The 115343-nt window shown below is 28.1% G+C and carries 112 protein-coding genes, 2 pseudogenes and 2 CRISPR repeat arrays (1 of these 116 only partly in view); of the genes and pseudogenes, 12 read left to right on the forward strand and 102 right to left on the reverse strand.

What is annotated here, in order from left to right; genetic code table 11:
- The 12 genes from BN2920_RS22645 to BN2920_RS16810 all read right to left on the reverse strand — a co-directional run.
- Positions 1 to 167: transposase (locus BN2920_RS22645; protein ID WP_479680408.1), on the reverse strand; the 167-nt coding region annotated here is incomplete at its 3' end.
- A 121-nt stretch (positions 168 to 288) separates the two neighbouring features.
- Positions 289 to 936 carry a cyclodeaminase/cyclohydrolase family protein gene (locus tag BN2920_RS16760; protein WP_058296121.1) on the reverse strand — a complete coding sequence of 216 codons (648 nt, stop codon included), beginning with the start codon at positions 934 to 936 and terminating at the stop codon, positions 289 to 291.
- 15 nt (positions 937 to 951) lie between these two features.
- Positions 952 to 2199 carry an O-antigen ligase family protein gene (locus BN2920_RS16765; RefSeq protein ID WP_058296122.1) on the reverse strand — a complete coding sequence of 416 codons (1248 nt, stop codon included), beginning with the start codon at positions 2197 to 2199 and terminating at the stop codon, positions 952 to 954.
- Positions 2183 to 3328: a glycosyltransferase gene (locus BN2920_RS16770; RefSeq protein ID WP_058296123.1), complete on the reverse strand. Its 1146-nt coding sequence runs from the start codon at positions 3326 to 3328 to the stop codon at positions 2183 to 2185. Before BN2920_RS16770 ends, BN2920_RS16765 begins: the two co-directional genes overlap by 17 nt.
- On the reverse strand, positions 3329 to 4618 hold the full coding sequence (locus tag BN2920_RS16775; RefSeq protein WP_058296124.1) for a glycosyltransferase family protein: 1290 nt from the start codon (positions 4616 to 4618) through the stop codon (positions 3329 to 3331).
- A gap of 21 nt (positions 4619 to 4639) precedes the next feature.
- On the reverse strand, positions 4640 to 6211 hold the full coding sequence (gene murJ, locus BN2920_RS16780; RefSeq protein WP_058296125.1) for a murein biosynthesis integral membrane protein MurJ: 1572 nt from the start codon (positions 6209 to 6211) through the stop codon (positions 4640 to 4642).
- 148 nt (positions 6212 to 6359) lie between these two features.
- Positions 6360 to 7079: a WecB/TagA/CpsF family glycosyltransferase gene (locus tag BN2920_RS16785; protein ID WP_058296126.1), complete on the reverse strand. Its 720-nt coding sequence runs from the start codon at positions 7077 to 7079 to the stop codon at positions 6360 to 6362.
- A gap of 90 nt (positions 7080 to 7169) precedes the next feature.
- On the reverse strand, positions 7170 to 8267 hold the full coding sequence (locus tag BN2920_RS16790; RefSeq protein ID WP_058296127.1) for a tetratricopeptide repeat protein: 1098 nt from the start codon (positions 8265 to 8267) through the stop codon (positions 7170 to 7172).
- Between the two features lie 483 nt (positions 8268 to 8750).
- Positions 8751 to 10475 (reverse strand): phospho-sugar mutase, encoded by a 1725-nt coding sequence (locus BN2920_RS16795; protein ID WP_058296128.1) that lies wholly within the window; start codon positions 10473 to 10475, stop codon positions 8751 to 8753.
- Between the two features lie 238 nt (positions 10476 to 10713).
- Entirely contained in the window at positions 10714 to 11295 is a 582-nt protein-coding gene (locus BN2920_RS16800; RefSeq protein ID WP_058296129.1) for a 50S ribosomal protein L25, read from the reverse strand.
- 142 nt (positions 11296 to 11437) lie between these two features.
- The gene (locus tag BN2920_RS16805) at positions 11438 to 14923 is read right to left on the reverse strand and encodes an SbcC/MukB-like Walker B domain-containing protein (protein ID WP_058296130.1); all 3486 of its coding nucleotides are present in this window, start codon (positions 14921 to 14923) and stop codon (positions 11438 to 11440) included.
- Positions 14910 to 16133: an exonuclease SbcCD subunit D gene (locus BN2920_RS16810; protein WP_058296131.1), complete on the reverse strand. Its 1224-nt coding sequence runs from the start codon at positions 16131 to 16133 to the stop codon at positions 14910 to 14912. The genes BN2920_RS16805 and BN2920_RS16810 overlap by 14 nt, the downstream gene beginning before the upstream one ends.
- A 747-nt stretch (positions 16134 to 16880) precedes the next feature.
- Here BN2920_RS16810 and BN2920_RS16815 point away from each other — a divergent pair.
- Positions 16881 to 18800 (forward strand): ArnT family glycosyltransferase, encoded by a 1920-nt coding sequence (locus tag BN2920_RS16815; protein WP_198157497.1) that lies wholly within the window; start codon positions 16881 to 16883, stop codon positions 18798 to 18800.
- Positions 18801 to 18885: 85 nt separating this feature from the next.
- Here BN2920_RS16815 and BN2920_RS16820 read toward each other — a convergent pair whose 3' ends face one another.
- From BN2920_RS16820 to BN2920_RS21520, 17 genes are all read right to left on the reverse strand, one after another.
- Positions 18886 to 19644, reverse strand: a complete 759-nt coding sequence (locus tag BN2920_RS16820) for a phage replisome organizer N-terminal domain-containing protein (RefSeq protein ID WP_058296133.1) — start codon at positions 19642 to 19644, stop codon at positions 18886 to 18888.
- Positions 19645 to 19880: 236 nt separating this feature from the next.
- Entirely contained in the window at positions 19881 to 21278 is a 1398-nt protein-coding gene (locus tag BN2920_RS16825; RefSeq protein ID WP_083498844.1) for an MATE family efflux transporter, read from the reverse strand.
- 111 nt (positions 21279 to 21389) lie between these two features.
- Positions 21390 to 22232 carry a MerR family transcriptional regulator gene (locus BN2920_RS16830; RefSeq protein ID WP_058296134.1) on the reverse strand — a complete coding sequence of 281 codons (843 nt, stop codon included), beginning with the start codon at positions 22230 to 22232 and terminating at the stop codon, positions 21390 to 21392.
- Between the two features lie 224 nt (positions 22233 to 22456).
- Entirely contained in the window at positions 22457 to 22864 is a 408-nt protein-coding gene (locus BN2920_RS16835; protein WP_058296135.1) for a PTS sugar transporter subunit IIB, read from the reverse strand.
- 194 nt (positions 22865 to 23058) lie between these two features.
- The gene (locus tag BN2920_RS16840) at positions 23059 to 24120 is read right to left on the reverse strand and encodes an iron-containing alcohol dehydrogenase family protein (protein WP_058296136.1); all 1062 of its coding nucleotides are present in this window, start codon (positions 24118 to 24120) and stop codon (positions 23059 to 23061) included.
- Positions 24121 to 24560: 440 nt separating this feature from the next.
- A CRISPR array of direct repeats spans positions 24561 to 26226; the repeat unit is 30 nt; unit sequence ATTTAAATACATCTCATGTTAATCTTAATC.
- A gap of 174 nt (positions 26227 to 26400) precedes the next feature.
- Positions 26401 to 26691, reverse strand: coding sequence for a CRISPR-associated endonuclease Cas2 (gene cas2, locus BN2920_RS16845; RefSeq protein WP_058296137.1), 291 nt, complete (start codon positions 26689 to 26691; stop codon positions 26401 to 26403).
- A complete protein-coding gene (cas1b, locus tag BN2920_RS16850; protein WP_058296138.1) occupies positions 26691 to 27689 on the reverse strand; it encodes a type I-B CRISPR-associated endonuclease Cas1b in 999 nt (332 codons plus the stop codon). The genes cas2 and cas1b overlap by 1 nt, the downstream gene beginning before the upstream one ends.
- A gap of 17 nt (positions 27690 to 27706) precedes the next feature.
- On the reverse strand, positions 27707 to 28201 hold the full coding sequence (gene cas4, locus BN2920_RS16855; RefSeq protein WP_058296139.1) for a CRISPR-associated protein Cas4: 495 nt from the start codon (positions 28199 to 28201) through the stop codon (positions 27707 to 27709).
- A 98-nt stretch (positions 28202 to 28299) separates the two neighbouring features.
- The gene (locus BN2920_RS16860; RefSeq protein ID WP_058296140.1) at positions 28300 to 30921 is read right to left on the reverse strand and encodes a CRISPR-associated helicase/endonuclease Cas3; all 2622 of its coding nucleotides are present in this window, start codon (positions 30919 to 30921) and stop codon (positions 28300 to 28302) included.
- 107 nt (positions 30922 to 31028) lie between these two features.
- Positions 31029 to 31820: a type I-B CRISPR-associated protein Cas5b gene (gene cas5b / locus BN2920_RS16865; protein WP_058296141.1), complete on the reverse strand. Its 792-nt coding sequence runs from the start codon at positions 31818 to 31820 to the stop codon at positions 31029 to 31031.
- Between the two features lie 3 nt (positions 31821 to 31823).
- The gene (locus tag BN2920_RS16870) at positions 31824 to 32774 is read right to left on the reverse strand and encodes a type I CRISPR-associated protein Cas7 (RefSeq protein ID WP_058296142.1); all 951 of its coding nucleotides are present in this window, start codon (positions 32772 to 32774) and stop codon (positions 31824 to 31826) included.
- 1 nt (position 32775) lies between these two features.
- Positions 32776 to 34524: a hypothetical protein gene (locus tag BN2920_RS16875; RefSeq protein WP_058296143.1), complete on the reverse strand. Its 1749-nt coding sequence runs from the start codon at positions 34522 to 34524 to the stop codon at positions 32776 to 32778.
- A gap of 14 nt (positions 34525 to 34538) precedes the next feature.
- Positions 34539 to 35231, reverse strand: coding sequence for a CRISPR-associated endoribonuclease Cas6 (gene cas6 / locus BN2920_RS16880; protein WP_058296144.1), 693 nt, complete (start codon positions 35229 to 35231; stop codon positions 34539 to 34541).
- Positions 35232 to 35691: 460 nt separating this feature from the next.
- A complete protein-coding gene (locus BN2920_RS16885) occupies positions 35692 to 36822 on the reverse strand; it encodes an MBL fold metallo-hydrolase (RefSeq protein WP_058296145.1) in 1131 nt (376 codons plus the stop codon).
- Positions 36823 to 36843: 21 nt separating this feature from the next.
- Entirely contained in the window at positions 36844 to 38517 is a 1674-nt protein-coding gene (locus tag BN2920_RS16890) for an ABC transporter permease (RefSeq protein ID WP_058296146.1), read from the reverse strand.
- A gap of 32 nt (positions 38518 to 38549) precedes the next feature.
- Positions 38550 to 39581, reverse strand: a complete 1032-nt coding sequence (locus tag BN2920_RS21515) for an ABC transporter substrate-binding protein (RefSeq protein WP_058296147.1) — start codon at positions 39579 to 39581, stop codon at positions 38550 to 38552.
- Between the two features lie 18 nt (positions 39582 to 39599).
- Positions 39600 to 40559, reverse strand: coding sequence for an ABC transporter ATP-binding protein (locus BN2920_RS21520; protein WP_058296148.1), 960 nt, complete (start codon positions 40557 to 40559; stop codon positions 39600 to 39602).
- Positions 40560 to 40711: 152 nt separating this feature from the next.
- On the opposite strand from BN2920_RS21520, the gene BN2920_RS16905 reads away from it, so the two are divergent.
- The gene (locus tag BN2920_RS16905; protein WP_058296149.1) at positions 40712 to 41611 is read left to right on the forward strand and encodes a LysR family transcriptional regulator; all 900 of its coding nucleotides are present in this window, start codon (positions 40712 to 40714) and stop codon (positions 41609 to 41611) included.
- 94 nt (positions 41612 to 41705) lie between these two features.
- Here BN2920_RS16905 and BN2920_RS16910 read toward each other — a convergent pair whose 3' ends face one another.
- Together BN2920_RS16910 and BN2920_RS16915 are read right to left on the reverse strand one after the other, a co-directional pair.
- Positions 41706 to 44792: an efflux RND transporter permease subunit gene (locus tag BN2920_RS16910; protein ID WP_058296150.1), complete on the reverse strand. Its 3087-nt coding sequence runs from the start codon at positions 44790 to 44792 to the stop codon at positions 41706 to 41708.
- Positions 44793 to 44803: 11 nt separating this feature from the next.
- Positions 44804 to 46078 (reverse strand): efflux RND transporter periplasmic adaptor subunit, encoded by a 1275-nt coding sequence (locus BN2920_RS16915; protein ID WP_058296151.1) that lies wholly within the window; start codon positions 46076 to 46078, stop codon positions 44804 to 44806.
- 673 nt (positions 46079 to 46751) lie between these two features.
- On the opposite strand from BN2920_RS16915, the gene BN2920_RS16920 reads away from it, so the two are divergent.
- Positions 46752 to 47639: a sensor histidine kinase gene (locus tag BN2920_RS16920; protein WP_242868409.1), complete on the forward strand. Its 888-nt coding sequence runs from the start codon at positions 46752 to 46754 to the stop codon at positions 47637 to 47639.
- A gap of 23 nt (positions 47640 to 47662) precedes the next feature.
- Positions 47663 to 48325: a response regulator transcription factor gene (locus tag BN2920_RS16925; protein WP_058296153.1), complete on the forward strand. Its 663-nt coding sequence runs from the start codon at positions 47663 to 47665 to the stop codon at positions 48323 to 48325.
- 385 nt (positions 48326 to 48710) lie between these two features.
- Here the strand turns inward: BN2920_RS16925 and BN2920_RS16930 are convergent, their stop codons facing one another.
- Both BN2920_RS16930 and BN2920_RS16935 read right to left on the reverse strand, forming a co-directional pair.
- Positions 48711 to 50171, reverse strand: coding sequence for an MFS transporter (locus BN2920_RS16930; protein WP_058296154.1), 1461 nt, complete (start codon positions 50169 to 50171; stop codon positions 48711 to 48713).
- Positions 50171 to 50590 (reverse strand): MarR family winged helix-turn-helix transcriptional regulator, encoded by a 420-nt coding sequence (locus BN2920_RS16935; protein WP_058296155.1) that lies wholly within the window; start codon positions 50588 to 50590, stop codon positions 50171 to 50173. Before BN2920_RS16935 ends, BN2920_RS16930 begins: the two co-directional genes overlap by 1 nt.
- Before the next feature lie 255 nt (positions 50591 to 50845).
- Here BN2920_RS16935 and BN2920_RS16940 point away from each other — a divergent pair, with 255 nt between their 5' ends.
- Complete coding sequence (locus tag BN2920_RS16940; protein WP_058296156.1) at positions 50846 to 51289, forward strand: GNAT family N-acetyltransferase; 444 nt, start codon at positions 50846 to 50848, stop codon at positions 51287 to 51289.
- 111 nt (positions 51290 to 51400) lie between these two features.
- Here BN2920_RS16940 and BN2920_RS16945 read toward each other — a convergent pair whose 3' ends face one another.
- The 9 genes from BN2920_RS16945 to BN2920_RS16985 form a co-directional block, all read right to left on the reverse strand.
- Positions 51401 to 52180: an HD domain-containing protein gene (locus tag BN2920_RS16945; RefSeq protein ID WP_058296157.1), complete on the reverse strand. Its 780-nt coding sequence runs from the start codon at positions 52178 to 52180 to the stop codon at positions 51401 to 51403.
- Between the two features lie 103 nt (positions 52181 to 52283).
- A CRISPR array of direct repeats spans positions 52284 to 53227; the repeat unit is 30 nt; unit sequence ATTTAAATACATCTCATGTTAATCTTAATC.
- Positions 53228 to 53454: 227 nt separating this feature from the next.
- Positions 53455 to 53934 carry a cell wall-binding protein gene (locus BN2920_RS16950; protein ID WP_058296158.1) on the reverse strand — a complete coding sequence of 160 codons (480 nt, stop codon included), beginning with the start codon at positions 53932 to 53934 and terminating at the stop codon, positions 53455 to 53457.
- A 172-nt stretch (positions 53935 to 54106) separates the two neighbouring features.
- Positions 54107 to 54907 (reverse strand): RelA/SpoT domain-containing protein, encoded by an 801-nt coding sequence (locus BN2920_RS16955; protein WP_058296159.1) that lies wholly within the window; start codon positions 54905 to 54907, stop codon positions 54107 to 54109.
- Between the two features lie 167 nt (positions 54908 to 55074).
- Positions 55075 to 55614, reverse strand: coding sequence for a GNAT family N-acetyltransferase (locus tag BN2920_RS16960; protein WP_058296160.1), 540 nt, complete (start codon positions 55612 to 55614; stop codon positions 55075 to 55077).
- A 205-nt stretch (positions 55615 to 55819) separates the two neighbouring features.
- On the reverse strand, positions 55820 to 57139 hold the full coding sequence (locus BN2920_RS16965) for an APC family permease (protein ID WP_058296161.1): 1320 nt from the start codon (positions 57137 to 57139) through the stop codon (positions 55820 to 55822).
- Positions 57140 to 57220: 81 nt separating this feature from the next.
- Positions 57221 to 57475, reverse strand: a complete 255-nt coding sequence (locus tag BN2920_RS16970) for a hypothetical protein (RefSeq protein ID WP_058296162.1) — start codon at positions 57473 to 57475, stop codon at positions 57221 to 57223.
- A 19-nt stretch (positions 57476 to 57494) separates the two neighbouring features.
- Complete coding sequence (locus BN2920_RS16975) at positions 57495 to 58241, reverse strand: 2-thiouracil desulfurase family protein (RefSeq protein WP_058296163.1); 747 nt, start codon at positions 58239 to 58241, stop codon at positions 57495 to 57497.
- Between the two features lie 167 nt (positions 58242 to 58408).
- Complete coding sequence (locus BN2920_RS16980; protein WP_058296164.1) at positions 58409 to 59686, reverse strand: DUF4026 domain-containing protein; 1278 nt, start codon at positions 59684 to 59686, stop codon at positions 58409 to 58411.
- Positions 59687 to 59914: 228 nt separating this feature from the next.
- On the reverse strand, positions 59915 to 62275 hold the full coding sequence (locus BN2920_RS16985; protein ID WP_058296165.1) for an endonuclease MutS2: 2361 nt from the start codon (positions 62273 to 62275) through the stop codon (positions 59915 to 59917).
- Positions 62276 to 63403: 1128 nt separating this feature from the next.
- Between BN2920_RS16985 and BN2920_RS16990 the strand changes: the two genes are divergently transcribed.
- Together BN2920_RS16990 and BN2920_RS16995 are read left to right on the forward strand one after the other, a co-directional pair.
- Entirely contained in the window at positions 63404 to 63994 is a 591-nt protein-coding gene (locus BN2920_RS16990) for a maltose acetyltransferase domain-containing protein (RefSeq protein ID WP_058296166.1), read from the forward strand.
- Between the two features lie 328 nt (positions 63995 to 64322).
- Positions 64323 to 64913: a DUF1062 domain-containing protein gene (locus BN2920_RS16995; protein ID WP_058296167.1), complete on the forward strand. Its 591-nt coding sequence runs from the start codon at positions 64323 to 64325 to the stop codon at positions 64911 to 64913.
- A gap of 123 nt (positions 64914 to 65036) precedes the next feature.
- Here the strand turns inward: BN2920_RS16995 and BN2920_RS17000 are convergent.
- The 3 genes and pseudogenes from BN2920_RS17000 to zapA form a co-directional block, all read right to left on the reverse strand.
- A pseudogene (locus BN2920_RS17000) lies at positions 65037 to 65297 on the reverse strand (ABC transporter permease); the annotation flags it as partial.
- 3 nt (positions 65298 to 65300) lie between these two features.
- A complete protein-coding gene (locus tag BN2920_RS17005; protein WP_058296169.1) occupies positions 65301 to 67649 on the reverse strand; it encodes a U32 family peptidase in 2349 nt (782 codons plus the stop codon).
- Positions 67650 to 67832: 183 nt separating this feature from the next.
- On the reverse strand, positions 67833 to 69836 hold the full coding sequence (zapA, locus tag BN2920_RS17010; RefSeq protein WP_058296170.1) for a cell division protein ZapA: 2004 nt from the start codon (positions 69834 to 69836) through the stop codon (positions 67833 to 67835).
- A gap of 361 nt (positions 69837 to 70197) precedes the next feature.
- On the opposite strand from zapA, the gene BN2920_RS17015 reads away from it, so the two are divergent.
- The 4 genes from BN2920_RS17015 (at position 70198) to BN2920_RS17030 (ending at position 74486) form a co-directional block, all read left to right on the forward strand.
- On the forward strand, positions 70198 to 71556 hold the full coding sequence (locus BN2920_RS17015) for a Mur ligase family protein (protein ID WP_058296171.1): 1359 nt from the start codon (positions 70198 to 70200) through the stop codon (positions 71554 to 71556).
- 18 nt (positions 71557 to 71574) lie between these two features.
- Positions 71575 to 72306 (forward strand): type 1 glutamine amidotransferase, encoded by a 732-nt coding sequence (locus BN2920_RS17020; RefSeq protein WP_058296172.1) that lies wholly within the window; start codon positions 71575 to 71577, stop codon positions 72304 to 72306.
- A 216-nt stretch (positions 72307 to 72522) separates the two neighbouring features.
- Positions 72523 to 73815: a D-alanyl-D-alanine carboxypeptidase family protein gene (locus tag BN2920_RS17025; protein WP_058296173.1), complete on the forward strand. Its 1293-nt coding sequence runs from the start codon at positions 72523 to 72525 to the stop codon at positions 73813 to 73815.
- Between the two features lie 2 nt (positions 73816 to 73817).
- Positions 73818 to 74486 carry a flavin reductase family protein gene (locus tag BN2920_RS17030; RefSeq protein ID WP_058296174.1) on the forward strand — a complete coding sequence of 223 codons (669 nt, stop codon included), beginning with the start codon at positions 73818 to 73820 and terminating at the stop codon, positions 74484 to 74486.
- A gap of 70 nt (positions 74487 to 74556) precedes the next feature.
- On the opposite strand, the gene BN2920_RS17035 is transcribed toward BN2920_RS17030, so the two are convergent.
- The 39 genes from BN2920_RS17035 to BN2920_RS17200 all read right to left on the reverse strand — a co-directional run bounded on the left by BN2920_RS17035 (position 74557) and on the right by BN2920_RS17200 (position 101093).
- Positions 74557 to 75399 (reverse strand): YitT family protein, encoded by an 843-nt coding sequence (locus BN2920_RS17035; protein WP_058296175.1) that lies wholly within the window; start codon positions 75397 to 75399, stop codon positions 74557 to 74559.
- A gap of 476 nt (positions 75400 to 75875) precedes the next feature.
- Positions 75876 to 76265 (reverse strand): CidA/LrgA family protein, encoded by a 390-nt coding sequence (locus tag BN2920_RS17040; RefSeq protein ID WP_058296176.1) that lies wholly within the window; start codon positions 76263 to 76265, stop codon positions 75876 to 75878.
- Between the two features lie 438 nt (positions 76266 to 76703).
- Positions 76704 to 77531 (reverse strand): ABC transporter permease, encoded by an 828-nt coding sequence (locus tag BN2920_RS17045; RefSeq protein WP_172437820.1) that lies wholly within the window; start codon positions 77529 to 77531, stop codon positions 76704 to 76706.
- Positions 77515 to 78282: an ABC transporter ATP-binding protein gene (locus BN2920_RS17050; protein WP_058296177.1), complete on the reverse strand. Its 768-nt coding sequence runs from the start codon at positions 78280 to 78282 to the stop codon at positions 77515 to 77517. The genes BN2920_RS17045 and BN2920_RS17050 overlap by 17 nt, the downstream gene beginning before the upstream one ends.
- 36 nt (positions 78283 to 78318) lie before the next feature.
- Positions 78319 to 79113 (reverse strand): ABC transporter substrate-binding protein, encoded by a 795-nt coding sequence (locus tag BN2920_RS17055; RefSeq protein ID WP_230143847.1) that lies wholly within the window; start codon positions 79111 to 79113, stop codon positions 78319 to 78321.
- Between the two features lie 529 nt (positions 79114 to 79642).
- A complete protein-coding gene (locus BN2920_RS21525; RefSeq protein ID WP_157065788.1) occupies positions 79643 to 79810 on the reverse strand; it encodes a hypothetical protein in 168 nt (55 codons plus the stop codon).
- Between the two features lie 285 nt (positions 79811 to 80095).
- Positions 80096 to 80230: a hypothetical protein gene (locus BN2920_RS22435; RefSeq protein WP_268259262.1), complete on the reverse strand. Its 135-nt coding sequence runs from the start codon at positions 80228 to 80230 to the stop codon at positions 80096 to 80098.
- 1024 nt (positions 80231 to 81254) lie between these two features.
- On the reverse strand, positions 81255 to 81923 hold the full coding sequence (locus tag BN2920_RS22180) for a peptidoglycan recognition protein family protein (RefSeq protein ID WP_083498845.1): 669 nt from the start codon (positions 81921 to 81923) through the stop codon (positions 81255 to 81257).
- A gap of 54 nt (positions 81924 to 81977) precedes the next feature.
- Positions 81978 to 82256, reverse strand: a complete 279-nt coding sequence (locus tag BN2920_RS17065) for a phage holin family protein (protein WP_058296178.1) — start codon at positions 82254 to 82256, stop codon at positions 81978 to 81980.
- Between the two features lie 23 nt (positions 82257 to 82279).
- On the reverse strand, positions 82280 to 82504 hold the full coding sequence (locus BN2920_RS17070; protein WP_058296179.1) for a hemolysin XhlA family protein: 225 nt from the start codon (positions 82502 to 82504) through the stop codon (positions 82280 to 82282).
- 118 nt (positions 82505 to 82622) lie between these two features.
- Positions 82623 to 82754, reverse strand: coding sequence for an XkdX family protein (locus BN2920_RS21135; protein WP_083498846.1), 132 nt, complete (start codon positions 82752 to 82754; stop codon positions 82623 to 82625).
- The gene (locus BN2920_RS17075; protein ID WP_198157498.1) at positions 82747 to 83154 is read right to left on the reverse strand and encodes a hypothetical protein; all 408 of its coding nucleotides are present in this window, start codon (positions 83152 to 83154) and stop codon (positions 82747 to 82749) included. Before BN2920_RS17075 ends, BN2920_RS21135 begins: the two co-directional genes overlap by 8 nt.
- Positions 83155 to 83164: 10 nt before the next feature.
- The gene (locus BN2920_RS17080) at positions 83165 to 84169 is read right to left on the reverse strand and encodes a hypothetical protein (RefSeq protein WP_058296180.1); all 1005 of its coding nucleotides are present in this window, start codon (positions 84167 to 84169) and stop codon (positions 83165 to 83167) included.
- Positions 84162 to 84716, reverse strand: coding sequence for a putative phage tail protein (locus tag BN2920_RS17085; RefSeq protein WP_058296181.1), 555 nt, complete (start codon positions 84714 to 84716; stop codon positions 84162 to 84164). The genes BN2920_RS17080 and BN2920_RS17085 overlap by 8 nt, the downstream gene beginning before the upstream one ends.
- Entirely contained in the window at positions 84700 to 85773 is a 1074-nt protein-coding gene (locus BN2920_RS17090) for a baseplate J/gp47 family protein (protein WP_058296182.1), read from the reverse strand. The genes BN2920_RS17085 and BN2920_RS17090 overlap by 17 nt, the downstream gene beginning before the upstream one ends.
- Complete coding sequence (locus BN2920_RS17095; protein WP_058296183.1) at positions 85773 to 86171, reverse strand: DUF2634 domain-containing protein; 399 nt, start codon at positions 86169 to 86171, stop codon at positions 85773 to 85775. Before BN2920_RS17095 ends, BN2920_RS17090 begins: the two co-directional genes overlap by 1 nt.
- Before the next feature lie 5 nt (positions 86172 to 86176).
- Positions 86177 to 86482, reverse strand: a complete 306-nt coding sequence (locus tag BN2920_RS17100) for a DUF2577 domain-containing protein (protein ID WP_058296184.1) — start codon at positions 86480 to 86482, stop codon at positions 86177 to 86179.
- Positions 86475 to 87443 carry an XkdQ/YqbQ family protein gene (locus BN2920_RS17105; RefSeq protein WP_058296185.1) on the reverse strand — a complete coding sequence of 323 codons (969 nt, stop codon included), beginning with the start codon at positions 87441 to 87443 and terminating at the stop codon, positions 86475 to 86477. The genes BN2920_RS17100 and BN2920_RS17105 overlap by 8 nt, the downstream gene beginning before the upstream one ends.
- 13 nt (positions 87444 to 87456) lie before the next feature.
- Positions 87457 to 88137, reverse strand: coding sequence for a LysM peptidoglycan-binding domain-containing protein (locus BN2920_RS17110; protein WP_058296186.1), 681 nt, complete (start codon positions 88135 to 88137; stop codon positions 87457 to 87459).
- The gene (locus BN2920_RS17115) at positions 88137 to 90191 is read right to left on the reverse strand and encodes a tape measure protein (RefSeq protein WP_058296187.1); all 2055 of its coding nucleotides are present in this window, start codon (positions 90189 to 90191) and stop codon (positions 88137 to 88139) included. The genes BN2920_RS17110 and BN2920_RS17115 overlap by 1 nt, the downstream gene beginning before the upstream one ends.
- Before the next feature lie 61 nt (positions 90192 to 90252).
- Complete coding sequence (locus BN2920_RS17120) at positions 90253 to 90969, reverse strand: hypothetical protein (RefSeq protein WP_058296188.1); 717 nt, start codon at positions 90967 to 90969, stop codon at positions 90253 to 90255.
- Between the two features lie 253 nt (positions 90970 to 91222).
- Positions 91223 to 91651, reverse strand: coding sequence for a phage tail assembly chaperone (locus BN2920_RS17125; RefSeq protein WP_058296189.1), 429 nt, complete (start codon positions 91649 to 91651; stop codon positions 91223 to 91225).
- Entirely contained in the window at positions 91644 to 91901 is a 258-nt protein-coding gene (locus BN2920_RS17130; protein WP_058296190.1) for a hypothetical protein, read from the reverse strand. Before BN2920_RS17130 ends, BN2920_RS17125 begins: the two co-directional genes overlap by 8 nt.
- 52 nt (positions 91902 to 91953) lie before the next feature.
- Positions 91954 to 92430 (reverse strand): phage tail tube protein, encoded by a 477-nt coding sequence (locus BN2920_RS17135; RefSeq protein ID WP_058296191.1) that lies wholly within the window; start codon positions 92428 to 92430, stop codon positions 91954 to 91956.
- A 22-nt stretch (positions 92431 to 92452) separates the two neighbouring features.
- Entirely contained in the window at positions 92453 to 93763 is a 1311-nt protein-coding gene (locus BN2920_RS17140) for a phage tail sheath family protein (RefSeq protein ID WP_058296192.1), read from the reverse strand.
- The gene (locus tag BN2920_RS17145; protein ID WP_058296193.1) at positions 93764 to 93970 is read right to left on the reverse strand and encodes a hypothetical protein; all 207 of its coding nucleotides are present in this window, start codon (positions 93968 to 93970) and stop codon (positions 93764 to 93766) included. It lies immediately after the preceding gene.
- Between the two features lies 1 nt (position 93971).
- Positions 93972 to 94427, reverse strand: a complete 456-nt coding sequence (locus BN2920_RS17150) for a phage tail terminator family protein (protein ID WP_058296194.1) — start codon at positions 94425 to 94427, stop codon at positions 93972 to 93974.
- Positions 94417 to 94881 (reverse strand): HK97 gp10 family phage protein, encoded by a 465-nt coding sequence (locus tag BN2920_RS17155; RefSeq protein WP_058296195.1) that lies wholly within the window; start codon positions 94879 to 94881, stop codon positions 94417 to 94419. The genes BN2920_RS17150 and BN2920_RS17155 overlap by 11 nt, the downstream gene beginning before the upstream one ends.
- Positions 94881 to 95261, reverse strand: coding sequence for a hypothetical protein (locus tag BN2920_RS17160; RefSeq protein WP_097919268.1), 381 nt, complete (start codon positions 95259 to 95261; stop codon positions 94881 to 94883). The genes BN2920_RS17155 and BN2920_RS17160 overlap by 1 nt, the downstream gene beginning before the upstream one ends.
- 1 nt (position 95262) lies before the next feature.
- Positions 95263 to 95607, reverse strand: a complete 345-nt coding sequence (locus BN2920_RS17165; RefSeq protein WP_058296196.1) for a phage head-tail connector protein — start codon at positions 95605 to 95607, stop codon at positions 95263 to 95265.
- Positions 95608 to 95611: 4 nt separating this feature from the next.
- The gene (locus BN2920_RS17170) at positions 95612 to 95821 is read right to left on the reverse strand and encodes a hypothetical protein (protein WP_058296197.1); all 210 of its coding nucleotides are present in this window, start codon (positions 95819 to 95821) and stop codon (positions 95612 to 95614) included.
- Positions 95822 to 95834: 13 nt separating this feature from the next.
- Positions 95835 to 96782: a major capsid protein gene (locus tag BN2920_RS17175; protein WP_058296198.1), complete on the reverse strand. Its 948-nt coding sequence runs from the start codon at positions 96780 to 96782 to the stop codon at positions 95835 to 95837.
- Between the two features lie 20 nt (positions 96783 to 96802).
- Positions 96803 to 97411 (reverse strand): phage scaffolding protein, encoded by a 609-nt coding sequence (locus BN2920_RS17180; RefSeq protein WP_058296199.1) that lies wholly within the window; start codon positions 97409 to 97411, stop codon positions 96803 to 96805.
- A gap of 154 nt (positions 97412 to 97565) precedes the next feature.
- Positions 97566 to 97901, reverse strand: coding sequence for a hypothetical protein (locus BN2920_RS17185; protein WP_058296200.1), 336 nt, complete (start codon positions 97899 to 97901; stop codon positions 97566 to 97568).
- A gap of 37 nt (positions 97902 to 97938) precedes the next feature.
- Positions 97939 to 98208 carry a hypothetical protein gene (locus BN2920_RS17190; RefSeq protein WP_058296201.1) on the reverse strand — a complete coding sequence of 90 codons (270 nt, stop codon included), beginning with the start codon at positions 98206 to 98208 and terminating at the stop codon, positions 97939 to 97941.
- Between the two features lie 25 nt (positions 98209 to 98233).
- A complete protein-coding gene (locus BN2920_RS21540; protein WP_157065789.1) occupies positions 98234 to 98407 on the reverse strand; it encodes a hypothetical protein in 174 nt (57 codons plus the stop codon).
- Between the two features lie 50 nt (positions 98408 to 98457).
- Complete coding sequence (locus BN2920_RS17195) at positions 98458 to 99537, reverse strand: minor capsid protein (RefSeq protein WP_083498847.1); 1080 nt, start codon at positions 99535 to 99537, stop codon at positions 98458 to 98460.
- Positions 99524 to 99694 carry a hypothetical protein gene (locus tag BN2920_RS21545; protein ID WP_157065790.1) on the reverse strand — a complete coding sequence of 57 codons (171 nt, stop codon included), beginning with the start codon at positions 99692 to 99694 and terminating at the stop codon, positions 99524 to 99526. Before BN2920_RS21545 ends, BN2920_RS17195 begins: the two co-directional genes overlap by 14 nt.
- Complete coding sequence (locus BN2920_RS17200; RefSeq protein WP_058296203.1) at positions 99684 to 101093, reverse strand: phage portal protein; 1410 nt, start codon at positions 101091 to 101093, stop codon at positions 99684 to 99686. Before BN2920_RS17200 ends, BN2920_RS21545 begins: the two co-directional genes overlap by 11 nt.
- Positions 101094 to 101188: 95 nt before the next feature.
- On the opposite strand from BN2920_RS17200, the gene BN2920_RS17205 reads away from it, so the two are divergent.
- Positions 101189 to 101419 (forward strand): DUF2188 domain-containing protein, encoded by a 231-nt coding sequence (locus BN2920_RS17205; protein ID WP_058296204.1) that lies wholly within the window; start codon positions 101189 to 101191, stop codon positions 101417 to 101419.
- Here BN2920_RS17205 and BN2920_RS21870 read toward each other — a convergent pair.
- From BN2920_RS21870 to BN2920_RS17275, 18 genes and pseudogenes are all read right to left on the reverse strand, one after another.
- A complete protein-coding gene (locus BN2920_RS21870) occupies positions 101416 to 101562 on the reverse strand; it encodes a hypothetical protein (RefSeq protein ID WP_172437822.1) in 147 nt (48 codons plus the stop codon). The genes BN2920_RS17205 and BN2920_RS21870 overlap by 4 nt on opposite strands.
- 14 nt (positions 101563 to 101576) lie before the next feature.
- On the reverse strand, positions 101577 to 103007 hold the full coding sequence (gene terL, locus BN2920_RS17210; protein ID WP_058296205.1) for a phage terminase large subunit: 1431 nt from the start codon (positions 103005 to 103007) through the stop codon (positions 101577 to 101579).
- Positions 103000 to 103437, reverse strand: a complete 438-nt coding sequence (locus BN2920_RS17215) for a DNA-packaging protein (RefSeq protein WP_058296206.1) — start codon at positions 103435 to 103437, stop codon at positions 103000 to 103002. The genes terL and BN2920_RS17215 overlap by 8 nt, the downstream gene beginning before the upstream one ends.
- 71 nt (positions 103438 to 103508) lie before the next feature.
- Positions 103509 to 104195 carry a hypothetical protein gene (locus BN2920_RS17220; protein WP_058296207.1) on the reverse strand — a complete coding sequence of 229 codons (687 nt, stop codon included), beginning with the start codon at positions 104193 to 104195 and terminating at the stop codon, positions 103509 to 103511.
- A 233-nt stretch (positions 104196 to 104428) separates the two neighbouring features.
- A complete protein-coding gene (locus BN2920_RS17225; RefSeq protein ID WP_058296208.1) occupies positions 104429 to 104884 on the reverse strand; it encodes a hypothetical protein in 456 nt (151 codons plus the stop codon).
- Between the two features lie 104 nt (positions 104885 to 104988).
- A complete protein-coding gene (locus BN2920_RS21550) occupies positions 104989 to 105150 on the reverse strand; it encodes a hypothetical protein (protein WP_157065791.1) in 162 nt (53 codons plus the stop codon).
- 382 nt (positions 105151 to 105532) lie between these two features.
- Complete coding sequence (locus BN2920_RS17230; protein ID WP_058296209.1) at positions 105533 to 106474, reverse strand: hypothetical protein; 942 nt, start codon at positions 106472 to 106474, stop codon at positions 105533 to 105535.
- 21 nt (positions 106475 to 106495) lie between these two features.
- Positions 106496 to 106699 (reverse strand): annotated as a pseudogene (locus tag BN2920_RS21140) (sporulation transcriptional regulator SpoIIID); the annotation flags it as partial.
- A 41-nt stretch (positions 106700 to 106740) separates the two neighbouring features.
- On the reverse strand, positions 106741 to 106929 hold the full coding sequence (locus tag BN2920_RS17235) for a hypothetical protein (protein ID WP_058296210.1): 189 nt from the start codon (positions 106927 to 106929) through the stop codon (positions 106741 to 106743).
- Positions 106930 to 107061: 132 nt separating this feature from the next.
- Positions 107062 to 107568 carry a GNAT family N-acetyltransferase gene (locus BN2920_RS17240; protein ID WP_242868410.1) on the reverse strand — a complete coding sequence of 169 codons (507 nt, stop codon included), beginning with the start codon at positions 107566 to 107568 and terminating at the stop codon, positions 107062 to 107064.
- 185 nt (positions 107569 to 107753) lie between these two features.
- A complete protein-coding gene (locus tag BN2920_RS22440) occupies positions 107754 to 107882 on the reverse strand; it encodes a hypothetical protein (RefSeq protein ID WP_268259266.1) in 129 nt (42 codons plus the stop codon).
- 38 nt (positions 107883 to 107920) lie between these two features.
- Positions 107921 to 110518 carry a CHC2 zinc finger domain-containing protein gene (locus tag BN2920_RS17245; protein WP_097919267.1) on the reverse strand — a complete coding sequence of 866 codons (2598 nt, stop codon included), beginning with the start codon at positions 110516 to 110518 and terminating at the stop codon, positions 107921 to 107923.
- A 13-nt stretch (positions 110519 to 110531) separates the two neighbouring features.
- On the reverse strand, positions 110532 to 110783 hold the full coding sequence (locus BN2920_RS17250) for a hypothetical protein (protein ID WP_058296212.1): 252 nt from the start codon (positions 110781 to 110783) through the stop codon (positions 110532 to 110534).
- Positions 110770 to 111372, reverse strand: coding sequence for an ERCC4 domain-containing protein (locus BN2920_RS17255; protein ID WP_058296213.1), 603 nt, complete (start codon positions 111370 to 111372; stop codon positions 110770 to 110772). The genes BN2920_RS17250 and BN2920_RS17255 overlap by 14 nt, the downstream gene beginning before the upstream one ends.
- 31 nt (positions 111373 to 111403) lie before the next feature.
- Positions 111404 to 112375 carry a sigma-70 family RNA polymerase sigma factor gene (locus tag BN2920_RS17260; protein WP_058296214.1) on the reverse strand — a complete coding sequence of 324 codons (972 nt, stop codon included), beginning with the start codon at positions 112373 to 112375 and terminating at the stop codon, positions 111404 to 111406.
- Between the two features lie 17 nt (positions 112376 to 112392).
- Positions 112393 to 113334, reverse strand: coding sequence for a phage recombination protein Bet (gene bet / locus BN2920_RS17265; RefSeq protein ID WP_058296215.1), 942 nt, complete (start codon positions 113332 to 113334; stop codon positions 112393 to 112395).
- Between the two features lie 3 nt (positions 113335 to 113337).
- Positions 113338 to 113577: a hypothetical protein gene (locus BN2920_RS17270; protein WP_058296216.1), complete on the reverse strand. Its 240-nt coding sequence runs from the start codon at positions 113575 to 113577 to the stop codon at positions 113338 to 113340.
- On the reverse strand, positions 113577 to 115343 hold the 3' portion of the coding sequence (locus BN2920_RS17275; RefSeq protein WP_058296217.1) for a coiled-coil domain-containing protein. Its footprint extends 15 nt past the window's final position; 1767 of the gene's 1782 nt are visible here — the last part of the coding sequence; the start codon falls outside the window, past its right edge; its stop codon occupies positions 113577 to 113579. The genes BN2920_RS17270 and BN2920_RS17275 overlap by 1 nt, the downstream gene beginning before the upstream one ends.

A 115343-nucleotide genomic window follows, 5' to 3' on the forward strand; every position in this document is an offset into this window, starting at 1 on the left:
TCAATGCTTTCGCGCCCGTAAGGCTTGTATAGATCTTTTACTTCATCGTAAATAAAACTTAAATCTATTGCTGCATCTATTTTTCTAACTAAATGATTTTTAGGAACAAGATCATCTAAACTTAACATTTCAATTTGTGTTCTGTCTGCTTTCTTTTTAATTCCCATCATAATGAAACACCACCTTACTTTTACTATCATATTTTAACATAAAAATAAACAACTAGCTTCATTTTGAAGTTAGTTGTCAACAGTCTGAGCACTACTAAAATTAGTAGTGCTTATTTTATTATTTATATATTACCGAATCAACATAATCATAAATTTCTTTTTTCTTCTTTTCTGATTTTTCCATTATGCTTCTTATCTCTTTATCAACTTCTTCAAAAAACTCCTCATTTCTTAAAGAATTTAAGTTAACCTTAACATTAACTACAGAACTTTCTATTGCTGAGTGGAGTAAAATTGCAGCAATACTTAAATCTGATAAAAGCATTTTATTTCCGTACTTAGCCATAACATCTAAATTATCATAAAAGCTCAAGCTTTCTCGTGCAAGTATTAATGGAGCTTCCATTGCTTTTATTGTATTATATTTAATTGCCTTAGATCTACTTTTCTTATCTTCTTCAGTTTCTTTAGGAAGTTTATAACAGTCCATTAATTTCATAAAATTTTCTCTGTCAGCTTCCATAAGCTCTAAACTTCTATTTGTAAATTCCTTTGATTTTTCTTCAACTTCCCTTATCATTAACTGTTCTTTTTCATCTAATGCTAAATAAGCCTTTTTGTCTACAGTTAATGAGTAAACCATAGAGTTTAATGCTCCAGATATGGCGGAAGCCAACCCTGCAACAGCTCCTCCTCCTGGAGATGGCATATCTGATCCTAATTCCTCCAAAAATTCTTTTATTTTTTCATCACAAAATTTAGTCATTTACATACCCCCAAATTATTTAAAATTCCTATTATCCAATATTGAAATTACATATCCTAAGTAAATCCAGAATATCATAGATATAAAACTTACTATATATATAAGTGTACTTTCAAAAAGATTAGCGGCTAGAATACCAACCAGCATTGATACCAACACTGTCATTCTTAATCTTTCTTTTCTTTTTAGGTTATCCACACGCTTTAATATAAAGATTAACATTCCACATAAAAAAGCTAAAAATAAAATCAATGATATTACTCCATTTACAGTTATTATTTGGAAGTATATATTATGAAGTCCACCATATTCAAGCCCAGGAAGATCCCATGTTATTCTTGCTTCCTTCATACTCACAAATAATGCGGTATTACCTACTCCAATAAAAGGATACCATTTGATCACTGCCCATGCAGTCCTCCAAAGATTACTTCTTCCACTTGTATACAATCTTATTGCAGTATAATTCCAATCTGTACCTACAATTACTATAATTGAAGCTATTATTAATATTATTGGCAGAATTATCATACTTATTCTAATATATTTATTTTTAAGATATATAAATGCTGCCGTATAGAACATTGCTATAACTATTAATATGGCACTACGACCTCTAAACACCATCATAGTTATTAACTGCAATGCAATATTTCCAAGACAATATAATTTTATCTTATTTATTTTTGTTGAATAATTAATATATAAACATAATGTAATTGCAATTGCTGCTGCTATTGAAATTGCATTTTCATTTTCAAATAATCCACCTTTACTACCAGCAAATAAAAATTTTCCGATCTCTATATTTTGATTAAAAATCCTCATAAGCAAAGATACTATAGAAGCTATTGCCATAAATATAGTATAAAAATAAGTTATGATTTCCATTTCCTTTATTAATTCTTTTTTACTTTTAAAAATATCTATTGTATAAATACTTATAAAAAGTATACTGTTAACAAGCCATATTACTAGATTTTCTCCAGTTCTATAAAAAATTAATGTCAAAATTAATGTCAAAATTAAGAATGCACCTAATGATATATCAAAACCATATATCTTTCTTTTCTTATACCCACTAAAAACCATATAAAATATTATAATTACTCCCCAAAGAAGAGCAATTTTGCTTAGTATATGTATTCCAGGTATTGTTTTTAATGCAGTTACAAATGTTAAACTTACAAATAAATAAAATAATTTAAAATAAAATTTGCTCTTTTCTATATATCCAAATATCTTCTCAATGGTGTCTTTCATAAGCCTCTTTATACACTCCTTTTATGCATTCAACTAATACTTCTTCTGAATACTTATCAACTACTTTTTTTCTAATTAAATTCTTATTATATATATTATAATTTTCTTTTATTTCTATAAGTGCATCTTTTATACTGTCCACATCATTTTTATTAGCTATTATTCCATTATACTCTTCTATTATATCTTCAGCTCCACCATTATTGGCTCCAATCACAGGCTTTCCACAAGCTAATGCTTCTATATAAACCACTCCAAATGTTTCATGCTCTGATGGAAGTGCAAATGCGTCACACTTTCTCATTTCTTCTGAAACCTGCTCTCTTGATAAAGCCCCCAGAAAGTTTACCTGCTCATCTATATTAATCTCTTTAGCCAGTTCTTCTAAGGAATTTTTAGTAGATCCATCTCCTCCAATATTTAAAATAACATCTTGACCTTTAAAAGCCATAGAAAAAGCTTTTATTAAATCTCCCATTCCTTTGCCTTCTTCAAGAAATGCACATGAAAAGAAAGTGAATTTTTTATTTTTGTTATTATCTATATAAAATAAATTTAAATCAACCATATTCGGTATAACCATAATATCTCTATCTACATATTCACTTATTTCTTTTTTTAATCCTGTTCCTACAGATACTAATATATCTGCTTCTTTATAAGCATCAAATATATATTGTTTATATGAATCCTTAGCATATTTCGCATATTTTAATGATGAGTGTTCTGTTATAACTAATGGTATATTATACTTTTTACTTATATATGCTGCTGCTATGCCACCCCAAAAACATGAATGAGCATGTATTATATCAACTTTCCCTTCCTTTTTCACAATCTCTTTATAAAGTTTATCCATTCTTTTATTAAAACTTCTAAACATCATTGGATTTTTAGGAAAATAATTATAATCTTTATATCTATAAGTTCTTAAATTATCTTCTACTTGGAAATTGATTTTTCTCTTTTCTTTAATCTTTCCAAATTTAGTTATTGGCCATATTTCATTATAAGCAACACTTATTTTTTCTCCATCATTTTGAAGTGCTTTAAACTGTTCTTTAAAAAAGCTTCCATGAACCTTATTTGCCTTACTTGAATACCAAGACGGAATGACCATTATATGCATTTAATCACGTCCCCATAATATTTTATTTAACCTACCAACTATTGAATTCCATTCATAATTATAATCCGGACCAGAACATAAGTTATTATGTTCATACATTTCAATCATATTATAAATATTATTTTTAATATCTTCACTAGAATTATATGAACATATACATTTATCATTATCTTTAGTAATCCTTCCTATAGGATCATTTTTATCACCATATATAACAAATATTCTCCCATTTGCTCCAAAATAATCATATATTTTAGCTGGAATCTGCTTTGAATTTTTATTTCCAAACAAAAGCAATATATCACCATTTAACATGTATTTAAGAGCTTCATTAAAAGGAATTCTTGGTGAAACTTTTGCTACATCTAGCTTTTCTAATTTCTTTCGTCCTTCAACATCATCTATATTTCCAAAGAATAGTATATTCAATTTTCTATATTTTGAATAATCGTCTTTTTTTATGTTCTCAATTGCTTCTATAAAAGGCCTAATATCTCTAAGCTTTGAGAATATTTCTCCAGTATAAATAATATTAATCTTATTCTTATCTATAAATCTAGGTGGCTCTTCTTTGCTTAAATCATCATATAATTTTGAATCAAACCCTCTATTTAATATAAAAGTGTTATCTTTATTTAATTTTTTATAATCCTTTAAATATTCGCTTCTATTATCTTCTGTAACAAATATAAATTTATCTGCACAGCTTATTATATTTTTCTCCATATTCTTTTCTATAAGTTTCTTTAATATAAAGCTCTTTTCACGTGTCGAATCTTTAAGCCAAGGATCACTCCAATATGTTATCCATGGTATATCTTTATATTGCTTCTTTATATAATAAGCACAAAGATGTGAAGATGGTGGTTCATGCATAGAAAATATTACATCAATCTTTTCATCTTCTATAAGCTTTATCCCATATTTTGAAGCATTCTTTGCCCATCCATAATACATATCTGGTATAACCACTGCATTTTTTATCTTTCTTAGTATTTTTTTTATATTTCCTGAGCTTTTATTATTAGAAAAATTGTGAGAATTAGCTGATTTTTTAGGCATTAATTTATTAAATATAGCGCCGCCTTTAACCGCATGAAGTCTTATTTTTTTATTCATCATTGATAAAAGTGTCTCATCATAATAAACTGAGTTTTGGGGAAAATTCACTGTTAAAAGATGTATTTCATTTCCATCAATATCACTTAACTTATTTAAATACTGCAATGTTTCAATAGCTGCAGAATTATTTATTAATGGTGAATAACATGCTATAAATAATAATTTCATAAAGCCTCCTAATCTAACTGCTTATTTATTAAACCTCTTAAGTAATATATCTTTCATTTCAATAAATTCTTCTATTTTAAATATATAACTTAAACTAAAGTATACTATCATTCCAATAATTGTTCCAGTTAATAAAGTTATACTGGAATTTATCATTTTATTCTGTGTAAAGTTTATGCTGTCTCCTATTAACATAAGAAATACTACAATAACTATTCCCATAATTAATGAGTTAACTACTATAATCCCTATCTTTTTAATTATATCTCCTACATTAAAATTTCGTTCACTCTTCATAATACTTATAAATAATAGTATTGATGTAACCATCATAGCTATTCCAGATGCTAATGCTATTCCTGTTATTCCTATTACTTTTGATAAAGTTATGCTAAGAGTAACATTTATAACAACACCTATAACACCATTCATAGCAGTTATCTTTGTTTTTCCCATAGAAAAAAGTGTAGAATTTAAAATATCTCTCATGCCCGTGAAGAATATTCCAAAACTATAACCAAATAGTGCTAATGTAGTAAGAGTAACTGCTCTCTCATCAAATAATCCTCTTTCATATACAAGACTTACAATTGTTTTTGAAAATATCATAACGCCAACTGTTATTGGAATTAACAATATTGCTAGATATATTACAGATTTTTTTAATATGTTTATAAACCCAGATCTATCATTTGAATTTATAAGATTAGCCATCATTGGATATGAAACACTTGATATTGCTACTGTTATTGTATTATTTATAAATACTATAAGCTTTTGAGCAAAATTAAGTGCTGATATTGATCCTTCTTTTAAAGAAGCACCTACTTTTATATCTACCATCATATTTAATGAATTTGCGCCTGCACCAACTATTACAGGAAGTATTATAAAAAGCATAGTTTTTAATCTCTTATCTTTAAAATCAATAATGAACTTATATTTATAATTATGAGTCCAAAGTGAAGGAACTTGAACTAAAACTCTGCAGAAATTACCTATAACATTAGCAATAGTCAATCCTACAATATCACTGTTTTTAAATAATATTAAATATAATATCATTGGTAAATTAAAAAATAATCCAAGTATAGACGGAATCACAAAGTCTTCATTAACTTGAAGCATTGCAGTAAAGCATGCATTCACAGACAAAAACAATAAGTTAAGTAAAGTTATTCGCGTTAATTTAATTGCTAAAGCCATACCTTCTGGTGATAGACCACTTCCCTGGCTTCCTTTTCCTAGCCATCCCACAATTTCTTCTGAAAATATGCTGCTTGCAATAAAGAATACAATCGATATAGCAAAGAGTATGTTTATAACCTTATTAGCAAAGTTATACATCTCTTCTTGCCCCTTTTCTGCGCGTACTTTGCTAAGCATTGGTAAAAATGCAGTAGATATTGAAAGACCTACCAATGTAAATATAGTTTCTGGTATTGAAACTGCTATATTATAAGCATCAGTGTACATTCCTCCGCCAAAATCTTTTGCAATAAGTATATCACGTAAAAAACCAATTACCCTGCTTATTAAGGAAACTATCATTATTATAAATGTCGATTTTATTAAACTGCTTTCTTTTTTCATAACACACCTTGAATTTGGTTGACAGTTGACAATTGATAGCTGACAGTTATTTTACCATATCCATCTAATATAAATTATACTAAAACTATCATAGATTTTCTTATAGTAATTTCCATATTTATAACTATTCAATATCAATAATCACTTATCAATTGCATTTCTTTCTATTTTTAACTACTTGTATTAAAAACTTAGGGATAGCTCCCAATCTTTTAATTCTAAATGGCTCCTTTATTGTTCTATATAACCATTCTAAACCTAGTGATATCATCCATTTAGGGGCCCTATTTACCTTTCCAGCAAAAACGTCAAATACTCCACCTACACCCATGAATATTTTAATATTTGAATCATGTAGTATTTTATCTATAAATATTTCCTGCCTTGGTGAACCCATTGCTACAAATATTGCATATATATCTTTAGATTTAATATCTTCAATTATATCTTTACAATTGTTAAGGTCAAAAAAACCATTATGTGAACCTGCTATATTTAAACTTGGATGCTGTTTTTTTATATTTTCTATGCACTTTACAAGAACTTCTTCCTCAGCACCTAAAAGATATATACTCTTTTTCTCTTTTTCTGACTTTATAAGAATTTCTTTAACAACATCTATTCCTGCTATTTTCTCTTTTACTGGATCTTTAACTATTTTAGATGCAAGTACTGTCCCTATTCCATCTGGAATTATTAATGAAGTTTCTGCATTAAAGCTTTCTTTCAGCTTATTATTCTTCATGCCATTCAACAATATTTCCGGATTTCCAGATACTATATTTACTTTTTCATACTTTTCTATATATTTCATGAGACTATTTTTATCTTCATTAAAAACTTTAAAATCTAGTATTTTTGTAAACATACAATCTCCTTTTATGTATACAACCATTTATATTTGAATTGTCTATTATACATACCATAACATAATAGACAATTTAATTATTATATCTCTTTATTTAACTACTCTATTTAACATTTGATCTAATTCAATAACTATTTCATCAGATGGATCTATCTTTTTAGCTTTTTCTAGATATTCCCTTGCTTGTTCTTTATCCCCTAAATTAATATAACACATAACAATATTTGTGCAAATACCCACTTCATTTGATGCTTCAAATGCTTTCTTAAAATACTTAACAGCTTCTTCATAGTTATGAATACATGCATAATTTAATCCTAATTCATTAACCACTTCAAGAATACCTGATTCAATTTGTAAACTCTCCATTAAGTAGTAAATTGCTTTATCATAATTTTCTAATTTTCTATATGCTACGGCTAAGTAATAATATATTAATGGATTTTTTTCAAATTGTTCTTGAAGAGGCAGCAATAAGCTAATAGCTTTTTCTGGTTCGTCATTTACTATCTCTATTGCCTTTTCATAGTTTCCTATATTATTAATGTCATTCATTACGATTTCTATTTCATTTGTTTTTTCTCCGCCCTTATTTACATATTCATTTATTTCAACTTGTGCCTTTTTATAGTCACCATCATCTCTGCAGATTAATGCTGAGTACAGATATGGCTTAGGATTATGATCGAATTTTTCTTTGCATTCTTCAATGTCTTCTAATAACAATTCTGAAAAGCCTTTATTTTCTTCTCTTATAGCTTCACCAATTGAGAGTACTGCTTCCATAACTTCCTGTTCATTAGTATATCTATATAATCCTTTTGATAAAATATAAGCATCCTCTAATTCATTCTTTTTTACTTTATCTGCAATTATACTTTTTATGCATTGTTCACTATCATCAATGTAAGATAAAATACAGCCATAATCATCATTAAATCTAAGATTTTTATCTGCTCCAAATGCCATAAACATACCTTCTATAAAATAGTATATAGGTAAATTATGTATTTTTATTTCATCAGTCGCATTGTTTGCAACATACTCACCACTTATAGGGATATATAAATCATCATTTTTTAATTTTATATCATCTGGTATATTAATGCTTTTAAAAAATGCTTCCTTATTTATTTCTAAAAACAGCATTTTACTTAATTTATCTTTATACATAGTTTTATAATTCATCTTAGCACCTCATATTAATATTTAGAAATTTATAAGACTACATTTTAGTAAATATGTAATCATTACTTTATTATACTTCATTATTTGTATTTGTAAAATTTACTGTTATTCTTAATAAAATCATCTACTATAGTAATTATAACCTAAACTCTAAATATATAAATTATAGATAATAAAAAAATCGCCAAGGCGACTATGATATAGTCTTCTATAAAATACAATAGCTTTTATAAGACGTAATCCTTTAAGCCGTCGATTTTTTTCAGTGCACTCTGGATTTTCTGAGCAAGCTTGCGAAAAGGCCAGGCCATATAATTTATTTTTTATTCTTTAGGAACTATGCATTAGTCTATTGCAATATTTTTTAAAATAACTTATACCCTCAAGGGGCACCTCGCCACAGATTGTCCATAAATATAATTTTCTAAAGAATAAAAAATTGCTATCACCTATAATGATGATAGCAATTTTTTTATTTATATTCTAGTTTAATTTTTCATTTATTATTTCCATTACTTTTTCTTTAAAGTTAGCTATTTGTGTTTCTGCATCTTCTAAGCTACTGCCTTTTATAGCTAAGTAAATCTTCATTTTTGGTTCAGTTCCTGATGGTCTTACTACAAAATATGAATCATCTTCTAAAATATATTTTAATACATTTGATTTTGGTAGGTTAATAGTCTTTTCAGATCCACCCTTAACATCTTCTTCAATGCTTAATTTATAATCTAATCTAGTTGCTACTTTAACATCTCCAACTGCATTTAATTTTTCAGTTCTTAATGCTTCTATGCAAGTTCCTATCTTTTCTTGGCCTTCTTTACCTTTTAATTCAATAGATACCAAATTTTCCTTAAAGAATCCATATTTTTCGTATAATTCTATTAATGCATCATAAAGGCTCTTGCCTTGTTTCTTATAATATAATGCCATTTCACATGCAAGCATTGAAGCAATTACAGCATCCTTATCACGTACAAAAGTACCTGCTAAGTATCCATAACTTTCTTCAAACCCGAAAAGATAACTCTTATCTCCTGCATCTTCAAATTCTCTGATTTTTTCTCCGATATACTTGAATCCTGTTAATACATCCATTAATTCAACACCGAAGTCTTCTGCAATCTTTCTAGCACCTTCTGTTGTAACTATTGTTTTAATAACAACACCATTTTTAGGTAATTTTCCTGTTTCTTTAAGAGAGCTTAATACATAATGAGTTAAAAGTAAACCAGTTTGGTTTCCTGTTAATACTTTGTATTCTCCACTAGCTTCTTTAACAACAAGACCAATTCTATCACAATCTGGGTCTGTTCCAAAGATCAAATCTGGTGCTTCTGTTTCTGCCATTTTTAATGCAAGCTTAAATACATCTGGATTTTCTGGATTTGGATATGAAGCTGTTGGGAAGTTTCCATCTGGAGCTTCTTGTTCTTTAACAACATCAACATTATATCCAAGATCCTTTAATACCGCTCTAACTGGAACATTTCCCGAACCATGGATAGGAGTATAAATAACTTTTAGTTCTTTAGCGCTTTCTTTAACTAAATCTTTTCTTATTGTTAAAGCTTCAACTTTTTCATAGTAAACCTTATCTAATGCTTCTCCAACATATTCTAAAAGATTCTTTTCTAAAGCTTCACTTTCTTCTATACTTTTAATCTTAGAAAAATCGTCTACAGCCTTAACACATTGAATTATTATGTTAGCTTTTTCATCAGTTACTTGTCCACCGAACTCATCATACACCTTATATCCATTGTAAATCTTTGGATTGTGTGATGCAGTTATTACTATACCACCAGTACATTTTAATTCTCTAACAGCAAATGATAGTACTGGAGTTGGTCTTAAACTTTCATATAAATAAACCTTTATATTATTTGCACATAAAGTAAGTGCAGCAGATTTAGCAAATTCTTTAGACATATTTCTTGAATCATAAGCAATGGCTACACTTGGCTTATCAAAGCTTTTATTTAAATAATCAGCAAATCCTTGAGTTGCTTGAGCTACAGTATATACGTTCATTCTATTACTACCAGCTCCGATTACGCCTCTTAATCCACCTGTACCAAAATCTAAATCTTGATAGAATCTATCCTCTATATCCTTTTCATCAGTTATACTTCTTAATTCATTTTTTGTCTCTTCATTTATTATGTCTGAATTTAACCAAATATTATATTTTTCTTTGTAATTCATTTTAATCGTCCCTCCCCATTTATCTCATTATTTATTATACAATATTTGAATATAATAAAAAATAGTTTTATAGTTTTTTGAATAGCAACTTCTGATCTTTTGACAAAAACTTCGACAGCTTTTAGTAATATTTTATAAATGAATCTTTGATTTTGCCTATAAGTTTCAAAGATATTCAAAATTTTTTTATCTAAATTTCATATAGATATTATATATAAATTTTACTTTTTATTATATTCTACTTTTTCTCTACATCATCTTCTGGCTCTATCATGAATTGTTTTCCAGATATTGAAGCTAACACTGTATTTAAGTCATCTACAATAGATATTTCACTACCGACTTCGATATCACTTAATTTAAATACGCTTCCTATTTGAGCATTTTTAATGTCAAACTCTATTGATTTTGGTAAATCTTCTGGCATACAAGATACTTTAACAGTATCTTTTTGAGTTTGTAATACAACACCTTTTTCATTTAAGAAATCTTTTCCTTTAAAGATTATTGGAACTTCAGATTCAATTGTATGATTATTATCAATTTCTTCTAAATCTACATGAATTACATTATGATTAACTGCATCTTTTTGTACTTCTTTTATTACAGCAGTTCCACTATAACCATCTAAATTAAAGTTTACTACTCCATGTTCTCCAGCATCACTTAAATCTCTTAAAAGGTCCATTTGACCTATTTCAAACATTAAACTTCCTAATTTCTTTCCATAAACAATACCTGGAATTACTCCATTTCTTCTTAGTCTTCTTGCATTATGTCCGGTTTCTTCATTTCTTTTATTTAATTTCAATTCTTTCATTAATAATCTCTCCTTAAACTTTCTTTGAAGAATGCGTAATAAAATAAATGTAATTATAATTATTTATTTACGCATTCTTTCACTATACATTTTTTAAGTCTTTCCAATTTAAGAAGAAATTATACTTAACTTTAGTTACACTCTAAGTTCGCTCAATTCTAACCTTACTGCCACCAACACCACATTCTGCTGGAGTAATAACAAGTTTTACAGGAACTCTGTTTTTTATACTTTCGACATGGCTTATTATACCAACTTTAAGCCTGTCATTATGAATTCTTTCAAGAGAGCTCATTACAACTTCAAGTAAATCTTCATCTAATGTACCAAAGCCTTCATCTAAGAAGAATAATTCAAGCGGCGCTGTTCCTTTTAATTGAATTTGTGCTGATAAAGCTAAAGCTAATGATAAAGATGCAAGGAATGTTTCTCCCCCTGATAATGTTGAAGCATCCCGTTCCGCTCCTCCATTTTTATAATCTCTCATTATAAATCTTCCATTTTCATCAACTTCAATTCCAAAGTTTCCATGAGTTATTTCTTTTAATCTCTTTGAGGCTTCAATTGTTACATATTTTAATTGATATGCAGCAACAAACTCTACGAACTTTTTGCCTTTAAATAATTTATCTAAATCTGATAACAATGATATTTTGTGATCTAATTCTTTTCTCTTACTTAAAAGTTCTTTTTGTTCATTCATCTTAGTTTCTAAAACTTTTAACTCTTCATCACATTTAATTTTTTCTTCATTTAATTTAGAATATCTTTCATATTCCTGAACCTTTAGTAATTTTATCCTTTCATATTCTTCTTTGCTTATTTCTCTGTCATCTATTTTCTTTAATAAACTTTCTATAGCACCATCTATTTTAGATAAGTTTTCATTATATAAATTCACATTATCCTTATATGAATTTAACAATTCCTCTTTAATCAAGCTCTTTCTAACATCTTCTGAGCTTTCAAATCCTTCATCTTTTATAGACTTACTTAAACTTATTTCATCTTGATTTTTCCTTACTGTTAAATCATTGTCTTTACTTTGCGCTGAAATAAGCTTTTCATTTATATCTTTATATTCTTTTTCTATTTCATTTTTTCTTTCTTCTGTCCTCTTATATAACTCACTTATATCTATGATATTCTTTTTAATAGTTATTAATAATTTTTTTAACTCTTTTTCTTCACCAACTTTATTTTTTATAGATTGGATCTTTTCCTTTTTACTTTCTTCATATGAATTTAAATTAGTATCTATTTTAGCAGCACTTTCTTTGCTTATAGATAACTCTGCATTTTTATTTTCTTTTAATTTTTTTAGTTTATCTAACTCATTTCTTTTTTCTTTTAATACTTTTTCAAGTGAATTTCTTTTTAATTCAATTTGTGTTATTTCCTCATTCTTTTTCTTAAAATCTTCTACACTTGTATCTTCTTTTAATTTAGATAAAATATTTTCATAAATATTAAATTCTTCCTCTTTATCAGTAATTTCTTTATTTAATAAATTAAGCTGTTTTACATTATTAGCATATACTTCTCTTTTGCTATTAATTTTTCCGTCTTCTTCTGTTATTTCATTTTTTATATTGTTTAATGCTTTTTCAGTACTTTCCCTTTCTTTCTTATAAACATCTAAATCTTTTTCTAATTTACTAAATCTTTTTTGAAGCTCTTCTAATGAAGCTTCTTTTAAAAACTCCTCTATTTTAATGATTTCTTCTTTATTCTTATTATTTTTTTCATTTAGTAATAAGATTCTGCTTTCATATTTTATAATGGCTTCTGAAATTAATTTTATTTCTTTTTCTTTCGCTTTAATCTTTTCTTCTATTACTGTTACATCTTTTAATTCATCATTTTTTATATTTTCTTTAACATGATGCGTTGAACCACATACTGGACAAGTATCACCTTCAATTAAATCTACTCTTAAAGTATGTGCTAAATTTTCTTTTATCGCTTCATTAAGCTCATCTTTAAATTCATCTAATTCTTTTTCAAAAGCTTCTAATTCTTTCTTTTTATCTTCCTTTTCACTGTCTAGTTTTTTTATTTCATTTTCACATGCTTTATTTTCTTCGTTTAATTTATTTAAATTATTAGTTCTTTCTTTTGCTACATTTATAAGATCTCTAAGACCTAGTAATGCATTTTGATCACCAGGGCAATTTTCATCTAAAGATTTAATCTTTTCATTATATTCATTTAATATTTTTTTCTTTTCTTCTAATATACTTCTAAGTTTTTTCCCTTCTTCTAAAACTACAAGATTATCCTTTTCTATATTCTCTTTTTTTTCTTTATCCTTAATAAGTGCATCTTTTATGGAGGACAATCTTTGCTCATCTAAAATCCCTTTTTGTACTTTAACTTTAAATTCTTCATCTATTTTTAACTTGTCATACTCACTTTGATTATTTTCACATTCAGCTGAATATCTTTTTATTTCTTCTTCTAGTTCTAGAAGCTTCTTACTATCTTCTTCAATTTTTATATGTAGTGCTTTCTTCTCATTTAATAATAAAGATATTTTTGCTTCAATACTCTTAAGTGCTTCTTCTTCACTTATTGCATCACTAACCATCTTCTCATTTACTAACAATTTAGGAAGATCATTATCTTTCTTTTCCTTAGCTAAATCATAAGTTTTATCTATTTCTTCTTTTTCAATTTTTATATTTTGAAGTTTACTACTTAATAAAGTAAGCTGAGTTTTATTTTCTTTAAAAGCTGCTATTGTATTTTCATATGCTTTCAAATAAGGTAATACTCTATTGCTTGCTTCTCCAAGCTTTATTATAGATTTAAGTTCATTATACTTATCTTCTTTTTCCTTTAACTTAAGTCTCTTTTCTGAATACTCATTTAACTCAATTTGTAAATTCCAAAGATTTTCGCATTCTTTAAACTTTTTATCTAGCTTTTCATTTTCATCTTTTAATGATACTAAGTTATTATTAATCTCATTTAAAGCTTCCTTCTTTGCATTTATATTTTCATCAGTTATATCTTCATACCCCATAAGCTGACCATTTAATATATTTGATTCACTTCTCTGTCTTGTTATTTCCCTTGACAGCTTATTAGATAAATTATCCCCATACTTTTGAAGGTTAAATAACCTTTCAAGCATTTCTCTACGATCTTTTCCTTCAAGTTTTAAGAAGTCACTAAATTTACCTTGTGGCAGTACTACTGTCCTTGTAAAGTCTTCTAAATTAAGCCCAATAATTGACTCAATGGCTTTATTTATTCCCTTCACGCTATCAGCTAAAATCTCATCATTTTCACAATCAATAAGCTTGCATTTTCCTGATAAAATACTTCCATCTTTCTTTCTTCTAAATTCTCTGTCTACAATATATCTTTTTACCTCTGAACTACAAATTTGAAATTCAAAATTAACATTTAATCTATCGCAATTTATATTTATATAATTAGAACTTTTTCTTGCTATGTTTCCATACAGAGCCAAAGTTATTCCATCAAGTATACTTGATTTACCACTACCAGTCGGTCCAAAAATCCCAAAGAAACCTTCACTTGTAAGATCCTCAAAATCAATTGTCTGTTTTTCTATAAAACTATTTAATCCTTCAATCATAAGCTTAATTGGTCTCATCAGCTTCTTCCTCCTCTCCCATTATAGATAATAGTAATTTTAACAATTCATCATCAGGTTCAACATCTCTTTCTTTCTTATAAAACTCCGTAAAGATTTCTTCAAAAGATTTCTCATTAACATTTACAAATTCACTTTCTTCATCCTCAATGCCTTTTACTTTAGGTGTGATTTCAAGAATATCTTTCTTTAAATCTTTCATTGATTTTATTTCATCTTCTTTTATATATCTGTCAGTTTCAACTTCTAAATACACCCAACAGTCTCTGTCTTTATTTTCTTCACATTTGCTTATTGCCTCTTCAATGCCTTTGCATCTCCATATTTCTATTGGCTTATAAACCTTAAATTCTACTTCTTCTATTTTGCATTCTTCTTTAGGCTTAACATCTACTATAAAACATTTTTTCTTAAAGCTTATTTCTTTCTTATTATAATGAAGTGGCGATCCACAATATCTTGCTTTCTTATTTGTTCCGGGAACTATTTGTGGCTTATGAACATGACCAAGAGCTATATATTGAGCTTCTTTGGGGAAGCAGCTTCCATCAACAATATAGCTTCCGCCAAGTTGTATACTTCTTTCAGATCCAGACTCTTCACTTCCCATAGCAAAAATATGAGATACCATAAGGTTTATTGTGTCATCTCTGTAGTTATTCTTTAATGTATCAAAAAGAGCTGCAATCCTTTCTCCATATGATTTTGCTTTTTCCTCTTCATCAGACATAAAATCATATATGACTTCATTCAATCTCTTCTCACTTGGATAAGGAACTGTTAATATAACAGCTTTTTCATTATTTACTTCTATTTCAATAAAACCTTCACCAGAATTTACAACTTTATGCTTTCCATACTCTCCAGTTTCTACTATTGTTTTTGGGGTTCCGCACATAATTATTCCATGTTCTCTAGCTAAAGGTCCTGCTGCAACTAACCTTTCTGGATTATCATGATTTCCCGCAATAACCAGTGTAAGTCTTTCGCCATTTCTAGATACCTTCTTTAATGTATCATAAAACATTCTTTCTGCTCTTGCTGGTGGGTTAGCAGTATCATAAACATCTCCTGCTATTATTATTAAATCTATATTATTCTCTTCAACGATCTTTACAAAATCATTTAAAAATTGTTCCTGTTCATCCATTCTACTTTGGCCTTCTAAGTTCTTACCTAAATGCCAATCCCCAGTATGTAATAGTCTCAAAGGTTATTCCTCCTTAATTAATTTTTTAAACTTAGATTTTTTAATCTATTAAAATGAAGCTGTCGCACAAACTAGAATTTGTAAACCAATTAACAATTGACAATTTTCAATGATCAATGAAGGAAAAAAAGCTTATAGCTTTTTAATTGTATTATTGCATCGTTATGGCATTAGCCATAACATTCGCTTTAGCGATGGCGGATTATATTTGCTATAGCAAATATAGATGCAATAATATATTTTAGAAAAACTGAAAGTTTTTCATCCTCCATTAAAAATTGATCATTGATAATTGATCATTATTAGACAAATTCCAATTTATAATATAAATATTAAACATTATCAATTATTAAGTAACACACACCTACCTTAATTATATCCTAAATGAACATGTGTTTTGCAATTAAATTTAAAAAGAACCTCTATTTCTAAAGTGCTCTTAAAATGTTAGATAAATATATTTCTATGATTTTTGAGAAGACTTAAAGATAACTGATCTTATTTATCATGTTTTAAACCATCCAATATTTCCCTTCACTACTTTCATTTTATCTTTTAAATTGTTTATATTTTTATTTTTTTAGTCTTACTGTTCAGCTTATATTAAGAATATAAATCTATAATTGGAATAACTAACCAGATGGAGGTATGTTTCATATGACTTTATTTAATAAAAAATTTCTATCCAAGCAACAAATTATAAATTCACTAAAAGAAAACTACCATATTGTTCTATTATTTTTAATTATGCTAGTCTCTTTATTCTTTAATTTATTTAATATTTCGCAATATGGATATGGAAATGAATATTATGCTGCTGCAATAAAAAGCATGAGTGAGAACTTCAAAAATTTCTTTTTTGTATCATTTGACCCTGCTGGCATGTTGTCCATAGATAAACCCCCTTTAGGTTTCTGGATTCAAACATTATCTGTATTGATTTTTGGCTATAATGGATTTGCTATGTTATTGCCTCAAGCTTTAGCAAGTACAGCTTCATGTTTGATGATGTATATTCTTGTTTCAAAACACTTTGGCAAAATCTCTGGTCTTATATCTGCATTTGTATTTTCAATTACACCTGCTGTTGTTGTGGCATCTAGAAACAATACAGTAGATATGCAGCTTGTTTTTGTACTATTAATATCTATTTATTTTTTATTTAAGTCCATTGAAAAAGACTCACCTAAATATTTATATATTGCTGGCATTCTAATTGGACTTGGATTTAATATAAAAATGTTACAAGCTTATATGTACATGCCTGCACTTTGCATAACTTATTTAATATTTGCTAAAGGAAGATTTATGAAAAAGCTTTTCAATGGAATAATTGCCTCCATAATAATGCTTTGTATTTCTTTTTCGTGGGCTATATTTGTAGATTTATATCCATCTGAAAATAGACCTTACGTTGGAAGTTCCACTTCTAATAGTGTTATGGAGCTTATTATAGATCATAATGGTGTTGAAAGAATTTCTGGAACAAGCACTAAAATTAATTCATCTAAGCCTAATAATAAAAATATCAACTCAGATGACAATAATCCAAATTTTAATTCTGGTGGACATGCTCCCAAAGATAAACATAATCTTGCTAACAGTAATAATAACATAAGCACTAATAACAGCATTAATCCTCAGCCTAATAATGCTCCTCCAAATTCTTTAGAGGTGAATTCTTCTAATAAAAATTCTAGTGGTGGACGTGATAGCATCAGTACTCCATCCATTTTAAGACTTTGGTCAAATGAACTTTATGGGCAGATTTCATGGCTAATTATTTTCTGCATATTTACTATGCTTTCATTTGTTAAAAAATTTAGGAAAAATGATTTATCCATTGAAAATTCCACGTTAACATTTTGGATTTTAAATTTCTTTACAATGTTTATATTCTTCAGCTTTGCTGGATATTTTCATAGATATTACCTTTGTATGTTTGCGCCTAGCATTAGTGCCTTATTTGGAATCGGATTTGTAAAAATGCTTAATGACTTTAAACTTAATAATTCCTTAAAGTCATTCTTGCTACCTTTAGCTTTCTTTTGTACAAATATGATTCAGCTTAGATATATTGACAATTATTCAATATTAACAGAAATATTATTTCTTTTTTGTTTAGCATTATCATTAATAGCCTTAATTCCCATTTGTATAAATTACCTTAATTCAAATAAATATTGCATATTTTGGGGAGCACTATTTTTAATGTCAGCTTTAATTGTGTGTCCATTATACTGGGCATTAACCCCTGTTAAATATGTTCCTTCAAACTTTGTAAAACCATATGCTGGACCTGAGCTTGCTTCAGATAACTCAAATAAAAAAAATAGTTCTTCTAATAATTCATTACAAGATTACCTTGTAAAAAATTATAAGGAAGGAAGTTTTTTAGTCACTTCACAAAGTACTTCTGATGTTGATTCATTCATAATTAATACTGGACTTCCTGCTTATGCTTATGGTGGTTTTTCCGGTTCTGATAAATCACTTACCTTAGATAAACTAAAAAAATATATCTCTGACGGTAAAATTACTTATTTCTTAGTTTCAAATAGAAGTAATAATTCTGATATTATAAATTATGTTAAAGAAAATGCTACTTTGATAGATCCATCTGAATATGAATCTAACTCATCAAACAAATCATTATATCTTTTTTAATAAATTTTAATGGAAGATGTTTATATAACGTAATCTTATATTGACATCTTTCTTTATTATTAATAAGCTAGCTTCAAAAAATGCCTTATGAAAAATTCCAAGACTGTATTACCCGCTCTCCTTCAGCAAGTTCTGGTTCTTTATCATAAAATTTAACTAAATATTTATCATCATCTTCCTCCTCCATATTTAATGATGAACTTTTACTTTTATGTGGAGATTTTTTCTTTTCAGTGCATTTCTTATTATTTTCTTTCTTTATAATATCATTACTTAAATCATGCTTTTTATTTTCCTCAATATAAAGCTTCTTTAAAATTGTATTATTGTTTTCTATATTTCTATTATTTTTATCATCTAATCCATTTATAGATTTGCTAATACTATTTATGTTAATATTGTCAATTTCATTTTCTATACTTATATCTTCATTATTGCTTGTATCATTATCTAAATTTAAAATTTCAGATTTATTTCTATTTTTAGTATCTTGTTTAACCTCTGTATCCTTTTGCTTTGTCTTTATATTTTGATGCTTAACAAAATTTTTAACTACATATACGCTCTCTTCATTTACTTCGACCATTTCTAATTCAACAAAGACATCTAAAGCTAATTTTATCTTTTCTGTACTTCTATTAAACTCTAAGGCTAATGTCTTCACTGTATATGGAATATTACTTGACATATAAAGCTCGCCTTCTCTATTTACCTTGCCCGCAAGTGTTATAATTCTAATCCATGCATAATGAATAAGATCTCTTTCTTCCATAGTATCTATTATTTTAAATTTTGTATCCTCATGCATGTTTGTTTTAATTTTTACAATTCTTCTTTCTTTCATTACTATTTCCTCCTAAACTTCCCTTAGCATTAATTAATTTTCTATAATGAATATATGCTTTAAAAGGGAAGATTACGGAAAATCTTTAAAATTTATTCAAACTTTCGTACAACAAAATTCTACATTCATAAAAAATAACCATGAATGGCGAAAAATCATACATGGTTATTCTTTATTATATTTTTATAATTATAGTAGCTTTATGCTAATAAAAGAATTTAATATTTTTATTATAATTATCCATTAAATTTTAATTCTTCATCTATTTTATTTAATTTATTCATTTCATATACAGTAAAAATCAATGTACATAAAACTGAAATTCCTTCTGCAAAAGGTCCAGCATATAGCACTCCTTCAACACCAATAAATCTTGGAAGTATTATCATTAATGGAATTATAAAAAATGTCTGCTTGCATAAGGTAAGTATTATTGCTTTTACAGGTTCACCTATTGCCTGAAAGAAAATACACGTTGTAAGCTCAAATCCTATAAAAGGACATAACATTAAAAATATCTTAAATGATTTTAATGCAAATTCATTATACAATGAACTACTTTGACCAAATAAATTAATTATACTTTGAGGGAAAAACTGAAAATTTATAAATCCTAATATAGATACAATAGTAGCTATTTTTATGATCATAAAATATGTATCTTTTACACGCTTAAAATTTCTTGCACCATAATTATATCCAAGTATAGGCTGTCCACCTACCGCAATCCCTATAACTATACTTATTAATATTTCATTAACCTTCATTACAATTCCCATTGAGCTTATAGGTATATCACTTCCATAAATAGATTCTGCTCCATAATAAGCCAAAGCATTATTGCTTACTATTATTATTAATGTAACTGCAACTTGTGTAATTAAGCTTGATATACCAAAAGACATTATTGTCTTAGAGATATTTTTATCAAACTTTAAAATACTTCTTTTAAAGTTTATATTCTTAAATTTTCTCATATAGCTTACAGAAATAATACATGATATAATCTGTCCTATTACTGTAGCTATAGCAGCGCCTGTAACTCCCATATGAAAAATGAATATAAATATAGGATCTAATATAATATTAATTACTGCACCAACAATCATAGCTGCCATTGAATACTCTGGACTTCCATCTGCACGTATTATTGAATTTAGTCCACATGCAAATATCATAAATGGAAATCCTATAAGTATTATCTTCATATAATCCAAAGCATAAGAAATATTAGCAGCTGTTGCTCCAAAGCTCCAAAGCATATTTTCTATAAATATATATCCAACACTTAGGAATATTAGCCCTAAGACGCCTAATAATAAAATAGCATTTCCTATTGCCTTAGAGCCTTCTTCTTTATTGTTTTCACCTAGCTTAATACTATAAAAAGCAGCAGCACCATCACCTAAAAGTAGTGAAAATCCTATTGCTAAAACTACTAATGGAAATGTAACATTAGTAGCAGCATTACCAACATAACCTACTCCCTGACCAATGAAAATCTGGTCAACTATGCTGTACAACGAATTTACTACCATTGCTATTACACACGGAACAGCAAACTTCATAATGAGATTCCCTAGGTTGCCATTTTCCATCATATTATCACATGTTTTTTTACTTTCTGCCATCATTATAAACACCTCTTTCAAATATCATAATTGAAAGAATACAGCATCCAGTAACTGGAGAGTCAATACATATTTAAATTAATACCCTTTTATATAATAATTGAGAATTACTGTTTATTTTATTGGAATTATTAATTCTGTTACATAATTCATTTCATCACATGTACTTATTATGTCCACAAGATAATTATCAACTGCTGGTCCACAAATTTCATAATTATTTTCATTAATATATTCAATCATTTTTCTATATGTATCTATCATATTATTATAACTTCCATAGTGAATAGTGGTTAAAGCTTTAAAGCCTCCAAATTTTCTAACAAGACCTGGTATCTCCTTATTTTCTGAAACAGGTGCACAAACCTCAATGTCATATTCTGTTTTCTCTTTATCCTCAAAAGCAATACAATCATCATAATATACTGCCATTACATTTTTAATAAGATGAAATTTATTCTTCTCCATTAATGAAATAAGGTTACAGTACCTTACTGAAAATTCTTTTTGACTAGAACCTCCAACACTTCTTAAGTAAGCAACATAAGAAACTGGTATCTCTTTTATTTCAAATTTAGGCTTATTTGAAGTATCTTCTTCTCTTTTTTCTTGTTTTATATTTATGCAAAACTGCAATTTTTCTTTAACTCTTATTAAATCATTTATTTTATTATCAATTTCAATGCATTTATCTTTTATTTTCTGCTCATTATATTCAAGATTCTCTCTTCCTAAAAGCTTCTTTATCTCTTTTAATGAAAATCCAGCTTCTTTAAAATGTTTAATTACAATAACTAAAGTCAATTGATCATTAGTATAGTATCTATAGTTGCTTTGTATATCAATTTTATTTGGCTTTAATAAACCTATTTCATCATAATATCTTAATGTTTTTACTGATATATTGCATATTTTTGATACATCCCCAATCTGATAATATTCTCTATTATTAATCATTTCTCATATATCTCCCCTTTAACCAAAAACATTTCTTACAAATTTAATCAAGTACATTTTAAATCAAAATATTTATAAATTATATGATTATTAAAAATAATAACATTAAATATAGTATACACAATTTATTCCACTAAATATAAATTTATCAATAAAATTCATAACTTTATTAACAAAAATGACCATGATGGTTTTATCATTCATGGTCATTAAAAAATAATATATTATTTTCTTGATTTTCTATAGCTGCTACATCTTTGCACAATCATAATATTTTCCTCACCTGGGAAATTCCAAGGATTCATTTTGGTCTCTTTATATCCTTCAATTATATCTAAAGCATCTTCATAAATATCCTCTGCCTTCATATTCCCATACATCTTAGGTGGGAATATATAAATTGGAACATCAATATTCTTATGATTTTTCATGAACATTGGAAGTTCGTATTTTATATGAGGGCAAACCATTACTACATCATAATTGTTCATAATTTTATATGAACTTGCAAATGGTCCAAATTCTACAGATATTTTATCCTGAAGCTCTTTTTCTTCTATTTCATTTTTAACCTTCTTCGTCATAGCACTAGATGAAAAGCCACCTAAACAGCAAATTAATATTTTCATCATAATTAAAATCCCCACTTTTCTTAATTTATAATATAATTATATAACTTGTAACTTATTTATGTAAACGCTTTTATAAAAAATAAAAATAGCATTGTTTTAAAAGTATCTTTATATAAAAACTTAAAAACAACGCTATATAAATTCTAGTATTATTCACTATTATAAATTGATAACATCTGATAAATCTAAATTACTTATATTAGTATATAATTTAAAATTTCATCTGTATCAACAATATTTTTTGCAATATCTTGATTTTTATTGATATGAATATATGTATATCTATTAGGTTTTATTGAAGGTGCCATATCTATTGCCTTTTTAAAATCTACCTTTTTCATTTTTAAGGTTTTAACATAATCCAAAAATCCTGTTTCTTTTAATATCTTTGTTATTCTTTCTGATCTGTGATTCTGAACTTTAGCCATAATATAAGTTGCAATTCCAACCTGTACGCCATGAAGTTCTGGTTTTTCAAGAAATTTATCTAAAGCATGAGATATTAAATGTTCAGCTCCTGAAGCTGGAGAACTGTCTCCTGCTATCTCCATAGAAATACCATTTAACGTTAAAGAATCAACTAATTCTTTTAAGAATAAATCATCTTTAATACCTTTAAATTCTGTTCTTACAAAGCTATTTACGGCTTTTTTTGAAATCATAGTTGCAAAATCATCAATAATTGTTTTTCCATTTTCCTCTTCAAATTTCCAGTCATATAAAGCAGTAATGTTTGATACTAAATCTCCAATACCAGAATAAATAAATTTTTCAGGCGCTCCCTTAATCACATCAATATCAACAATTATTCCATAAGGTGTTTTAGCTGGCAGTGACATGCGTCTTCCATTAAGTAAAAGCGATGCTCCTGAACTTGCAAAACCATCATTAGAAGTTGAAGTTGGTATGCTGATAAAGGGCATTTTTTTTAAAAAGCTCATGTATTTTACTGCATCTATAGCTTTTCCTCCACCAACTCCAATTAACGCATCAACATCATTTGGAAGTTCAAAAGCTTTTGTACTGATTTCATTAAAATCTATATTGAAAATAGTTTCTACATTAGCTATCTCAATATTGGCTTCTCCTAAAGATTTTTCTATTGTCTCCCCAAAAAGTTCATATATGCCATCTCCAAAACATATTGATACTTTCTTGAACATAGCTTTTTTAATTAACATTCCTACATTATTTATATTTCCTTTTCCAACTTCTAAGATAGAAGGAATAGCTATTCTGTGAGTTGAATCCTTCATAATAAATTACTCCTTAAATATTTCTAAATTTTCCATACTTAATATAAGTTTAACATTAAATTAAAAATAAATCATAATGTTATTTTTATTTCTTAACTTATTCTTTTCAAAAAATTTATGTTTTATTTAATATAAATTTATTATTTTTACGTTTTAAAAATCTGCTGCTTTTGTAAATCTGCCATTGACTTATCTGAATAAAATAATAATCACCATAAAAATACTAAAACCAGCTAATTTAGATATTAAAATCATAGCTATATTAGATTAATTTAAATAAAGTAAAACCAGTCAAAAATAAACCTTTTAACTGGCCTCACTTTATTTAATATTTTTTTATATATAAGCATATCATAGCATATCTTTAAAAATATATATCTTTTTGTTCCGAATTCTTTTAATAAATATAGAAATTAAAATAATCTTTTCCGTACTCTATAAATTAAATACATTTCATGTTAATCTTAATCGAAACGCCATTTGTTTATACAGGCTTTGAGCTGGTATTTAAATACATCTCATGTTAATCTTAATCCCTCCTTACGCTTCAAATCCGTTTAAAATCTCCTGTATTTAAATACATCTCATGTTAATCTTAATCTGCACCAGTACATTATGAAATGTGGGATATGGCTAAATTTAAATACATCTCATGTTAATCTTAATCGGAGTACTACGGCCTTTCTTCCAATCACTTAAAGTATTTAAATACATCTCATGTTAATCTTAATCTAAAGGTGTTTATTCCCTAACCTATAGAAGAAAAGAATTTAAATACATCTCATGTTAATCTTAATCACATTCATTCCACAGATCTTTTGAAATAATACCTATTTAAATACATCTCATGTTAATCTTAATCGGAATACCTATGGATTTTATTTCTAAGTTTAATGATAATTTAAATACATCTCATGTTAATCTTAATCATTTTCTTCCACCTCGTCTATATCTTCCAATCCAATTTAAATACATCTCATGTTAATCTTAATCCTATTAAATTATTAAGACAAAAAGGTGTTTTAGAATTTAAATACATCTCATGTTAATCTTAATCAAAGCTTGTATCATCTCTAAAGGAATTGGCTAATGAATTTAAATACATCTCATGTTAATCTTAATCAACATATTTTTCAACATCTCTTGGGGATTTTATATTATTTAAATACATCTCATGTTAATCTTAATCTCCATTAAAGTCGGTGACATTCAGATTAATTATAAATTTAAATACATCTCATGTTAATCTTAATCTATTAGAACCACTATTGGCATTGCTATACACATTATTTAAATACATCTCATGTTAATCTTAATCTTATACCACATGCGAATATGTGTTCGCAACTATTATTTAAATACATCTCATGTTAATCTTAATCTTATGAAATAGTAATATATGCAGCTAATAAACCTTTATTTAAATACATCTCATGTTAATCTTAATCTCCTGTATCTTCTTTAGAAATCCATTGTTCTTTTTCATTTAAATACATCTCATGTTAATCTTAATCTCCATAACATATTGCTTAATGTAAGGAAATATAGTTATTTAAATACATCTCATGTTAATCTTAATCCAAAAATTTGTGATTGAAGATGAACCTTATATTGTATTTAAATACATCTCATGTTAATCTTAATCTAGGTGTGCAACTACCTACACTTATTCCAATAGCAGATTTAAATACATCTCATGTTAATCTTAATCTTGTACTCCATCCCCATTGTTCAGCTAATTTTCTCAAATTTAAATACATCTCATGTTAATCTTAATCACTAATTCACCATCAATTAAGGCTTTATTATCTTCAATTTAAATACATCTCATGTTAATCTTAATCTAAGGAACATGGTCTAATCCTAATCTCTCTGATTCATTTAAATACATCTCATGTTAATCTTAATCCTTAACAACGTCCCCAGTTTGTGGAGCATGAATCATTATTTAAATACATCTCATGTTAATCTTAATCTGCAAAGAAGCAAACTTATCTCAATCAACATTGAGATTTAAATACATCTCATGTTAATCTTAATCAAAGTTCAAAGAGAGTTTAAGGAATATTTTGATTGATTTAAATACATCTCATGTTAATCTTAATCCAACGCGATTTAGGCATTCTTAAACTTCAAAAATTCCCCTATACTAGTAATAATACCACATCACCAAAAATTTACCAAGGAATGAAGTTTTTCTGATAAAAATATGTTAAAACTATCAAATATCCCATCATTTCTAGCTTTAACAAAGATAGCTAAAATTTCTACCTGGTAAATTTATATTATTAAATCTTCTCCTGTATTATTGGCTGAACATCCAAGTACTTCTTCACCAAATACATTATCATTCATAAGCTTTATTATACAAACAAAATCTTCATTTTTATCTATTACTTTATTTAATTCTGTTTTGAATCTAATTAATTTTGACGGCGACATTTCTCCCCTAAAGACTGATTTTTGAAAATGTGATAAGTATTTCTTACAAACCTTAAACACTCTTTGAACTCTTTTTTCATTAACATCATAAAATACAAATGCATAATTATAGTTCGTTACTTTTCCCACTACATCCCCTCCTTTAAACTGAAGGGAACAAATTCTTTATCTTCCATTATGTATTTTATTAATTTATAACAATCAAGTTTTATTGCTGTTCTATAGGTCACTTTTCTTTTTAATTTTGGATGATTAAACACACTTTCAAGTCTTTCTTCAAATGCTGAAATAAAGATATTTCTTCCTTCTTCATTTAATAAACAATAATTCACTTTCTTGTCAAAATGCTTATCCACCTTTAGTTTTTTATTATTAACTAAATCAAATATTGTTCTATAAACTATTACTGGCTTAAAGACTTCACTTATATCAAGACTTAATGAAAATCTGCCTTCTGAGGGTTCATGCAAAAAGCTTATCCTCTGATCAAGATGGGTTCTATAAATAGCTGAAATGGTTTTTGTATATAAAAGTGTATTTCCAAAAGAAATAAGTGCATTTATAGGATTATCTGGTGGTCTTTTTACTCTCTTATTCATTATAAAGTCTTCCGGCAAAAAGTTTTTAAACTCTCCATAAAATCTTTGCCATACTTCTCCCTCTGCTGCCATTAGCTCTTTAACATCTTTTGATAAATCTACTCTTTCAAAAAATTCCTCCTTAATCCAGTCTAAAGTTCCTTTAACTTCTTTCTTATCATGTTTATAATAATGATACAAGACTTCTCTTATGTTTATTCCTATCCCCTTAACTATAGCTTTTGCTATTACCATTCTAGTTGTAGTATACTTTTCTACCTGTTTTACAATAAGTTTTCCACTATTATACTGAGCCTTTGGATAAAATGTTCCACTATAACCTTCAAAATAATTAAAAAAGTGAACAACAACATTATTTTGAGATAAGAAATCTAACAACTTAGTATTAATACTTATCTCATTTAAACAATATATTTCTTTTGTGTTTTCAATTGGTATATAGACGTTTTTTCCATCTTTTCTAAAACAAAGTGAATTATCTTTCCTTGTTAATTCCCCCATTGATGATATATATCTTGTACTTCCCATATTTTCATCCCCTTCTTTTATATATAGCAGAATTCATAATATGCACATTTTTTACAGGTAGGTTTATTTAATACATCTGGAATTTCATTCTTTAAAATTAATTTTTCTATTTCTTCTACATATTTATCAAGCTCTTTTTCACTTTCTTCATCTAAATCAACATAAGTCACCTTTTTATCAGATTTATTCTTTTCAATGCATTCAAGTTTACCTTTTCTTACGATGCCTTTGCTTTTTAAAATCTTTAGGTAATATAAAAGTTGCCATTTTCCTGCTTCCATATCTGCATCTGATTTTTTTATTTCTGTAAGATATTCGGCTGTTAACTTATCTAGTTTTATGTTATCAATTTCAATTTCTGAATTATTACTTTTAGCCGCTTTATCTTCATGAATCGCTTTTCCAATCTTAACAATTTCACTATTATCTTCTAAGTTTAATCTATTTCCATGAAGATAACATTGTCTTTTGCAATGAAAATAATAATTTATTAATGTACCATTTACTCTCATAATTTCTCCTCTCATATTAACTTTTCATTTATTTTCATACTTTGAAATTCAACCTCTTCTAACTTTATAAATTTATTAAACAACTTATCCACAAGTTTCTATACATCTATAAACATTCCAACTTCATTCTTGAATTTTTCTTTATCTAGTTTCCCATTTTCAAAATATTTTTCACCATTTTCTATATAATAAAGCTCTCCAATCTTATCATTGTATGGCAAGTCCATATTTTTACTTATTTCATAAATAAAATAGTTCATCTTACTTCTTACATTTGATAATTTCACCTGTTTCTCTGAAAAATTCATTTTATTATCCTGTAATAACCATTTATAATCATTCCAAATTTTTTCACCATCTAAATTTACTTCACTCTCATGTATATTTCTTGCTAAATATACAGACATGCTCCAGTTATCATCTTCTATAAGTTTCATTCGCTCTGAAATTTTATTAAAATTAAGCATCCATACATTTTCCTTAAAAAACTTCTCTATATTTCCATCATTTAATGCACTATTAGATTCTTTAAGCAACTTTAAAACTTTATCATAATACTCATAAAAATTCTTATTTTTTAGGATTTTTCTCATTTCATTATCTAAAAGACTAGATTCTTTATTTACTCTGAAATCATCTTTATATATTTTATCTACTCTGTCTAAATTAAAGAAATATACTTCTCCACTTTTCTTACATGACCTGTTTATTCTCCCCATAAACTGTTCATCACTATCAAGTTTTGAAATATCTTTATACCCTATATCCATATCTATATCAACACCAACTTCAATAACCTGGGTTGCAATTAAAATAACACCATTTTCCTCACACTCTTTACTTGATATTGCATTAATAATTTTATTTCTTTCAATTGAATTATCATCACCAGTCATGAGAAGTATATTAATATTTAAATCATCTTCATTGAGTCTTTTAAAGAAATCATATGCGCTCTGTTTCTTTATAAATTCAATTAATATTTTCTTATTTCTTTTAGAGTTCTTTAAAACATGCTCATATAATGATTCAAATGGTGCTTCTGAATATATCAAATCATAATTAACAATAACCCTATCTTTAAATTTTAGATTACTGAAATATTTTTCTCTATTCTTTATTAAATTGCACACATTACTTTTATTAACTGCAAGCATATTTAAATCTGGCAAAGTTGCTGACATAATAATTACCTTGATATTTAAGATCTTTGCAAATCCCTTTAAAAATGAAATTATCTCTGTCCATATAGTATTTTTATAGCTTTGTATTTCATCAAGAACGATCACACTATTAGCAAGCTGATGAAATGAAAAAGTATCTTCTTTTTTATCTCCAAACATAATATTAAATAAACTTACATGAGTAGTTAAAATTACTGGATAATTTAAAAACTGCCTATTTAATAAAGCTCTTTCATAATACTCATGGCCATAGTCTTTTTCATTTTTACCGTTATTTATATTTTCTTTACTATCATATTCTATATATTTTTTATCTTCTTTAATTGGGTAAATCGAATTTATTACTGCAATCTTATCTGATACAGCTTCATTATTTTCAAATGTCTTATTTAAAACATTTAAATTCTGTTCTACCAAAGCATTAAAAGGATACACATAATATATCTTTTTTAAATTTTTATCTCCTTCAAATAATTTAAAACTCAAATTAAATGCTGTATTAGACTTTCCGCTTCCAGTTGGTGCTTCTAAAAAATAAATATTTTCATTAATATTTTCAAAAAGTTCTCTTTCAGCATCTAAAAACATCTCGGTTCTTAAAACATTAATATCTTCTTCCTTTGTTAAATCCCCATCTTTTCTATATTTATTTTCTTCATACTCCCTTATTTTTTTATAAACATCTGTATCCTTGTAAATTTCATAAAACTCACCTATATCTGAAATTTCTCCAAATTCATCTATAATAGTTTTATTCATGAATTCACATGTAGCGTAAAAATCACATGTTACGAGTAATGAATACATAAGCCTTTCATATGTATATAAATATATTGATTTTTCATTATCAGCTTCAGCTGAATATTTATTTTTAATATGCCTACATACTTTAGTAATTTTATTTTTACTTAAAGAAAATTCTTTTTTATAAATATCAACATATTCATCTTTAAAAATATCAATAATATCCATACATTTTTCATCTTCATTAAATTTATATAAAAACTCATGAAAATCCCCTAAATCACTATGATGCCTGCATATTGTGTATGCGTTAAACATCATAATAGTTAGTAATATTAATTTCCCATCTTCTTTGGATAAATCTAATATGTCCTCTATAAAATAATCTATATATAATACTGCTGATAATATTGAATGTTCAGAATCTATACATGAAAAAGCTTCTATGTTTTCACCTAATGGATTTTTCATCTTAATAATTTGGAACCTAGGATTTATTTTCCCTATATCATGAAATGCTATAGTATTAATTAATAATTTTCTAAAGATTCTTTTTCCATCATAAGTCATATTATCAAAAAAATTATTTTCAAAATTCAAAAATATATTTTCCAATTTTTTATTATCAAATATTTTACAAAAATACTTTATACATAAATCTGTATGTTCTTTTAAAGTTTCTTTTCTTATAACTTCATTAGAATTACTACTTTCTTTTAAATGTGCGTAAAATTCATGTTTATCACTTATAATCTCATTTACACTTATACATATATTCTTTTCAAAATACATTTCAGACCTCCCTTTATACTTAAAATTTAAGGAGGGTTTCCCCTCCTAATTAATAAAATATTCTTACCCGGTATATGAATTTTATATAATAGCTTATTTAATGAAAATCAGTAAAACACAATATTTTTTTCATTTACATTATATATTTCTGTATCAGTACATTTTTTTATATTAATATTTGTATACACAAAACTTTTCACAATATACATATTTGTATTTTTCTCCAACTCATAAGGTAGTTTTTCTTCATATTTAAACTTTTCTTCAATATCATCATCAGAAAAATCATCAAAGTCATCTTCCTCAATATTTAATCTAAAGTCATTCTTTAAATATAAGCAATCTAATTTTTCTGTTTCATTTAATATCTTAATTTGTTCTTCTTTAAAAATTTCAATACTACCTATATCTGCTATATGATCATTCTTTCCTAAATACGGAGTATATACACACTTATGTTCAACTATAGACTTTGCAATCTTTTCACTTTCTTCATTATCCATAATTAAATAAATATCCCATGAAGGATTTTCAAGCCATTGTTCTTTAACAATAAGATTTCCACCTTGTTCTTTTGATGCATATCCAACAGAATTATTGAAAACTTGAACCTTTTTAGATATAAATCCTTTTTCACCATTTGGAGTTATTGATATTTTTAGGTTCCTAAGCTTTTCATAAAACTCTGGAAATTCTCCTTTATCTTTTTCAGTGCTTTTTTTATTAAATATTCTTTTTATATTCATTGAATTATATCCACCATAGCCTAGTATTGCACCAAAAATACCTGTTAATGCTATCTTATGAACATTTCCATAGGTAAAATATAAATTTGAATTTACATCAGGCTTTTTAAAAAAAGCACTTTTCCCACTCAAAGTAAATTTTAAAATCTTCATAGCTTACACCTCTGCTTGTGTAAATATATTAAACATTTTTGCTCCTTTTATATTAGATTCAATATTAATTTTATATGGGTTAAAATATATTTCTACTGCTATAACTTTATCTAATACATCTTTAATTAGCTTATCACACTTTATTTTTATTGTATTTTTCTCTTCATCTTTACTGAATTCAATATATTCAGAAAGATTTGGAAGATATAGATCTTTTTCTGTTTCTACAAATAAAGCAAATTCATTTTCGCAGCCAATTTTAGAATTAGTTGCAAAGGAAGTTGCTGAAGCTAAAGCTGCTTTTTTAAATTTCATGTAGTCTTCTTCTGTATATCCGTCAGTAACACCTAATTCTTTAAATTCTTTATACGCTGCTGGATTTATTGTAAATGGATAAAAGTAATGTGCTTCATTACTTACTATTTTTGTTCCTAAAGTAGAGTTTTTAGCTTCTTCTGAATCAGGTTTTGCATTATCTTTTGAACCATCTCTAAATGGTGAAAGAATCTGTTGTTCTTCTGGATTTGTATCTTCATATTTATTAAACCCTTGTCCAATTTGAACTGCACCTGTTATAGAAATGTTATTTCCTTCTTCAGCAAATGTAGCTCCAAAGTTTTTAACATCTATTGCATTAAAAAGATTAGTTAATACTTCTTTTGCATCTTTACAATCTTTTAAATTTTTAACGTCAAATATTTGTTCATATCTTTCCTTTAAAGCTCTTGGAACTAACTGAACTTCTCCCTTTTTTCCTTCTGAAAGTTTCATTGATTTTATATATAATACTTTTTCTCCTTCATTCTCCCACATTTTCTTCATTGGATACTTTAAAGCTTTATCACTTCCAAATGTAGTTCCATCAGATGTTGTCTTTGGATATCCTGTAAAATCCGCATTCCAGTTTGCCATAATAGATGAAATTCCTAATACTCCATACACTCTTTTATCCATACTAATTTTCCCCCTCATTTTTCTCATAAATTAAATTGCTATTTAAATATCCTGCTATCATCAAGTCATTATCAACTTTACCTTCTGATACATAACCAACTATCATTGCATATAAATTGTTGAATCTTTTTCCATTAATATCTGGATCATAACTATACTTTACATATAATTTTCTAAGTTTCTCTTTAATATCTTCATTATTTTTTGAATTAACAAATTGGTTTGCCAATGAATGTGGCTTTTTCTTTCCTTTACTTTTTGACAACAAATAGCTTACAAGCTGACCTATTGCAAAGTAATATTCTTTATCATTATCTATTTTATCCGTATCCTTATTATTAATCTTGCCTCTCAAAGCTGATTTTATATCTTGAATTATATCTGCCATATTATCTCCTCCTTCAAAATACTCTTTTAGTGACCATCTTAAGTTAAACTGATATGCTGCCTTTGATATAAATCCATTGTTTATTGAATTTTTAATTATATTTAACGAAACTTTATCAAGTACAGCTACAATACCATTTCCCGAACCTTTTTCAATTCCTTTATATATCCAGTTAAAAATAGCATATCTTGAAATTAATATATTATTTTTTAATACACTATCCTTAATTGACATATCACCTGAATCTGTAAAATAATTATTAATAAGATACTTGCTAAAAAACACTTCATCTAATATACTTTGAACATCCCTTTTATTTTTTAATGTAGTATACTTTTGATTAGGATACTTTTCTAAATCTAAATTCAAAATATTCTTCACATTTAAATTCTTTTTTAAATTGCTTTTATATGCTGTAATAGTATCAAAATCATGTATTTCGACTTCTTTACCTTTTTTTATTCGCAAAAATAATCCACTAAAATTATCTTCCGGTAATTCACTGTTTTCTTTTATATCCATTGTTTTCTTCTCTGTATCTACAAATACATTGACTCTACCAATAGAAGCTTCATTTATAAGATAATCAAAAAATTCTTTTTGCACTTGAACTTCTTCAGCATCAATTAAATATGGAAATGTATTTTTTCTTGTTTTATTTTCTAAATAAGGTTTTTTAGCATTAAGTCCCATATTATTATTAGGAAGTCCATATATTTTCTCACTTAATTCAATATTGCAATCATTATTATTGTATATGTTAGGAATTAAATATCTTTTTCCTTCATTGATATAATCACCTATTGGATATTCAAAAAATATCTTTAAATAATCTTTTCCGCTTATTTCTATATTAAGATTAAAAATATTTTCTTTAATCCAAGTTCTAATTTTTTTTATTGTTTCTGTATCTACTTTACCTATTTCATCTTCAACTGACTTATATAGTGTAACTGCCCTTTTATTCTTTTCATACTTTTTAATTGGATCTTCCAATGTTGCATAATAATTATCTATTATTTCTTGTGTTAACTTTCCATTTTCTAAACTTTCTTTCTTTATGAAAAAAGATAAATAATTATTGCTGTGTATTATTTTCTTACCATCAATTGGTTTGTTCATATCTATAAGCTTACTGTTGTAATCAAATTCACATATATTACGGAAATTTGCATTAGTTATCCCAATAAGCTTCTTTTCCTTTTTATCTATTTTTATATCAAAATAATCTTTAATCTCAAATGACTCTCCTTTAGGAGATACGATTACATAAGTTCCATCTGCTGGAACATATCCATGAATTATTCTTTTTCGGTTATTCTCTAGATCACTTTTAAATACTTCAATACATTCCTTAAGCAATAAAATCTACCTCCTTAAAGCCATCGATAGTTACAGAATCCATAACCTCGTGCATTCATTTCTAATAATCCTGTTCCCAAACACATATAAGCTAAATCTTGTGCCATTTTATTTTCACAGATATTTAATGAAATTTTATCTCCTAAGAGCTTTATTCCCTTATACTCATTAGGTATAGGTTTTTTGTTTTTAAATTCTAATGTCGTATAAAATTCAAAATCTTCATCTATTTTTTCTTTCTGTGTGCTGTTATATTTTTTTATAAGATTTTCTTTTAATCTTCGTTCAAAATCTTTAAGTGAAATTACATTTTTCCAATACCCTTCATTATTTTTTAATATTACTGGAGTTAAGGAGTAAATTTTATCAATGTGCTTTTTAGGTAATATTCTAATTTCACTCGTCAACCCTTTAATGTAACTGTTATACTCATTTACTAGCTTATTATTAAAGAATTCTCCAATATTTCTATTTATGGTTCTTAATGTTAAAGTATATATATTACCATTTTTATACACCTTTTTTTGTTCTATTGGATAAAATCCGTCAAAACAATATCCTTTAAATTTATTTTCATTATGCATCTTTAATAATTCATCATCTTTCGCCAAAGATGTATCTATAAAATCACTTATGATTGACTGCATTTCATTTATTAATACATCTTTCAATATAAATACCTTTAATTTTATCTCATATACCTTCATTTTACACCTCCTACTTACAATTTTACCCTTTTATCGTTTTGTTGTAAATATATGAAAAACAATTATTATTTTCCAAAATTATTTATTATAATTTAAATTAAAAAAAACATTAACACAAATCCTTATTGTATTGTGTTAATGTTTAAAAGTTCATGTAATTTTTTAGAGCTTGCTTTGTATCTTCATTTAAATACATCTCATGTTAATCTTAATCCAACGAAAATTAGCCATTCTTAAAATCAAAAAATCCTTCTATACTAGAAATAATAGCACATTAACAAAAATTTACCAAGTAACTGTTATATTTATCTTTATAAAAAATAAATGAGCTTAATCCTCCACTAATCAAGGCATTAAACCCATTTCTTTATAAAAACACTTGGTAAAATTTTATTCTGAAATTTTACCAAGTGTTTCTTGCAAAATTTATCATTCAAAATCTAATAATTAAAATATCTTTTTATTTCCTATCATAATGAAAATATATACACTCCTTAATTCCCATATCCTGTGCCATATTTGCTGCTTCTTTCTTTGATTGATGAGCCTTTATATTTATATATTTAATATTGGCATTGAAATTTTCTTTATTGTTTATCAAATGTATTCCTATACTATTTTTAGGCTGCTTACTTGTAAATACAATCATATTTTCTTTATATAGCTGCATTTCATTAAGAAGATCATATTCTAATTCCATTTGAACAGTTACATTTTCGCAAAAATAAACTTTACTATTATCTTTAAGATTTTTTACATCAAATGATTCATCTATTATTTCTACATTCCTTTTAAGGCTTTCAAACTCTTTAATATCCATATTAGGTGATATTTTTACTAGCTCATCTACGCCTTTAAAGAACTCTTTTGTAACTACAAACTTTACATTTCTTAGTTCTTTAAGTAGTAATATGAACATCTCTGTTCCTTTTCCATATATGTGTGACAAGAATAATATATTTCCATTTTTTATCAAAGTATCTTTTATATCTATTTTCACTCTTTCTAGAATATCAAAATAAGTTTCATTTAAACAGCCACTTCCAATATCTATTATTCCTTTATTAATAATGCTCCCTCTTAAAGCTTCAACAGGATTATCATGTGGCAGAAGCTGTGCTTCTTTATTAAAATCACCAGAATAAAACAATATTTCTTTTCCAAGCTTTATAGCTATCCAAAGTGCACCTTGCACATGACCATTTCTTCCCCATAATATTGACATGTAATCATCAAATTTATGCCATACTAATGGTTCACATACTTCTTCTATAATTTCTGTTTGTATGCTTTTATTATTTTCTAAGTAATCTTTTATTTGTTTTTTAGTATCTTTAGTCATGAACACTTTATTTTTATATCCTAAATTATACAGTTCATGAATTGCTCCATAATGATCTATATGGCTATGACTTAAAAATACGTAATCTAATAATTGTACTTTTTCTTTTTTTAAATCTGGAAGTTTTTTTGTACCTTTATGTATACCACAATCTAGCAAAATTCTTTTATCACCACATTTTATATAAAAGCAGTTTCTTCCATACTCATTTACTCCACCCCAAGGCTCCACTGTCATTAAACCACTCATATTTTAATTTCTCCATATTTATTAACTAAATTTTTCTTTTTTATTTTTATCTGAAAATACATTAACTAAAATAAGTATTACAGTTGTAATTATTACTGAAATTAAAGCCATTGCCATTCCTTGACCTGCATCCCCCTGCTCAAATTGAGAATAAATATATGTAGATATAACCTTCATAGATGGCGGCATAACCATAAGTGCTCCTACTAATTCACGAAAAGCTATAGTAAATGTCATTGCCCATCCTGCCACTATTCCTGGTGCTATAAGAGGTACTATTATTTTCATATAAACCTCAAATTTACTTGCTCCACAAACCTGTCCTGCACTTAATAAATTATTATCAATTTGACCTAAGCTTGATTTAACATATTGAACTGAATAAGGTATAAAAAATACAATATATGTTATTATTATCATCCAAATTGTGTTGTATACATGCAGCTTATTCCATGATGCATTCCAAAATAATATTAATCCAATTACCAATACTATTGCCGGAACATTGTTTGGCATTAAACTTATTACATCTATTACTTTAGATATTTTCCCTTTTTGCTTAACTACAATAATTGCTACTATTGTTCCAATTAGTGAACATATTGTTGCTGTTAAAAGTGCTATAATTAAGCTATTTGTAAATGCACTCATTCCAGTAGAGCCTAAAGAAAGCACTGCTTTAAAATGATCTAATGTAAAGTTTCCTTTTTGAAGTCCATTTCCTCTTATTTTAATAAATGATGTTGCTATTATTGAAAAGTATGGTATTCCTACTGATATAAGAAGAACTATCACCATGTATGAATAACTAAAAATTCCTTTTACCAGTCCATTTTTTTTATGATTGCTTCTTATTCCTTTTCCGCCAACTGTAGCATAAGTATATTTACTGCTAACTACATTTTGAAGATACCAAAAGGCTAAACAAGTTATTAATAGTAATGAGGCAATTGATGTTGCACTTCCAAAATCTATAGGCCACATGGAAACATATTTATGAATATCTGTTGTAACTACCCTAAATCCTATTCTGCTTCCAAATGTGGCAGGCGCTCCAAACTCTGATATAGCTTTAACAAAAACAAGCATGGCCCCCATAACATAAGCTGATATTATAAGCGGAAATGTTATTTTCATTAGTATTCTGCCACTTTTGGCCCCACTAATGGCTGCTGCTTCATTTAAGCTTTCACTTACATTTAATAAAGCATTTTTTATCATTAGATATAAGAATGGGAAAATATTAAATCCCATTACCATAACTAATCCAAATAAACTAAATAATATTTTTTCTAATTCCTGTGATACAGGCAATAATTGATATAAAAAACCATTTGGCTGCAAAAACATTATCCATCCCATTGAACCTATATAAGGTGGTGTCATAAATGGAATAAGCAGCGCAATATCAATCCATTTATGTCTTCTTAGGCTTGTTTTTGCCATTATATAGGCAGCAGGAAAAGCAATAATACTTGCAAATATTACAACATAAAAACCTAAAGTAATTGTATTTATATATGTCTTACCTAAATTGTTTTCCTTAATTACCTTTATTGGTGATAATATATCAAATCCTCCAGCTGGAAAGACACTATATAAAAACACCTGTAATATTGGCACTATTATTAAAATTGATAATGCTATGAGCATTATAATCTGTATAATCTTCTTTCCTTTAAGACACTCTTTCATAATCTGCTCTTACCTATTCCTCTCTTGTTTTATTAATTAAATATTTGTTGGAACTTAGAAATCTTATCTTTTTCGTTTTCTCCCATAGTATTTAGATCATAGTTCAATAATTTAATATCTTCTAAATTTGCGCGAGTTTCACTTTTAATATCACTTCTACCTGGAATTATATAGGCTTCATCAACTAACTTTTGTGCTGTATCTGATAAGAAGAAATCTACTGCCTTTTTAGCATTTTCCATGTTTGGTGCATCTTTTAATATAGAAACCGTTCTTGGATTAACAACTGTACCGCTCTTAGGATAAATTATGTCAATAGGCTCTCCCTTTGCTTTTGATGAATATGCCATATAGTCAACTCCACCTATTACAGCTTTTTTAGCTCCAGTGATTACTGGTTCTAATGCTTCTTTATTAGCTCCTGCAACTACTGCTCCATTCCCCTTTAATCCCTCAAAGTACTTCCAACCATCTTCACCGAAGCTTTCCATATATCCTGATATTAAATCCATAGCTGAACCTGATGATGATGGATCTGGTAAGTTTAATGAATCTTTATAATCTGCGCTTAAGTAATCATTCCAATCCTGCCCTGGATTCTTAACTAAGTTAGTATTATAAACTATACCTACTGCTGAACCTGAATATCCAAAAATATGTTTGTCTGCATCCACCCAGCCATCATAAAGTTTATCTGCATTTTTAGCATCTTCATAAGCTAATGTCCATCCATCATTTTTCATTCCTACTGCTGCTGGCCATGATGCAAGAACTACTACATCTGCAATTGGATTTGATTTTTCTGCTTCTAATTTAGCTAATATTTTACCAGTTGTTCCTTGGAATATTTCCATTTCAATTCCTGTTTCTTCTTTAAAGGCATCTGCTATATTTTGTGCAAGTCCATCTGGTCCTGCTGTGTAAACTACAACTTTTCCTGAGTTTTTAGCTTCTTGTGCTGTACCCGCATTATCACTGCTATTATTACTGCTTCCACCGCAGCCAATTAAGGTTCCCCCAATACTTAATGTTAATAATAAAGCTCCTATACGTTTAAATTTCATTTCACTAATTCTCCTTTATTAATTACTTATTTTTACTATAGAATCACTGTTAAAATATAGATTTATCTTGTTTCCTATGTCTAATCTCTTATTATGATAAATTAACCATTCAGCTCCACTTTCCAGCTTTGCAGTAATTTCATATCTTTCTCCTAAGAATGCAACATTTTTAACTATTGCTTTTAAATTCATATCTTGACCTTCATTTTTAATTGATATATTTTCTGGTCTTATTGCACTGTCTTCGAGCCAATTTGATTTTCCTATAAACTCCATTACTGTTTTGTTTTTTGGCTTGTTGTAAATTTCCTCTGGCGTTCCTACTTGTTGTATTTCTCCTTTGCTCATAACAATTATTCTGTCTGACATTGACATTGCCTCAAGCTGATCATGAGTTACATAAAGGCTTGTTAGCTTCATCTGTGTAGTTAATGCACAAATTTCAATTCTCATTTTATCTCTAAGAATTGCATCTAATGCGCTTAAAGGTTCATCAAAAAGTACAATGTCTGGAGTACCTGCAATAGCTCTTGCAAAAGCGACCCTTTGTTGCTGTCCTCCTGACATTTGGCTTGGAAATCTTTCTCCCATTCCATCTAAACTTACAATACTTAATAATTTTTCTATTTCTTCATTTATGTTATTTGTTTTCTTCCTTGTTTTAAGTGGAAATCCTATATTCTTATTTACATTCATATGTGGCCATAATGCAAAGTCTTGAAAAACCATTCCTAAATTTCTATCTTGAGTCTGTACATTTATTTTCTTCTCACTGCTGAATATACATTTATCTCCAAAATAAATCTCACCACTATCTGCATTTTCAAGTCCAGATATGATTCTTAAAAGAGTTGTTTTTCCACATCCTGATGGGCCTAATATTGTGGTAAATTCTCCACTATTCATTTCCACATTAATATTTTTCAATACTACAGTATCTCCAAATCTCTTATTTAAATTTTTTATTACAATTTTCAAAAAGCTCACTCTCTTCTTAAAGTTTTCTTGCTAACAATTCACATTATATTTTATTTATTTTAATTTAATATTTACTTTAAGTTAACTCACTGTTAAAGAAAATATTATAAAATATAGTTATTCATAGATTTTATCTATAACGAGGTGTGAAAATGAACTTTAAGCAAGCTGAAATACTAATATGTATAAATAAATATCAAAATATAACCAAATGTGGTGAATACCTAGGAATCAAACAACCTACAGTTACTTTTCATATGAAGAATCTTGAAAATGAAATGGGAGTTGTATTATTTGAGCACAATATTGGAAAAGTTCTTTTAACAGATGCAGGCGAGGCTCTTCTTCATTATGCTGAAAAAATAGTCCTGCTTACTAAAGATGCTGAAAAATTAATGAAATCATTCAGTTTAAATGAAATGCGTACTTTTAAATTAGGTGGAAGTATGATACCTAGTAAATACATATTACCAAAATTTTTAAGTGGTTTTAAAAATAAATACCCTAACCTTCGTATTTCTTTAACCACATTGTCTGCTCCTATAATTTGTGAAATGGTCTCTAAATTTGAATTAGATTTAGGTATAGTATCAATAACAGAAGAAAAAAACTTTGATAATTTAGGATTTCATTACATAGATACCGATGAAATGGTGCTTGTTTATTCTCCTAAAAGCAATCTTGCACAATATTATGGTGAAATAAATTCAGAAATAATAAGCAAACAACCTTTTATTCTTCATGATAAAAATTCAACAACAGGAACTCTTACAAATAGATGGGCTAAAGAAAATAATATTATCTTAAATCCTTATTTAGAAGCAAGTTCTACTGAAATAATTAAAAGTATGGTTGTTAATAATGTTGGAATATCTGTACTCCCATTAATTTGCGTTGAAGAAGAAATTAAAAATAAAAAACTGCTTTATATGAACCTTTTTAATAACAGTTTTCAAAGAAATATCTATTTAGTTTATAATAAGGAACGAGTTATGCTTCCTGTCGTTAAAGAGTTTATTGATTACTTTAAATCTTCTTTTGAGTTGCCTTGATTTCGCTATTAAACCATAAAAATAGCACCCATTAAATTTAAAAGAGACTATCTAAAATTAAATTTAGTATAGTCTCTTTACAATTTTATAATATCTATAAAGTTAATTTTGACTCTTCATCAACCTCAACCTTTGAAGATTTCCTATGAAAAATTTTATGAATTTTTCTTTTTAAATCATCAAGTATGGTGTACATAATTGGTACTACAAATAATGTTAAAAGTGTAGATGTAATCAATCCTCCAATTACTGCTTGACCCATTGGTGCACGCATTTCTGTACCTGCTCCTGTAGCTACTGCTGTAGGAACCATACCTAATATCATTGCTAAAGTAGTCATAACTATTGGTCTAATTCTTACAAGCCCTGCTTCTTTTATCGCTTCATTTCTAGGCATACCTGCTTCTATTCTCTCTTTGGCGGCATCTACAAGCAAGATACCATTTTTTGCAACGAGTCCAAAAAGCATTATTAGTCCTACCATAGCCATCATACTTAGTTGGCTTCCGAAGGCCATTAATCCTAGTACGGCTCCAATAAATGCAAGTGGCAAAGTGAACATTATTGATATAGGATCAATAAAGCTTTCAAATTGTGCTGCCATAACCAAATATAATAATATAACTGAAAGAGCCATTGCTGTTATTAAACTTCTTAAACCATCTTGCAACATTCCATTAGTTCCTCCAAGAGATAATGCGACACCATCTGGTGCTTTACTTTGAATCATAGCCATATACTTACTTTGTGCATCACCTACAACACTACCGTTAACATTAAAAGAAAGCTGAACTTGTGCTTGCTTATTATATCTGTTCAATGATGATGAAGTTGTTCCAATGACCTTTTTAGTAACTTGGCTTAGTGGAATCTGTTGATTATTTGAACCTGAAACATAAATTTCATCGAGATTATCAAGATTGTTACGTTCATCATCTTCTAATGATATTCTCACATCATATCTATCTTCTCCACTGTCATATTTGCTTACATCTGAACCATTAAATAATATACTTAACGTACTTGCAACATCTGAACTACTAACACCTAAATCTGCTGCTTTATCACGATCTACTACAATTTGTGCTTGTGGTGTACCTGCATTACTATTAGTAGTTACATCTCTTACGCTTGGATCTTTAGATATTTCGGCTTTCATTTCGTCTGCAAATTCTTTAAGCTTTTCTCTATCATCACTAACAATATTAAAGGAGACATCACTTGATCCACTACCAACAGATGATGCTGCTGATACTACAACTTCAGTTCCCGGAACAGCTTTCAAATCTGTACTAAGGGTTTCAGCTAAATCTCTTGAACTGTATTCACGGTCATTTTTATCAACTAATTCAACTTTAATTGATGTGCTACTCTTAGTTACTGTAGAATAAGTAGATACTACTTCAGGGTGCTTTTTAATTATTTCTTCAAGTTGTTTAGTCTTTTTTGATGCAACATCTAATGTTATACCAGAATCAAAATCAGCACTAACAGTTATCTGTCCTTGATCTGTTGCAGGCATCATATTAAAACCTAATAAGGCAGTAAGGCCAACGCTAGCTACAAACATAACTACAGCACCAATTAAAACTATCAATCTATGATGAAGTGTAAAAACTAACAAATGTGAATATTTCTCAGCAAAAGTATCAAATTTATTATTAAACCATCCAAAAAACTTACCAATAAATGTTTTATTCTCTTTTTTCTCTGACTTAAGCATCTTAGATGCCATCATAGGTACAAGAGTAAATGATACAAACAATGAAACTGCCATACTAATTACAATTGTCAAAGAAAACTCAATAATAAATTTTCCCATTATTCCTTCTACCAAACCGATAGGTAAAAAAACTGCAATAACGGCTAAAGTCGTTGCTATTACTGCAAATCCAATTTCAGAAGTAGCTTCTGCTGCTGCCTCAAGTGGAGACTTACCCATGTGTAGATACCGTACAATATTTTCTATAACAACTATAGCATCATCTACTAAAAGTCCTACTGCCAGTGATAATGCCATTAATGACATTGAATTTAATGAAAAGTTCATTAATTTAAGACCAATAAAAGTAGTTATAATTGAAATTGGAAGAGACATTGCACTTATAACTGTACTTTCCCATTCATTTAAGAATATGAATACAATAATAACAGCTAATATACATCCTTCTACAATAGTCTTCATAACATCATTTACTGTATCTTCTATTGTTGTTGAGTTATCACTAACAATATCAACATGTAAGCCTTCAGGTAAAGAAGTTTTGATTTCCTCTAATGCCTTTTTAACACCTTGAGCTACTTCAACAGTATTTGCACCTGATTGCTTAACTATATCAATACCAATTGCTGCATTACCTTGATAAAACGCATTATTACTTCTTTCTTCAAATCCATCTTCAACCTTTGCAACATCTTTTAATCTAATTTCTGTACCATTCTTTTTAGTTACTAAAATATTTTTAAAGTCTTCTATTTTTTTTATTTTACTAGTTGTTGTAATAGTAACTTCATTATTCCCATCAATAACCTTTCCGGTTGATTGATCTATATTATCAGTTTTAATGCTATTTACAACCTGACCTGATGTAAGACCATAAGCTACTAATTTATCATTATCTAACTTTATGTGAATTTCTCTTATATCCTCACCTGATACATCTATTGATCCAACACCAGAAACTGTATATAATTTAGGCTTTATCACATCTTCTACTAAGTCTGATATTTCCTTATTGTCATCTGAGCCATAAACAGCAATAGATACAATTGATGCTGCTGACATATCAATCTTTGAAATAATCGGATCATTAATATCAGTAGGTAGATTTCCACGAATAGTCGAAACCTTATCTCTAACTTCTTGTGCTGCCACTTCACCATCTTTACTTAAATCAAATTCTATGATGGTTTGCGACATTCCTTCACTTACAGTAGAAGTTATATTCTGAACTCCAGAAATCTTTTGTACTGCATCTTCTACGTTTTTTGTTACTTTTGTTTCGATTGTTTCCGGTGTTGCTCCTGGCTCTGTAACTACAACTGTAACATAAGGTAGATCAGTGTCAGGCATATCATTAAGTTCTAGTGAGCCGTAAGAGATAAAGCCTAGAATAGCGAGAACCATCATTATAACTGTAATAAAGACAGGTTTTTTAATACTAATATTTGCTATATTCATGTTTTATCCTCCTACTCAGAAACTTCTTTTGTATTATCACCATTTTGCTTAGAGCTATCACCATTTTTAGCAGAAGTTTCTTCTGCTAAATTACTATCTTCATTAGAAACCGCCTCCACTTTATTGCCATCGTGCAATGTACTAGTATTTGTGCATATTATTTGATCTCCTTCTTGAATACCAGATGTTATTTCTACATTATTTTCATCAGTTTCTCCAATTGTGACCTTTTGTTTTTTTGCAGTCCCATTATCATTTATGAATACAGAATAGTCACCTTCACTTCCAACTAAAACATTTATTGGCACATTGATAATCTTAGTTTTTTCATCAGTAATAAGATCTACCTTTGCAAAGACACCTGGATATAATGATTTATCACTATTATCTATTGCTATTTTGCAATTAAATACTCTTGTACTAGTATCTGCTGCTAAATCTATATTTTTTACAGTACCATTAATTGTTTTGTCACTTCCTTCTACTGTTATTTCAGCTGCTTGTCCTATTTTTATGCTATTTATTTTTTCTTGTGGCACTTGTATTGTTGCATATACAAATGATATATCATTAATCTTTGCAAGTGCTGAACCTTGAGCTACCATTTGCCCTATATTTAAACTTTTTTCACTTATAACACCACTTATAGGTGCCTTAATAATTGTATTTTTTAAATTATCTTGTAAATTTTCTATATTTACTTTTTGTGCTTCTATACTTGCTTTAGCTGTTTCAATGCTTGCAAGGCCTGAATTAAAATCAGCTTGAGCACTATTAAAAGTTTTCTCGGCTGTCTCAAAATCTTTTTGCGATATAGCATCGGCATCAAAAAGAGCTTTTTGTCTATCATAATTAACCTTAGCATCATCCAAATTAATTTGAAGTTTTTCTAAAGCCACTTGAGATGAATTTAATTGTTGTTCAGATATTTGTAGTTGACTTTGTGCGGATTTTATATTATTTTGTATATCTTGATCATCTAGTGTAGCTATTGTATCTCCTGCATTTACATATTGCCCGTTTTCAACAGATACTGAAATAACTTTTGCTGCCATCTTACTTGTTATGATACCTTGTTGATAAGCTTCTAAAGTAGCTTTATATGTATCACCAGAATTTTTTTCTTCTGCCTTTGCAGTTTGTACTTCAACTGATATTTTATTAACTGCAGCTGAAGTAGTTACTTCTTTTTTATCTGAAAATAACTTACCTTTCGCTACTGTTCCGCAACCTATAACAGCTATAACAATAACAGCATATATAACTATTTTTTTTACTTTTTTCATTGTTCACACTCCTAATATATTTAAGCCATTTTTTACTTCATTAATCTTATAATTACAAGTTACCATTATTACTTTATAAATAATCCTTCAAGGCTTAGCTTTATAAAACAATAAGAAACTTATACTATATAAAATTCATCACAACTTACTACTTCATTTACTCCTTTACTTTATATTTAAGAAGCAGTTAATCACTACTTATAGTAATTAACTGCTTATAGCTCCCACCAATATCTGAACTCCATATGTTTTGACAATTCATCTACAATTAAATTTTATCTTTAAATCACACTTAATTATAGTTACTTTAGTTATGAAATAATATATGACTTTAGTCACATATTCCCAAATAAAAAGGATGATATAATATTAAAAGAATATCTATAATGAAGTGAGTGATGTTAACCAAATGTTTAATTTTTTAAAGCCCGTTTTGTTTTTAAAGTTTTTACTGCTAGTATCCATTTTTATCAATATTTATTTAAAATATAATAGTGATCCTTTGATAATGATTTTACTATTTACTTTAACTACTATAATTATTATTAATAATCTCATAAGAAATAAAAAATTAAAAGGTAACCCTAAATATGAATATATCTCACTATTATTTAGTATTTGTGCGGCTACATTACTACAATATTTAATAGGAAGTTTGACTACTACTTTTTATATGTACTCTTACTTATATGATATTTTTCAGCTTGAAAAGAATATATTAAAATTTTTTATTTCAATACATTTGCTTTTATATATCTTAGTTATTGGTTTAGATTCTGATTTTTCAGATATTTTCCATATAATCTCGATTGCAGGGGTTAAAATATTTGCTTATTTAGCTACAACTGGCATGTTATACTATCAAAAAAATCTTGAAGTTGAAAAAGAAGAAATCAAACAACTAAATGAAAAATTAAAATTAGCCAACATAAAACTTCAAAAATATGCACTAGAAGTAGAAGAAATGACCATTTCTAGAGAGAGAACAAAAGTTGCACAAGAGCTTCATGATTCATTAGGTCATTCTCTAATGGCCCTTAATATGCACCTAGAATTTGCTAAGAATATATGCTCTACTAAACCTAAAAAAGCAGAAGAAGTATTAGCAAAATCTGAAAAAATAGCTAAAGGAAGTATTAATGATCTTAGAAAGGCAGTTAGTCTTCTTAGTTCAGAACTACAAATAACAGAGTTTAATACTTCACTAGAAAAACTTATTAGTACTTTTGACTTATTTAACGACATAAAAATCACTTTCAATATGAATGAGAGTATTGATGACTTAAGTCCACTTATTAAAACTTCAATATATAAAACCATACAAGAAGCCATTACTAATAGTTTAAGTCATGGTAACTCAACTGAAATTACTATAAAAATTACAAGAAATAGCGAAAACATAAAACTTGTTGTTGCTGATAATGGAATAGGCTGTAACAACATTAGTAAATCAAATGGATTGAATGGAATTGAGCATAGAATAAAATTGTTAAGAGGTACAACGCAATACTTTAGTCATAATAACTTAGGATTTAGTATAAAAGTATTCATTCCAATATAAATGAAATGAGGTGATTATAGAGTATGATAAATATTATATTAGTCGATGATCAAAAAATCGTAAGAGAAGGGATAAAAATGATTTTAAGCTTAGAGGAAGAAATAAATATTATGGATGAAGCAGAGAATGGTAGGCAACTGCTAGAAATCCTAAATGATGATAAGCTTCCTGATGTAATTCTCATGGATGTTAGAATGCCAATAATGGATGGAGTTGAAGCCACTAAGATTATTAAGAAAAATTATAAAAACATAAAAGTAATAATATTAACTACATTTAATGAAGATGAGTACATATTTGATGGAATAAAAAATGGTGCTGATGGATATATCCTAAAAGATGCAGGATCTGATTATATAATTAATGCTATAAAAACAGTTTATAGCGGAAATATACTTCTTGATCCTGAGGTAGCAACGAAAGTAGTTAAAGCCTATAAAGTCCTTTCTACTGACAAGCAAACTCCAAGTGCACTCAATAAATATAAAGAAAAATTAGACCTGCTTACTCAAAGAGAAATGGATGTAGCAAAACTAGTTGCCCAAGGTAAAAGTAATAAAGATATTTGTAATATCCTATTTCTAACAGAAGGTACAGTAAAAAATTATTTAACAAAAATATTCGGGAAGTTAGAATTAAATAGCAGAACTGAATTGGCTTTATTTATTAATCATGCGGATTTATAATGTAACTTTTTGCATATAAATACTATTTTAAAGTAATTAAAGGAGTCCTATACATGAGATTCTTATAAAAATGTAATTGTTGGAATGACAACAAGCTATTCTAAGAAAACATGTCCATTGAATAATGCTTGTATAGAGTCATTCCATTTATTAATAAAAAGATAATTTATTAATTGCTATAAAATATTTTATATAATCACGCCTATAGGCTTACTCCCCCAAAATATATAGACATCTTATAATACAGTACGAATTCATATCGATTTGACTATATACAGTCAAATCAATATGAAGATAACTTTTTTACATATAATAAAAATACTTTGAAAGACGTAAGTTAATAAAATTTTTTCGAATTTAACTTATACTTTTTATTGACATAATATCATTTTTTAAGTTTGTACTTTCTATTATACATTCTAAAAAATGTCAATGCAGCACCTATAAGACTTATTACTCCTGCTGCTATATACACCCACTTCATTCCATATATAAAGGCATCATTTCTTCCTGGTAAATAGCTTGTAACTCTATATCCAATTTTATGACTCATTTGAGTATATAAAAGGGTTGTTGCTAAAGCAATTCCACTTACCATACCAACATTTCTTATAAGTGCATTTATACTTCCTGCAATTCCCAGTTTATCCATTGGCACTGTAGACATAATAAGAGAATTATTAGGAGATTGGAATAATCCCATTCCAGCAGACATAATTCCAATGAATATTACCATGCTTACTATTGATGAGTTCTCATTTAAAGATGCCATTAAAAATAATCCTAAACTTCCAAACATCAATCCTATAAATGTTAAAATTTCAGATCCTATTTGATCTGATAAACTTCCACTAATAGGCGCTACTACCATTAACACTAAAGGATATATCATGAGAATTATACCAGCTTTTTGTGGTGAATATGACATTACATCTTGAAGATAAAATGGCAATATAATATTATGGCAGAATATTGCTACAAAACTTACAAATCCGCAGAATATACTTAAAGAAAATAATTTATTTTGGAATATTTGTAACTGCATTAAAGGAGCTTCTAATTTCCTTTCTGCAATAATAAACGCAATAAAAGAAATAATTGCTACAATAAAACCACCTATAATTAATGGTGACGTAAATCCAAGATTTATACCTTCATTTAAAGACACAAATAAAGGCACTATTGTAACTATAAATAAAACTGCTCCAATAATATCTATTTTTTCATCACTCTTTTTATTAGATTTAGGTAACAATTTAAATGCATAAAATAATGCAACTATACCAATAGGAACATTTATTAAAAAGATATATTCCCAGCTAGTTGCCCCTACTATAAATCCACCTAATCCTGGTCCTACTAAAGATCCTAACGCAACTGCTGTACCTACTAAGCCAAGTGCCTTTCCTCTTTCATTTTTAGGAAATATCTCAGTAATAATACCTTGATTATTAGCCATAGTTCCAGCTGCACCAACAGCTTGTACTACCCTAGCCAAAATTAATACTGGAAAAGATCTAGTTATTCCACATAATAATGATCCTAAAGTAAATAGTATTAAACCAACTTTAAACATTTTAGTCTTTCCAAACATATCTCCAAGTCTTCCGAAAATTAATATTACTCCTGAAATAACAATTAAATAACTTGTTACTACATATTGGATTTGAGATGTTGTTACACCTAAAGCTTTTGCCATATTAGGTAAAGCTACATTTACAATACTACCATCTAAAGTTGACATAAATGTTGCTGATATTATTATAATAAATATAGTCCATTTTTTAATATTTTTTGCTTTCTCTATTATAATTTCTTCATTTGCATTAGCATTTGATTGATCCATTATAATTCCTCCATTTTTCTTAAACTCTGTGTTCTTTCAAAGATCTTTTTTAAAGACTCCATAGTAGCACTCTTTTCTTCTTCTGATAAATCTTCTGTTATTAAATTAATTACAAATTGAATTTCTTCATGAATTTCAGGTATTATTTCTTTTGCTTTTGGTGTTAAGTATAGTTTATATGCTCTACAGTCCTTTTCATCTTGCTTTCTATATACAAAATCACCTTCTATTAACTTATTAATAGTTCTTGCTGACATGGCTTTATCATTACCAATTTCCTTACTTATTTGTATCTGGCTAATACCTTCATTTTTTTCTAATATAAATAAATAGGGATATGTACCGCTACTTAAATCATAGGCTTTTAAAACTTTCTCTAAATAGCTTTGTGTATTTCTAAATATTTTATTATTAAACATAATAAATTTTTCTATGATTATCACCCCTTTAAATTTAATTGACTAGTCAACAATTTAAGCATTATAATTCTAATACTTTTTAGTTGACTAGTCAATCTTTTATTTAGATTATAACTTCATAAAAATATCATAGTATATATAAATACCTTTTTTTACTTTATTACATTATGCACAATTGACAGGCTTTTAATTTATTGACTTAATTAATATTTATTTATATTATTATACTAGTCATCTAAGGAGGTTATAATAGGTGTGATTAATGTAGAAATTTTAGATAATATCAGTAAAGATGATATTAATGATATATTAGAGGTATGGGAATCATCAGTAAGAGCAACTCATGATTTTTTAAATGAAGATGACATACTATCACTAAAGCCTTATGTTAAAGAAGGCGCATATTATGTTAGCAAACTCGCATGTGTAAGAAAGGAAAAAGGTACTATACAAGCATTTATGGGGGTGCATGATAGTAAGATAGAAATGTTATTTGTAAGTGATAATTGTAGAGGTAAAGGTATTGGCAAAAAACTTATAGAGTATGCAATAGATGTCTTAAACATAAAATTTGTAGATGTAAATGAACAAAATATCCAAGGTGTAGGATTTTATAAACACATGGGATTTGAAATATTTAAAAGATCAGATCTGGATGAGCAAGGAAATCCATTTCCTATACTTCATATGAAATTTTAAAAAATATGCTCTATCCATTATAATTGATAATGCACTTCATAAAATAAAAAGCATAAACACAAAATTTCATACTTTGTGTTTATGCTTAATTTACATAATAAATTTAATTTTCTATTTATAACTTGCTCGCTCTTTTATATATAAATGTACAAATGTGCGTATTTCTTCAAACTGCTTATTTGTAATGTCATTATATGATTTAAAATTCATTAATTCTTCTAAATATCCATGTTCTACTGCAAGCTTAATACTTTCATCATATACAAGACCAAAGACAAGTGAAATATGTCCAACTATATTATCCACAGCACTCTTCTTTAATTTTCTAAGCACTGTATCTTTTCTTTTTAAATTATCTAATACTTCCTGTGTAACAACAGAATTATATATTTCTTTCCTTGTAACATTATAGATTTCTTCAATTGGAACAATAATATTTACTTTAAATATATCGATTTTATCTGCATCTCTTAAAATATTGCTAAATGTTGTTGTACGCTTTGAATAATATTCAGGTATCTTATACGAATTGTGACACTCAATAACATTTTTAATTAACTCATCTTCACTTGTATCTTCAATGAATTCTCTTATTTTACCCTCTTCAAATAAAATCTCTACCCCAAGCCTAGCATGATCAATTGACTTAGAATCATTAAATGTTCCATATCTTCTTACCTGTTCAAATCTTCCTATATCATGTAGCAGTCCAGTAAGCCATGCAATATCAATTTCTTCATTTGTCATCTCTAAGCTTGATGCTATTTTTTCACATAGTTCACTTACACGATATGTATGATCTATTTTTAATTTTATCTTTTCATTGCTGGTATCATACTTCTCAACATAATCATTAAATACTTTTTTAGATTTAATTTTGTCTATATACATCTTGCAGACTCCTTTATTTTTATAAAAAATCCTTTTGTATTATAAAGCCATTAGTTTTATATTTTTAATATTTTACATAATAATTAGAAAGCTATTTAATCATATTTAAATACATCTCATGTTAATCTTAATCTAAGTATTGGTATCCAGTTCAATATAAAAGATGGCAATTTAAATACATCTCATGTTAATCTTAATCTCAAAAAATTCAGGAATTTCACAAACTACACTGTGATTTAAATACATCTCATGTTAATCTTAATCATTTACAGTGAACTGTAATGCATCAGTTACTACTATTTAAATACATCTCATGTTAATCTTAATCTTCATATTTTTGCAGATGAATTTGCTAATATAGGCAATTTAAATACATCTCATGTTAATCTTAATCCCTTAAACCCTCCTAACTATTAACTAATGCTAAACATTTAAATACATCTCATGTTAATCTTAATCGGGACTTTTGCGATAGGTTGTTTACTAATAAGGTTATTTAAATACATCTCATGTTAATCTTAATCGAGTGTTCTTCAAAAGTATATAGATATAGCTTTCGCATTTAAATACATCTCATGTTAATCTTAATCTATGGGAAAATGTAAAAAATGTTTTATCTAAGCACAATTTAAATACATCTCATGTTAATCTTAATCCAATAGAAAAATAGTTTACAAAGATATTTCTTACGCATTTAAATACATCTCATGTTAATCTTAATCTTAGCTCTATCAAACATTTCAAAAGCCATTAGGTACATTTAAATACATCTCATGTTAATCTTAATCACAATGACTTTCAAGGAGCCATAAATTTTAAAAAATTTAAATACATCTCATGTTAATCTTAATCAAGGGTGGTCGCTCGGTTTAGATGGAACGCACTTACATTTAAATACATCTCATGTTAATCTTAATCCAACCTCTTCCTTGTTATTATAATACCTATTATTTAATTTAAATACATCTCATGTTAATCTTAATCAGGATTAACAATTCTCTTAAGTGGAGCATCTGTATTTAAATACATCTCATGTTAATCTTAATCCTTAGAAAAATAGCCATTCTAAAAATAAAAGAATTCTTCTATCCAAGAAATAACGCTATTCTTCAAAAAATTTACCAAGTGTTTTCTATTTTTTCATTTTTATTATAATGAACTCAGATAAAGTCACTATTGTTGCAGTGTTTTACCTAATTATAAATTAAAATTACCTGGTAAATACAATGTATACTTTAATAAAACATCAATGATTATTTCACAAGCTTTTATTTTTATGGGCAATGTTTTGCTTCACATGCTTTATATCCTGCTGCTTGTGCTTTTGATCTGCTCATAGCTGTTGAATTTTTCATTCCATGAGCATTTGCTGTATTATGATATATTCCTTTGCTAGATACATAAACTGTATCTGATGCATTCTTTACAACTCCACTTGAAACATCATTATTATCAATAGTTGAGGGTGTATTTACACTAGTATTTTGTATTTGAGCTGGAACACTTGTTGTCCATGCACCGTTGCTATTTAAATAATATCCTTCAATCCAGCAATCATGTGCCATATATCCATCTGAATAAAAATAATACCAGTTTCCATCAATGCTATGCCATCCTGTTAAATATGTACTTCCGCTAGTATACCAATAACCTGTAGAATCAGATTTCCACTCTGCATTGGCTTGAACAGATGTTGATGCAAATAATGTTAATACCGTTATTAAGCTCGCAAGTAATTTAGTTGTTTTTCTCATAATTAATCCTCCCCTAAAATTCACTTTCATTTTCAATTTTATATTTTTATACTTCTATACATATATTGTACATTAATGCATCTTATTGTCAATAAGTGCCATTTCCTTTATTATTTTTTAATTATTTACTAATTGCAAAAAATTATTATTTTATTATGTTATTTATAAAAAATTATCTTTCCAATTGCTTAAGTCTAGAAATTTCTTGCTTCTGCTCATCAATTATCTTCCTATAATTAACTTCCTTCTCATTCCAATCCTTACTTAATGTATTAATAAGAGATGCCATTTCATCAGCACTACCTATTATTCTATTAAATAGAAGTATATTAGACTTTAATATTTCAGGTATCTCATTATTTGAATATCTTAAAGTATGATCTATTTCACCATAACCTTCTTCAAATATGGTTCTTACCTGTATTTCTGCTATAACTTTTTCATTTGTTGGATAGAATTCTACAAGATAATGGACAGATCTATATCCTGAGGCTCTTGATTTTACTTGAATATTCAAATCTTCAAAATCCTTTATGTTATCTCCTTCTCTTACATTGGCAGTTATTTCAACAACATTCCATGTTTTCATTATAAATTCATGTATATCTCTCCATTGCTCTTTAAAAATATGTATTACCCTTATTCCTATTAAATCAGTTATTTCTTCTTTATAATTTTCTACTGTAAACTGAAAGTCCTTTCCATACTTATTCTGTCTGTCTTCTGTTTTTCTTATTATTTTTTCAATAAGCCTTTCTTCATCTTTTATTCTTGTTTTTACTGTATGTACTTTTTCCTGTGCTCTTAAAATATTTGCTATGAAGTTAGCTCTACTTTCATATGAAAATTTACACTCTAAATAATCTTTGTAGATTTCTATAAGATTTTTTTCTTCTATGTTTCTTTCATCTATTATGCTTTTTGCATGTGGATATTTTAATAAAAATTTCTCTATATCAAACTTTCTATTCATATATAATTTCTCCATATTCTCATAATAAGTTTTATAAATACCTATATTTTTATTATATACATTTTACTATATTTATAAATCCCACCTTAACAAAAAACAAGCACTGTTACTAAAAATTAATCTTTAACAGTGCTTGTTTTTTCTTTCTTTTAATATATCCACAAAAATTAATTATCTTCAATACATTTATATACATGTTTATATACATTATTCCTAAATCTATTTAATTGTTTATTATCAGATTCCTTAGGATAGCTCATTATCTTAAGTGGTAATAATTCATTTCCTTTTTCTAGTGGAGGTTGTACATATTCATAATCATTTAATGAAAATCCAAGTCTTTTGTAGAATTCAATTCTTCTCTTAGAATAATTATCTTCAGGATATTCTACTTCTAAAAATACTGGCTTATTCTTGTACTTATTTAGATATTGCTTTAATATCTTGCTTCCAATTCCATTTCCTCTGTAAGAATTATCAACAGCAAAATGTTCAATAAAGTTGAAGTTTTCAAATTCCCATGAAGCTATAAATGCAATTACTCTATCATTTTCTTTATATCCAACTATATTATAAAAATCATTTTCTAAAAGTTTTTTCTGATTTTCTAACTTTCTTCTTTCAATTGGTGGAAATGCTTCACTCATTAATTCATAAAAACTATTAAAATCTTCATGATTTATATTTGTCAAATTATAACTATTCATCTTTTCCTCCTAAAATATTAAATTTAAATATACAATACTTTAAAAGTTTAGTATGCTAGTATATCTATATTTACAACATTATATATAATTTAAGAATGTATATTCTAAAATGCTAGAATGTACATTCTTAAACTTCATTATATCATATATTCGATTTATTTTCAGCTCGTCATATTCTGTAGTATTCTACCCTTATAGATAAATCCTACACATGTGTATTTTTATGATGATTATAAACATAAAATGGTATTCCTATTAACATTAGAATAAATCCCCACATTACAGTTTCAGCACCTGATCCATAGATAGTCCATAATGTATATGTAAATGCTAATAGTGCTAAGCTAGATTTCTTTAAAAATATTTTTAAATTAAATTCCTCTTCACCTTTAAACATAAGCATTATTTCTGCACCTATTGATAATAAATAAACTGGTAAAAATGATAGTGTTGCAAGCAGAGTTATAAATGTAAATGTTGATACCATGCTTTTTTGAAAATTCATTATAAGTAATATATTAACCAAAACTGAACCTATAACTAATGAATTTACAGGTGTTTGATATTTAGGATGAATCTTGCCAAAAAACTTTGGAAAAACTCCATCAATTCCAGCTGCATAAGAAACCCTTGCTGTTGATAAAATCCATCCTATAGTTGTTCCTAAAATACATACTGCAACTGCAATTGTAAGTATTTTCCCCACTCCACTTCCAAGTGCTATTGTTAATATATCTGTAAGTGGTGCTGAACTTAATGATAATTCTGAATTTGACATGGCGCCCATACTTCCAAGACTTATTAGGATATAAATAACAGATGCTATTATCATTCCATATATTGTACTCTTTTTAACATTTCTTTCTGGATCTTTCATCTCTCCTGCAGTCACTGTTGCACTTTCTAATCCGACAAATGCCCAAAGTGTTGATGTAGCAGCTATAGAAATAGTAGATAATCCTTTATCTGCTGGTACAAGTGGCATTAAGTTTGACACATCAAAATTAACAAACGCTACTATTATAAATATTGCAAAAAATCCTATCTTGAATACTGTTGCAAAACTTTGAAGTTTTCCAGCTTTTTTCACACCAAAAATGTTTATTAATGTTATCGCCCAAAGAACACCACTTGTAAATAGTATTGATACGATTGGATTATTTAAAGCTGGTATAATTGATGACATGTAGCTTGCGAGTGCTACAACTATTGCAGCATTCCCAATCCATGAACCATTCCAATAAAGCCATGCACTTAAAAATCCAGTAAACTCTCCAAATGCAGTTTTAGTATATTGATATGCACCACCTGTGCTTGGATATTTTGATCCTAAATTAGCAAATGATATTGCTATAAGTATTGATCCTGCTGTTGTTAGTACCCATGCAATAAGTGTCGGAAGTGGTCCTGATACTTGTGCTAAGGTTGATGGCAACATAAATACACCAGATCCTATCATATTACCACATACAAGCATAGTAGCCATAAACAAGCTTATCTCTTTTTTTAAATTTCTATTTTCCATTTTTTCTCCTTAGTAACTTATATCTTTTATCTTTAGTATTAATATATAAAAATATTAAATTATTTAATAACCTTAATTATTCTAAACTTCTTTTTTATCATAATATTCTAATATATCGTCAGCATTTTCAAACTCTAAGCCACCAGCACTATAACAATCAATCAGTGCAGTTTCCAGTTCATTTATTGGTATTTCTTCAAAAGTAGTACATTTGAAATCTGCATCAATATACGTTTGAAGAATAGCCTCTTTTAATTCTTCTTCTGAAACTCCCTCTTCCACAAAAACCTTTAAAAACAACTCTCTTATTCTATCATCTCTATTTAATTCACTCATTTTTCTCCTCCCTTGTTTTTTATTCATCATCATCTGTGTCTTCAAGCATTTTCTTTACATCTTCAACGTCAATTCCTGTTGCCTCAGATATCTCTTCTAAATTATCAAATCCCATTAAATCTTTAGCAAGAGAGACCATAAGCCTTTTTACATTTTTTTCAACTGACGATGGCAATTCTCCTGATTCTGAAAGACCCTCTGTTAAATCATAATATTCTTCCTCAACATATTCTTCTTCCTCTTCAATTTGTTTAAAAAGCTTTCTTTTTTTAGCCTTTTCTCTATCAAATTTATCTAAATATACAAGTTTGTCATGATTATCTTCAATATCTTCATCTGAAAATACTGTCATGCCCTCTTTTTCTAAAAGATAAGCAGTTATTCCTTTTCCTTTAATTTTATTTCCAGAAAATGTTCCATCATATACAAAATTACATCCACAAGAAGGACTTCCTTCTTTTAAGATTGCTTTATCAATACCAATTGTCTGCGCTATTTTTAATGTTTCGTATGCACCTTTTATAAATTGATTTGTACAATCTTCTCCAGTACTGCTTATAGCTTTTCCTTCTCTATTTCCTATAATTTTATCAGATGTTCCTTGAAGCTCTACTGGATTTCTAGGCGTTGGTAATCCTCCTAGTTGCTCTGGGCATACTAAAATTGCTCTTCCTTCTTTAAATAATTTTAAACATTTTTCATTTAAATTATTTTTTCCATTATATTTACAATCAACACCGCATAAACATGCACTTACTATATACATAAGATCACCTCGCCTTTCCATAATACATTTTAATCCATAATCTAATAATTATTAATAACTTTATATATTAATAATATAAATAATTACAATATATTATTATATAAGATTAAATAAAAAATAGCCACCCTTTTAGATGGCTATAATTTTTTTAATTTATTTAATAACTTCTACACTTCTTCTAATAAGTAAACACTATCTGGTGCTATTTCCCCATTTGGAGTATATAATATCCAATCTGTTAAATTATTCAAATCAATTTCCATTTCTGTTTCTGCATGTAAATCTTTTATGTAGTATGGTTCTTGAGTCAAAATTGCTTGTGCCTTTAAACCATCTATTTCTTTAATATGAAACCAAATGTGTTCTCTAAAAGTATCATCGTCATTTTTATATTCTTCATCTACTTCAAGTCCGATTTTCACAAGACCTTCAATTTGTTCATTCTTTATGGCCTCAATAAAATATTCTATTCTCTCCATAGCTAGTACACTCATTCTTAAAGTCTCTTCATTTGTGTACATCATAAGCATATTATCTGAAATATATTCATTTACCTCTGATACATGTCTATATTTTTTATTCTTAAAATCTTCTTCACTTAAATACAAATAAACTATACCTGTATTTTCATTATGACCTTCTTTTCTATCATTAAATCCACCAACCATATCTCTTTTATACATTTTTAATGCTTCATTATAATCTATCCAAGTTGCTACTATATCATCACCATTATTCATACGTCCAATCCAAAATGCATCTTCTTCATCAATAAATGTATTATCAGATATAATCCTTTTTCCTAGAGTTTGCAATATATAAAAATGATTTTTGTAATTTTCAGTGTCTGAATTTACTACCTCAACTTCAATTGCCCCACATCTATTTAGTCCATGTGTATGAAGCCATACATCATTGTTTTTTCCACTTACAGCTTGAACAGTATAAATATAATCTGGTGATGGTGGGACAGATGCTTCAACTGCAAGTTTTACCCATATACTTGATAATACTCTTTCAACACAAAAATCTATAACACCAGCCATATTGGGTACTATTGTATATAATATTTTTAATTGTAAATGATATGATTTAAGAATATCCTCTCCAAAAGTCATTGCAACAGTTAATCCTGAGTCTGATTGTGTGATAATATTGTAATTTTCTTCACTTAAATGATGGTTTATTGTATACATTGGACCAAGTTCATATGTTTCTGGAATTATTTCTACTTTATATGCTTCTTCTTCATATTCTATAATAGCTTCTATGTTTTGTCTAAACTCTACATTTTGTACAACAAATAAACTGCTATTTTTCAATCTTTCTATTACTTCATTAGGATTTTTAATAATTTCTATATTTCTTGGTACTGCCATCATATATGATGTTGTTTTTTCAATTACTCCATTTCTCAATTCTCTCTTTTTCTTAAATCCAAACATTATTTCTACTCCTCTTTATAAGTTTTTATTCCTTATTATCTCATATATTGAAACCCTCACTACTTTTGTAAAAATTATACCATACAATCTATATGGCATAATATACTTCTTTTATAAATAAATATTAAAATCACTTTTTATTTATAATATTTCTATGTATAAATAATTAAATAAAGAGTATGAGTATTAATAAAATTATTATAATACTCATACTCTTTAATATTTAACTTAAGCTTTTAATTCAACCATAGTAACACCATCTCCACCTTCACCGTAAACACCAAGTCTATATGATTTTACATGTGGATGTCTCTTAAGCATATCATTTATAGCCTTTCTAAGTATGCCTGTTCCTTTACCATGAACTATGGTTACTTCTCCAAGATTTGCTCTATAAGCATCATCTAAATATTTATCTGCCTTATAACATGCTTCTTCAGCATCTAAACCTCTTAAGTCAACTCTTGATTCAACTTTTGCTAAATTTAATTTTACTTCTCTTTTTCTTCTAACTTTTTCAACTTTAGTTTCTTTTGTCTTTCTCAAGTCTTTAGCTTTAACATTAATTTTCATAATACCAGCCTCGACCTGCACTTCACCTTTATTATCAGGCATAGAAACTACAATTACCTTTTGATTAAGTGATGGAAGGAACGCTTCCATTCCCGGAGTTATTTTATCTATTGGCTCCCCTTCATTTTCTTTCATATGGCCAATATGTTTTTCTTTAGCTTCAAGGCTTTCTTTAAGTTTCTTACGCTCTTCTTCAAGTCTTGCTCTTCCGCCACCTGAGATTCCAAGCTTTTCAAGTTCTCTCATGGCTTTTAATATCTCATCGGCTTCATCTTTAGCATTTGATATTATTTCTTTGGCTTCACGTCTTGCATCCATATATGCCTTATCTCGTGTTTCTTCCAATCTTTCAAGCTTTTCTTCATATTTCTTTTTAAGCTCTTCTGCTTCTTTTCTAATAAGCTGTGCATCACGTGCTTCTTTCTTTGCAATAATGCTTTTTTCTTGAAGCTCTCTTATAAGCCCTTCAAACTGAAGATTTTCTTCTGACATGTATTCCTTAGCTTTACTTATTATATCATCATTAAGACCTAATCTCCTTGAAATCTCAAAGGCATTAGATTTACCTGGAACACCTATAAGAAGCCTATATGTTGGTCTTAAAGTTTTTATATCAAATTCAACTGATGCATTTTCAACACCTTCTGTTCTTAATGCATAAGCTTTCAAATCACTATAGTGAGTAGTTGCAATAATTTTGCTTCCTCTGCTTCTTAATGTCTCAATTATTGACATTGCTAATGCTGAACCTTCACTTGGATCTGTTCCTGAACCAATTTCATCAAATATAACAAGTGAATCTTTATCCGCCTTTTCCATAACACGTATTATATTTGTCATATGAGATGAGAAAGTAGAAAGACTTTGTTCTATGCTTTGTTCATCCCCAATTTCAGCAAATACTTCTTTGAAAAATGCAACCTCAGAGTTATCCTTTGCGGGTATTAAAAGTCCACTTAGTGCCATTACATGTAAAAGCCCTACTGTTTTTATTGTAACAGTCTTACCACCAGTATTAGGACCTGTTATCATAAGTACTTGAAATTCATCACCTAAATGAACATCAGAAGGAACTACTTTGTCAGCTTCAATAAGAGGATGTCTTGCAGCCAATATATTAAATATACCATCTTCTCTTATTACTGGTTTTATTGCATTAAGCTGTGATGCATATCTTCCTTTTGCAAATATAAAATCAAATTCAATGAGTGTATCTATATTACTTTTGCAAACTGATGCATTTTCTTTAACCTTTAATGAAAGTTCTGAAAGTATTCTTTCTATTTCAGCTTTTTCTTTTAATTTAAGCTCTCTTATTTCATTATTTAAATTTACAAGGCTCATAGGCTCAATATAAAGCGTTGCACCTGTTGAACTCTGGTCATGTACAAGTCCAGGCACTGCGCCCTTATACTCAGCTTTTACAGGGAGAACGTATCTGTCTCCTCTCATTGTATATAAGGTATCTTGTAAATACTTTGAGTTACTTTTCATTATAGAATTTACTTTTTCTCTGACAGATGAGTTCTTCTCTTTAATACTTCTTCTTATTCCATATAATGTTTGGCTAGCTTTATCACTTATTTCTTCTTCAGAAACAATACATCTTTCAATATCACTTTCTAAATTTTTAACTGGCTCTAGAATATAAGCTAAATCTTCAAGTCTTGGAAATGCTCTTTCTTCTTCTTCTCTCTTAAAAAATTCTTTCATAAGCCTTGCACTTCTAAGCATATTCCCAATTTTAAGAAGAGATTCTGGAAGAAGAGTTCCTCCTTTTTTAGCTCTTTCTATTGCTTCATTTATATCATAAAGGCCTTCAAGAGGTGGATTTCCCTTTGTTATTAATACCTCTAATGCCTCATTAGTTTCCTCTAATTTATTGTTAATTTCATATAAGGTTTCATAAGGTACAAGGCTATCAACCTTTTCTTTTCCACCTGATGTACGTGTATATTTCTTTATTAATTCTTTTACTTTATCAAATTCTAAAACTTTTAGACTTCTCTCATTCATAAAAAACCTCATCATACTCGTTAAAATATTTATCATTTTTAATAATATACTAATTTCAAAAAATTGCAATAATTTAATCATTTGGTCAATGTCTAATTCTTATTTCAGAAATAAGTTTGTTATTATATTAACTTCTTAATTTAATACAATAACAATCAAAAATACATTCTATATATATTATAAATAACTAGAAAAAATAATAGCTGATTATGATTTTTCCTTTTCATAATCAGCCATTATAATATCTTATTATTAAATTTTTTAATAATTGTTACACACCTCTTTTTACTATTCACGCTCTACTTCACATCACCTCTTAACCTAATAAGTCAAAGCTTAATTTCATTTATAAACTGAATCTTAACCATCTCCTTTATAAATTTATTTCTAAAATTTCTTTTCAACCTTAATGCAAATGCTTTTTCACTTAAACTTTATAGATCACTCAAATATCTCTTTCAAACTCTATAATCGTTGCATCAATTATGGTAATTCATGCTTTATTGTTTAAGCTTAAATAAACATTGGTTTCACCTCCTTACTATGTTCTAAATCTTAATTTCAACTAACCTTTGCATTGGAATCATCTCCTTATATTTTATCACCTAATCAAAATCATGTTCTTAAATAAATTTTGCTCTCACTCCTTACTACGTTTTAAATCTTAGTTTCAACTAACCTTTGCATTGGAATCATCTCCCTATATTTTGTCACCTAATCAAAATTATGTTCTTAAATAAATTTTGCTCTCACTCCTTACTACGTTTTAAATCTTAGTTTCAACTAACCTTTGCATTGGAATCATCTCCCTATATTTTGTCGCCTAATCAAAATTATGTTCTTAAATAAATTTTGCTCTCACTCCTTACCATGTTTTAAATCTTAGTTTCAACTAACCTTTGCATTGGAATCATCTCCTAAATTAATTCTGAAAATTTTGAATATTGTTTTTATTGATTAAATTATATCTCTATCTTGTGGGAAAATATAGTCTATTTTTCAATTTTTATTTATGATATAATAAGAGAGTTGGGGTATATTTACTTTTATAAATTATGTTAACGTTTAATAAAATTTGCTGTATAATGTAATTAAAACTAATTACTATATTATACAGGAGATTATATTATGAATATTAGAGAAAAAATGAGAAAAGGAATGCTTTATACAGATATGTATGAGGGGTTACCAGATGAACGTTTAAGAGGAAAAGAACTTATATATGATTATAATAACACACGCCCTAGCGAGCAAAAGAAACGTGGTGAAATATTAAAAAAACTTTTTGGAAGTGTTGGAAAGGAGCCTTTTATTGAGACACCATTGCATGTTGCATATGGCAGTAATATACATATTGGTGACTACTTCTATGCTAATTTTAATTTAGTTATTGTTGATGATATAGAAGTCTATATAGGAAATAATGTTATGATAGCTCCAAATGTAACTATCTCTGTAACTGGACATCCTATACATCCTTCTCAAAGAAAAGACGGAGCACAATTTTCTATACCAGTTAAAATTGAAGATAATGTATGGATTGGTTCAGGTGTTATCATTCTTCCTGGAGTAACAATTGGAAAGAATTCTGTTGTTGGTGCTGGAAGTATAGTTACAAAAAGCATCCCTGAAAATGTAGTTGCAGTTGGCAATCCCTGCAGAGTTTTAAGAGAAATAACTGAAAAAGATAAAGAAACCTTTTCTGATATAGATAATTAATGGTTGTTTAAAAATTAGTACAATCCTTACTGAACATATCTTTATCATATATAAATTTAGTATTTAATTTTATTTTATATAACAAAAGAGTGTCTACTAATTGGACACTCTTTTGTTATATAAAAATATTATTCTTATTTCATAAATAACTTCGAGGTTTAATCTTTATTCATTAAATAATAAAATATCAATATATTATTTATGATTGGAGGATTTATTTATGAAACTACCTTTTATGAATGCATAGCAAAAGCTATTGCATTATCATAAATTTAATACAATAGCCTTTGCTTATCCTAAAAATTTAGATTTAATTTGGAGGAGCAAAATGAGCTATTTAAAAGAATATGAATGGGAGTTAATTCCCAAAACTCTGCCAACTATAAGAAGAATATGCCCTAAATGTGGCAAAAAAACAAACTATATAAACACAAAAAAATTCAGAGTAAATGCAAACAAAAGCAATCTCGATGTTTGGCTTATTTACCAATGCGATAAATGTAAGTCAACTTATAATATGACCATATACAAACGAATTAAGCCAATTGATATTTCTAGATATGAGTATGAGAAATTTCTTTCCAACGATGAAGATTTAGCAAAGGAATACAGCTTTAATCTCGATTTTTATAGTAAAAATAAAGCTGAAGCAATCTTTGATGACATAACATATTCTGTTGAAAAAAAAGAAATTGAAACAAATTATTGTGATTCAGACGAAATTATTATAAATATTATTTCCAAGTTTCCAACAAATCTTAGAGTTGATAAACTTCTCAGTGATAATTTAGATCTTACAAGAAGTACTGTAAAAAAACTATATGAAACTAACTATATTTATAGTAATGAAAATAATGATTTGTTAAAATTAAAAGTTAAAAACAATATGCAAATACGTATTAAAAATTTTGAAGCTTAATTAAAATACTATGCTTGTATAGTTATTAATTAAAAATGAGTTCTCCTAATTAGGAGAACTCATTTTATAAATTATAAAAATACTAGTTAATTTTTTTATTTACCACATGAGAAATTCTATATTTTATTCCCATCTAAAAAACCTAATATAAATAGTGATACAAATAACTGCAATTACCGCCATTACTGTAATTGTAAATATAACATCATTAACTGGTAATCCTAAAGATGTAGCTTTTAACAACTTTATACCTTGGGTTAAAGGCAAAATATCAGCAACTTTTTGTAATAATTTTGGCATTACTTCATAAGGGAGAGTTACGCCCGAAAATATCAACATAGGAAAATATAATATACTTGCTATTATGCTTGCAGTTTTCATGTCATATTATTCTACTCCACGTTTATAATGTCCTTTAGTATAAACTCTATCTTCATTTTTCTTACTAAATTCAATTTGGTTTAACACCTCTCTAACTTCTTCATAAGATTCATCTTTAAAATCAACTCCAAAGTTATTTATTCCAAAGCTCTTTAATTCGGGAGCTTCTTCAATTAAATTAATAGGAAGTGAATTTAATATATGTGTTCTACATGTATTTTCACAAAGAACCCTAAATCTTTCATTCATTCTATCGATTAATGTAAAGTTATCTTTCATACATGGACCGCTACATGCTTTTTTTCCTGTCTTATTACCAAATGTACTTCCAATTGGACAATACTCACTTACCATAAGTTCTGTTTTTCCATATATGTTTACTCCAACATTAACATTTAAATCCTTCATTGTTTCTTTTAATTCTTTTCTGTTTAATTCAATACTTAAGAATGGAATATCAATATCTTCGCTATAAAATTCAGCACCTTCTTTATTATATATATTAAGTTTATAATCCCCTATAATAAATAGCTTATCTTTATACTTTCTTATTATTCCAGCGTTACATGTAATAATTCCCTTTATGTATGGAAGAAGTTCATCTATAACCTTAACAACACTATTAAAATCCTGCTTTATAATACTAGGTACTTTTATATAAATGTTTTTGTTCGTGATTGTAATTATATCATCCTTCCTTAAAGCATCTTTTTGTCTGCTGAAAGATAAGTTAACTGCTATATTTTCTACTTTTTCATCTTCTACTAATGCTTTTAGTTGATCTTTAGTAATACAGCTGAAGATATATCCTAAATCTTTATTATTTTTTCTTGAATTTACTGTATATTCTTTTTGAACTCTTTTTCTTCTATATTTTGTTGTGTTATCTTTTAATATTTGTTCAAATAATTCTCTTCTTAAGTTATTTAATGATGCAATTCTTATAAACCCATCATCAAATTCATCAAACATTATTTTATTAAACTTATAAGGTATTTCACCAGATTTTTTAAGTGATTCTTCTATTCTTTCACGCGTTAATGGTTTATTTTCTGCAATTTCAACTATATCACCATAAACCTTATATTCCTTGTTATTAAACTTTGTTTTTAAAATAAGAGGTGCATTTACTTTAAATTCGACCTCTCCATTTAACAAAATCTTTCTTAAATATGGTTTTGTATAATCTTTTAACTCGTCAAATAATTTCTTATCTGACATTTTAAATAATCTATATCCTTTTTTATAACCATTGTTTGGGAATAACTTAACTTTATCTCCTACATTTGCTTCCTTAACTTCTTTTCCATTAAGAAGAATTTTGCTTAAAGTAAATCCATCATCATTAAATCTTATTCCATCACCAAGTGCAACATCTTCTTCTAATATAACTTCACCTTTATCTAAAACCTTACCTATAAATACTCCAGTATTTTTAGCATATTCAAAACTCATCATATCTTTTCCTGTGTTTTTATATAAATATGCCTTTGCAAATCCCTGCCTGTTAAATAATTTTGCTAATTCTTTTTTACCGTTAGCCAAATTAAAATCAGTATGATTTAACACCTTATCTATAGCTTTTCTATAATTTCTAGTAACGCCAGCTACATATTCTGGCTTTTTCATACGTCCTTCAACCTTTAAAGATGATGTTCCGCTTTTGACAATTCCATCAATGTCTTCAATCAAACATGTATCTTTAGGACTTAAAAGATATCCCTTTCTTTCTCCTGATGTCTCACCTTGAAGTGTATACTGCATTCTACAGCTTTGAGCACACCTTCCTCTATTTCCACTTCTTCCACCAATCATTGAACTCATAAGACATTGACCAGAGTAACATACACATAATGCACCATGTACAAATATTTCTGTTTCAATTCCAAGATCCTTTGAAATATATTTAATTTCATCTAAAGAAAGCTCTCTTGATAATACTATTCTGTGAAGGCCTTTTTCATTAAAATATAACGCCCCTTCACCATTATGTATTGTCATCTGAGTTGATGCATGTAATTCAAGGTCTGGATAAATCTTTTTACATGAATTTATAAGCCCAGTATCTTGAATTATAAGTGCATCAACACCTATTTCATAAAGATATCCAACATATTTAATAGCTTCCTTTAATTCATTCTGCTTTAAAAGAGTATTCATTGTAACATATATTTTTACATTATAGCTATGAGCATAATCCACAGCTTTAACCATTTGTTCATTATCAAAATTTGAAGCATATGCTCTTGCAGAAAATTTGCTTCCACCTAAATAAATTGCATCTGCTCCATTATTTATTGCAGCAACTAAACTCTCCATGCTTCCTGCTGGAGCAAGTAATTCTATTTTTTCCATATTAAACTTCATTTCCTCCACAATATGCTTTTACAAACTTATTCTTAAGTTTATCATCCTTAATAATATACTAAATTCAAAAAAATGCAAATAACAATTATTATTTATTCAAATTCTATGTAGCATAATTTTTATAAAAGAAAAAAGTCGGCAGAATTTTTCTACCGGCTCTCTTCTTTTATATTATCTCTTTTTAGCTATTGGCCCTATTTGCTCTTTTTTAACTTTTGCAACTTCAATTTGTGCATCAATTACTTTTGCTTGAAGTTCAAAATATTTACTTTCATAATGCTTTGACTCTTCATGCATTTTTTGATTTTCCTTTGATATCTTTTCCATCTCAATTTCTATAGAATTGATTTTAGTTCTTTTTTCATCTAATTCTTCTTTAAGATTTTTTAATTGAGCTTCTTTTGTATCAATTGTATTTGATAGTCTTAAGAATATATCTTCTTTATCGCTCATTTCTTTTTCATATCTTGTTATTGCACGTTCTTTACTTGCAAGCTCCTCTTTTAATCTTCTAAAATCATATTCCTTAGTTTTTATTTCTTCTTCAATTTGAACTAAACTATTATTCTTTTCTTCAAGCTCAGTCTCTAATCGTAATATTTCATTATCTTTGGCTTTTACTTTATCATTTAATTCTTGAGTTATTTTTTCATTTTCTCTCAAAGAATCATTTAATTCTGTTTTTAAATTAGAATTACTATTTTTAGTAAGTTCTAATTCTTCTTGAAGAACTTCAATATCTCTATCACTTTTTTCTATTTCTTTTGATAACTCATCGTTTGTATCTCTCATATTATCAAGCTCAATATTTAAAGTATTCTTATCATCTTCTAATTTAGATATTTCTTCTTTTAATTCTTCAGTAATTAATAAAGTTTCTTCCAACTTATTATTTAATTCATTTTTCTCATTATTTAATTTTTGTATTAAACTTTCAAGTTCAATTTTCTCTTCATTGGCTTTATTTAATTTACCGTTTACTTCATTATTTATATTTTTTTCATTTTCTAATTGCTTCTTATAATCTAAAAGCTCATTATCGCACTCATTAAATAATTCATTTAGTTCATCTATTTTCTCATTTAAATCAGATATTTCAACCTTATTATTTTCTAATTTTTCTATTAGTTTTGCTGCCTTTTCTTTTTCTGATTTCAAATCATTATTTAAATTGCTTTCTGTAATTTTTAATTGATCAATTTCTTTAGATAATTTATTGTTTAATTCCTTTTCTGAATCAAGCATTTTTATTGTTTCAATTTTTTCATTTATTTCTGCTTTTATATTATTATTAGCTTGTGTAAGCTTATTTGAAGTTTCCGCATGTAATCCTTTAATATGATCTAAATTCTTGTTACATTCTTCGAAATCTTTAGATAATTTTTCTTTAGAAATAATTTCTTCTTCCAAAGTCACTTTCAATTTTTCTAAAGAATTTACAGCTTCTTCTTTTTCTGAAGTTAAATTTGTTAAACTATTAATTAAATTCTTTATTTTTTCATTAGCATTATTTAAATCATTAGTTAGCTTTTCTTCTTTTTCTTTATATCCATTTTTAATATTTTCTTCTGATTCTTTATATTTATCAAATTCTTCTTTTACACTACTAAGCTCATTATTTAATGATTGATTAATATAGCTATGATTAGACTTAAGCTTTTCTATTTCTTCTAATAAATCTGCATTTGTATTTAGCGCTTGTTCTTTTTCAACAGTTGCTTCTGATAATTTTTTATCTAAATCTTCTATTTGTTTCTTTGCTGCTTCTAAATCATTTTCTAATGCAGTATAGTAAGATTCTTCATTCTTATATCTTTCTTTTAATTCCTTTTCCTTATTGGAAAATTCAATTTCTATATCACTTTTTTCCTTTGAAAGTTGTTCAAAACTTTCTTTAAGTTTGTCTAATTTACTTTTTAATATTGAATTTTCTTCTGAAACATTTTTTTGATTTTTCTCAATGTTTTCTAATTCATACCCACATTCAAAAAGTTCATCTGTTATATTTACGGCTGCCAAAACTGTTGAATCAAGTAAACTTAATCCTGTTTTTTTATTTGCTATTTCTTTTATTTTATTATCTACAAAATTTGCAACTCCAAATAAATACTTTTCATCTTTATCCCCTTTTAGATTATAAGTCATCCCATTTATATCAACCGATATTTTATACATCAATAACACCTCGTAAAATTCTTTATCACTTTTAATTATAGGACATATTTCCTAATAAGACAATTGCGTAAAGCCTGTCTATAAGTAGATTTTTCATATAAATTTATATTTTGCTTAAAATAATTACATTTATTTCCTTTATATTATATCTCAGTTTTATTAATATTCAAAATACTTTTTTAAATTTCATTTTCTATGCTATACTTATTTTAATTATTTATATAAAAACTTTATTTTATTATTATTGAAGATAAGATATTTTTATATTGATTTAATATACCTTATTGTAATAAAATATCTTAGTGTTATTGATTAATAATATATTCATTGGTTAATAATCTAAAATAAAGTTAATTGGGTGGTGAGTACAATTAATATAAAATCTATATTAAGTATAATTCTAGCAAAAACTGCTGCATACCTTTCAAAGCATCTTTTTAAAGGCGGAACTAATTTCCCGGGAAAAATTGCTTTAAAAATTGATAAAAATGTATTAAAAACTGTTTGCAAAGGATATAAAGTTATCTTAGTTACTGGAACTAATGGTAAAACAACAACTACTAGCATGATTTATAATATATTAAATGAAAATAAATTTGATGTTATTACAAATAATACTGGTGCTAATTTATATACAGGCATAGTAGCTTGTTTCATTTCAAATTTCTCTTTTTTTAAGAAAAGAGAAAATGCTTATGCTGTAATTGAAGTTGATGAAGCAAATGTTAAATTCATTACTGAGCATATAACACCTGAAATAATAACTGTAACTAACCTTTTTAGGGATCAATTAGATAGATATGGTGAAGTTTACACAACTCTAAATAAAATTCTAGAAGGTGTTCGTAATGCTCCATCTTCTAAATTAATTTTAAATGGTGATGAATCTTTACTTGGAAAATTGAATTTAAATAATCCTTCTATGTATTATGGATTTAATGTTCCAATAAACGAAAATACTACTCTTGAGATTAATGCTGATGCAAAGTTCTGTAAATTCTGTAAAGCACCATACAAATATAATTTTGTAACTTATAATCATTTAGGTGATTTTTACTGTCCAGAATGTGATTATAAAAGACCAAATTTAAATTATGCTGTAAATAAAATATTTGATTTAAATCCAGACAATTCCTCTGTTTTAATTAATAATACTGAGGTCTTCATAAGTCAATCTGGAGCTTATAATATTTATAATGCTTTAACTGCTTTTTCAGTAGCTAAAGAACTTAATATTGATGATTCTGTAATAAAAACTTCTCTTCAAAGTCAAGAGTCAAGCTTTGGTAGACAAGAAGAGATAAAAATAGATAATAAAGATTTAAAAATAATTTTAGTTAAAAATCCAGCTGGGTATAATCAAGCTTTAGATACTTTATCACTTAATAAAGATCCATTCTCTGCAGTATTTATGCTTAATGATAATTATGCAGATGGACGTGATGTTTCTTGGATATGGGATGTTGATTTCGAAAAAATCTCTACTCTCCCAATAGAAGATATTTTTGTTTCTGGGCTTAGAATGTACGATATGGCTGTTAGATTAAAAGTTTGTGGATTAGATCCTGACAAATTTATTTTACAAGAAGATTATGAAGCCTTAACTGAAAAAATTAAAACTTCTTCTTCAAATAAAATATATATCCTTGCAACTTATACGGCCATGATAAACTATCGAAAATACCTACATTCAAAAGGTTATATTAAAAAGTTGTGGTAAACGAAGGAGGCATATAAAATGGAATTAACAATTTGTCATTTATACCCTGATTTACTAAATGTATACGGCGATGTAGGAAATGTACTTATTTTAAAACATAGAGCATCACTTCGTGGCATAGATGTTAATATAGTAAACTCTTCTTTAAATGATACTTTAGATAAAGACAATATAGACATTATTTTCTTTGGTGGTGGCCAAGATTATGAGCAGTCTATTGTTTCAAATGATTTAAATACAATAAAAAAAGATGATATTAAAGAATATATAGAAGATGGTAAAGTATTTCTTGCAATTTGCGGTGGATATCAACTACTTGGAAAATACTACACAGCTCCAAATGGTGAAAAAATAAACGGACTTGGTATATTAAATATTTATACTGAGGGGGGAGATACTAGATTTATTGGTAATACAGAAATATACAATGAATCTTTTGATGAAACTTATGTTGGGTTTGAAAATCATTCTGGAAGAACATATATAAATGATCATACTCCTCTTGGAAAATGCATTCATGGCTATGGAAATAATGGTCAAGATGGATATGAAGGATGTATATACAAAAATACTTTTGGTTCATATTTTCATGGTTCTTTCTTATCAAAAAATCCCGAATTTGCTGATAGATTATTATTATTAGCTCTTCAAAATAAATATGGTACTGATGTAAAATTAGATCTTTTAGATGATGAACTTGAATTAAAAGCAAAATCTGTTATAAAGGAAAGACTTAAAACTGATAAATAAAAATATTATTTATATTTTTATTTATGTAAAAGTTATACATGGTAATTATCAATTATGCTTTTTCAGTTTTTAATTAAATGTAAAGATTATTCTGCATTTCTTTAAACTGGGTGTTTTAAACTTTTTCTATAATAAATCATACTTCATCGTTCATTGACAATTCAAATATGTTATACTAAAAATACTTAATTTATAAATAGAAGTGGAGAGATTGACTTGAAAAAAAACTTTATTTTAAAAACCCTTGTATTAACTCTTTCAGTTTCATTATTTAGTTCTTTTGGCACTTTTAACCTTAACACTAGCGCTTCTGCTGCCGAAGCTGAACCCAGTATAGTAGCACAATCAGCTATAACTATGGACTTAGAAACTGGAGAAATAATTTATTCTAAAGAGGCTGATGCTCAGCATTATCCAGCAAGTACAACTAAATTATTAACCGGCTTACTATTAGCTGAAAATAAACAAAAGAGCGATCAGTTAGTTTATACAGAAGCTGCAAAAGCTCAGCCTGCATATTCTTTAGATCACAGTTTTATGGGTGGATCAATAAAAGTTGGTGATAAGATTTCAGCTGACGATATAATGAAAGGTTTATTACTCTTCTCTGGAAATGATACTGCTTATGTTATATCTGATAACGTTGCTGGAGATTCAACAAAGTTTGCAGAAATGATGAATGCCAAAGCTAAAGAACTTGGTGCAAACAACAGTAATTTCGTAACACCTAATGGATTACATGATGATAATCACTATACTACTGCATATGATCTTTCTTTAATAACAAAAGCAGCCTTTGGTAATGAATGGGAAAGAAGCGTTATGGAATTACCAGAAGCATCTATATATATTAATGGTTCTAAAGTTATGCTTGAAAATAGAAATTTAACTCTAGGCAAAAATGGTAATATAGGTGGAAAAACTGGATACACTAGCCTTGCTGGTGGATGCTTAGCTACTGTTTATGAAAGAGATGGAAGAAAAATCGTTGGTGTAGTTTTAAAAAGTACTCAAGTTGATAATGAAGATCCAACTAAATTCAATGATATGGATGCTATTATGAATTATAGCTATGATGTTCAAAAAGAAGTTTATAAATCAAGTGGTGAAGAAGTTGGAACTGCTTCTGTTGAATATAAATCATTTGGATTCTTTGGTCCAAAGAAAACTGTTAATGTTCCTATCAAATTAGCACAAGATGTTACATATTATAAAAATGCTATAAATGATGCTGAATCAAAAATAAATTATTCTAGCAGTAACGCTAGCGCTTGGAATCTTATATTTAATAAAGATGTTCAATTAACTTATACTACAAGAAATCATAGTGAAAATGTTGCTGGTACTGTTGAAATTTCATTAGGAACTATTCTTAAAGATAATTTATTATTATATATTGGAACACTTGTTGGAATAATAATAATAATTTCATTAATATTTATGCTTAAAAGCTTATCTTTTAATAGAAGAAATAGAAGATCTAGCTATAGAAGAGGAAGAAGAAGATAATAATGAGTAAAACGGAACTTAAAGGAAGTGTAATCTTAAATCCAGTCCCAGTTGTTTTAGTTACATCAAGAAATAAAGAAGGTAAAAATAATGTTTTTACCGTTGGATGGACTGGTACAATTAATACAAAACCTCCTATGCTTTATATTTCAATAAGACCTGAAAGATTATCATACGAATATATAAAAGAGTCTATGGACTTTGTAATTAATATGCCTAGTTCTGATTTAGTAAAAGCTGTTGATTACTGTGGTGTAAAGCCCGGAAGAAAATTTGATAAAATAGATGACATGAATTTTACACTAAGTGAAAGTACATTTGTTTCAGCCCCTTATATTAATGAATGTCCTGTAAATATTGAATGTAAAGTAAAAAATATAATACCTCTTGGTACGCATGATATGTTTATAGCTGAAGTTGTATCATCTCATGTTAATGAAGATTTATTTGATGAAAATGGTAAAATTCACTTTGAAAATGCTAACCTGATATCTTATTGCCATGGTGAATACTTTCCATTAAGTAAAAAGGCTATTGGTTCTTTTGGTTTTTCAGTAATGAAGAAAAAAACTTTAAAACGTAAAAGCTTAGAAGAAAAGAATAAAAAATCAAAAATCAAAAATAAATCTTCTTCTGGAAAGAAAAAAACATCTAATAAAAAAAGAAAATAATATAAAAATCACTAGAAATTAATCATCTTTCTAGTGATTTTTTAACTTTAATCTTATTAAATATTATTTTTTAACCTTTTAAGCTCTTAAATCCTTCTCCAAGCACTTCACTTGTCTCGCTTACAGTAATGAATGCACTGCTATCATTTTCTTTTATAAACTGTTTTAATTTTATAAATTGACTTCTTGTCAATATAGTTAATATAACGCAGTTATCCTGTCCTGTATATCCACCCTTTCCATGAAAGACTGTACATCCTCTATGTATTTCCTTTATTATATAATCCGAAACCACTTTTTCTTTTTTAGTAAATACCATTACCTGTTTAGATACATTAATACCATCTATAAACTTATCAATTAAAGTACTTGTTAAATAAACACTTAATAATCCAAATAATGCAAGCTCTGTTCCAAAAGTAAACATAGCTAAAATAATTACAATAGAATCTGATATTAAAAGACCTTTTCCAAAATCTATATTAAAATACTTGCTAATAAGTTTAGCTGTTATACTTGTTCCACCTGTAGTTGCATTCTGGGTAAGCATAATTGCTGTTCCTAAGGCTAATAATGCACTTCCAAATATAGATGCAAGTATTAAATTATCTGTAAAGGGTACTACATCAAAATTTCTTTCAATTACTGATAATGATATTGATAATCCAAAAGCTGCATATAAACTTTTTATACCAAAGCTTTTACCAAGAAACATAAATGCTAATGCAAATAGCACAACATTACATATGTTCATTACTATTCCTGTCTTAATTCCAAGTAATTTATTTATTACAAGAGCTAATCCAGATATTCCTCCAGACGCTATTTCATTTGGGAAAAAGAAAAATTGTAATGATATTACTACTATTGCTATACCTAATGTTATAATTGCGTATTCTTTTAACTTTTTCATTATTTCCTCCTATACATTCTAAAATTAATGTTATCATTATTCATAGATGATATATTATCACAGATTTCAAATATTAATCTTCTATAGTTTGCATCAAATATCAATATTTTATATAAAATTTTTTAAAATAAACACTTATAAGTACGTGAAATTACAAATGTTAAAATCACAATATAAAAAAAATAAGATACTCTAAAATAATATTCTAGAATATCTTAACTGATTTATAATTGATTTATATTTTAATAAACTATATAGTTTTATATGTATATCATTTCTAATCAAAATATATCATTAAATAAATTCAATAATAATAGAGTAAGTATCACATTCATAATTCCAGCAATTCCAATAGAAAGTATGCTTATTCCACCTTGAACTTTTCCAAATTATAAGACTTTAATTGAGTTTAGTTTTTCTCTCCCTATATATTCCTATTTCAGAAGAAGCTAGTGAATACTAATGAAAATAGTAAATTACCTGGTATTACTTCCGATATCTTCACCTTCATTCATTTCTATTTTTTTCTTGCTTGATATAAATCGAATAATTGTACCAATCCCACCCATTATTACCATTGTTGTTATAACATATACAATAAATATTTGAATGCATGTAGATTTTATTATATCCATTGAAGGCATAAGTCCAACTCCTACTGGAATAAAAAATAGCAATAAATGACTTAATAAACACTCTGATTCAATTTCAATATTTTTAATCTTCAAAATTTTTCTACATAGCAATATGAATAATATAAGCATTCCCAATATATTCCCCGGTACAGGTAAATTTAATATTGATGATATAAATTCACCTATTAAGTAAATTCCAAGAATAATCAATGTTTCTCTAAAAAGCTCCATCTTTCTGCCCCTTTCAATTATTCCTCAAGATTCCTTTATCCCAATTACCAAGTTATATACTATACAATTTAACACTATTTAATTAATAAGTAAATTATTGATTTAGCTTATATGTAGATAAAATCATATATAATATATTAATAACTTATATTTATAGTAATTAAATGCAATTTTTAAATGTTTTTCCTGTGATTTAAATATAAACCTAATCTGATCTTAAATAAATTAATATTTATATACATAAAACTTCATTTATTTAAGATAATATTTCTCAAAACTAATATGCTTAGTATTTCTCAATAATCTATACAATAAATTTAATATCCTTAGTATAATGTATACATACACTAAATCGTGCTCTTAGTGTCTTAACTCGATTGAAATAGTAATGTATAAAAAGATGCTTCAAGATATTGTTTCTTGAAGCATCTTTTTATATCAATTATTATTTTCATTAACTAATTTTTTCTGTACCACAGCTACTATTTCATACATTAAAAAAGCAACAATTGATAAAATAACAATACTCATCATTACCATGTCAAGCTGTGCGACCTGTCCTCCATATATTATTAAGAATCCTAAGCCTTCTTTAGCAACTAAGAATTCTCCCATAATTACACCAACCCAAGATAATCCCACATTTATTTTTAATGCAGATATAAAAACAGGAATTGAATATGGAAAAACTAAAAACTTAAGCATTTGGATTTTTGATGCGCCAAAGGTCTTCATCAGCATGATTTTTTCATCCTCTATTTCATTAAATCCTGTTAATATGCTGATTATTGTAGTTACAATGGAAATCAATAATGTTATTACAATTATTGCTGGTTTTCCATTACCTATCCAAAATATTATAATTGGAGCTAATGCTACTTTAGGAAGCGCATTTAATACTACTAAATATGGATCTAATATTTTTGATACAAATGGACACCACCATAATATAACTGCAATTATTCCACCTAATACAGTTCCTAGCGTAAATCCTATTATTGTCTCATAACATGTTACCAATATATGATTTAATAAGTTTCCATCTTCATATAACGATATGAACGATTTTATAACTCTGCTAGGACTAGATGTTAAAAATGGATCTATCCATTTTAAATCAGCTGCAATTTGCCACAAGCCTATAAAGATCACAAGAATAAGAATTCTGCTTATTATTATTTTTCTCTTACTAGCTTTAACGCTTTTTAGATATATCTCATGCTCTTTACTAATATTCTTTTCTTCTGCCTTATTCATTGCACTCATCTAACTCCTTCCATAACTTATTGAAATACTCTCTAAATTCTGGCTCCTTACGTCTTTCAAAAGGAGTTAAATTATCCTTTAAAAATTCTATATCTTCTTCTATTTTTACACTTGATGGCCTCTTAGTTAAAACAACTACCTTGTCTGAAATTGAAATAGCTTCACTTATATCATGAGTAACCATAATTGCTGTTTTATTTTCATTTTTAATTATCTTGTATACATCATCACATACTAAAAGTCTTGATTGATAATCTAATGCTGAGAATGGTTCATCTAAAAACAATATCTCTGGATTAAGAGCTAAAGTTCTAATAAGTGCAACCCTTTGACGCATTCCCCCTGATAATTGACTTGGATGATGATTTTTAAACTTACTAAGTCCATAAGTCTCTAAAAGTTTATTTACTCTATCAATAGATTCATCGTTAAGCTTATTTTTTATTTTTAATCCTAGAATTACGTTATCCCAAACTGTATTCCATTCGAATAAGTGATCTTTTTGAAACATATATCCAATCTTATCCAGATGTTTTTTTATATCTTCTCCTTTATATAAAGCTCCACCACTTGTTGGATTTAAAAGACCACTTATTATATTAAGAAGTGTGGACTTCCCACATCCAGAAGGTCCTAAAATGGAAATAAACTGACCAAATTCAACATCAAAATTAACATTATCCAATGCTTTTGTTTCACCTTGAACTGTATGATAATTCATTGATATATTGGATATTTTTAATAATGTCATATATAATTCCACCACCTTATCATCTTTTTGTTTACACTATTTTATAGCTTTTTCTGCATAAGAGTTATCAACAATAGCGTTAAATGCTGGTTTTTGTGGAATTAAACTGCTGTCATATTCAATAATAATATCCATTAATCTATTTAAATCTTCTTCTTTAATTACTGGATTATGAGCCAAAGCATCGATTTTCTTATAATTATCTATAACTGTAACTATTGTATCTTTATCAGTACCAGGGAAATAGTCAATTATTTTATCTGCTATTTCTTCACTTGAATGAGAAAAATACCATTGTTGGCCTTTATAAATAGCATTTGTGAATTTCTGTATTACTTCTGGATTTTCTTTCATATATGAATTTGTAGCAAAGAAACAAGTATATGGTATGACACCTGATTCTTCACCTACAGAAGCAAGTATATGACCTGTTCCTTCTTTTTCAAGAACTGAAGCTGTTGGCTCAAATAAAGCAACGTAATCTCCAGTACCACCTTTAAATGCTCCTGCAGTAGCTGCAAAATCTATATTTGTAACCATATTTGCATCTGTCTTTGGAATGATTCCATTTTGCTTCATAGCATATTCTAGTGCCATAGCTGGAACTCCTGCAAGACTCTTCAAATACATATTAATTTTCCAATTGCTTGGAGATTTAAATCTAATATAAAAAATGACAGTATAATTAACACCACCAAATAAATATAACATTCCCCAACAAACTAATAATAAAAGTGTAGTTACTATATCAATATTGACAGTAACTACGCCAAAAAATCGGCTCAGTCCAAAATTGGATTGAGCTTTTTCTTCCTTACCAGTAGGTGTCATAAGAACTGTAATAAAAATGTCGCAAAAACTAATTTAATTCTTGTTATCATCCTATTCCTCAACAGTTCTAGCTTTACAATGCCTTTTATTTTTTTGTAAAATATTTCTTGTTACACTTTTTGTTACACCCTAAACCCTCTCTATTCCTTGCCTTTATATATATATTATATATATTGTAATAATAATATATAAATATATATATATAATAAGGGAGATACATATACATACCTATATAGTATTATATATAAAGATAAGCACGTGTAATTTCAACTCTTGTTACACCTAGTGGAATTATCTTTAAACCCTTGTAATATCGGGGCTTAGAGGTGCGCAAAAGGGTGAAAATTCTTGTTACATAGGGCTGAAATTCTTGTTACTATATATAAAATAACTGTTTATTTTTATTAAATATTTGTTATAATATAAATAAGAAAAGCCTAGTGCGGGAACACTAAGCTTCTCCTAGAACGTTTTTAGTTTTAGGGCTATTGAAATTCACATATATAAATATGTTTTAATGAAAAAGCACTTATTCTTGGTTAGATGGGGTGCTTTTTTCATTTGTGTTTAATTCAAAATTAATCCATTTAATTAAACTCAAACTTATTTTACAATTCTTACTTTTAGGGTTTAACGCCACAATAACAACTGTTATTATAGCAACTATACACACTAATAGAACTATACAAATCCACATTTCAATACCACCCCCTTAGACTATTATTTTTAATAGCCCAAGGCGGAAAACGTACAACCACCGCCCCCATCTTTGCGGAATATAGTGTTATTATATCATTATTTGTTTTTATGTGGAATATTTTTCTTTTATACAATTTATGCTTTTTAAACAGACATAATATTAACCTACAAAAAAGGAGATAACTAAATTAATAGTTGTCTCCTTTTAGGTAAAATATGAATAAATATATAAAAAAAATGTTCCACCAAAATACATATCGAAATATTTTTAAATCACTTTAGCTTATATTAGTTCTTTTTTTACATACTCTATTATAGTATCTTCTTCACCTTTAAATACATCTGCTAACTTTAATATAATCTCTTGATCTTCTATATCCATATCTTTTATTATCTCATACAATTTATTATTGCACATAACTATACCCCACTGCTATTATATAAGCTTATATAAAGAGCTAGAAAAAGACTCTTTGTCTATCTCTAGCTTTTTATGGTTTTTTTAACCATAATTTAATACTCTTTTATAGTCATAATTGAATTCTTTTTTATTATAATTTACTTTTATATTTTTTATGTTAAATTTATGTTATATTTATATTAATTATTTGTAAATATTTTATATTTTAAAACCAAAAGATAAAACAAAAGAGATAGCTTAAAAGGGGTTGGAAGCTATCTCTTTCTAAGTATTCTGGGCAAAAATATTGTCTTTACATACATATTATACTATAATTCTCCCAAACTTTTCAATATTTTATATCATATTTTTCAATACATTACATATTTTAATGTCAAGCAAAAAGAGACAACTAAATTCATAGTTATCTCTTTTTTGATTATGTCATAAATATAAAATAATGAGTACCCCACTCAATTGTATTTTAGCATATTTTTAAATAACTTTAAACTCTAATTTATTTCATAGAAAAGAGATGGTCAAAGGAGCTATCTTTAAACCATCTCTTTAGGGAATTTTTGAACTAATTTGCATCTATTTCGTATCCATATTATCATATTTTTTAACACTTTTCTATATTTTTCTACTCAAAAAAAGAAAGCCTATCTATAAAGGAGAGAAGTGTGGCTTTCTTTCTACTATTTGGAGTTACATTTACATTTTATCATATTTTTACATAAAAATAAAAGCCGATTAAAGAAATTAATCTCCAACCAGCTTTTACTATTTAATAGAATATGCAATCTTAGATCTGGGGATCACATTTTCAAAAATATTATATCATATGTTTTTTTAGCTTTTCAATTATTTTAAAGTATATTTTTTCTAAAAATCTATATAATAAAAGTCAGCTAAAGAATTTAGTCTCTAACCGGCTTTTATTGTTTTCTATTTTATAGATATATGAATTTTTAAGTGTATTGCTATTATATCGTATTTTTTTACATAATAAAATAGTTTTTTTTATATTATTTAGCAAGTTCTATCTTATAGCATAGAACCAACTACCTAAAGTTTTCTGTAGCTCTTTACACTTTTCTATAGGCAATACCTGCGTTTCTATCCATATACCTTTAGAATCTCCCTTTACATAACACCTTACACCTTTGAAATAATATAATACATATTCTAAGTCTACTCCTACAAAGCTACCATCACCACGATAGCCATTAGGCAAGTACGTAGTAACTATATAGCCTGTTGCTGTTTCTTCATTTTCCTTTAAAGCTTTAAAATCTGCTAGTGGAAAGTTAGCCCCTGGGCATTCTGTTGCTAATAATTCCTTGTGTCCATAAATAGGTAAGTTTCCATATTTACCTATTAAATATTTTATTAAATCTATTCCAGCATTATATTCTGCTGTAGGCATTGTTTCTTTCATATAATTACCCTCAAAACAAATACCTAGTGTATTTGTATTACTACCTTGACAATGAGCTCCTATAGCTCCGTCTGGTCTACCTTTATAAATTGAGCCATCTTTTCTTATAAAATAATGATATCCTATTCCAGACCATCCATTATTTAAATGCCAAGAATGAATATCTTGTACAGTGCATTTACTTGCTTCTGCATGGTGCAATACTAATTTATTAGGTTTATTTCCATAACTTAATGATTTAAACTTTAATCCTACATCTATAATATTCATTACAATTCCTCCAATTCATATAAAAATAAGGTGTTCATTAAGAACACCTCTAAATTATTCATCTTTAACTAATTGCTTTGCAGTTTGATTAACTCCAACAGCTACACCCCAACATAAGATTCCTTGTAAAATTGCATTGGCTAAATTATTTACATTTAAACCACTATTAATTGAGTTCAAAAGTATAGAAAATACTATACAAAATACCATTAAAATCATGGTAATATATTTATCCTTTATGCTTTCTATTTTCTTTAAAAATATTCCTAATACATATGTGGCAACAATTAGTATAATAAGATTTTCTGGTATAAATTTTAGTAAGTTTTCCATTTTTACATTCCACCTTTTCTAAATTATTTAAATAAAAGAGCTATAGCTCCAGCAACAACTGCTCCAACTATAGTCCTCCATAACCATGTGTTATTTTTTTCTAAGTCTTCAATTCTATGATTCGCTACTTTTAATTTATCCTCTAAGTTTTCTAACTGCAAATTAATTGACTGTGGAATATTTTCTAGTAGCATTTCTATTTTTACAAGTCTTTCTCTTATTTCTTGTATAGTGTCTTTATCATCCATATTGCACCTCTTTCTTAATTTTTAATATAAAATAAGCATAATAAAAAGGTCCATATGACCTCTAAATTATGCTTTCATTTATTAATTTTTGAATTTTATTTTACTGCATCCCTTTCGCCTATTGCGTAGCTTTACTTGCAATAATTTCTTGCTTTTGTTCTTCTGTAATCCATCTAGCATTAACAAATACATCTAAATTACTTTCTGTATAAAGTCCCAACAAATAGTATTCTTTAATATAACTAAGCATTTGTACTACCTCCCGCTATTTGTAATAATATTTGTGCATTTAATTTCTTTTGTTCTTCCAACTCTAATTGCATATTAGCATTATCCTGCAATAACTTAGCATTTAATATTTGCTGTTCTGTTGGTTGCTGTACTGGTATAGGAAATAAGCTTTCCTTTTCTTCATCAGTTAGCTCTACAACTTCATTATTTACATATTTATAATTACATCTGCCTTGCGAATCTCTTAACGGCTTATCTCTTGGAAAATAATTACCTTGTGCATGAGAATATTTATCCCCAATACCTTCATCAATTTGTATATATCCACTTGTATCTTCTAAGGTTAAATCACTTTCTACGCCAATAATACAATTATTTTTATCTGTTTTTATATATATTTTATACTTGAATTCTTCCATGTTGCACCTCCTAGTATATTTCTGCATCTAAACTTCCATCATCAGATAGCATTAACTGTCCATCACTCATTCCATGAGTCGATTTTGTAGCATGAACTATCATCCCCATAGGTACAATGTTAACTGCAAAGGTAAAATCTGACACACCTGCTCCACTTAAAGTATTTATAGAAAATGCATTATTTATAGTTGGTATTATTCTTAATGTTGTAGGTAATGGTACAAAAAAGAATAATTGATTGCCATTAATACCAACAGCTCTATACCTAGCTCTTTCATTTCCCCATCTATAATAATATCTTTGACACAAAGCCAATTCTTCGCCATATGGTCGTGGGACGAATGGTGTTGCTTTTGAACCTAGTTCAAATTTTGCATTTTCAAATCTTATATATAAATCATCTCCTACTGTAAATTTGTTATCTTCTTCTATCCTAAAAATGTCTATTCCTAACCAATCATCAGAACTCAAATCTCCAAGTGTAATCTGACATTCGATTAGTTGTCTTGTTGCCTTTGCTTCATATGATTTCAAAAATATATTTGCATTTCTGCTTGGAGACCATACTCTAATATAAGGACTTATTTTTACACCAGCACTGGTAGTCACATAAAATGATAAAGTAACAGTACTATTCGAAAAAATATTCTTAAGTTCTTGATTTAACTCAATTCTTTGCATAAACCAAAATCTTTTATTAGAAATTAATTTAATTTGAACGCCACCATTAGCATGTCTAACAATTTTACCTTTGTCATCACCTTCTACATCATACATCCATCTATCAGCAGTATATCCGTTAGTAGAGAATGATGTTCCCCTCTGCCAAACTGAAAAGCCACCATTTATAAATAAATTAAGATTCGCCAAATCGTTCAATTGCGTAGTAATTTCTCCTGCCCATTTATCTATTTTATCTGAATTAGAATTGACTCTTTCTACATCATAGCTATCATCAACACTATCCTTACTTAAATTTAAATTAGTGGTGTATGTCCCTTGATAATCACTCATTTATAAACACTTCCTCTCTTAATTGTTTATGTGTATATTGATTTAATTGTCTATGTGTAAATCCTGAAAGTATTTTATGACTGTTATAAAGTAAAGATAAATCAATAAGCATATTTAAAGGTGACATTTTTTCTAACATTAACTCAACTTCTTCATATGCCTTTTTAGAAATTAGATCAACTCTTACTTTTATTATTTCATTATCATAATCAATATTTAATGTATATCCATTTTCTCCACATAAAGCTTTTAATTTATTTTTCAAAACTCTATATGTGTATGGTAATTTTTCTATTTCTCTAGATAACAATCTAAACTTTCTATCATCTAAAGTTTCAGTGTTTTTAGGTTTAATGCTAAGCATATTCTCCCTATGAGCAACACCATATTCATCACTAGAACTTATAAATTGATTATTTTGTGCCCTTTCTATTTCTGCCCACAACATATTTATTTCTGGGTTAAGTGCTTTAGAAATCTGTTTTTGTTCTTCTGTATCTGCTAGTACTGGTGGAATATAGTCTAAAATACTAATTACTCTGCTCACTTACAGTCCCCCTCTTAGGAATATTGTCAGCATCCAATACAAGATTTTCAGCTATACTATTTATTTTGGTATCAGCAATATCAAGTATTCCTTCGATATTCAATAATCTTGTTTCAATTTGACTTATCCTTACTACTAAATTATCATTATCAGACCATGTCTTTTTAAGTTCAATAAAATACTCATCTATAGTGGTATTTATATAGTCTTTTACATCATCGAAAGAATATCCACCTTGATATGTTAGATTGGTTGAAATATTAATTTCTGTTTCATTTACTGGGTTAATAACTACCTTATGGCCTATTGGCGCAAGTCCAATTCCTTCACCTTGATTTTCTATTGGATCTAATTGCTCTTGTATACTATTAATAAATTCTGTTGTTGGTTTTTGCCATGTTGAAGTGATAACAACAATTTTTATAAACTTATTACTTTCTGTAACTCTATAAATCTTTATACCACCTACACCACTTATATCATCTTTAAACATCTTTTTATAATCTGCTCTATTCCCACCAAAGGCCTTGCTATCATAACTTTCAAAGTAATCTTTTCGCAACTCTTCTGTACCCTCTTCATCTTCTCCAGGTATTAATAATTCAGTTAATTTAGCACTTGTTAACCCTTGTATATGATCTATAGGAATCATATTTCCGAACGTACCATTTCCAATAGTTCCAAGTGTTTCACATTGTAACTTATAGGTATGTTCAGTATCATTTATTAGTTCAATGATTCTATAACTTAAGCTATCACAAGTAAATCTTGAACCAATATCTACAGCAATATCAAATTTTCCTTTTAATACTGCATAAGTAGCATTTATAGGTGTAATCCCTCTTTCTGCTGCTCTCTTAATTAAAAATTCTCGACTTGCTGTATCAGCAAAGGTTTCACTTAACAGTCCATCTAATGCAATATACATATTTTGAAGCTCAACGCAAACCGCTGCTACTGGAGTATGAATAGGTCCTCCTTCTCTTGTATCAAATCCACTATCTACTCTTGCAAGACTTCTATTCACTAATAAATCATAAGTGATATCTTCATACATTAAATGTCCACCTCCTTCTCACTATCAACATCACCAAACTTTGTATGAACGGTAAAATATAAAGTCACCTTATTCTTAACCTTCTCATAAGAAAAAGCATCAACACTATTGATACGATCATCTTGTGTCAATGCTTCTGTTATTCTTCTTTGTAACTCTGGATAAACATAAGTTATATCTTCACCGAATAAATCCTTCGTTTCTACTCCATAATTCCAACTGTATATTATATAATCATATTTTTCAGTATTTAGTCTTAAATAAATAGCTTGTTTTACTGCTTCGAGTTCATCTATTGTACCATTAATTCTATTTGTATTAGCATTTAACTTAAATGTTTTGCTTGGTACTTCTGTGAACTCTATTCTTGTTGTGTCTAATGTTGAACCTGGTATCATAATTATCACATCCTATCTAATACAAGATAATCCTGTCCACCTTGAAATCTTATTAAAATAACTTTTTCTCCTACTTTAAGCTCATTATTTATGATTATAGTTTTGTTTACTCCATCCATAGTAATATTTTCTTTATAATTGGTAACATTTCTACTTAGTACAAAAAACTCTTTAGGAAGTATTTTTAAATTTTCCACTTCTATACTTAAAGGATTTATAGTCTTTACAGCTCCATAAGTAATATTTACTGGTTTACCTTCTGTGATTGCTTCTAATGCAAGTTTCTTTATAGTTTCATTTAAATTAGCCATCTGTAAAATACACATCCCCTCTTAGAGTTAAGTCCATTGTATGTTCACTTTCTTTGAATGTATGTTTTGCTTTTTCAACTAACATATAATTTTGTAATTTAATATCTCCTAAATCTAACATTATAACAACACTTGTTCCAGCTCTTACTCTTACATCTCCAGGAATATTACTTATACTTAAATTTTTAGTTTTCTTATTATATAGCTGTAATAATGCATCACACTTTGCTTGTGGATTTGTAACACTATCATCTATCTTCTCAAAGTACTGCAATAATCCCCACTTGTTTATATTACCTGTATCCTTAGACATATAAACATCACGTTTCCCAGTATCCTCATTGTCAAATGTTAATTTGATTTGATTGTAGGTATTACTATCTATAGAACTTGTATAAGAATAGTTTTCTGCTGTTTCTTCGTCAATAAGTATATTAAGCTTCATGTTCTCAATATTTTTAAGTGTTAGCTTTCCAAAGTCATCATATAAAACATAGATTTTCTTTTTATTCTGTAGAGTAAAATCTAAGGCGTTCTGAACCATATCGAATAAAGTTTTATCTTCTTCAAGTCTTTTAGGAATAATATATTCCGTATCATCAAGTGTGCCAACATTTAAATTAAACATTACTGCTAATTCCTTAAGCATTTCATTTGCCTTTTTGTTTACATAGTAATAAGTATCCTTATTCTTAAAATATCTTAATTGATCATAAGCAGTAATATTATAAAATCCTTCTTTATCAATTTTAAAAGTGAATATAAAACCAAAGAAAACATTTTGCCCATCTTTCTTTATACTTACCGAATTACCTTCTTCTATATTTAAAACAGAATCTTTATAAATTTTAAATGTAACTTTGCCCGGACTTCCTTTTCTTTCTGTTTCCCATGTTATTCCTTCTTCTACTACAGGATAGTACATTGTTTCTTTGTTTGTTATTATTATTTCATGACTCATTTAATCACCAACCTTATGAGAATCTAATTACTTGACCTGGATATATTAGATTAGGATTAGATATATTATTTAATTTAGCTATCTGAGAATACTTACTACCATCACCTAAAAATCTTTTGCAAATATTCCATAAACAATCACCACTTTTTACTGTATAAGGTGGTATTGTACTTGTATTTACTTTAGGCGGTGTTTCTTCTTTTGCAGGTATAAAAATAACTCCAGAACTACTGCTAGCCGCAATAGTAGTCTGAAGCTGAACAACCTTTGTACTAAATGGCTTATATTGCTTTAACTTAATCGATGCTGTAACATCAAATCCCTCTTTTGCATCCTCTATAATACTGTAGTCTTCAAGAGAAACTGTTATATTGGTACTAAATAAATCTTTTCCTTTAGATAACTCTCTGCTTACAATAAATTGAAATGATGTTTTATTTAATTTTAATTTTTCAAATTTATCTAAAAAGTACTTTGCCTCTTTAAATTTACCATTTTTATAATCTGCAAATGGATATTCAACATTTGGAAGTAATAAATCAAAACTTATTTCTGTAAGTCCTTGCGATTTTAAAATACTAACTTCACCATCATTTATTAGTGTTACTGTCTTATTTTTATTTGATATTTTAGTAGTCATTTTTGAAGGTGGTACAGGAAGCAGAACTTTATCCATATAAAATTTATAAGCCATTATTCATGTACCCCCTCTGCACTAATATTCATCTGCTCTTCTACTTTTATAGCCAGTGTGTCAACTATCCCATCAATGTCAAGGTCACTATTAACTGAATTATAATTAGTCATATCAACCTTTATTTCTGCTGTAGTAAATCTATTAATAACTTCTTGTTCTGCAATATCTCTCATATACTTCAAATCTTCTTCTGTTATATCTAAAGCATCTTTCATGGCTCCAGTATTTTTAGCTGTATCGCCTGCGCCTTGATTTGCTCCTTCTGCCGCATCTAAAAGAGATTGGTAATCTGTATTATCAACTCCTGAATCAAATAAATTACTTAATTTAGAATTGGCACCCCAGTTATATCCTGCCATAGCTGAAGCTCCTATATCTTTCATTTGCATTTTAGGAATTTCTATATAGTCTTCTGGTTTGTCACCTAACAAATTTTGAAGACTGGCTTTTGCATTTTGCAAAGTCCCTGTTATGCTTGCGGTATGACTTTTTTCTGTTCCAACACCAATATGAAGAAAACTCTTCACGCTATCTGGCAATATATTCATAAAAGCATTCCAAGCTCTAATAGCTAAATTAACCCCATCTATAACACCATTAGCTAAATTAGTAGCAAAGCCATCAACTCCCTTTGTCATTGCAATACAAGCATCTATTACATTAGTTGCTAAATTGACAAATAATCTTTTAACTGCATATGTTTTATCTGTACTAATGTTAATGAAAAACTCATAAAATGCTGCAAACTTATTCCATGTATAGGCTATTACATTCCATATAACGGCGCCTAAACTCCAAAATATTGCTGCCACTATTCCAGTTGCACTTATATTAGTGCCTTTCCATCTGTTTATTGCTGCAACTGCTAAATAAATCACTGCTATTAATGCAATTATTGCTAATACAATCCATGTTACTGGGCAAGCCCATAACTCTGCATTAATAACTTTTTGTACTGTTGACCATACGGCTGTAGCTGCTGCTACTCCATAGGTCCCGATTGCATAAACTCCAATTGCTGCAGCTATTCCTAACACTATTGGTCCAATAATATCAAGATTATTTGCAATCCAATTTATCGCTGTCAATATCGGTTGGCTTGCCATTAAAACAGCATTTGAAATTGTAGTCCATACCTGTGCCCATGTCATAGGCATACTTTCAAATTTAGCATTAGTTTCATCAGCTGCCGCAAACATAGCTTTTTTAACAATATCTGCGGTTATTTCTCCTTCACTTGCTAAATCTTTTAATTCACCTATGGGCTTACCTATATAATCAGCTACTGCTTGCATTACATTGGGTGCTGCTTCAAAAACTGCATTAAATTCTTCTCCTCTAAGAACTCCACTTCCTAAAGCTTGTGTTAATTGGAGTGTCGCTGAACTCATTTCCTGCTGGCTAGCTCCTGCAATAGTAAACATCTTATTTAACTGTTCTGAAAAAGCTATTACTTCTTCATTGCTATTAAATGCATTTTTTGCTCTATTACCTAATTGTGCTACTGCATTAGCTGTATCAGTATAAGATGCTCTTGAACGTTGTGCAGATTGATATATCATTTCCTGTAATTCAGCAGTACTCTGTAACCCATCATTCATCATATTAAGTCTTGCTGTAGTTTGAACAAATTGATCTGATGTATTTACCAATGCTTTAATTCCTTGAAACCCTAAATATGCACCAGCTAAAGATTTTACTTTTCCTAAAAGGTTATCTGTAGAATTAGCGCCTTCTTTAACTTCATCATTAAATTTCTGCTGATTATTAGTTATGTTGATTATATTTGTACTTATCTTATTTACTGTAGCGTTTACCTGCATTAGATTATTTTGAGTATTATTAATATTATTATTTATATTAGAAACTGCTTGATTGGCTGAATTTAAATCTGCTTTTAAATTACTTCCAACATTAAAATTAACATCTCTATTCATTACATTTTGTAACACTTCAAATCTATTTACTGCTCTATCTATTCCAATATACAAATTATTTAACGCACTACTAAATCTATCCTGCACCTCTATTGCATTGCTAATTGTAGCCATAATATACCTCCTTCCTGTTTTAATGTATAAAAATAGCACCTACATTAAGTAAGTGCTTATTTTATAAATTAATTTCTCTCTTTTCGCTTGAATGATTTTCAGAAAAATGTGTTACAAAATTAATTGCATTTGGTATATTAGTAACATCAAATGATATAAACTCATTTGTCCCATCTTTATCGTAAGTAAATATAAGATAACTTGTTATTGTTTTTGTAGTTTTCTCCTTCGCTCTTCCGCCAACCATTGCGCCTAAAGTTCCAAATAACATTTGCCCTGCAATAGCACCACCAACACTGCTAACATACGCTTTTTGAATTTCTTCATCAGTTTTTATTGTAACATCTCGTAACTTAGAAAATTCTAAATTATATATGTTTTCATTTCTTTCAAAAATCATTTTATCATCACATAGATATAAATACATATCAGCACCTTCTGCTACTGGTAATCCATCCATATGTTTAGCACTAATACAAAGTTCTGCACCTAAAAATTGAATTCTTTGTTTTGTACCAGGCTTTAAACTAAGCTCTTTATTTATTTCAACTAGCTTATTATAATTTTCCTTTGCTTTTTCATCCGCTCTCATTTTTTCTTTTTTTGTCTTCCTAATAAGTAATATTCCTAATAAAATAAAGATAATACCTATGACTATTCCAACACATGTCGCTGGAATATTATGCTGTGACAATCCTACTATAGTAATCACAAACATGACTAAAGCTCCTACTAATAAACAGAGTATTCCTAAAAATGATTTTAAAAATCTTAGCATTATATCCCCTCCATAAATATGTATAACATCTTTAATATTATATTACATATTTATGGATAATTCTATCATTTTCCTCTTTTAGACTTTCTTTCAATCTCATCCTGTTTCTCTTTTTCTGCCTTTACTCTTATATCTATTGAAGCTATTACAATAGCCTGTTCTCTATCTCCCATATTAGCGAATTTGCTAGGCTCCCAATGAAATTTGTGGAGACAATAGTAAGCATAATTAAACTCACTATCGCCTCCATTTATTAGTTTTTTGCTTCTTCAACCAAATCTTTTTTAGTTTCAAATCCATTAATTTTTTGTATGAATCCTAATAATTCTTGATATTCACCTGAATTATCTACCATTTCCATTAATAGATCTTCTGGAGTCCTTACCTCATATGAATCTTGTAACTCTGCATTATATAAATCTGGCTCAACACAACTTGCAACAGCTAACTTTGTTAAGTATTTATTAGTATTAAATTTAGGTCTGAACATATTAGGTTTTCCAGTTACTTGTACATCTATAGTACAATCTTCCCTAAGTGCTTCATCTTCTTTCGCTGAAATTCCTTTCCATTCAAATTCTACTGGTTTGCCTTCCTCATCTAATAAACTTGTTGTAGGTGCATATTTAACACTTTCTCTTTGTTTTTTATTTCCTTTTAAAAATAGTTTTAAATTACTCATTTTCATTCTCCTTTTCATTCATAATATGATAGTCTGTTTGCTTTTCCAAAGTAACCATAAAGTTATATGGTATTGTTATTTTTAATCTTATTTCGCTTGTATTTGGCTCAGTGTCTGCTGCTAATTTTTCTGAATGGTCAATTAAGTGTTGACCTATTATTTTATAGCAATTTTCTGTTTTCTCTTTTAATGTTTTTCCTTTAAGAGTATTAATATCTAATATTTTAGATACATCAAATTTTTCTTCCATAACTAACAACTCCAATATTTTTATAATTTAAAAGAGCACCAAAGTGCTCTTATTACTCCATGCCATCAAGTAAAGAAAATTCTTCTGGCATTTCCCAATCTTCAAATGTTCCACTTATCTCTTCATCTAAGTACTCTGCATCTGCATCAAACTTTGCTAATATACCACTATCTAAATTACAATCCTTATGGATTATAGTTTGTCTACCAACACTTGATGTTGGATCTTCGTTAGTAACTTGAATATCAAAATAAATGTCTTCTCCAAGTTCTTTGAATCTGTATAGTAATTTTCTCATTATTGATTGATTATAATGGGCTGTTCCTTTAAATGTGTATTTGCATCCTGTAGCTTTATTTCCTTTGCTTACTTTACCTAATATCGGAACTTCTGTTTTTGTTTTCTCCATACTTGACTCAAAATTTATAATCTGCATGAAGTTATATCTTCTATTTTCTATAGTTACAAAGCACTCAGCTTTTGATCCACTTATTGCATCTTTTCCATTCATTGTTCTTTGTTTAGCCATCTTCTTTTATCCTCCTTCTTTTCTATTTTACATAAACAGCCATATAAAGTTGTCCCATAGCAACTGTTGGATTAATAGTTTGAGTTAAAAGAACAGCTCTCTTAGTCTCTCCCTTTTCAACAATGACATTGTCAGAACTAAAATCTTGTATAGCTCTTATTTTTTCTAATTTTTTATCTAAATCAACTATGTCATTCCATAATGAAACTCTTCCACTTTGGTCATTAGGATATTCGCCTATATATTTTTCATTAAATAAAGTTGCTGTATCATTTGCAACTTGGTCAAGAACTCTCATAACTTGATTACTAGAGAAATCTTCCCCTTTTTCGGTTATATAAGTAGTTAATGTATTTATATCATTTAGGACTTTTACATCCTCACCAACTTTATGGAATATAAATTTACCAGATTTAATACCTGCAATTAAATCAGATTGCTTAGTTGTTGCATTAACAGTAAATTCACCATCATATTTTTTATTTTCTACTGTTTTATTAACAGCACATCCACCTTCTGCACCTACTGTCCAATATATAAGTGAACTTTCTAATTCTCCAGAATCCAATACTTTATTATCTACAGAAATAATTCCTTCATAATCTGCTTTTTCATACTTATAAAGTACTGTCTGAAATTTAGCTCCAACTTCATCTCTAAGTCTTTTTGTAAATGCTACAAATAAACTTTTTATTTGATCTGTAGTACTTAGACAACCAAGAGTATTAAAATTATATGCTTCAATTGCATCTAAAAAAGCTTGATATTCTGTTCCGGTTACTGCTTCGCCATTTGTTCCACCTTCAAGAGCAATTCCTGCTGTGGCTTCTAAAGCTTCACTTTTCCATTCTCCTATATAATCATTTGGGACTAAATCTTTAATAGCTGCTACAGTTTGTGTTTCTATTTCTTTATTTCCATAAAGCGTTGTTACATTATACTTTGATCCTTCATCTATATCTGTTGTTATAACAATCTTAATATCATTTCCTTTTACACCACTATACTTAGCAGTTGCAAACTTATTGCTTGCTTTGACACCTTTATTCAGTTTATAAGCATATAGTACAGTTGCATTTTTAAATAGATCTCTTAATCCTTTTAATTTATCATCATCATATGAATAGCCAAAAATCTTTAAAGAATCCTTTTGAAAATCTTCTTGTGTTACTGTAAATACTTGTTCATCTGGGCCCCAATCTAATTCCATTGGCAATGCAACATATCCTCTATCAGATAAATTAGTACTTGCTCTAGCTGCACTTATAAAATTTATATAAGCACCATTAAGCACTTTATTTTGTGTTAGCCATGTACCTCCACCTAATGCCATCTATTTCACTGCTCCTTTCATAAAATCATTAATTAATTCATCTACTTCAGTTATTGAATACTGTGTATCATCTTTAAGCAGTGCATTAATTAAATCCTGTTTATCAGAATACTTTTTACTTTTTAAAATTTTCTGCTTAGAATATTTATTATCATCCATAACAAGTTTAATTTCTTCTTCTCCAACTTTTGTTGTAGTCTTAGCCAAATTAATCGCCTCCTAACTTCTGTTTTATAGTTAAGCTTCCCATAGTATCTATAGGCTCAGTTTCCTTTTTAACAATCATATTGAAATTAATAAAAAAATGAAGTACATTATCAACTATTTCAGCATTAATACTTGTGCCTCTTACCAAGCTGTTATCAACTGTAATGTATTCTAATGCTGTAAATAGCCTTTCTGTAACTTCATTAAGTTGATTATTTATTGTACTTATTCCATCTACTAATTCAGTATCTGGAAAGAAATGAATATCAAAAGGATATTTCCTCTCATATCTGTTTCCTACTAGCTGCTTTGAACTAGGTTTTAAACTGAAAATAAAAAAACAAGGTTCTTCTAAACCCTGCTCTACATTTTCAGTATGAATTATATATCCTTCATTTTCTGAATTAAATTCGGCATCTAGTGCCTGTGATATTCCTATTATTATTTTATTTAACATCAAAGCACCTCTTTAATTCTTCCCATACTTTAGCAGTAACAATACTTGGTATCTGCATTTCAATTTCATTTATAGATAAAGTCATCATAAATCTGCCTTTAACCCAGCTTTTCTTTAATTTCTTTCCTATAGCTGGTACAAATCTTCCTGGTGTCTGCCTATGGCCATACTCAACATATGAAGCGTATTCTACAGGATTAATAATCTCAATAGTATACGAATTACCTTTTTGAGTTATCTGTCCTATTGCCCATCCATTTCTTAACGTTCCTCCAGTTCTTCCATCTGTGTATTGCCCTACTGGTGTTTTCTGCTTAATTCTTCTAAGTAATCGCATAGCTATTTCATTTGCAATCTCTTTTGTAAATTCATTAGCAACACCATCTTTTAAAGCATTTACATTTTCAGCTAATTTTTTTAACTCTGAAAACTCACATTTTCCCCATCTTCCCATTAAGCATTACCTGCCTTTTCTAAAACTATCTCTTGATGTGATGAATAAATCGCAGGCTTTCCACTATGTTTAAATTCTGTGGTCCTGCCATCATGAGTTATAATAATTTTAGAACCTTCCTTAATTTCAATTTCAGGTGCTATAAATAGCTTAATAGTTTGTTGAACTGTAGCATTGGCTTCACTCTGATTGGTGGATTTAACACTACTATAAGACAATCTACAAGGCTGATTTTCTAATACTATTGTATCTTTTTTGCTTGTAACCTTAGTTACTGGATCTTTAACAGATTTAAATTCTTTAATAGTACAAATATGCTCATACTGACTTTCAATAGCTTTCCTATGTGCTTTTCTTGCTTGTAAAATAGCTTTGTTCATATTACCACACCAACTTTCTGTATCTATTCAGCTTAGATTTATATTCATTTAAAATACTATCCTTATAATCACTTTCTACACTATCTCTAAAGCTAGTGGATATATCTCCTTCACTTATAGATGAAATAGAACCTATAGCAGTTTCTTCACTGCCTAGGTTCTCATTTCTATACAATTTAACAGCCATTTTATAAGCTGTAGTTTCTAAGCCTTTAGGTATTTCTTTTATGTGGCAATATTCTAATATTATATTAGTCACATCATCTATAATAAATTCAAGAATAACATCTTTAGATGTATCTTCTAAATTAATTCCTAGGAGCTGCTTAAGTTTATCTAACTCCATAAGATCACATCCTATTCAACTTTTCAACTTCTTTAATTTTTTCTAATATTCCAGATTGGCTAGTAGCTTTTCCAATATCAATATTTTTTTCTTGTGCATATTCTTTAAGTTCCTCAACTGTCATTTTTGACAGCTCTTTTTCTATCTCTGGACTATTTACTATTTCTTTTTTAGCTGCTTCACGTCTCATTCTTTGAAATGCTGTAGCACTCATATAACAAACCTCCTTATAGCTTATGAACAAACTTAACCATACGAATAGCTTTATCCTCATAAACTCTTGACCAATTAGTACCTGTTGCTAGTTCTGCATTTGTAGGTGATGAACCTGCTGCTGAACCAATCCATTTTACTCCTCTTGGGTGTAAAATATAGTGTTTTCTATTTATTAAGATATCATCTCCAGCTAAGCTATCTCTATCTGTTTCAGTTGGAACTGGTGCTCCACCATTACCAAGACCAATTGCACCTTCTCCAAATAAATAAGTTGTATATTCCCCAGCAGATGTTGGACAAGAATCATCAATAATAACTCTTTTCTCCATGAACAATGAAATTGGCTTATTGTTAGAGTCAAGTTCTGTTTGAATTAAGTTATTCTTACGAAGTTGTGTTTCTGTAGCTGAATGCATTATAACACCAGTAAGTTTGTCTTTTGCATCTCCCATAAGTTGTAATGCATCAAGGAAGTTTTCACCGTTTATCTTAGCTTTATCATCTTCTAAACTAGAAATATCTAAAACCTTATTTGTCATATTACTAGCAGCAAAAGCCCCATCTAATAACTTTATAGCTGTAGCTTGCATACGTCTTGCCCAATATTCTGCAACTAAATCACCAATTGCAGCCATAGGATCATCTCCAGATAATGCTTTTGCTAAGTCATTTGCACTCCAAGCTTTACCTCTCATTAATAGAACAGCAATATCTTGACCAGCTGTGATTTTAGCTGGTGTTAATGCACCATCATCTGAAAGTACTTCATCATCACCATTTAAATCTTCCCAATATGGCATATTAATTGTTGTACCACCGCTTGATGCTAGTCTATCTAATTCTGGGTTATTTGATATAATCCCACTATTATATAATGCTGATAATTCCATTGTTCTTTGTACTACATAAGGATTAAATACCTCTGGTACAATTACGTCACTAATCTTTGTTTTTGCCATTTTAAATCACCTTTTCTTTCCTATAATTTAAATCCTGCTGCTGCCATTAATTCTTTAGCTAGTGCAGGATTCTCTTTTAATAATTTTCCTTGTTGTGTAAGATTGTAAGTTTCTTTTGCAAATGGATTAACCCCTATTGGATCTCCTCCAGCTGCTGGATTATATTTGGGTTTTACTGTATCATTCTTAAAAACATGTGGAATTGATTCTTTATATGGTTTAATAATATCTTCAACTCCTATTGGTTTGTTATCACCATCAAAATTAAATTTGTTAATACCACCATGTTTATAGATAAGATAATCTGCATCTGTTACACCTAAATCCTTAAGTTTATCTTTTAGTACATATTCTTTTTCAGTCTTAGTAGCATTATCTTTAAGAGTTTTAATGGTAGTTTCATGTTCCTTAATTGTTTGTTGTAATGCATCATTATCAACATTATTTTTCTTTAAATCTGTAATTGTTGCATTTGCAGTTTTAAGCTGTTCGCTTACATCATTGTAAGTACTCTTAGGTACTGCATTCTTAGGAAATTCAGTATTAACTTGTTTCATTAAATCATCAATATCTATACTTCCATCCTCTTTTTTCTTTGCACCTTCTAATAACTTCCTTAACCATTCCATTTTACATTTCTCCTTTACTTCTAATAGATTTTTATACCTGCTCTCCAGGTACTGTAGAATTACCTTTGTTCTTTATGCCCTGCAAACCTGTAAAAAGGGCGAAAATAATAAGCCTTTTTACGCCTTGCTAATGGCAAAATAAAAAGCCTTATTTCTAAGACTTGCTAACTTCTCTTAATGCCTTTTCTAAATTTTCAGATATAATTTTTGTAAATTCAGCAATAAACTTCTCTGGTACATTTGATTCACTTTTTACTTTTATAGGTCTAATTGATTTAGTTGTCCTTTTAACTTCTTGCGTTACATCCATTATAAGTGAAACTTTTTTAGGATTTATCATTATCCTCCTATTACCACTATCTGATATACCATTAATAAAGCATATATCTGAATATCTTGCTTTTAAAATGAAATCTTGAAATGCTTCTGCTGTATCATTAGAATTAATTGTTATTTCTTTTCCATCACATACAATATAAATATAATTCATTGTAAATTCCTCCCAAAATAAGCCTTATTATTAAGACTTAATCAGCTAATTCATATGTTTTCTCAAATACATCTGGTTTGCAAGCATAAAGCTCTCCTTTTATACCTTGAATTATAAAATCACCTACACTGGCCTTCATATCACCTTCAAGTGTTTTAATTTTAAGATTTGGTCCATCAAAATACAATATCCCTTTCTTATGAGCTTCAATCCCCCATTCAGGAATATAATACTTCCCTTCTCTATCTTGAAAATCTCCATCATATTGAAAAGCTTCAATTTCAACTGGTTTTTTCCTATATTTCATCTTTCAATTCCTCCTAAAATGAGCCCTATAGGCTACCAAATATCGTATTAAATAAAATTATAATAATTAATAAATCCAATACGCATACTATAAAACTTGCTATTCTTCCAGCTATTTCTTTATCACTAAATATTTTTACAAATTCAATTAAAGCGCATAATATCATGTATACAAACGCTACCCATTGAACTACTATCATATTCTATCACTCCTTAAATTTTTGCATAATAAAAGCACCTACTCATTTTTCTAAGTAAGTGCTTGTTTCTTTTTTACATACTTCTTTTTCCATTCATCATATGTCATATCTGCAGGTACTTTTTTATATCCATTAGTTTCTGTATTTCTTGAAGCTCTTTTTTCATCTTCTGTAAAATCATCAAAATAAGGAACTGTTGTTGTTCTACAATTACAATGGAATGGTGGAGCTGTTAATCCAACCTTATATTCATCTAAATAAAAGAATGGTTCATCTTTATTTCTTCCCTTGTGGTCCATTTCTCTGCATATATTTGATGTCTTCAAGTCTAAAGTAGCTAATATTTGATATTTCTTAACTCCAAGCTTTTTATAAGACTCTAATGCTGCTCTTGAATTAACATAGGCCCTTTCAGTTTGTACTACTCTTTCCACTGCTTTTCTATCAGACTCTAGCTTTTCTGCCCATCTTTCTATTATCTTATTATTACTTTCACCTCTTATTAATGCCTGCGGTAAATCCTTCTCTACTAAATCAGCAACTAACTGTTGTTTTCTGCCCCATAGTCTTTCTGAAAATACTTTTCCATCCGTAGTCCAAGGCTTTTTTAGCATATCATCAATTTCAGATTCATTGTACTTATGCAGATCTACTCCAATATTCAATCCTTTTTCTATCTCATAAGCATTCTTATATATATCATCTTCAAGTCCACTTTTCAAAAGATGGCTAATATCAGTTATTCTTTTTGCATATTCCTTTTCAAGATGATGTTGCATCTGAAATTGTAATGACTCTAATCTAGTTACATGAACTTTAATAGATGCATTTTCTAATTCTTTTCTCCAAGCATCACTTAATATTTTGGATTGGCCATATTTAATATACTGTTGTACTGTCCAATGAAATTCTTCTAGTTCATTTGCATTTAAAATTCGTTGTGCTTCTGCATAAGTTATTTTGTTCTTTTTAGCAAATCTTAGATACCAATATGCAATATCCTTTTGTATCTGTTCTAATGTTTCTTTATGCAGCTGTTCCAAATCCTTTTTATACTGTTCAGAATCCTTATAAGCAGCGTTCTCTAATTCTAATGATCTTTTTTGCCAGTATTCATTATTCCCCACCATAAACACCTACAATAGTATTCTTAAACCATTCTAAAAAATTAAATAAAGTAACAATAAATAATGCATCTTTTGTATTTCCTTCATAAAATAATTGAATAATCAAAAATAAAAACCATAAACATGCACAAAATAAACTCCATTTAGATTTACTGTTCATCTTTATCAGCCTCCTCATTATCATCTTTATTTGGAAATGCACCTTTATAATCATCATTATCTTGCTGCTTTTCTTCGCCTTCTTTTTTCTTCTGTTCTGCTTCCTTATCAGCATCTTCAACGAATGGGTGATTTTTATATAATGTTAAATTACTTAATAGTCCCATAGATGAAGTACATATATCAGCTAATTCTGAATCATTCGTTACTGCTGTCCTAGTCCATGTTTGAATTATTGATTTACATTCAACATTTAGATATCTACATATTGCTCTAACAAACTCACCAAAACCTAATTTAAATTCTGTTTCAGTAAGTCCAGCTTTAAGCTCTAGTAAAGAATATAGAAACTTCAACGCAACACCTGAAGCATTTCCAAAGTCTTGTTGTTGTGGATCTACTCCTTGACCTTGTTCAAATATTGCTTTCCTTGTCATAGTCAAAAGTTTTTCTCTAGCTTCTATTGGAATATCTATTGTTAATGTCTGCAATCCACTTCTATCTCCAGCCCCACTATCATTCACCTTAACAGTCTTATATTTTTTAAGCTGAGACAAGAACTCTCTTGAGTCTTCTCCTTCATAATTAGTAAGTATGAATATTATTTCCTGGATATCCTCAAGATCATTAACAAAGCCACTAAAGACTTTATCATACACGTCTATTAGTGGTTTTACATTATCTAAATCACTTGTCATTAAATTGTTATTTCCAAATGGTATAAATGGAACTCTTTCAAATCCATGGTTAAATTCATTACTTTGTTGATTTGCATTAGAATCTACTATAAAATTACTAAACATTGTATAAATTTCTAATCCTTCATCTATAGTAAGATCAGATTTCTTTCTAAATGCTTGGCATGTAATATCATTCCAATATTCATAAATATCATAAGTTACACCTTCATCATCTGTATCATTATAAACTCTTAATATTCCTAAAAGCTTTTTATTTAAACTACTGGACCATATCGGAATTATTTGCTTACTATCTACTACACCATATTCAAATTCTTTATCATCATTTAACCAATAATGTAACCATGCTATGCCACTATTAGCAGCATTGATACATAAATCCTTACAAACTTTAGCATAGTTGTCTCCTAATAAATCCGTAATTCTTTTATTAGCTTCTTTATTTCCAACATCAAAAAGTGGTGGAGCAGTAAACATATATGATGCTTTTTGATTAACAAGTAATCCATGAAAATTAGAACTTATCCTATTATCTGCATTTCTTAATGGATTTTCTGAATCTTCATCTTTCTTTCTGTCATATGTTAATATATCATTCTTATTTCTGTAATATCTTTCTGCTGTAAATGATTTGCATACTATATCTGAATGACCTGTTGTATGCTTCTTAATTAATTTCTTTACTACTTCTATATCCAATTAATTCACCTCAATTCTTGTGCTAATCTTTTAATTTTTCTATAATGAAATTACAAGTGTTTCCAACACTGAGTACTTATGAAAGGAGTTTAAATATGGGTAAAAATCAATGGGTGTCTCCTCGTAATGGACAGTGGGCTGTACATGGAGAAAGAAATCAAAAAGATACAAAAATCTTTAATACTCAAAAAGAAGCCTTGAACCATGCTATAAAAATTGCTAAAAATCAAAAGAGCGAAGTCATTATTCAAGGTAGAGATGGTAGAATACGCTCTAAAGACAGTTATGGAAATGATTCCTGCCCTCCCAAAGATACTGAAAATTAATCATACTTTGGTGTAATTCTAACCCTGTAACCTTTAATTACATCTATATATTCTGGTGTAATTTCTGCAATAGTTACAGGGATTTTTTCATCAGTTTCTATTACAACTTTTGAATAATCTTTTAATGTTTTTTCTTCATTCATATTTTATCACCACCTTATTTAAATATTGACATACCACTAGGTTTATTTATCATTTCTGCTATTCCAGTTGTAGCATCTGGAGCATCATCATGCTTGTTCTTTCCTTCACGTTGATATTTAATCATGGCATTATAATATTCTGGCCATCTGTCTTTCCAATTTGACGGAAAGTATATATGTTCCAGTACCCAAGTTGAATTACTAAGTATCCTAGCTTCTTTATTCTTAGATTGATGAAATGGCTTAATAACTGTTTTATTGCTGCCAAACTTCTCTTTTAATATTCTTTTTACATTTCTTGCAAAGCCTTCTCCACCATTGTTACTCTCAATATCTGCTTTATTGACATTACCTTGATATAACATCTTAGCAGTTTCATTTTCAGTAACTGACATATCCTTTTGTGTATAAAGTACGTCTAATATATAAGCTTCTTTATCATAAACACCATAGTTAATACTACATAAGTAATCCTCTCCCTTGTCTGCTGTATCTGTATAGTTCTTAATAGCTGTAAATAGTAAATTACCATTACTATCCTTAGGCAATTCTGTATAGGTCTTAAGTTTAGGATATAAACGACCTTTTAAGTCTATAGGCTCTTGTTGATAATTTGCACTTGCTATATCTGCCCCCATAGTCTTAATTTTATTTTCATATGACTTTCTACTTAATACTTCATCACAAAGCATTGTTCCATCATCTTGAAGGGCTTTCATAGATATATGCTTAATCTTTCTGTCAGCCATTTCTTCAAGTACTTTACCTGCTAAATCATCACTGGCCCATCTAGTCATTATGATTATTATTTTTCCGCCTTCTTCTAAACGTGAAAGCATTGTATTAGTAAACCACTCCCAGTGCTTTTCTTTAACACCTTCGTTATTGGCTTCTTCTGCATTCTTGATTAAATCATCAATAATCATTAATGAACATCCAAATCCTGTTGCTGTTCCAGTAGGAGATGTGGCAAGATAATTATTATATCCGCCTTCTAAGCTCCATAAGTTCATAGCACCATCACCACGCTTTATGGCTACATCAGGAAATACATCACTGAATACTGGTTTATACTTATCTGCCTTTTCTTCCTGGATGCTATTTCTAACATTCTTAGAGAACATAGTTGAAAGAGTTTCATTATATGATCCAGTCATTATCTTTTCAGTTTGATTTTTACCAAGTACCCATTCAACAAATAATCCTGCCGTTCTTGATTTTCCATGTCTAGGAGGTTCATTTACTACAAGTATTTCATCTTCACCCTCATAGAACTCTTGAAGGTCATTACATAGCTCTACTAGATATTTTCTATTTGGTTTATAAAAGTCAGGTGCTTTTAAATTGCAGTAACTAAAAAAAGACCTTCTGGCCTTTAATATAGATAGCTTTAATTTCTTTTCCTGTAATTCTTCTAATGCTTTTAAGTATTCCAGCCTATCCATCCTTATCAATTCCTAATTTTTTCTCTAGCTTACTTATTTCATCTTCCAGTTGATCTTCAGTTAAATTACTTGTATTTTCTACTTTAGCATTAATAGTGCTATTACTTTCAACTTGCTTTTTATCTTCCCATCCAAAATTATTCTTTAATGCAAATATAGAAAATGTGACATTACTTTCACCAGTTAATGCTCTTTCTTCCATAGATGCTTCAACTATATCTTTAGCCTTTTTTATAGTGGGGAAAAATTCATCTTTTTCAGAATAGTTATATAATGTTTTTCTATCTATTCCTATCCATAAAGCGAGTCCACTTAATGTATAAGGCTTATTATGTTGTTCACATCTTTGCCAGTATTCCATTATCTTTTGTTCTAATTCTTCTTGTGTCCTAAATATTCTCGGTCTACCTACTGCCTTTTTCTCATCCATAGACTCACCTTCCTTTCTGTTTTATTGCATAATAAAAGGACTCTATTTTTCTAGAATCCTTTCCTTTAACATTATTCATTATGATCAACTTTATCCCATATATAAGCTACATCTTTATATTCTTCATCAACCTTATTATATAATTTATCTACTTCATCCATTACAGGCTTTTGAACTTTATCAAGCTCTTTATATAATTCCTCCAATTCTTTATAATATGGTTCAAGTTTCTTTTGTGTAGCTAGTAGCTTGTCTTTTTCACTAGCTGTTAAAACAGGTAGTGATTTTATATAATTTACCATGCTATCATATATGCTTTCTTCATTATTATCATCTAAACTTTCTTCATTTATGTCAAATCCATTAATAAGCTTGCTCGCTTCGTATTTATGGGCTTTATCCATTATTTTGCTATCTTCATTTTGTATTTCATAAATTTTATCATCCACTGCTTGTATTTTAACTCTTACATCAGCACCAAGACTATCAGCCTTATCAAGTAATATATCAATTTGTTTATATATGGGTTGTATCACTTTTTCTGATTCTATTAATTTTTGTTTTTCATCATTGCTTATACCTTTTAAAGATAATATATATTCTTTAAATTCTTTATCTAATATGTAATCTTCTTGAACTTGAACCACTTCATTTTCTTTTATTTTATTAGCATTCGCTGTTGAAGCAAATACACCTGTTGATGCTGAACTAACAACCATACATCCAATCAATAACATTTTTAATAAATTCTTTTTCATAATAAACCATCTCCCTCATTTCTTTCTTATACTTATAAGACGATTTATATATTATAAAAAGTTTTAAATTATTTATAAATTCAAAAAAATTTTTATAAATAATAAAAGACACCCAACTGAGTGCCTCTTGATAAATTTCTATGATAGTATTATATAATACTTTTTCCACTAAAACGTGATTAAAAAGTGTACAAAAAGTGTTGTAAAAGTGGTATAAACGCGGTCAAAAAGTGTTATGGATATATTAACTCGCTTAAATAATTAATCACACCAGTCCTTATCTTCTTGCAATAATCTTTATCAAATCCTAGCTCTTGACCAATCTCTATCCATGATTTTTTATTTCTACCACTAAGATATCTTAATTTAACAAGTTTATATTCATTTTCTGATAATTGCTGCAAAGATGATTGTATTTTTATTTTTAAATCTGAATAATATTTTTTCTTAGCTTTTAAAATACAAATTTGTTCCTGAATATATTCCTCTCGTCTTATAACTTCATCTTCCACACTTGATGTAATTTTATGTGTTGGACTTGATTTTTCCTCAAATGATATAGCTCTAACTGTTATATCATTTTCTAAATTTTCAATATCTATTTCTATATTTTTAATTTTGGTATCTAAACTATTGTAATTATAAAGTGAAGATTCTGTTTTCTTAAACTTATTTTCTTTCATATTCATAACCAAACCCATCCTTTATGTTATAATATTAGATGGGTAGTGCATTAGAGAAAGTATATAAATTGGCGTTTATAGTTCTCTAATGCTTTTTTATATTAATTATTTTAGTTTCTTTTTTCTTCCATCTTTTGTATCTCTGATTTCAACTGTCTTCTCTCATTTAATAAATATCTATTAGGTTTATGATTACTCCTATATGCCTTTCTAATTTGAGATTCAACTTCTTTTAATCTATCTTTTTTAATTTCTAACATATTAAAACCCATCAAAATCACCTCACGTAACAAGAATTTAAGGCTCATGTAACAAGAATTTTTAGTCATTATTATGCCTTAAACCCTCACTATTTCTAAGGTTACATAGATTTCTACATCTGTAACAAGATTTAAAATTGTATGTGCTTATCTTTATATATAATATATAGTATCTATCTATGTATATATATTTCTCTTTATATATATATATATATATTTATTATTATTATTACATATATATATAATATATAAGGGAACATAGAAACGGTGAGGGTTTCGGCTGTAACAAAAAGTGTAACAAGAATTTTTTCCAATTTTTTAAAATTGCGTTCTATCCTTTACACCTTGAGCCTTTGCACTGTCATAAAAATTGTAATAATTCTGTAATAAGAATTTAGGCTTGCTTTTTATATATTCTATCCAATACTTCTTTGTCTTCTGTAATGACATCATAAACACCAACATCAACTCGTTTGATCCTATATGTTGTTTTATTATCAAATGTGTCCTGCTGCTTCAACTGATTTATAAATGGACCTTGATAATCTTTTATTAACTCATTTATAGTTAATTTTTGAATCACTTTTTCAGTACTGATAATATTTCCTTGTGAATCTGTAGTGGTATACACCATGGCTTCACCAAAAATATCTTCAAATACTTTGTCCATATCAGCCTTAGCCTTTGGATCACTGTTAATAACATCCCATACATAACTACTTACACATTCAAATAATGGCATTTCCCATCTAGGACAGGTTAAATAATCTTTTCCCCTTCCCTTTCTCCATCTATACTCAACATGATGCATAATTAGACTTTCTGTTAATAACATGTTTCCAGTTTCGTTTTTATCTCTCCATTCTTTTATTCTCTTAGCCTGTTCATATGATCCACCTATAATTTGAATTATTTCATGTTCCGTAAAGTATTTATCTAACATTGGCACAAATGAATCAATTATTGTAGCTCCACAATCCATTAAATAACTATTAGCACTATCTCTATATTGATTTAACTCTTCTAAATAGTTCTTATAATCTTCTTTAAAACGCCTAGATAGCTTTTTATCTTCTAATATTTTTCTTACTCTATTAATTTCTGGAATATAAAAATCGTCTAGTTCTTTATACACCTTTCTTATCCCAAATTTTAATTTAACAAGTCCATTACTTATATAAAGCCTATCATCCTTTAAATCTCCACCTTTTAGTAACCTAATCAGTCTTTCTGTTTGCAATCCTGGACGTTCCTTTAACATTTCATCTATTTGCTTTTCAAGTTTAACTTTCTTTTCTTCAGCTAATTGCTCTTTGCTTTTAAATTCAGTTATCATAATGATTGCCCTCCCTTAAATTTACTTTTTAGTAGAAATACCGCCTCGTATATTCATTTCTGACTTATGCGATTTTAATATCAGACTTATCTCAGCTTGCATCAATGGATTTATTTCCTTAAGCCTTTCAGTAATATCTAAATATATAGTATTTCTACCTACTCCAAATTTTTTAGCAGCTTCTCTAACAGTAGCATCAGTATCTATAATATATTGAGCTACTTCTTTGACCCTAGCTAAATATAATCATTCATTTGACCATCCTTTCACATCTCTGAAGTATCATTTGTTCTTATATCTGTCCTATCAAAATACTTAATTCCTTTTGCTCCAATTACTGTTTTACATATGATAACAACAATATTCTGCATTATTTCTCCAATCACATATATTAACATTACTGTTCCAGTAAATATCCATGGACTCGAAAATATATATTTTAATATTTCTAACATGTATATTCTCCTTTCTATATCCGTTTTAAGTATTGTGCACTAAAAAATACCGCATATTCTTTTGAATAATACGGTATTTTCATTAATTTTATTTTCTTAATATATTAAATTCTCTAATAAACAATCTAGAATTTATTTAAAAGAATTTAAATTGTCCCAAATGAGCTTTTCTGAATTGGATTCTGTATTTCCAAAATAGTCTATAAAATCTTTATAATGTTTTGCACCCATTTTTTCATAAATTCCCTTTGCCTTATTATTTCCCTTTACAATACAAATACTCATATTTTCATAACCTTTAATATAAGCATACCTTCCTACTCTATTGATAAGTTTTGTTCCAATACCTTTTCCTCTTGAGGTTTCAGAAACATGCAATGAATCTAAATATAAACAATTTTTTAATTCTTCATCTTCCTTACATGCAGAAAAACCCAAAAATTTTTCATTTTCATATGCAACAAAGATCCTATGTTTTTCTTTAGTCAGATATTCTTGCCATTTTTTTATTCCATCATTAACAGTCAATCCATTCAAAAAATTATCAGATAACAAACCTATATATGTTTTTTTCCAATTCATAACATATAAATTTGCAATTGATTCCATATCTTCAGCGTTTGCTTCTCTAATATTCACTATATTCACCACCTAAAACTTAATTTATATAAATCAAATTTAATATTATTACAAATTAATTATAGCATATTTTTTAATACCGTATTATTCAATTTTAAAAGATCATTTAGTTCGCAATATATTCAAATTCCGCATTAATTACTCCTCACAAAATGGTCCCCACATATCTTCACTTCCTTTTCACATTAATTAAACATTGCAAATACTTTAAAATATTTTAATAACCAAAGTATTCCTGCTATAAGTCCTAGCCAAAATACTAAATTAAAAACAACTCCCATCAATCCAGCTAAAAATAAATCTTTCTTAAACATGTTTTTACCCTCACTCTATATATTTAGAGAGATAGCGCCTACTTTTTAGGAAAAGCACTATCTAAAAATTTTTGTTCAGCCTTAGTGACTGCTTCCTCTATTAAGTCTGGCTCAACTATCCTAGTAACATTTAATTCCTTCAATTTCTCTTTATCATACAAGTCATACCATACAGGATTATCTGTACCGATTCTTAGCTGCTTTGCATTCTTGATTAAAATATACCCTGCTTTAATGGCTTGTTTCCTAAAATCTTTCAATTTTAATGGTTTAATATCAGCAGATCCATACTCTTTTTGAAATCTAAATATTTCATTTAAAAGTTGCGATGTCCTTACATAGAATCCATCTTCTTTTCTATCCTGTATTATTGTTTCTTGAACACAAGTATTTTTATCTTCTATCATTTGGCTATATAGTATTAACATTTGTTCAACAGTACTTTTAGCTTCTTTTCCTCCATCCAATACCTCATCTTGAATATTCTTTATGATGTGTTGTTCATAATTTTCAATTATGTTAAGTCCATGACGTTCCAATAGAATATTCAGTATTTCTATTCCGCAAGCTATATTTAATGCTGTATCGAAGGCTCTACCTTTTAATATGTCAAACTTAGTGCCTAAGCTTTTCCTTATATCCTTGTATTGTTCAACAGACATATTCAGCACTTCATCAATTAAGCTTCGGCCAAACTTATTCAAAATGTCTTTATGTTCAATTAACCAAAATGTAGCTGTACTATTTTCTTCTGTACGTTCATTTTTAGAGATATAAACAATACAGCTTCTAGTTATAAGTGCTGTTTCTTGATCCGGATAAGACTCTTCTCCAGCCATAATTATTGGTCTTTCAGGTATAAAATTTTTGATTTTAAAAGACTTATCACCTCTAGGCATTGGAGTTCTGTCATATGCATCTCTCATTGTGTTACATACTTCATCAGTTTTATATTGATTCCATTTACTTGGTTTAAATTCATCACATATTAACGGATAATTACCTAAACATAAACTTCCACTAAAACCAAAAGGTTTTGCTGATGAAACAGAAATCTTTTCTTTTGCTGGATAATTTAAAATAGGAGCTATAATTCTTTCTAAAATTGTAGATTTACCACTTTCTGATTCTCCTGTGATAAATAAATGATGCAATTTTTCATCAATAGCCATATTTTGATATACTGCTAGATCATTAATTATAGTTCCAACAATACTTATAGACTTTTCTGCTGATAAAAATCTAAATAATCTCTTTTTTAGTTCCAATAATTCAGATGTTTCAATTTTTTCAACCTCAGTTAGTTTTATTTTGGTTCCATCTGCAAATGCTGATGTATCTATTCCATCTATAAATATAGTTCCATCAGCACAAGTTAAAGCCATTTTCCCATTAATACAACTAAATCGTACTCCCTGGTAGACTTCTTCATCTTCAAGGAAAAAGTAATTACTCAACCATTCTCTGAATGTATTTAAATCTTTCTTTTCACCTTTAAAATTTAGTTTTGCGCCTAAAAAATTTCTAAATGAACGCAAGTCATTCAATACTGTACTGGAATCTGTTTTAGGATATATTTTACCATCAATTCTAGATTTAACTGTTAAAGCTATATCTTCAAAGTCTGCCTCAACATTTATTAGTGTTTTTGCTTCTAATATTTGAAAATCGGTTATATAGACTTTTCTTGGATTTTCTCCGCTTTTATCATACTGAAATTTATACACACCACCGTAATCCTGTTGAAGTTGGCTCTTATCTCTTAAATCTAATGATCTATCAAATGCATTAAATAAATCATTTTTATTATGGCCAGATTCTAACCAATCTGTAACGTCCTTATTATCACCAAGTGACTTTATTCCTGGTAAATTAATAATCTTAAACTTTGAACATTTATCAAAAAATTCTTTCTTTATATCCTGGATATATCTTTGACCAGCCTCTCCAGTATCACCTATCACATATATTTTCATGAATTCATTTGATTTTAATTTTTCAAAGTTCTTTACACCCTTTAGAGAGCTTGCTACAAAGGTTTTATTTTTAAGAATGTTATTTATCGTATTGGCATCCTTCTCGCCCTCTACGAAGATAATAGTCTTATCCTCGGCTATTCCTTTAAGTAGATTATAGTAATTGTATGGAACTTCATTTGTGCCACGCTTATTAGTAACTTTTCCATTTTCAATACAGTAATATGGAGTCTCCTTTTTTCCGTCTGGTTTAAGAAATTTAGCTTTAGCATATATTGGCTTGTTATTCTCATCTACAAAAGTAAATATTCCAAGTAATGTATATCCTCGTCTTATATCCTGGAGCTGCCAGTCAATATAGCTTCGTATTTTATCTTCCCATAGCTCATTCTCTGCTTTTTCAACTTCTAATCCTAAATATGATCTTGCTTCCTTATAACTGCAGTTTTTATACTGCATAACAAAGTCTAGTCCATCACCTTGCTTGCCTGTACTAAAATCTTTAAACTTGTACTTATTGGAATTACTATCAAAATAGATTGTAAAAGATGGCGTATTTTCTTGTTTAAAAGGAGAATGTATTTTCTTTTCTCTGTTAAATCTCTCGCCAGTCAAATCCTCTATAACCTGTTTTAAGTCAATATCATTAATGTTTCTCACAGCTACACCTCCTCTATAATTTAAAACCATTTAATATTTCATACCTGGTCATTTTCTTACCCATATTTTTCTCTATTTCAATAATTAATTTGCTTAGATCTGCTGCAACTTCACTAAACAAATCAAACGTATCAAACGACTTGCCATAAACTATTTTTAATGGCTTTTCACATTCTTCAATTGTATGACTCATTAAATATTCTTCAGCTTTCTGATTCCTTTTTAAGCATTCATTATACTTTTTCTTTAGTTCAACTAATTCCATATAAATCACCTGTTTCATTCGGTTGAATTTCTCCAGCTTTTAGAAAGTTTCTTACAGAATAATAAAGCTTCCTATAAATGTGATATCCAGAGTTTAGATTGGATGTAAAAATAGTGTCTTGGATATATTTATCTTGTAATGATGATAATTTTCCTACAAAAGCCTTACTTCCATACTGACTCCTATAAGTTCCATTTTTTATAACTTCTAATCCATTTGGATCTTCAATTACTAAAAACATTTTTATACCTTTTGCTTTAGCTCTCATAAGCTCTCTTTCAAGCCTTATATCATCTCTAGTATCTGTTTTCTCAGCTAAATTTCCAGCTAATTCATCCACACTATTCTTACGTTCTACGCCAACCTTAAAATATAAATCTCTTGTTATTCCCATATCAGGTCTTGCTGTTATAATGGCTGTATAGTCACCTTCATCTATTTTTTGCCTTTTGTATTTGAGTCCAATATTATCAAAGTAACTTAATACATGATCGTTAACCTGCTCTCTTGTATCATAAAGAATCATGAAATTTTCTTTAAGTAATTTTTTAATTTCCGTATCTGTAAACCTAAATTTAAATTCTGCCATATCTTAATCACCTCTAAATATCTAGATTTACTTAACTTATAATTCTGTTAAGTTCTGATAGTTCCATAACTAAATTCATGATATTTTCTTTTTCTATACTTACAGTTGTATTTCCAAACTGTAAGTCCACATTATCATCATTAATTTGATATTGCCCAATAGAACCTCTATAGGTTTTTATCTCTTGAAGAAATGAAGGTACTTCAACTTTGATTTCTTGTTTAGGTTCTGTTGTATTTTTATCTATATTCTGAGTTTTTTTGCCTTTGTAATTTTTACTTTCTGATCTAACATCCATAGTATCGTAATAACTTTTGATAGTACCTGGAGATAGACCATATTTATGAGCAATTAACTTAGTTGCATCTTTACCTGTTCCATGTTCTCTAACTTCTTTCACTAACTGCTCTCTAGTGATTTTCTTTTCTGGCATCTTATCATCACCCTCCATAATCTTTCTAAGTTTTACTAATAAGTTTTTATATTTTCTTGAAATGTATGATTGAGATAAATTAAATTTTTCTGCTATTTCTTTCTGACCTTTAAAATTTAATCCAATCTCTTCTACTATCTCTCTATCTATAGGCTTAAGTTTTCTAAGTGCATTTCTTAAGTTTTCACATTGAATATTCTTAAATGCTATTTCTTCATAGTTTATATCATCTGAAATAGTATCTATATATTCCATTTCATCATCTTTAAATAAAAAAGTTTTGTTTAAACTAAAAACATCTTCATGCTTCTTATTTTTTCTATGATATATTCTAAGCTCATTTCCAATGGCCATTGCTGCATATGTTAAAAATTGAACATCCTTATCTACTTCATAACCCTCATAGGCCTTTTGTAGACCTATGAAAGCTACTTGTTGTAAATCATCAAATTCATATTTTCCTAACCAGGATTGACACTGTTTATATATAAAATTTTTAAATTGCTGATAAACTTCCTCAATAGACATATTCCTAATTTTATTTTTTAGTTTTATTGGCTTCCTATCCATATTTGGACCTCATTTTGTTAAAATGGTTCAACTTCATCCCCTAATTCTGTCTCAATATCTTCTTGACCTTCTGGGATTATATCTTCTTCAGGAATATCCTGTACATTCTGGTATTCCATTAAAATATCTATAAGATTATTCCCTTGATTTTCTGTTAAAGCTCTTAATGACATTCCATTTTCATTGCATAATGCTTCTAACTTATTCACATCAGCATCTTTGCCATCACCAAACATTAATTCTTTTTCTCTTGCGAGTTGCATAATTTGATTTTTAAGTGCTTTTGATGCCATCTTTGGTGGTTCTTCAACATATGCAGCCTCTCTTTGTTCCTCCTCAACATTTACTGGCTTTGTATTTAATTCTGCTTCATCTACCCCCATTTCTTCCGCTGTATACATTCCTCCAAAATCTTCTGGAAATGCCTCTCTTAATGCTTGAACCAAAGCAACTTTTCTTATCATTGTTCCAGGTCTAGCAGCCCAATTTGAATTGGGTTTTCCATCATTCTTTTTACATTCATATTCATCATAAGAAACAGTAATCATATCCGCATATTTTTTATTCTTAGTATGAACCTTAGCCCATCCACCAACTAGTTGCTCTTTACCTTTTATATAAAATGAACCTTCTCTATACTCAATTTCTCCTTTAAGGTTGACAACTATTACACCTGCTTCAGTTCCTTCATAATTGGGATTTCTATTAGCTCTCTTTGTGAATGTATCTTTGCCAGTAATCATAGTTGCAGGCTTATTCCCAAACTTAATCAGATAAGCTTCCCTATTAAATGGATTAAGAGATTGACTCTTACACAACATCATAAACATTCCTACTTCTTCATTTGTTATGGCTCTAGCATCACCGCTTACTAAATATTGTTTTACTAATGCAGGAGTTAGTTGTATTTGTTGGCCTCCAACTTCATAATTAACTTTTTGAATCAAATTATTTATCATTTTCTATTCCTCCAATAACTTTTTTAATTTTCTGCTAATTTCTTTTAAAGTTTTAAACTCCATTTTTTCTACAAAACATATCCATGTTTTTTCACCTGTTTTTCTATTTTCATAACTTAGTCCAAAAGAGTTAATTGAACCTGTATAATCCATTGATGCATAGTATTTTCCATTTGGTTTGGTTGAAATATCAACACATAACTCTTGAACTTGTGATAATAATTTTTTTACAGAATTACTCACTAACTAATCACCTCAACTTTTATTTCAGAATCCTTTGTTACTTTTGCTTGTATCATCTGAGTATCTATTTCTGGAATAATATTAATACTTTCAGCTCTATCAATAAAAATTGGGAAATGTAAATTTTGAGCATTAATAAGTAAATTAGATATTTCTAGGCTGGCTTTGATTTTCTGTGCATCCGATAATTTATTAAATTCTTTACCCTCATAAAGGACTTTAAAATCTTCCTTAAGTTCTCCATCCTTTGTGAGTTTCTCAAAATTGATTTCTACCTTATCCAAATAGGGTTTTATTTGATTAAATTGTTTTTTTAGTTTAATTGAGTTATACTGTTTAGCTGCATCTATAGCAACTTTAAGTTGTTCAATTTTATTTTTGCTATTTTTAATTTTTTCCTCATTAAGTTCCTTATCTTTAACAAGTTTTTCATTATGAGAAATGGCTGCATCAATACTCGCATTTAATCTCAAGATTTCTTCTTTATCTTCTTCCAGTGACTGTATTCTATGTTCCAAATAATTCAACTTATCTAGATATTCAGCATTTGTTTTCTCTTTTTTAGATAATATTGCTTGCCTCTTTTCCTCATATTCTTGTTTGTCAGCTTCTGCTTGAGCCAAGAATAATTGTCTTTTACTTTCAATCTTTTTAAGTTGCTGACTCACTTCTGCTTTTTTATTAGCTTTAATCTTAGTATTATTCTCAATTATTTCGGCATTTTTAGCTTCAATTTCTTTAATTTCATCTTTGAGCTTTACTCCTGCTGAACATATTTCTTTAATTTCAACCTTTAACATTTCCTTAGTTTCCTTAGTAAGATCTATACTATTTCCACATTTATCACATTCAACAAATTTACTCTCCATAAAATCGAGTTGTGCTTTTTTATTGTGATACTGTCTTAACAGTTCCTCCTTACGCTCTTTCTTAGCCTCTACTGGCAATAATTCTTGTAGCGATAAAGTATTAAGTGAAGCCTTTAGTGTTGCTTCCTCAACTCGTAATTCACTTAATTCAGATATAAAATCTTTTGGTTTTTGAAGCTTTGATAATTCAACATCAACATTATCTATATTTTTTAATGATTCTAATTCTTTTTGAAGCTTTTTTAATTCAGTATCATCAAATGCCCTTTTCTGCTGTGACTTTATATCTTTCATTTCCTCATTTATATGAGATTGCACACCCTCTAGATAAATAATATTCTCTTCCTGCTCTTTTAAATCAGCCATAGCATCTTGTAAAAATGTATCTGCCAATCTAAATCCATTGTCATTTAATACCTTTGAAAGATAATCCCCTAACTCTGCAAATATATCTGTACTTGCTATTGGTTTTAATACATCACTTAATAATTGCTTTGCATCTTTAGGAGCTAATTCTGGGAAATAATAGGGATTTGCAATACTTAAAAAAACATTTTTATTCTTGAAAATATCTCTAGCAATATCATTTGTAGTAACTTTTGCTTCATTCCAATAAAGATCATTACCTGAACCTTTTTTTCTTCTTATAATGGTCTGTGGATCTTCATCCAAAAGAAAATCTAGTACAACCTCTGTAACTTTAGGCTTCTTATTATTAACCAATCTAGTGGCTGCTTTTTCATTTCCCCAAATGTCGCATCCAGTTAGGCACCATACTATAGCTTCACCAATAGTAGTTTTTCCTAGACCATTATCACCTGTAATAATAGTTCTATACCCTAAATCATATTCAACCTTGTCTTTATATCCTTTGAAGCCTGTAATGGCTATATGCGT

Origin of the sequence: Clostridium neonatale (genome assembly GCF_001458595.1) — a bacterium.
Taxonomy (GTDB): Bacteria; Bacillota; Clostridia; order Clostridiales; family Clostridiaceae; genus Clostridium; species Clostridium neonatale.

Coding starts and splice junctions, on each gene's coding strand:
- BN2920_RS16760 (WP_058296121.1), bottom strand. CDS start 936: ATGACTAAATTTTGTGATGAAAAAATAAAAGAATTTTTGGAGGAATTA.
- BN2920_RS16765 (WP_058296122.1), bottom strand. CDS start 2,199: ATGAAAGACACCATTGAGAAGATATTTGGATATATAGAAAAGAGCAAA.
- BN2920_RS16770 (WP_058296123.1), bottom strand. CDS start 3,328: ATGCATATAATGGTCATTCCGTCTTGGTATTCAAGTAAGGCAAATAAG.
- BN2920_RS16775 (WP_058296124.1), bottom strand. CDS start 4,618: ATGAAATTATTATTTATAGCATGTTATTCACCATTAATAAATAATTCT.
- murJ (WP_058296125.1), bottom strand. CDS start 6,211: ATGAAAAAAGAAAGCAGTTTAATAAAATCGACATTTATAATAATGATA.
- BN2920_RS16785 (WP_058296126.1), bottom strand. CDS start 7,079: ATGTTTACAAAAATACTAGATTTTAAAGTTTTTAATGAAGATAAAAAT.
- BN2920_RS16790 (WP_058296127.1), bottom strand. CDS start 8,267: ATGAATTATAAAACTATGTATAAAGATAAATTAAGTAAAATGCTGTTT.
- BN2920_RS16795 (WP_058296128.1), bottom strand. CDS start 10,475: ATGAATTACAAAGAAAAATATAATATTTGGTTAAATTCAGACATAATA.
- BN2920_RS16800 (WP_058296129.1), bottom strand. CDS start 11,295: ATGAAAGAATTGAAATTAAATAAAAGAAATGAAGAAACCGGACATAAT.
- BN2920_RS16805 (WP_058296130.1), bottom strand. CDS start 14,923: ATGAGACCAATTAAGCTTATGATTGAAGGATTAAATAGTTTTATAGAA.
- BN2920_RS16815 (WP_198157497.1), top strand. CDS start 16,881: ATGCTAGTCTCTTTATTCTTTAATTTATTTAATATTTCGCAATATGGA.
- BN2920_RS16820 (WP_058296133.1), bottom strand. CDS start 19,644: ATGAAAGAAAGAAGAATTGTAAAAATTAAAACAAACATGCATGAGGAT.
- BN2920_RS16825 (WP_083498844.1), bottom strand. CDS start 21,278: ATGATGGCAGAAAGTAAAAAAACATGTGATAATATGATGGAAAATGGC.
- BN2920_RS16830 (WP_058296134.1), bottom strand. CDS start 22,232: ATGATTAATAATAGAGAATATTATCAGATTGGGGATGTATCAAAAATA.
- BN2920_RS16835 (WP_058296135.1), bottom strand. CDS start 22,864: ATGATGAAAATATTAATTTGCTGTTTAGGTGGCTTTTCATCTAGTGCT.
- BN2920_RS16840 (WP_058296136.1), bottom strand. CDS start 24,120: ATGAAGGATTCAACTCACAGAATAGCTATTCCTTCTATCTTAGAAGTT.
- cas1b (WP_058296138.1), bottom strand. CDS start 27,689: ATGGGAAGTACAAGATATATATCATCAATGGGGGAATTAACAAGGAAA.
- cas4 (WP_058296139.1), bottom strand. CDS start 28,201: ATGAGAGTAAATGGTACATTAATAAATTATTATTTTCATTGCAAAAGA.
- BN2920_RS16860 (WP_058296140.1), bottom strand. CDS start 30,921: ATGTATTTTGAAAAGAATATATGTATAAGTGTAAATGAGATTATAAGT.
- cas5b (WP_058296141.1), bottom strand. CDS start 31,820: ATGAAGATTTTAAAATTTACTTTGAGTGGGAAAAGTGCTTTTTTTAAA.
- BN2920_RS16870 (WP_058296142.1), bottom strand. CDS start 32,774: ATGGATAAAAGAGTGTATGGAGTATTAGGAATTTCATCTATTATGGCA.
- cas6 (WP_058296144.1), bottom strand. CDS start 35,231: ATGAAGGTATATGAGATAAAATTAAAGGTATTTATATTGAAAGATGTA.
- BN2920_RS16885 (WP_058296145.1), bottom strand. CDS start 36,822: ATGAGTGGTTTAATGACAGTGGAGCCTTGGGGTGGAGTAAATGAGTAT.
- BN2920_RS16890 (WP_058296146.1), bottom strand. CDS start 38,517: ATGAAAGAGTGTCTTAAAGGAAAGAAGATTATACAGATTATAATGCTC.
- BN2920_RS21515 (WP_058296147.1), bottom strand. CDS start 39,581: ATGAAATTTAAACGTATAGGAGCTTTATTATTAACATTAAGTATTGGG.
- BN2920_RS16905 (WP_058296149.1), top strand. CDS start 40,712: ATGAACTTTAAGCAAGCTGAAATACTAATATGTATAAATAAATATCAA.
- BN2920_RS16910 (WP_058296150.1), bottom strand. CDS start 44,792: ATGAATATAGCAAATATTAGTATTAAAAAACCTGTCTTTATTACAGTT.
- BN2920_RS16915 (WP_058296151.1), bottom strand. CDS start 46,078: ATGAAAAAAGTAAAAAAAATAGTTATATATGCTGTTATTGTTATAGCT.
- BN2920_RS16920 (WP_242868409.1), top strand. CDS start 46,752: ATGTACTCTTACTTATATGATATTTTTCAGCTTGAAAAGAATATATTA.
- BN2920_RS16925 (WP_058296153.1), top strand. CDS start 47,663: ATGATAAATATTATATTAGTCGATGATCAAAAAATCGTAAGAGAAGGG.
- BN2920_RS16930 (WP_058296154.1), bottom strand. CDS start 50,171: ATGGATCAATCAAATGCTAATGCAAATGAAGAAATTATAATAGAGAAA.
- BN2920_RS16935 (WP_058296155.1), bottom strand. CDS start 50,590: ATGTTTAATAATAAAATATTTAGAAATACACAAAGCTATTTAGAGAAA.
- BN2920_RS16945 (WP_058296157.1), bottom strand. CDS start 52,180: ATGTATATAGACAAAATTAAATCTAAAAAAGTATTTAATGATTATGTT.
- BN2920_RS16950 (WP_058296158.1), bottom strand. CDS start 53,934: ATGAGAAAAACAACTAAATTACTTGCGAGCTTAATAACGGTATTAACA.
- BN2920_RS16955 (WP_058296159.1), bottom strand. CDS start 54,907: ATGAATAGAAAGTTTGATATAGAGAAATTTTTATTAAAATATCCACAT.
- BN2920_RS16960 (WP_058296160.1), bottom strand. CDS start 55,614: ATGAATAGTTATAATTTGACAAATATAAATCATGAAGATTTTAATAGT.
- BN2920_RS16965 (WP_058296161.1), bottom strand. CDS start 57,139: ATGGAAAATAGAAATTTAAAAAAAGAGATAAGCTTGTTTATGGCTACT.
- BN2920_RS16970 (WP_058296162.1), bottom strand. CDS start 57,475: ATGAGTGAATTAAATAGAGATGATAGAATAAGAGAGTTGTTTTTAAAG.
- BN2920_RS16975 (WP_058296163.1), bottom strand. CDS start 58,241: ATGTATATAGTAAGTGCATGTTTATGCGGTGTTGATTGTAAATATAAT.
- BN2920_RS16980 (WP_058296164.1), bottom strand. CDS start 59,686: ATGTTTGGATTTAAGAAAAAGAGAGAATTGAGAAATGGAGTAATTGAA.
- BN2920_RS16985 (WP_058296165.1), bottom strand. CDS start 62,275: ATGAATGAGAGAAGTCTAAAAGTTTTAGAATTTGATAAAGTAAAAGAA.
- BN2920_RS16990 (WP_058296166.1), top strand. CDS start 63,404: ATGAATATTAGAGAAAAAATGAGAAAAGGAATGCTTTATACAGATATG.
- BN2920_RS16995 (WP_058296167.1), top strand. CDS start 64,323: ATGAGCTATTTAAAAGAATATGAATGGGAGTTAATTCCCAAAACTCTG.
- BN2920_RS17005 (WP_058296169.1), bottom strand. CDS start 67,649: ATGGAAAAAATAGAATTACTTGCTCCAGCAGGAAGCATGGAGAGTTTA.
- zapA (WP_058296170.1), bottom strand. CDS start 69,836: ATGTATAAAATATCGGTTGATATAAATGGGATGACTTATAATCTAAAA.
- BN2920_RS17020 (WP_058296172.1), top strand. CDS start 71,575: ATGGAATTAACAATTTGTCATTTATACCCTGATTTACTAAATGTATAC.
- BN2920_RS17030 (WP_058296174.1), top strand. CDS start 73,818: ATGAGTAAAACGGAACTTAAAGGAAGTGTAATCTTAAATCCAGTCCCA.
- BN2920_RS17035 (WP_058296175.1), bottom strand. CDS start 75,399: ATGAAAAAGTTAAAAGAATACGCAATTATAACATTAGGTATAGCAATA.
- BN2920_RS17040 (WP_058296176.1), bottom strand. CDS start 76,265: ATGGAGCTTTTTAGAGAAACATTGATTATTCTTGGAATTTACTTAATA.
- BN2920_RS17045 (WP_172437820.1), bottom strand. CDS start 77,531: ATGAGTGCAATGAATAAGGCAGAAGAAAAGAATATTAGTAAAGAGCAT.
- BN2920_RS17050 (WP_058296177.1), bottom strand. CDS start 78,282: ATGACATTATTAAAAATATCCAATATATCAATGAATTATCATACAGTT.
- BN2920_RS17055 (WP_230143847.1), bottom strand. CDS start 79,113: ATGACACCTACTGGTAAGGAAGAAAAAGCTCAATCCAATTTTGGACTG.
- BN2920_RS21525 (WP_157065788.1), bottom strand. CDS start 79,810: ATGTGGATTTGTATAGTTCTATTAGTGTGTATAGTTGCTATAATAACA.
- BN2920_RS22435 (WP_268259262.1), bottom strand. CDS start 80,230: ATGTGCAATAATAAATTGTATGAGATAATAAAAGATATGGATATAGAA.
- BN2920_RS22180 (WP_083498845.1), bottom strand. CDS start 81,923: ATGAATATTATAGATGTAGGATTAAAGTTTAAATCATTAAGTTATGGA.
- BN2920_RS17065 (WP_058296178.1), bottom strand. CDS start 82,256: ATGGAAAACTTACTAAAATTTATACCAGAAAATCTTATTATACTAATT.
- BN2920_RS17070 (WP_058296179.1), bottom strand. CDS start 82,504: ATGGATGATAAAGACACTATACAAGAAATAAGAGAAAGACTTGTAAAA.
- BN2920_RS21135 (WP_083498846.1), bottom strand. CDS start 82,754: ATGCTTAGTTATATTAAAGAATACTATTTGTTGGGACTTTATACAGAA.
- BN2920_RS17075 (WP_198157498.1), bottom strand. CDS start 83,154: ATGGAAGAATTCAAGTATAAAATATATATAAAAACAGATAAAAATAAT.
- BN2920_RS17080 (WP_058296180.1), bottom strand. CDS start 84,169: ATGAGTGATTATCAAGGGACATACACCACTAATTTAAATTTAAGTAAG.
- BN2920_RS17090 (WP_058296182.1), bottom strand. CDS start 85,773: ATGTATGAAGATATCACTTATGATTTATTAGTGAATAGAAGTCTTGCA.
- BN2920_RS17095 (WP_058296183.1), bottom strand. CDS start 86,171: ATGATACCAGGTTCAACATTAGACACAACAAGAATAGAGTTCACAGAA.
- BN2920_RS17100 (WP_058296184.1), bottom strand. CDS start 86,482: ATGGCTAATTTAAATGAAACTATAAAGAAACTTGCATTAGAAGCAATC.
- BN2920_RS17105 (WP_058296185.1), bottom strand. CDS start 87,443: ATGAGTCATGAAATAATAATAACAAACAAAGAAACAATGTACTATCCT.
- BN2920_RS17110 (WP_058296186.1), bottom strand. CDS start 88,137: ATGGCTTATAAATTTTATATGGATAAAGTTCTGCTTCCTGTACCACCT.
- BN2920_RS17115 (WP_058296187.1), bottom strand. CDS start 90,191: ATGGCTACAATTAGCAATGCAATAGAGGTGCAGGATAGATTTAGTAGT.
- BN2920_RS17120 (WP_058296188.1), bottom strand. CDS start 90,969: ATGCTAAGATTTTTAAAATCATTTTTAGGAATACTCTGTTTATTAGTA.
- BN2920_RS17125 (WP_058296189.1), bottom strand. CDS start 91,651: ATGAGTAATTTAAAACTATTTTTAAAAGGAAATAAAAAACAAAGAGAA.
- BN2920_RS17130 (WP_058296190.1), bottom strand. CDS start 91,901: ATGGAAGAAAAATTTGATGTATCTAAAATATTAGATATTAATACTCTT.
- BN2920_RS17135 (WP_058296191.1), bottom strand. CDS start 92,430: ATGGCTAAACAAAGAACAATGAATGGAAAAGATGCAATAAGTGGATCA.
- BN2920_RS17140 (WP_058296192.1), bottom strand. CDS start 93,763: ATGGCATTAGGTGGAGGTACATGGCTAACACAAAATAAAGTGCTTAAT.
- BN2920_RS17150 (WP_058296194.1), bottom strand. CDS start 94,427: ATGTTAAATAAAATAATAATAGGAATATCACAGGCACTAGATGCCGAA.
- BN2920_RS17155 (WP_058296195.1), bottom strand. CDS start 94,881: ATGGGAAGATGGGGAAAATGTGAGTTTTCAGAGTTAAAAAAATTAGCT.
- BN2920_RS17160 (WP_097919268.1), bottom strand. CDS start 95,261: ATGAACAAAGCTATTTTACAAGCAAGAAAAGCACATAGGAAAGCTATT.
- BN2920_RS17165 (WP_058296196.1), bottom strand. CDS start 95,607: ATGGAGTTAGATAAACTTAAGCAGCTCCTAGGAATTAATTTAGAAGAT.
- BN2920_RS17170 (WP_058296197.1), bottom strand. CDS start 95,821: ATGAGTGCTACAGCATTTCAAAGAATGAGACGTGAAGCAGCTAAAAAA.
- BN2920_RS17175 (WP_058296198.1), bottom strand. CDS start 96,782: ATGGCAAAAACAAAGATTAGTGACGTAATTGTACCAGAGGTATTTAAT.
- BN2920_RS17180 (WP_058296199.1), bottom strand. CDS start 97,411: ATGGAATGGTTAAGGAAGTTATTAGAAGGTGCAAAGAAAAAAGAGGAT.
- BN2920_RS17185 (WP_058296200.1), bottom strand. CDS start 97,901: ATGAATTATATTTATATTGTATGTGATGGAAAAGAAATAACAATTAAT.
- BN2920_RS17190 (WP_058296201.1), bottom strand. CDS start 98,208: ATGAAATATAGGAAAAAACCAGTTGAAATTGAAGCTTTTCAATATGAT.
- BN2920_RS21540 (WP_157065789.1), bottom strand. CDS start 98,407: ATGATAGTAGTTCAATGGGTAGCGTTTGTATACATGATATTATGCGCT.
- BN2920_RS17195 (WP_083498847.1), bottom strand. CDS start 99,537: ATGGTGGGGAATAATGAATACTGGCAAAAAAGATCATTAGAATTAGAG.
- BN2920_RS21545 (WP_157065790.1), bottom strand. CDS start 99,694: ATGAACAGTAAATCTAAATGGAGTTTATTTTGTGCATGTTTATGGTTT.
- BN2920_RS17205 (WP_058296204.1), top strand. CDS start 101,189: ATGGGTAAAAATCAATGGGTGTCTCCTCGTAATGGACAGTGGGCTGTA.
- BN2920_RS21870 (WP_172437822.1), bottom strand. CDS start 101,562: ATGAATGAAGAAAAAACATTAAAAGATTATTCAAAAGTTGTAATAGAA.
- terL (WP_058296205.1), bottom strand. CDS start 103,007: ATGGATAGGCTGGAATACTTAAAAGCATTAGAAGAATTACAGGAAAAG.
- BN2920_RS17215 (WP_058296206.1), bottom strand. CDS start 103,437: ATGGATGAGAAAAAGGCAGTAGGTAGACCGAGAATATTTAGGACACAA.
- BN2920_RS17220 (WP_058296207.1), bottom strand. CDS start 104,195: ATGAAAAAGAATTTATTAAAAATGTTATTGATTGGATGTATGGTTGTT.
- BN2920_RS17225 (WP_058296208.1), bottom strand. CDS start 104,884: ATGAATATGAAAGAAAATAAGTTTAAGAAAACAGAATCTTCACTTTAT.
- BN2920_RS21550 (WP_157065791.1), bottom strand. CDS start 105,150: ATGGGTTTTAATATGTTAGAAATTAAAAAAGATAGATTAAAAGAAGTT.
- BN2920_RS17230 (WP_058296209.1), bottom strand. CDS start 106,474: ATGATAACTGAATTTAAAAGCAAAGAGCAATTAGCTGAAGAAAAGAAA.
- BN2920_RS17235 (WP_058296210.1), bottom strand. CDS start 106,929: ATGTTAGAAATATTAAAATATATATTTTCGAGTCCATGGATATTTACT.
- BN2920_RS22440 (WP_268259266.1), bottom strand. CDS start 107,882: ATGTTTAAGAAAGATTTATTTTTAGCTGGATTGATGGGAGTTGTTTTT.
- BN2920_RS17250 (WP_058296212.1), bottom strand. CDS start 110,783: ATGGAATTAGTTGAACTAAAGAAAAAGTATAATGAATGCTTAAAAAGG.
- BN2920_RS17255 (WP_058296213.1), bottom strand. CDS start 111,372: ATGGCAGAATTTAAATTTAGGTTTACAGATACGGAAATTAAAAAATTA.
- BN2920_RS17260 (WP_058296214.1), bottom strand. CDS start 112,375: ATGGATAGGAAGCCAATAAAACTAAAAAATAAAATTAGGAATATGTCT.
- bet (WP_058296215.1), bottom strand. CDS start 113,334: ATGATAAATAATTTGATTCAAAAAGTTAATTATGAAGTTGGAGGCCAA.